This is a genomic window from Sporosarcina highlanderae (assembly GCF_030433715.1).
GTDB lineage: Bacteria > Bacillota > Bacilli > Bacillales_A > Planococcaceae > Sporosarcina > Sporosarcina highlanderae.
Window position 1 is genome coordinate 1 of record NZ_JAROCC010000003.1, and the last position, 115,343, is coordinate 115,343.

General features: G+C 43.1%; 109 protein-coding genes and 1 CRISPR repeat array (1 of these 110 running past the window's edge). Of the genes, 86 read left to right on the plus strand and 23 right to left on the minus strand.

Annotated features, from left to right (window positions below; genetic code table 11):
* Positions 1-578 (plus strand): transposase (locus P5G49_RS04560; protein WP_301242292.1); only part of this gene is annotated, 578 nt, incomplete at its 5' end.
* 136 nt (positions 579-714) lie between these two features.
* Here P5G49_RS04560 and P5G49_RS04565 read toward each other — a convergent pair.
* The 3 genes from P5G49_RS04565 to P5G49_RS04575 are packed head-to-tail and all read right to left on the minus strand — an operon-like array spanning position 715 to position 3,041.
* On the minus strand, positions 715-2,370 hold the full coding sequence (locus tag P5G49_RS04565) for a b(o/a)3-type cytochrome-c oxidase subunit 1 (protein ID WP_301242293.1): 1,656 nt from the start codon (positions 2,368-2,370) through the stop codon (positions 715-717).
* Positions 2,367-2,870: a cupredoxin domain-containing protein gene (locus P5G49_RS04570; protein WP_301242294.1), complete on the minus strand. Its 504-nt coding sequence runs from the start codon at positions 2,868-2,870 to the stop codon at positions 2,367-2,369. The genes P5G49_RS04565 and P5G49_RS04570 overlap by 4 nt, the downstream gene beginning before the upstream one ends.
* A 24-nt stretch (positions 2,871-2,894) precedes the next feature.
* Positions 2,895-3,041 (minus strand): cytochrome c oxidase subunit 2A, encoded by a 147-nt coding sequence (locus P5G49_RS04575; protein WP_301242295.1) that lies wholly within the window; start codon positions 3,039-3,041, stop codon positions 2,895-2,897.
* Between the two features lie 300 nt (positions 3,042-3,341).
* Here P5G49_RS04575 and P5G49_RS04580 point away from each other — a divergent pair, with 300 nt between their 5' ends.
* The gene (locus P5G49_RS04580; protein ID WP_301242296.1) at positions 3,342-4,043 is read left to right on the plus strand and encodes a glucosamine-6-phosphate deaminase; all 702 of its coding nucleotides are present in this window, start codon (positions 3,342-3,344) and stop codon (positions 4,041-4,043) included.
* A 206-nt stretch (positions 4,044-4,249) separates the two neighbouring features.
* Positions 4,250-4,741 carry a C40 family peptidase gene (locus tag P5G49_RS04585; RefSeq protein ID WP_301242297.1) on the plus strand — a complete coding sequence of 164 codons (492 nt, stop codon included), beginning with the start codon at positions 4,250-4,252 and terminating at the stop codon, positions 4,739-4,741.
* 112 nt (positions 4,742-4,853) lie between these two features.
* On the opposite strand, the gene P5G49_RS04590 is transcribed toward P5G49_RS04585, so the two are convergent.
* Complete coding sequence (locus P5G49_RS04590) at positions 4,854-5,747, minus strand: accessory Sec system S-layer assembly protein (protein WP_301242298.1); 894 nt, start codon at positions 5,745-5,747, stop codon at positions 4,854-4,856.
* Positions 5,744-8,110, minus strand: a complete 2,367-nt coding sequence (gene secA2, locus P5G49_RS04595; RefSeq protein WP_301242300.1) for an accessory Sec system translocase SecA2 — start codon at positions 8,108-8,110, stop codon at positions 5,744-5,746. Before secA2 ends, P5G49_RS04590 begins: the two co-directional genes overlap by 4 nt.
* A 257-nt stretch (positions 8,111-8,367) precedes the next feature.
* On the opposite strand from secA2, the gene P5G49_RS04600 reads away from it, so the two are divergent.
* The gene (locus tag P5G49_RS04600; RefSeq protein ID WP_301242301.1) at positions 8,368-9,411 is read left to right on the plus strand and encodes a glycosyltransferase family 4 protein; all 1,044 of its coding nucleotides are present in this window, start codon (positions 8,368-8,370) and stop codon (positions 9,409-9,411) included.
* A gap of 106 nt (positions 9,412-9,517) precedes the next feature.
* On the opposite strand, the gene P5G49_RS04605 is transcribed toward P5G49_RS04600, so the two are convergent.
* Both P5G49_RS04605 and P5G49_RS04610 read right to left on the minus strand, forming a co-directional pair.
* A complete protein-coding gene (locus tag P5G49_RS04605) occupies positions 9,518-10,576 on the minus strand; it encodes an LCP family protein (RefSeq protein WP_301242302.1) in 1,059 nt (352 codons plus the stop codon).
* A 165-nt stretch (positions 10,577-10,741) separates the two neighbouring features.
* Positions 10,742-11,374 (minus strand): YigZ family protein, encoded by a 633-nt coding sequence (locus P5G49_RS04610; RefSeq protein WP_301242303.1) that lies wholly within the window; start codon positions 11,372-11,374, stop codon positions 10,742-10,744.
* 140 nt (positions 11,375-11,514) lie between these two features.
* On the opposite strand from P5G49_RS04610, the gene P5G49_RS04615 reads away from it, so the two are divergent.
* From P5G49_RS04615 to P5G49_RS04630, 4 genes are all read left to right on the plus strand, one after another.
* Positions 11,515-12,657, plus strand: coding sequence for a sensor histidine kinase (locus P5G49_RS04615; protein ID WP_301242573.1), 1,143 nt, complete (start codon positions 11,515-11,517; stop codon positions 12,655-12,657).
* A 20-nt stretch (positions 12,658-12,677) separates the two neighbouring features.
* The gene (locus tag P5G49_RS04620) at positions 12,678-13,352 is read left to right on the plus strand and encodes a response regulator (protein ID WP_301242304.1); all 675 of its coding nucleotides are present in this window, start codon (positions 12,678-12,680) and stop codon (positions 13,350-13,352) included.
* A gap of 56 nt (positions 13,353-13,408) precedes the next feature.
* Positions 13,409-13,984 carry a nuclear transport factor 2 family protein gene (locus P5G49_RS04625; protein WP_301242306.1) on the plus strand — a complete coding sequence of 192 codons (576 nt, stop codon included), beginning with the start codon at positions 13,409-13,411 and terminating at the stop codon, positions 13,982-13,984.
* A 480-nt stretch (positions 13,985-14,464) separates the two neighbouring features.
* Positions 14,465-14,839 (plus strand): YhjD family protein, encoded by a 375-nt coding sequence (locus tag P5G49_RS04630; protein WP_301242307.1) that lies wholly within the window; start codon positions 14,465-14,467, stop codon positions 14,837-14,839.
* Here the strand turns inward: P5G49_RS04630 and P5G49_RS04635 are convergent.
* From P5G49_RS04635 to P5G49_RS04645, 3 genes are all read right to left on the minus strand, one after another.
* On the minus strand, positions 14,805-15,371 hold the full coding sequence (locus tag P5G49_RS04635) for a competence protein ComK (protein WP_301242308.1): 567 nt from the start codon (positions 15,369-15,371) through the stop codon (positions 14,805-14,807). The two genes, P5G49_RS04630 and P5G49_RS04635, sit on opposite strands and share 35 nt — an antisense overlap.
* 165 nt (positions 15,372-15,536) lie before the next feature.
* Complete coding sequence (locus P5G49_RS04640; protein WP_301242309.1) at positions 15,537-16,703, minus strand: M20 metallopeptidase family protein; 1,167 nt, start codon at positions 16,701-16,703, stop codon at positions 15,537-15,539.
* An 83-nt stretch (positions 16,704-16,786) separates the two neighbouring features.
* The gene (locus P5G49_RS04645) at positions 16,787-17,305 is read right to left on the minus strand and encodes an antibiotic biosynthesis monooxygenase family protein (RefSeq protein WP_301242310.1); all 519 of its coding nucleotides are present in this window, start codon (positions 17,303-17,305) and stop codon (positions 16,787-16,789) included.
* A gap of 217 nt (positions 17,306-17,522) precedes the next feature.
* Between P5G49_RS04645 and hemE the strand changes: the two genes are divergently transcribed.
* Genes hemE through P5G49_RS04665 form a run of 4 tightly spaced genes read left to right on the plus strand, consistent with a single transcriptional unit; the run spans position 17,523 to position 21,870 of the window.
* Positions 17,523-18,560: a uroporphyrinogen decarboxylase gene (gene hemE, locus P5G49_RS04650; protein ID WP_301242311.1), complete on the plus strand. Its 1,038-nt coding sequence runs from the start codon at positions 17,523-17,525 to the stop codon at positions 18,558-18,560.
* Between the two features lie 35 nt (positions 18,561-18,595).
* Positions 18,596-19,525, plus strand: a complete 930-nt coding sequence (gene hemH / locus P5G49_RS04655; RefSeq protein WP_301242312.1) for a ferrochelatase — start codon at positions 18,596-18,598, stop codon at positions 19,523-19,525.
* 20 nt (positions 19,526-19,545) lie between these two features.
* The gene (hemY, locus tag P5G49_RS04660) at positions 19,546-20,967 is read left to right on the plus strand and encodes a protoporphyrinogen oxidase (RefSeq protein ID WP_301242313.1); all 1,422 of its coding nucleotides are present in this window, start codon (positions 19,546-19,548) and stop codon (positions 20,965-20,967) included.
* A gap of 48 nt (positions 20,968-21,015) precedes the next feature.
* A complete protein-coding gene (locus tag P5G49_RS04665; protein ID WP_301242314.1) occupies positions 21,016-21,870 on the plus strand; it encodes a glycerophosphodiester phosphodiesterase in 855 nt (284 codons plus the stop codon).
* 41 nt (positions 21,871-21,911) lie between these two features.
* On the opposite strand, the gene yhfH is transcribed toward P5G49_RS04665, so the two are convergent.
* On the minus strand, positions 21,912-22,037 hold the full coding sequence (yhfH, locus tag P5G49_RS04670; protein WP_301242315.1) for a protein YhfH: 126 nt from the start codon (positions 22,035-22,037) through the stop codon (positions 21,912-21,914).
* 233 nt (positions 22,038-22,270) lie between these two features.
* Between yhfH and lplA the strand changes: the two genes are divergently transcribed.
* The 6 genes from lplA to P5G49_RS04700 all read left to right on the plus strand — a co-directional run bounded on the left by lplA (position 22,271) and on the right by P5G49_RS04700 (position 29,839).
* Entirely contained in the window at positions 22,271-23,263 is a 993-nt protein-coding gene (lplA, locus tag P5G49_RS04675) for a lipoate--protein ligase (protein WP_301242316.1), read from the plus strand.
* Positions 23,264-23,653: 390 nt separating this feature from the next.
* Positions 23,654-24,358: a response regulator transcription factor gene (locus P5G49_RS04680; RefSeq protein WP_301242317.1), complete on the plus strand. Its 705-nt coding sequence runs from the start codon at positions 23,654-23,656 to the stop codon at positions 24,356-24,358.
* Entirely contained in the window at positions 24,355-25,419 is a 1,065-nt protein-coding gene (locus P5G49_RS04685) for a sensor histidine kinase (RefSeq protein WP_301242318.1), read from the plus strand. Before P5G49_RS04680 ends, P5G49_RS04685 begins: the two co-directional genes overlap by 4 nt.
* Entirely contained in the window at positions 25,358-26,143 is a 786-nt protein-coding gene (locus P5G49_RS04690; protein ID WP_301242319.1) for an ABC transporter ATP-binding protein, read from the plus strand. Before P5G49_RS04685 ends, P5G49_RS04690 begins: the two co-directional genes overlap by 62 nt.
* 30 nt (positions 26,144-26,173) lie before the next feature.
* Positions 26,174-28,099 (plus strand): FtsX-like permease family protein, encoded by a 1,926-nt coding sequence (locus tag P5G49_RS04695; RefSeq protein WP_301242320.1) that lies wholly within the window; start codon positions 26,174-26,176, stop codon positions 28,097-28,099.
* A gap of 186 nt (positions 28,100-28,285) precedes the next feature.
* Positions 28,286-29,839: a fatty acid--CoA ligase family protein gene (locus P5G49_RS04700; RefSeq protein ID WP_301242321.1), complete on the plus strand. Its 1,554-nt coding sequence runs from the start codon at positions 28,286-28,288 to the stop codon at positions 29,837-29,839.
* Positions 29,840-30,013: 174 nt separating this feature from the next.
* Here the strand turns inward: P5G49_RS04700 and P5G49_RS04705 are convergent, their stop codons facing one another.
* The gene (locus P5G49_RS04705; RefSeq protein WP_301242322.1) at positions 30,014-30,895 is read right to left on the minus strand and encodes a LysR family transcriptional regulator; all 882 of its coding nucleotides are present in this window, start codon (positions 30,893-30,895) and stop codon (positions 30,014-30,016) included.
* A gap of 104 nt (positions 30,896-30,999) precedes the next feature.
* Here P5G49_RS04705 and P5G49_RS04710 point away from each other — a divergent pair, with 104 nt between their 5' ends.
* The 3 genes from P5G49_RS04710 to P5G49_RS04720 all read left to right on the plus strand — a co-directional run bounded on the left by P5G49_RS04710 (position 31,000) and on the right by P5G49_RS04720 (position 34,709).
* A complete protein-coding gene (locus P5G49_RS04710; RefSeq protein ID WP_301242323.1) occupies positions 31,000-32,085 on the plus strand; it encodes a citrate synthase/methylcitrate synthase in 1,086 nt (361 codons plus the stop codon).
* A 79-nt stretch (positions 32,086-32,164) separates the two neighbouring features.
* Positions 32,165-34,135: a S9 family peptidase gene (locus P5G49_RS04715; RefSeq protein WP_301242324.1), complete on the plus strand. Its 1,971-nt coding sequence runs from the start codon at positions 32,165-32,167 to the stop codon at positions 34,133-34,135.
* A 76-nt stretch (positions 34,136-34,211) separates the two neighbouring features.
* Positions 34,212-34,709 (plus strand): GNAT family N-acetyltransferase, encoded by a 498-nt coding sequence (locus P5G49_RS04720; RefSeq protein ID WP_435877188.1) that lies wholly within the window; start codon positions 34,212-34,214, stop codon positions 34,707-34,709.
* Positions 34,710-34,759: 50 nt separating this feature from the next.
* Here P5G49_RS04720 and P5G49_RS04725 read toward each other — a convergent pair whose 3' ends face one another.
* Positions 34,760-35,884 (minus strand): phosphotransferase, encoded by a 1,125-nt coding sequence (locus P5G49_RS04725; RefSeq protein WP_301242327.1) that lies wholly within the window; start codon positions 35,882-35,884, stop codon positions 34,760-34,762.
* 184 nt (positions 35,885-36,068) lie between these two features.
* Between P5G49_RS04725 and P5G49_RS04730 the strand changes: the two genes are divergently transcribed.
* Genes P5G49_RS04730 through P5G49_RS04740 form a run of 3 tightly spaced genes read left to right on the plus strand, consistent with a single transcriptional unit; the run spans position 36,069 to position 38,477 of the window.
* Positions 36,069-36,800, plus strand: coding sequence for an ABC transporter ATP-binding protein (locus P5G49_RS04730; RefSeq protein ID WP_301242329.1), 732 nt, complete (start codon positions 36,069-36,071; stop codon positions 36,798-36,800).
* A complete protein-coding gene (locus P5G49_RS04735) occupies positions 36,797-37,822 on the plus strand; it encodes an ABC transporter permease (RefSeq protein ID WP_301242330.1) in 1,026 nt (341 codons plus the stop codon). Before P5G49_RS04730 ends, P5G49_RS04735 begins: the two co-directional genes overlap by 4 nt.
* A 10-nt stretch (positions 37,823-37,832) precedes the next feature.
* Complete coding sequence (locus tag P5G49_RS04740; RefSeq protein WP_301242331.1) at positions 37,833-38,477, plus strand: TetR/AcrR family transcriptional regulator; 645 nt, start codon at positions 37,833-37,835, stop codon at positions 38,475-38,477.
* A 200-nt stretch (positions 38,478-38,677) separates the two neighbouring features.
* Here P5G49_RS04740 and P5G49_RS04745 read toward each other — a convergent pair whose 3' ends face one another.
* Positions 38,678-39,454: an enoyl-CoA hydratase-related protein gene (locus P5G49_RS04745; RefSeq protein WP_301242332.1), complete on the minus strand. Its 777-nt coding sequence runs from the start codon at positions 39,452-39,454 to the stop codon at positions 38,678-38,680.
* Positions 39,455-39,660: 206 nt separating this feature from the next.
* Between P5G49_RS04745 and P5G49_RS04750 the strand changes: the two genes are divergently transcribed.
* From P5G49_RS04750 to P5G49_RS04830, 17 genes are all read left to right on the plus strand, one after another.
* Positions 39,661-40,512, plus strand: a complete 852-nt coding sequence (locus tag P5G49_RS04750) for a DegV family protein (RefSeq protein ID WP_301242334.1) — start codon at positions 39,661-39,663, stop codon at positions 40,510-40,512.
* A gap of 19 nt (positions 40,513-40,531) precedes the next feature.
* Positions 40,532-41,911 (plus strand): ATP-dependent helicase ComFA, encoded by a 1,380-nt coding sequence (locus P5G49_RS04755; RefSeq protein WP_301242335.1) that lies wholly within the window; start codon positions 40,532-40,534, stop codon positions 41,909-41,911.
* Positions 41,908-42,528 carry a ComF family protein gene (locus P5G49_RS04760; protein WP_301242336.1) on the plus strand — a complete coding sequence of 207 codons (621 nt, stop codon included), beginning with the start codon at positions 41,908-41,910 and terminating at the stop codon, positions 42,526-42,528. The genes P5G49_RS04755 and P5G49_RS04760 overlap by 4 nt, the downstream gene beginning before the upstream one ends.
* Before the next feature lie 13 nt (positions 42,529-42,541).
* A complete protein-coding gene (locus P5G49_RS04765) occupies positions 42,542-42,964 on the plus strand; it encodes a TIGR03826 family flagellar region protein (protein WP_301242338.1) in 423 nt (140 codons plus the stop codon).
* A gap of 155 nt (positions 42,965-43,119) precedes the next feature.
* Complete coding sequence (flgM, locus tag P5G49_RS04770; RefSeq protein WP_301242339.1) at positions 43,120-43,383, plus strand: flagellar biosynthesis anti-sigma factor FlgM; 264 nt, start codon at positions 43,120-43,122, stop codon at positions 43,381-43,383.
* 38 nt (positions 43,384-43,421) lie between these two features.
* Complete coding sequence (locus P5G49_RS04775; RefSeq protein WP_301242340.1) at positions 43,422-43,925, plus strand: flagellar protein FlgN; 504 nt, start codon at positions 43,422-43,424, stop codon at positions 43,923-43,925.
* Between the two features lie 10 nt (positions 43,926-43,935).
* The gene (gene flgK / locus P5G49_RS04780; RefSeq protein ID WP_301242341.1) at positions 43,936-45,420 is read left to right on the plus strand and encodes a flagellar hook-associated protein FlgK; all 1,485 of its coding nucleotides are present in this window, start codon (positions 43,936-43,938) and stop codon (positions 45,418-45,420) included.
* A 17-nt stretch (positions 45,421-45,437) separates the two neighbouring features.
* Entirely contained in the window at positions 45,438-46,313 is an 876-nt protein-coding gene (flgL, locus tag P5G49_RS04785; protein WP_301242342.1) for a flagellar hook-associated protein FlgL, read from the plus strand.
* Positions 46,314-46,376: 63 nt separating this feature from the next.
* Complete coding sequence (gene fliW / locus P5G49_RS04790) at positions 46,377-46,814, plus strand: flagellar assembly protein FliW (RefSeq protein WP_301242343.1); 438 nt, start codon at positions 46,377-46,379, stop codon at positions 46,812-46,814.
* Complete coding sequence (gene csrA / locus P5G49_RS04795; protein ID WP_301242344.1) at positions 46,814-47,035, plus strand: carbon storage regulator CsrA; 222 nt, start codon at positions 46,814-46,816, stop codon at positions 47,033-47,035. Before fliW ends, csrA begins: the two co-directional genes overlap by 1 nt.
* 253 nt (positions 47,036-47,288) lie before the next feature.
* Complete coding sequence (locus tag P5G49_RS04800) at positions 47,289-48,101, plus strand: flagellin N-terminal helical domain-containing protein (protein ID WP_301242345.1); 813 nt, start codon at positions 47,289-47,291, stop codon at positions 48,099-48,101.
* Positions 48,102-48,196: 95 nt separating this feature from the next.
* Complete coding sequence (locus P5G49_RS04805; protein ID WP_301242347.1) at positions 48,197-49,888, plus strand: motility associated factor glycosyltransferase family protein; 1,692 nt, start codon at positions 48,197-48,199, stop codon at positions 49,886-49,888.
* Positions 49,889-49,900: 12 nt separating this feature from the next.
* On the plus strand, positions 49,901-50,242 hold the full coding sequence (locus tag P5G49_RS04810; protein ID WP_301242349.1) for a DUF8042 domain-containing protein: 342 nt from the start codon (positions 49,901-49,903) through the stop codon (positions 50,240-50,242).
* Between the two features lie 294 nt (positions 50,243-50,536).
* The gene (locus P5G49_RS04815; protein WP_301242350.1) at positions 50,537-51,403 is read left to right on the plus strand and encodes an N-acetylneuraminate synthase family protein; all 867 of its coding nucleotides are present in this window, start codon (positions 50,537-50,539) and stop codon (positions 51,401-51,403) included.
* Positions 51,400-52,620, plus strand: coding sequence for an acylneuraminate cytidylyltransferase (locus P5G49_RS04820; protein ID WP_301242352.1), 1,221 nt, complete (start codon positions 51,400-51,402; stop codon positions 52,618-52,620). The genes P5G49_RS04815 and P5G49_RS04820 overlap by 4 nt, the downstream gene beginning before the upstream one ends.
* On the plus strand, positions 52,607-53,365 hold the full coding sequence (locus P5G49_RS04825) for a cupin domain-containing protein (protein WP_301242353.1): 759 nt from the start codon (positions 52,607-52,609) through the stop codon (positions 53,363-53,365). Before P5G49_RS04820 ends, P5G49_RS04825 begins: the two co-directional genes overlap by 14 nt.
* 111 nt (positions 53,366-53,476) lie before the next feature.
* On the plus strand, positions 53,477-54,220 hold the full coding sequence (locus P5G49_RS04830; RefSeq protein WP_301242354.1) for a class I SAM-dependent methyltransferase: 744 nt from the start codon (positions 53,477-53,479) through the stop codon (positions 54,218-54,220).
* A 468-nt stretch (positions 54,221-54,688) separates the two neighbouring features.
* On the opposite strand, the gene cas7c is transcribed toward P5G49_RS04830, so the two are convergent.
* The 4 genes from cas7c to cas3 are packed head-to-tail and all read right to left on the minus strand — an operon-like array spanning position 54,689 to position 59,989.
* Positions 54,689-55,612 carry a type I-C CRISPR-associated protein Cas7/Csd2 gene (gene cas7c, locus P5G49_RS04835; RefSeq protein ID WP_301242355.1) on the minus strand — a complete coding sequence of 308 codons (924 nt, stop codon included), beginning with the start codon at positions 55,610-55,612 and terminating at the stop codon, positions 54,689-54,691.
* The gene (gene cas8c, locus P5G49_RS04840; RefSeq protein WP_301242356.1) at positions 55,597-57,228 is read right to left on the minus strand and encodes a type I-C CRISPR-associated protein Cas8c/Csd1; all 1,632 of its coding nucleotides are present in this window, start codon (positions 57,226-57,228) and stop codon (positions 55,597-55,599) included. The genes cas7c and cas8c overlap by 16 nt, the downstream gene beginning before the upstream one ends.
* Complete coding sequence (cas5c, locus tag P5G49_RS04845) at positions 57,218-57,874, minus strand: type I-C CRISPR-associated protein Cas5c (protein WP_301242357.1); 657 nt, start codon at positions 57,872-57,874, stop codon at positions 57,218-57,220. The genes cas8c and cas5c overlap by 11 nt, the downstream gene beginning before the upstream one ends.
* Positions 57,875-57,886: 12 nt before the next feature.
* Positions 57,887-59,989 (minus strand): CRISPR-associated helicase Cas3', encoded by a 2,103-nt coding sequence (cas3, locus tag P5G49_RS04850; protein ID WP_301242358.1) that lies wholly within the window; start codon positions 59,987-59,989, stop codon positions 57,887-57,889.
* 544 nt (positions 59,990-60,533) lie between these two features.
* Positions 60,534-61,441: direct repeats of the CRISPR family, unit length 33 nt; unit sequence GTCACTCCCTGTATAGGGAGTGTGGATTGAAAT.
* Between the two features lie 167 nt (positions 61,442-61,608).
* On the opposite strand from cas3, the gene P5G49_RS04855 reads away from it, so the two are divergent.
* The 16 genes from P5G49_RS04855 to P5G49_RS04930 all read left to right on the plus strand — a co-directional run bounded on the left by P5G49_RS04855 (position 61,609) and on the right by P5G49_RS04930 (position 78,083).
* Complete coding sequence (locus P5G49_RS04855) at positions 61,609-61,947, plus strand: hypothetical protein (protein ID WP_301242359.1); 339 nt, start codon at positions 61,609-61,611, stop codon at positions 61,945-61,947.
* Between the two features lie 126 nt (positions 61,948-62,073).
* The gene (locus tag P5G49_RS04860; RefSeq protein ID WP_301242360.1) at positions 62,074-62,676 is read left to right on the plus strand and encodes a DUF8042 domain-containing protein; all 603 of its coding nucleotides are present in this window, start codon (positions 62,074-62,076) and stop codon (positions 62,674-62,676) included.
* 2 nt (positions 62,677-62,678) lie between these two features.
* Complete coding sequence (locus tag P5G49_RS04865; RefSeq protein ID WP_435877189.1) at positions 62,679-63,197, plus strand: cupin domain-containing protein; 519 nt, start codon at positions 62,679-62,681, stop codon at positions 63,195-63,197.
* Positions 63,198-63,452: 255 nt separating this feature from the next.
* The gene (locus P5G49_RS04870; RefSeq protein ID WP_301242362.1) at positions 63,453-64,202 is read left to right on the plus strand and encodes a DUF5694 domain-containing protein; all 750 of its coding nucleotides are present in this window, start codon (positions 63,453-63,455) and stop codon (positions 64,200-64,202) included.
* A 185-nt stretch (positions 64,203-64,387) separates the two neighbouring features.
* Positions 64,388-65,308 (plus strand): catalase, encoded by a 921-nt coding sequence (locus tag P5G49_RS04875; protein WP_301242363.1) that lies wholly within the window; start codon positions 64,388-64,390, stop codon positions 65,306-65,308.
* Positions 65,309-65,462: 154 nt separating this feature from the next.
* The gene (locus P5G49_RS04880; RefSeq protein WP_301242364.1) at positions 65,463-68,663 is read left to right on the plus strand and encodes an AfsR/SARP family transcriptional regulator; all 3,201 of its coding nucleotides are present in this window, start codon (positions 65,463-65,465) and stop codon (positions 68,661-68,663) included.
* Between the two features lie 54 nt (positions 68,664-68,717).
* The gene (locus P5G49_RS04885) at positions 68,718-68,987 is read left to right on the plus strand and encodes a hypothetical protein (protein WP_301242365.1); all 270 of its coding nucleotides are present in this window, start codon (positions 68,718-68,720) and stop codon (positions 68,985-68,987) included.
* Positions 68,988-69,217: 230 nt separating this feature from the next.
* Positions 69,218-70,483 carry a substrate-binding domain-containing protein gene (locus P5G49_RS04890; protein ID WP_301242366.1) on the plus strand — a complete coding sequence of 422 codons (1,266 nt, stop codon included), beginning with the start codon at positions 69,218-69,220 and terminating at the stop codon, positions 70,481-70,483.
* Positions 70,484-70,589: 106 nt separating this feature from the next.
* The gene (locus P5G49_RS04895; protein WP_301242367.1) at positions 70,590-71,363 is read left to right on the plus strand and encodes an ABC transporter ATP-binding protein; all 774 of its coding nucleotides are present in this window, start codon (positions 70,590-70,592) and stop codon (positions 71,361-71,363) included.
* The gene (locus P5G49_RS04900) at positions 71,341-72,048 is read left to right on the plus strand and encodes an ABC transporter ATP-binding protein (protein WP_301242574.1); all 708 of its coding nucleotides are present in this window, start codon (positions 71,341-71,343) and stop codon (positions 72,046-72,048) included. The genes P5G49_RS04895 and P5G49_RS04900 overlap by 23 nt, the downstream gene beginning before the upstream one ends.
* Before the next feature lie 13 nt (positions 72,049-72,061).
* Positions 72,062-72,922, plus strand: coding sequence for a branched-chain amino acid ABC transporter permease (locus P5G49_RS04905; RefSeq protein ID WP_301242368.1), 861 nt, complete (start codon positions 72,062-72,064; stop codon positions 72,920-72,922).
* A gap of 4 nt (positions 72,923-72,926) precedes the next feature.
* Complete coding sequence (locus P5G49_RS04910) at positions 72,927-73,928, plus strand: branched-chain amino acid ABC transporter permease (protein ID WP_301242369.1); 1,002 nt, start codon at positions 72,927-72,929, stop codon at positions 73,926-73,928.
* Positions 73,928-74,947 (plus strand): 3-oxoacyl-ACP synthase, encoded by a 1,020-nt coding sequence (locus tag P5G49_RS04915; RefSeq protein WP_301242370.1) that lies wholly within the window; start codon positions 73,928-73,930, stop codon positions 74,945-74,947. The genes P5G49_RS04910 and P5G49_RS04915 overlap by 1 nt, the downstream gene beginning before the upstream one ends.
* 3 nt (positions 74,948-74,950) lie before the next feature.
* A complete protein-coding gene (phaZ, locus tag P5G49_RS04920; RefSeq protein ID WP_301242371.1) occupies positions 74,951-75,835 on the plus strand; it encodes an intracellular short-chain-length polyhydroxyalkanoate depolymerase in 885 nt (294 codons plus the stop codon).
* Positions 75,836-75,847: 12 nt separating this feature from the next.
* The gene (gene fabG, locus P5G49_RS04925) at positions 75,848-76,588 is read left to right on the plus strand and encodes a 3-oxoacyl-ACP reductase FabG (RefSeq protein ID WP_301242372.1); all 741 of its coding nucleotides are present in this window, start codon (positions 75,848-75,850) and stop codon (positions 76,586-76,588) included.
* A gap of 19 nt (positions 76,589-76,607) precedes the next feature.
* Positions 76,608-78,083, plus strand: a complete 1,476-nt coding sequence (locus tag P5G49_RS04930) for an acyl-CoA synthetase (protein WP_301242373.1) — start codon at positions 76,608-76,610, stop codon at positions 78,081-78,083.
* A gap of 121 nt (positions 78,084-78,204) precedes the next feature.
* Here the strand turns inward: P5G49_RS04930 and P5G49_RS04935 are convergent, their stop codons facing one another.
* Positions 78,205-78,390 (minus strand): hypothetical protein, encoded by a 186-nt coding sequence (locus P5G49_RS04935; RefSeq protein ID WP_301242374.1) that lies wholly within the window; start codon positions 78,388-78,390, stop codon positions 78,205-78,207.
* A 217-nt stretch (positions 78,391-78,607) separates the two neighbouring features.
* On the opposite strand from P5G49_RS04935, the gene P5G49_RS04940 reads away from it, so the two are divergent.
* From P5G49_RS04940 to P5G49_RS05030, 19 genes are all read left to right on the plus strand, one after another.
* Positions 78,608-80,209 (plus strand): gamma-glutamyltransferase family protein, encoded by a 1,602-nt coding sequence (locus P5G49_RS04940; RefSeq protein WP_301242375.1) that lies wholly within the window; start codon positions 78,608-78,610, stop codon positions 80,207-80,209.
* Between the two features lie 139 nt (positions 80,210-80,348).
* Positions 80,349-80,717, plus strand: coding sequence for a flagellar protein FlaG (flaG, locus tag P5G49_RS04945; protein WP_301242376.1), 369 nt, complete (start codon positions 80,349-80,351; stop codon positions 80,715-80,717).
* Positions 80,718-80,734: 17 nt separating this feature from the next.
* Positions 80,735-82,204 carry a flagellar hook-associated protein 2 gene (locus P5G49_RS04950; RefSeq protein WP_301242377.1) on the plus strand — a complete coding sequence of 490 codons (1,470 nt, stop codon included), beginning with the start codon at positions 80,735-80,737 and terminating at the stop codon, positions 82,202-82,204.
* A gap of 56 nt (positions 82,205-82,260) precedes the next feature.
* Positions 82,261-82,662 carry a flagellar export chaperone FliS gene (fliS, locus tag P5G49_RS04955; RefSeq protein WP_301242378.1) on the plus strand — a complete coding sequence of 134 codons (402 nt, stop codon included), beginning with the start codon at positions 82,261-82,263 and terminating at the stop codon, positions 82,660-82,662.
* Positions 82,602-83,012, plus strand: a complete 411-nt coding sequence (gene fliT / locus P5G49_RS04960) for a flagellar protein FliT (RefSeq protein ID WP_301242379.1) — start codon at positions 82,602-82,604, stop codon at positions 83,010-83,012. The genes fliS and fliT overlap by 61 nt, the downstream gene beginning before the upstream one ends.
* A 217-nt stretch (positions 83,013-83,229) precedes the next feature.
* Positions 83,230-84,711 (plus strand): methyl-accepting chemotaxis protein, encoded by a 1,482-nt coding sequence (locus tag P5G49_RS04965; protein ID WP_301242380.1) that lies wholly within the window; start codon positions 83,230-83,232, stop codon positions 84,709-84,711.
* A gap of 58 nt (positions 84,712-84,769) precedes the next feature.
* Positions 84,770-85,153, plus strand: coding sequence for a PilZ domain-containing protein (locus P5G49_RS04970; RefSeq protein ID WP_301242381.1), 384 nt, complete (start codon positions 84,770-84,772; stop codon positions 85,151-85,153).
* 125 nt (positions 85,154-85,278) lie between these two features.
* On the plus strand, positions 85,279-85,842 hold the full coding sequence (hpf, locus tag P5G49_RS04975; protein ID WP_301242382.1) for a ribosome hibernation-promoting factor, HPF/YfiA family: 564 nt from the start codon (positions 85,279-85,281) through the stop codon (positions 85,840-85,842).
* A gap of 387 nt (positions 85,843-86,229) precedes the next feature.
* Positions 86,230-88,737, plus strand: a complete 2,508-nt coding sequence (gene secA, locus P5G49_RS04980; protein WP_301242383.1) for a preprotein translocase subunit SecA — start codon at positions 86,230-86,232, stop codon at positions 88,735-88,737.
* A gap of 283 nt (positions 88,738-89,020) precedes the next feature.
* Positions 89,021-90,122 (plus strand): peptide chain release factor 2 gene (gene prfB, locus P5G49_RS04985; RefSeq protein WP_301242575.1). Its coding sequence is split into 2 segments (ribosomal slippage): positions 89,021-89,092 and positions 89,094-90,122, totalling 1,101 coding nucleotides; the frame shifts between segments, so codons are not numbered across the junction.
* A 219-nt stretch (positions 90,123-90,341) separates the two neighbouring features.
* Positions 90,342-90,665, plus strand: a complete 324-nt coding sequence (gene cccB, locus P5G49_RS04990; RefSeq protein ID WP_301242384.1) for a cytochrome c551 — start codon at positions 90,342-90,344, stop codon at positions 90,663-90,665.
* A 221-nt stretch (positions 90,666-90,886) separates the two neighbouring features.
* Complete coding sequence (gene ftsE, locus P5G49_RS04995) at positions 90,887-91,573, plus strand: cell division ATP-binding protein FtsE (RefSeq protein ID WP_301242385.1); 687 nt, start codon at positions 90,887-90,889, stop codon at positions 91,571-91,573.
* On the plus strand, positions 91,563-92,447 hold the full coding sequence (ftsX, locus tag P5G49_RS05000; protein WP_301242386.1) for a permease-like cell division protein FtsX: 885 nt from the start codon (positions 91,563-91,565) through the stop codon (positions 92,445-92,447). The genes ftsE and ftsX overlap by 11 nt, the downstream gene beginning before the upstream one ends.
* A 57-nt stretch (positions 92,448-92,504) precedes the next feature.
* Entirely contained in the window at positions 92,505-93,791 is a 1,287-nt protein-coding gene (locus P5G49_RS05005; protein ID WP_301242576.1) for a murein hydrolase activator EnvC family protein, read from the plus strand.
* Positions 93,792-93,949: 158 nt separating this feature from the next.
* A complete protein-coding gene (locus tag P5G49_RS05010) occupies positions 93,950-94,606 on the plus strand; it encodes a hypothetical protein (RefSeq protein ID WP_301242387.1) in 657 nt (218 codons plus the stop codon).
* Positions 94,599-95,192: a redoxin domain-containing protein gene (locus tag P5G49_RS05015; RefSeq protein WP_301242388.1), complete on the plus strand. Its 594-nt coding sequence runs from the start codon at positions 94,599-94,601 to the stop codon at positions 95,190-95,192. Before P5G49_RS05010 ends, P5G49_RS05015 begins: the two co-directional genes overlap by 8 nt.
* Positions 95,193-95,263: 71 nt before the next feature.
* Positions 95,264-96,703: a S41 family peptidase gene (locus P5G49_RS05020; RefSeq protein WP_301242389.1), complete on the plus strand. Its 1,440-nt coding sequence runs from the start codon at positions 95,264-95,266 to the stop codon at positions 96,701-96,703.
* A 150-nt stretch (positions 96,704-96,853) separates the two neighbouring features.
* On the plus strand, positions 96,854-98,023 hold the full coding sequence (locus P5G49_RS05025; RefSeq protein ID WP_301242390.1) for a PDZ domain-containing protein: 1,170 nt from the start codon (positions 96,854-96,856) through the stop codon (positions 98,021-98,023).
* 25 nt (positions 98,024-98,048) lie between these two features.
* Positions 98,049-98,312 carry a CsbA family protein gene (locus tag P5G49_RS05030; RefSeq protein WP_435877182.1) on the plus strand — a complete coding sequence of 88 codons (264 nt, stop codon included), beginning with the start codon at positions 98,049-98,051 and terminating at the stop codon, positions 98,310-98,312.
* Positions 98,313-98,369: 57 nt separating this feature from the next.
* Here P5G49_RS05030 and P5G49_RS05035 read toward each other — a convergent pair whose 3' ends face one another.
* Together P5G49_RS05035 and P5G49_RS05040 are read right to left on the minus strand one after the other, a co-directional pair.
* Entirely contained in the window at positions 98,370-98,678 is a 309-nt protein-coding gene (locus tag P5G49_RS05035) for an AzlD domain-containing protein (RefSeq protein ID WP_301242391.1), read from the minus strand.
* Complete coding sequence (locus tag P5G49_RS05040; protein ID WP_301242392.1) at positions 98,678-99,400, minus strand: AzlC family ABC transporter permease; 723 nt, start codon at positions 99,398-99,400, stop codon at positions 98,678-98,680. The genes P5G49_RS05035 and P5G49_RS05040 overlap by 1 nt, the downstream gene beginning before the upstream one ends.
* 140 nt (positions 99,401-99,540) lie before the next feature.
* Here P5G49_RS05040 and P5G49_RS05045 point away from each other — a divergent pair, with 140 nt between their 5' ends.
* From P5G49_RS05045 to P5G49_RS05075, 7 genes are all read left to right on the plus strand, one after another.
* On the plus strand, positions 99,541-100,161 hold the full coding sequence (locus P5G49_RS05045; protein ID WP_301242393.1) for a TVP38/TMEM64 family protein: 621 nt from the start codon (positions 99,541-99,543) through the stop codon (positions 100,159-100,161).
* Between the two features lie 235 nt (positions 100,162-100,396).
* Complete coding sequence (gene addB, locus P5G49_RS05050) at positions 100,397-103,888, plus strand: helicase-exonuclease AddAB subunit AddB (RefSeq protein WP_301242394.1); 3,492 nt, start codon at positions 100,397-100,399, stop codon at positions 103,886-103,888.
* A complete protein-coding gene (gene addA, locus P5G49_RS05055; protein ID WP_301242395.1) occupies positions 103,872-107,585 on the plus strand; it encodes a helicase-exonuclease AddAB subunit AddA in 3,714 nt (1,237 codons plus the stop codon). The genes addB and addA overlap by 17 nt, the downstream gene beginning before the upstream one ends.
* A complete protein-coding gene (locus P5G49_RS05060; protein WP_301242396.1) occupies positions 107,582-108,775 on the plus strand; it encodes a DUF418 domain-containing protein in 1,194 nt (397 codons plus the stop codon). Before addA ends, P5G49_RS05060 begins: the two co-directional genes overlap by 4 nt.
* 85 nt (positions 108,776-108,860) lie before the next feature.
* The gene (locus tag P5G49_RS05065) at positions 108,861-109,760 is read left to right on the plus strand and encodes a fumarylacetoacetate hydrolase family protein (protein ID WP_301242397.1); all 900 of its coding nucleotides are present in this window, start codon (positions 108,861-108,863) and stop codon (positions 109,758-109,760) included.
* A 73-nt stretch (positions 109,761-109,833) separates the two neighbouring features.
* On the plus strand, positions 109,834-110,208 hold the full coding sequence (locus tag P5G49_RS05070; protein ID WP_301242398.1) for a YisL family protein: 375 nt from the start codon (positions 109,834-109,836) through the stop codon (positions 110,206-110,208).
* Positions 110,209-110,397: 189 nt separating this feature from the next.
* Positions 110,398-111,849 (plus strand): alpha-amylase family glycosyl hydrolase, encoded by a 1,452-nt coding sequence (locus tag P5G49_RS05075; RefSeq protein ID WP_301242399.1) that lies wholly within the window; start codon positions 110,398-110,400, stop codon positions 111,847-111,849.
* Positions 111,850-111,917: 68 nt separating this feature from the next.
* Here the strand turns inward: P5G49_RS05075 and P5G49_RS05080 are convergent, their stop codons facing one another.
* Together P5G49_RS05080 and P5G49_RS05085 are read right to left on the minus strand one after the other, a co-directional pair.
* Entirely contained in the window at positions 111,918-112,769 is an 852-nt protein-coding gene (locus P5G49_RS05080) for a DegV family protein (RefSeq protein WP_301242400.1), read from the minus strand.
* Between the two features lie 21 nt (positions 112,770-112,790).
* Positions 112,791-113,609 (minus strand): Cof-type HAD-IIB family hydrolase, encoded by an 819-nt coding sequence (locus P5G49_RS05085; protein WP_301242401.1) that lies wholly within the window; start codon positions 113,607-113,609, stop codon positions 112,791-112,793.
* Positions 113,610-113,781: 172 nt separating this feature from the next.
* Between P5G49_RS05085 and P5G49_RS05090 the strand changes: the two genes are divergently transcribed.
* The 3 genes from P5G49_RS05090 to P5G49_RS05100 all read left to right on the plus strand — a co-directional run.
* Positions 113,782-114,543 (plus strand): prolyl oligopeptidase family serine peptidase, encoded by a 762-nt coding sequence (locus P5G49_RS05090; RefSeq protein WP_301242402.1) that lies wholly within the window; start codon positions 113,782-113,784, stop codon positions 114,541-114,543.
* Between the two features lie 51 nt (positions 114,544-114,594).
* Positions 114,595-114,903, plus strand: coding sequence for a metal-sulfur cluster assembly factor (locus P5G49_RS05095; RefSeq protein WP_301242403.1), 309 nt, complete (start codon positions 114,595-114,597; stop codon positions 114,901-114,903).
* 192 nt (positions 114,904-115,095) lie between these two features.
* Positions 115,096-115,343, plus strand: the 5' end (the start) of a protein-coding gene (locus tag P5G49_RS05100) for an ATP-dependent Clp protease ATP-binding subunit (protein ID WP_435877183.1). The gene runs 1,894 nt beyond the window's last position; 248 of the gene's 2,142 nt are visible here — the first part of the coding sequence; it begins with the start codon at positions 115,096-115,098; its stop codon lies off the right edge, out of view.

A 115,343-nucleotide genomic window follows, 5' to 3' on the forward strand; every position in this document is an offset into this window, starting at 1 on the left:
AAGAAACGGGTATGGAGATTGACACGGTAATCGGAGATACAGCTTATTCGGAAAAAGATAATATCCTCTACGCAAAAAAAAATAAGCTTCAATTGATATCGAAATTACATCCCCTAATTACACATGGTGGCCGAACGAAAGAAGATGAATTTGAATTCAATAAAGATGCCGGATTGTATGTGTGTAAAGCTGGTCATTTAGCCATTCGAAAAGCTCGTCAAGGTAGAAAGAATGCCGGGAAGAATCAGGCGGATACCTATTTTTTTGATGTTGAAAAATGTAAGGTTTGCCCACTCCGCAAGGGCTGTTACAAGGAAGGGGCCAAGAGTAAAACATATTCCGTCACCATTAAATCGACAGAACACAAGGAACAGGAAGCATTTCAAAATAGCGATGATTTTAAGCTGAAAGCCAAATCCCGCTATAAAATTGAAGCGAAGAATAGTGAATTAAAACAAAGACACGGGTATGATGTCGCCACATCCACGGGTCTATTTGGCATGCAGATGCAAGGAGCTATGACAATATTTGCAGTCAATCTAAAGCGAATAATAACCTTACTAAGAGAAGCAGAGTAAGAAATACCAAAGAAATAAGGCACCATTTCGTTCAAAGAAAGAACGAAATGGTGCCTTTTTAGATTTTAGAGTGCCTTGTACATTTAAAAACGTAAGTTTTTCAGTGGCCTCGCGTCTTTACCCAGGGGCTTGAGAATTACCTACCGATCGGCCAATCGAATGGTATCGATCCGGGAGGGGAGTGTTTAATAATATCGATTACTGGAATCGTATACGCGAATAGAATTAGAGCAATCGTGATTCCAATCCATAGATACCAGTTTTCAAGGATCAGAGGCGTTGGTTCTGCATCGACTTCTTCTTCGGCAATCGGGAATTCCTGAACTCCTTTTGGTGCAAAGAATGCAAGTTGGATGAAGATGTAGATCATCAGGATGATGCCGATGAAAAGAATCGTGCCACCAACCGCCTGTGCAATTTGGTAGCTGATCCATGTTTCAACTTGCTCGCCTCCCATATAATTCGAGAAGGCGGAGCGACGTGGTCCGCCAAGTAGACCTTGAATATGCATGGCAGTTGACATGATAGCCATACCGACAGTCCAAATGATCGTTTGGATGATCCCTAATTTATTCAACTTAGGAGTCAATCTCCGGCCAGTCAAATGTGGAACAAGCCAATAGGCCATACCGAAATACGTAAGGATAACTGTAGTTGCAACAGTTAAATGGAAATGTCCCGTAACCCAGATCGTATTATGGATCAGCGCGTTCATTTGATGGGATGCGTTAACGATACCGCCCGCACCACCCGGGATGAAAGCGACCATTCCGATGAAAGGAGCAAGGAAACGTACGTCATTCCATGGTAAATTTCTTAACCATCCGAAAAGCCCTTTATATCCTAATTTTCGTCCTCTCACTTCAAACGTTCCGAAGATCGAGAAAGCTGTCATCAATGAAGGAATTATAACCATGAATGTCAGGACAACTTGGATGAATTTCCATGTTGGATCGATACCTGGTTCCGTCAATTGGTGATGGAAGCCGACCGGAATCGAGAACAATAGTAATAGAATGAATGCCAATCTTGCAAGAGAATCACTGAATAATTTTCCACCAATAATTTTCGGGATGATTGCATACCATGCCATGTAGGCAGGAAGCAACCAAAAATAGACGAGTGGGTGACCGAAATACCAGAATAATGTACGGCTAAGTAAAACATTGATCGTTGCTGCGTAACCGAGTGACCAAGGGATGAATTGAACCAATACGGAAGTCGCCACACCAAGTGATGCGATGAACCACATTGCCATATTAATAGTGACCATGAATGCAAGCAACGGAGATTTCTGCCCCGGATTCGCTTTTTTCCAGACATACAACTGGCGGAAATTAGTGAATACGGCAATCCAGCTACCAACAATTACTAAAGCGAGACCAAAATAGAACGCCGGATGCGCCCGAAGTGGAGCATAAAATGTATATAAAACATTCGCTTGACCGACTAAGATTGTAACTGCAGCCATAATTGTACCAACGAGCATTGTCCAGAAAGCAATCCATGCCCATTTCAGCTGCTTATCAGAGATGCCGACTGTTTTGCCCATCAGCGCAAATTGGAAGCCGACGATGAAAAACGTTGTAAGTACGAGTCCTAAAATGACGCCATGCACTGTTAAAATCGTGTAGTAATTAATGCCGAATGGCAATTGAAATTCTCCCGATCTTGCAAGTGTCTGCAACAGTCCCATGAGACCGCCAATAAGTAGTGATGCAAATGTCACATACATGAATGACATATATAGTCGGGATTCCTTCTTTGTGAAATTATAGTTTTTCAGCATCATTCATACACCTCCACGACCGCGAACATCTGATGATGCCCGACTCCGCAATATTCATTACAAACAACTGTGAACTCACCGGTATTTTTCATGACAGTTTCGAGCCTACTCACATGTCCCGGCTCTACCATCATGTTGACGTTCGTTCCTGCAACTTGGAATCCATGTACGACGTCTTTAGTAGTGATCTGGAAAAGTACAGTGGATCCTTTTGGCACACGGATTCTTTTAACTGCCTTTCCATCCGCATCCGTACCGAAATCATAGTTGAAAGCAGAAGCGACGATGTTAACAGTATATTTTCCATCCGCCACCTCTTGAAGGCCAAGGTTCTCAGGCTTAAATGCTTCATGTGCCTCGACATTTTGTGGATCGATTGTTTCAATATGGCTCTGTGGGTGTGTCCCTTTCCAGAATGCTGCAAATCCGGTAATAAGTAAGAAAAGTGCGAGTGAAGCCATTCCGAATACGAGCCAAATCTTTTCAAATTTATGCAAATGCATACATTTTCCTCCTAATTGAGTTCATTATCTTGATAAAAACAAGGCGTAAGAGCCAAACCATAAAGCAAGGATAAAGACGCCAAGAAGCATGACGGAAATGAACGTGCCTTTTAAACTGATTTCGGATTCCTTTGGCGTTGTCTGATTCTGCTTCTTATTTTTGTTAGCCATAGATCTACACCTCCTTGGCAGAATTTCTTATTGCTTGCTGATACTTTTATCATAGTCTTACGCTTGAAATAGAGAATTAGGGAATTCCCTATGAATCTGAAATAGTGAAAAAGGTTCACATTTTGTACAAATGGAATTCAAATTATCGCCATAGTTATGATATAGTGGTTTCATTCCGATTTTAACGGGTAGGGAAAGGAAGATAATTCAGTTCCAAAGGTCGATAGTTGACCATACTGTTTCTGGAAATTACAATAAATAGGTAGTACTAAATTTAAAATGAAAGTCGGTTGAGAACTAATGGTAAATTACAAACTTATTCAAGTTGAAAATCCTGAAAAAGGTGCAGATCAATTTTATCAACTGATAAAAGAAGAACTTGAAAACGATCGACTTCATGTCCTTGGTTTAGCGACAGGAAGCACGATGATCCCTGTATATAGAAAATTGACTGAATCCGAATTGGATTTTTCAACTGTTACAACGTTTAATTTGGATGAATATGTTGGCCTGTCAGCATCAAGTCCGAATAGCTATGCATATTTCATGAACGATCATTTATTCAGCAAAAAAGACTTCAAAGAAACGAATATTCCTAATGGGATGGCAGAAGATTTGGAGGAAGAGTGCAAACGTTATGAAGCGGCATTGCAACAGGCAGGACTTGACATTCAGTTATTGGGTGTAGGGGAAAACGGTCATATTGCATTCAATGAACCCGGAACTCCTGCTGATTCTGTCACTCATGTTGCGGAATTGACTGATTCGACATTAGGCGTTAACAGCCAATACTTCGAAAACGATGAAAAAATCCCGAACACTGCTTTGACAATGGGAATCGCTTCGATTCTTAGTGCAAAGAAGTTAGTACTTCTTGCATTCGGAGAGAAGAAACGCCCGGCAATTACAAAGTTCCTTGAAGGAAAAGTGGATCCAAACTGGACAATAACTTATTTACATGACCATCAAGATGTTACAATTATTACAGATTTGGACATCTGAACCTATCCGTAAAGCCGCATCTCCCCATGGAGAATGCGGCTTTTTAGGCTTTTATAATTAAAAATGACAAGTATATTTCAATTGTAAGTTTACGTTATTTTTTGTAATGATACTGTTACGAAATTGTAATATGGGACGAGCATAGTTCATGGTAAAGTTATCTTAGATGATTTTTCAGATAAATATAAAAAAACCTGGGGGAACATATGAGAATCTTAACACGCATGCAAAAGCCGTGTGCTATTTTTGCATTGTCTTTACTATTACTCGTCTCACCTTTCACTGGTCAAGCTGAAGCATCATCAATTGATTCAGCTGCTATCTCGTCAACGGCTACAAATCTTAAAGGAATCAGATATGTATACGGCGGTACTTCAAAGGCCGGCTTTGATTGCTCAGGCTTTGTGCAATTTGTATTCAAGCAGCACGGGATCAATTTATCCCGTTCATCATCAGGACAGTATGCAACTGGAACTAAAGTTGCTAAAAGCGATCTTGTTGTAGGGGATCTGGTTTTCTTTAATACAACCGGCAAAGGCGTTTCACATGTCGGTATCTATATTGGCGATGGAAAATTCGCGCATGCATCGACTTCGAAAGGCGTTCGTGTCGATAAGTTAAATGACCCTGCTTATTGGGGCAAGCGATATGTAGGCGCTAAACGTATTACAGGCGTTACGGATGTCGCATCTAAATAAAAACTAATTAAACTTACCTATACGGCAGATTCCTACACGGAATCTGCTTTTTGTTTTGAATATAATAGTCAATAAAAAAAGAAGCCGCAAATGCGGCTCCTTAAAAAATTCCTTATTGAGGCACCCGAATGACCCATTTCGTGAAATCGGGATTCTCTTTTTGTACCATTTCCTTCGGATAGATGAACGTCCATGGCTTGGATGTGTTAGCTTTCACTTCAAGCGGTGCCAAGTTGAATGAACCGCGTGCAACAAGGTCCCCTGTAGCATCCAATAGTTCAAGCGGCAGCTTTTCAATGCTGATCTGCTTGGAATGGCCGTTTCGGATGAAGAGGGAGACTGCAATGCTGCCGTCATCCTGTTTCTTCACTTGGAAGCCTGCAAAGTTCACTTCGCGTGGCTTTAATTTCGGCATCCGTTCAACGACTTTTTCAAGTGCGTCTTTCTGTTCGGCCGAAAGTCCATCTTCCCATGCTTGTTCAAGTTCAAGCTTATGGGGCACCATGGATTGGACGTTGAAAGCAAGTTTCCAATTTTCCTTAGGTGGTTCTTCCAAAAATGTGTTTTGCTTCGTGAAAACGAATACCCAAGGTCTTGCACTTCGAGCTGGGATTTCTCCTAATTCACTAAGATTGAATTCCTGTGAAGCGATCACTTCGCCTTTATCATCCAATAAAAGCAATTCAACAGGTCCCATTGAAATCGCCTGATCCAATGAAGATCTGAAGAACGCCTTAACTAACCAGCTGTCATCCGCTTTTTCGACATCGATATCGACGCCGGCAAGGGAAATTTGGTTTGGCTTTAATGGTTCAAGTTCATTTGAAAGGAAACGGAATACGTACTCCTGCTCTTGTGACAGAACCCATTCTGGATGAAATGATAATTGTGTTTCGACATCATCCGTTTCATCCGAATGTACAGCGTTCTCTAAAATTTCTCCTGAATCGACAGTGCTGTCAGATCCCGTTTTTTCGGTTTTCTTGAACATAGAAAAAAGTTTCATGACTCATCGGCCTCCTGTTGTTGTGAAATGAGCTTCATAAATCCGATTACCTCGGATGCGATATTACGACGCAGCTGTTGGTAATGTTTGGCGAATAGTTGCAGGCCTTCACGCTGATAGATTCGCATCGGGTCTTCTTGCCCGTAAGATCGTAAACCGATCCCTTCCTTCAGGCGGGTCATCACTTCAAGATGTTTTACCCACATGCTATCGATATGGCTCAACATCACCTGAGGGATAAGGTTGACGACTTCCTCATTATCAGCGAAAGTATCGACATAGGCAAATAATTCGTCAATCGGCTCTTTGTATAATTTCAGGATATCAGCAGGCTTTTCTATAGTACGCGGCAACGTAAGCGGCTCCAGTAAAAGGCCATTCATCGTCCGCTCGATTCTATCGAAATCATAGTTGTCGACCGTTTCATTTTCAGGGCAACTGTCGTAAACGACAAACTCCACCGCTTCCGACACCATCGTTTTTAATTGGCCAAAAAGGTCTTCTTGTTCAAGAACCTTATCCCGTAATGAATAAAGGACACCTCGTTGGTCATTGATGACATCATCTAACTTTAGATTGTATTCGCGCATGGAGAAGTGGGCTCCCTCGACAATTCGCTGCGTCCTCTCGGTCAATTCATTCACTTCCGCGTTTTGAACGAGACCCTCTTCATCGGTTTTGACTTTTTTATTGAACTTTTCCAAGTCATCTTTTGCGAAGCGAGTAAACATTTCATCTTCAAGTGAGAGGAAGAACTGGCTTTCACCATGGTCGCCTTGACGTCCTGACCGACCGCGCAATTGGTTGTCGATTCGACGGCTTTCGTGCTTTTCCGTACCTAAGACGAAAAGTCCGCCGATTTCCTCAACACCTTCACCAAGCATAATATCAGTTCCGCGACCAGCCATGTTTGTAGCAACCGTAATATGACCAAATTGCCCCGCTTGGGAAATGAGATCCACTTCCTGTTCAACACTCTTCGCATTCAATAGATTGTATTCAAGCTTATAGCGATCCAAATAATTGGCCACTTTTTCAGACTGCAGGATAGAGGTCGTTCCAACAAGTACAGGTTGTCCTTTTTCATGTCGCTTGGCGACTTCTTTCGCAACCGCGTCGTACTTTTGTTCGATTGTTTGATAGACCTTATCCGGCGAATCAATACGGGCACGTGGACGGTTCGTCGGAATTTGGATTACTTCCATATTATAGACTTCACGGAATTCCTTTTCCTGCGTTTTCGCAGTTCCTGTCATTCCGCTAAGCGTCGGATACATACGGAAATAGTTTTGAATTGTAATTTGCGCTTGCGCTTTATTTTCATCGGTGATTGGCAGACCTTCTTTTGCCTCAATCGCCTGATGAAGTCCGTCCGAAAGCGTTCTTCCTTCCATGATTCGACCCGTGAACATATCGACAAGCTCTACTTTTTCATCTTTCACGATATAATCGACGTCGCGTTTGAATATGACATGCGCGCGAACAGCTTGGATCATGTAATGATAGAGTGTCTGGTGTTCCAAATCATATAGATTATCGATGCCAAAGGCCTTTTCGACTTTCTCAATGCCTTCTTCTGTCAATGAAGTAGCTTTTGTTTCATCGTCAAAATCAAAATCCACGCCTTTTTTGAATCGTTTAGCAAGTCTTGCAGCGATAAAATGAAGATCCGCATCTGCCTGCATTTTACCAGCGACAATCAATGGCGTTTTCGCTTCGTCGATTAGAACGCTGTCAACCTCGTCGATAATCGCAAAATGGTAAGGACGTTGAACTTTATCCGCCGTATGCCGCACCATATTATCGCGAAGATAGTCGAACCCAAATTCAGTACCGACTCCGTATGTGATATCGGCCATATATGCATCTTGTTTTTCAGGACCTTGCATCATCGGTACATTTAAACCGACAGTCAGTCCAAGGAATCGATGGATTTGACCGATTTGATCATAATCTCGTTTTGCAAGATAATCGTTGACGGTGATAACGTGGACACCTTTACCTTCGAGCGCTCTTAAATAGGAAGGAAGGGAAGCGACTAACGTCTTTCCTTCACCGGTCGGCATCTCTGCAATATTACCTTCTGCCAATACCATACCGCCGATCAATTGCACATCGAAATGCCGCATATCCAAAACCCGCTTCGAAGCTTCGCGCACAACGGCAAAAGATTCTGGAAGGATTCCTTGCACTGTTTCACCGTTTTGAAGTTGCTCTTTAAATACTGTAGTCATATTTGCAAGTTCTTCGTCAGTGAATGCTTCATATTTTGATTCCAAATTATTTATGTGTTGAACAACTTTGCGATATTTGCGAAGCTGTCTTTCACTTGTTTGATTTGAACGTTTGAAAAATGATAACATAATAATGGATGCTCCTTTGTCTAATCCTTCTTTAAGGATACGTCTATTTTATCAAAGTATATATGAAATGACTACCACAAGGGAGAAATGCAAACAATATGCACGATGCGAAATCATTTAAATGAGCATTTCAGGTTTGAAATAATAAAAAACGGGGTATAGTAGTCTATGTTTTTGCAAACTTGGATGCTTTCCCTATTCAAACGTGCTATAATACGTTTGGCTATCTAAATTTGTTATATACGGGGAGGAAGGACATGTTATTCCTTGCAATGGCTGCTGCGTTCGTAGCTTCCATCATACTAACTCCACTTGTCATAAAGTTCGCATTCCGAATTGGAGCAATCGATCATCCTAATTATAGGAAAGTGCATGCATCCGTCATGCCACGTATCGGTGGAGTGGCGATTTTCGGTGCGTTCGTCATCGGATATTTATTGTTGCGTCCATCAGATGAGCATGCAATTGGAATTCTCGTTGGAGCTGTAATCATCATAGTTACAGGCTTCCTTGACGATATGCTTGAAATCACTGCTAAAGCGAAAGCGTTCGGCCAACTTATTGCGGCTGTCGTAGTCGTAACATGGGGCGGCTTACAAATCGAATTCATTAATTTACCGTTTTTCGGTCCTTTTGATTTTGGATACTTAAGTATTCCAATCACAATTCTTTGGATCGTCGGCATTACAAATGCTATTAATCTCATTGACGGATTGGATGGGTTAGCCGCGGGTGTTTCCACGATTGCCCTAATTTCCATCGCTGTCATGGCGCTGATCATGGGGGAAATGTTCGTTGTAGCGACCGCTGCCATTTTGGCTGCGAGCTCACTTGGCTTCCTGTTCTATAATTTTCACCCAGCGAAGATATTCATGGGGGATACGGGAGCTTTATTCCTTGGTTATATGATTTCAGTATTGGCATTGTTAGGGTATAAAAACGTTACGATGATTTCACTTATCATTCCTATTATTATTCTTGGCGTTCCGATTTCGGATACGTTCTTTGCAATCATCCGGCGTGTGCGGATGAAGCAGCCGATTTCTGCGCCGGATAAATCGCATTTGCATCATTGTCTATTGAGAGCAGGTTTCTCTCACAGACAAACTGTTCTGATTATATACGGATTGGCTATTCTTTTCGGCGTAGCGGCTGTACTTTTCTCCCAGGCAACTGTTTGGGGCGCAATCGTACTGATCTTGGTCATGCTTCTTGCAATTGAATTATTCGTCGAAATCATTGGTTTAGCTGGAACGAATTATCGACCTTTATTGAACTTAGTGCGTATGATTGGAAAATAAACGAGTACTCTATAAACGGTGGTATGCAAACGATGCATATCATCGTTTTTATTTTGCCCAATAAAAAAACATCCCACTGACAAAAGTCAGATGAGATGTTAAGTAGTTATTTTAAATCATCACTGCCGTCAGCAGATTCATCTGCTGCACCATAAATATCGGAACTGCCATCTGTTAAATTCGAAGAATCGGGGATGAGCCCAAGATGTGCTTTCAATAATTGTTTTACATTCTCCAAATCGGTTTTATCCAACTGGTAATAATAAGGACCCCTTGACAGATCATCATAGCCTTTCAAGTTGATCGTATCAATTTGGGGCATACCACCTTTTGCGTATTCCCAGAAGGATGTCATTTCACCGAACGTCATATCGGTTTTCATATTATCACCGACAGCCTCGATTACGTCTCCGTATTTCCCAATCGATTTCACTGATGCCATTTCTTTGATAATTGCCTGCAAGATCATTTGCTGTCGCTTTCCACGTTCGAGATCGCTATCAAGTTTACGTGTGCGGGCTAATGCAAGGGCATGTCGGCCGTCAAGTGTATGAAAACCTTTTACCAATTGAATGGTGTTTTTATCATTTTCGTCTTTTTCCAGTCTGTTATATGGTACTTCGACTTTAATGCCGCCTAATGCATCGACAACTTCGATAAACGCATTGAAATTCATCTTTACATAGTAGTCTATCGGGATGTCTAACAGTTCCTCAACTGTTTCGATTGCTGCGTGAGTTCCTCCGAAAGCATGTGCATGATTGATCCGATCTTTATACCCGACCTTAGGGATGTAAACATAAGAGTCACGAGGGATGCTTAATAATTTCACGGATTTTTCTTTCACGTTGAAGGTTGCAACAAGAAGGGCGTCGGATCGGCCGCGTGCTTCTTCCCGAGTATCATTTTCATCTACGCCGATTAATAACATGGATACGTTATCCCTCGCCGGCTCGACCTTGGTATTGCCCCTTAAATCCGATTTTGACGTGGCAGGAACCGGTTCATATGCATTCTCAACTGCCTGTTCGGCCTTTTGACGCAATGAAAGCGCGTAGGAAGCCACTATAAGCAATGTGGACAGTGAGACTAACAGGCCTATCTTTACGGCTAAGCGAGTCTTTGATGTCGCCTTCTTCATTTTTTTATAGTCTTTTCTCTTCATATCATTTTTAAGCCTCCGATAGGCTAAGGAGTTTTCCCAAGCGATTTTATATTCCAATTAGTATGTGCAAAAGTTGGCGTGTAATGGAATTGCAATAAATGTAATCATTCGTCAACTTTCACCATTATACTATTAAATTCGCTTGTCGTATACTATTATCAGATTTCAAAGATCAAATTCAAGAAACGTGTTAGATTCGGTGGATATTTCCGCCTGTCCGTTTGTCAATTCTGTTATCCATTCGATAAATTCATTGGACTTTTCTATAGGAACATATAGGAGCAAGCTAACACCTTCTTCATAGAGAATCTCTTTCAACGGGTATGGAGATTGCCTAACTTCATTCTCAACCTTCCCGAGCCATGTGTAATCGATGGATACCTTCATTAAGTTGTGTAGCTTTCTTTCAACTACACCGGTTGCGGTTATTCCTTCAGTAGTAGCACGGCCGTACGCCCGTATCAGTCCGCCGCCACCTAATTTGATACCACCAAAATAGCGGGTTACTACTACTGCAGTATCTTTCAACCCTTGTTTTTTTAGCACTTCAAGCATTGGAAAACCTGCTGTTCCGGAAGGTTCTCCGTCGTCATTTGCTTTTTGGATTTGGTCATGTTCTCCGATGATATAGGCTGAACAGTTATGTGTCGCTGTATGATGCATCTTTTTGATCTCTTGAATGAAGTCGATTGCTTCCTCTTCCGTTTCTACTCTTCTGACATATGTGAGAAATCTGGATTTTTGTATGACGAGTTCACTTTCGCCGGACAATTTGACTGTTTTGTAATCCGCTCTCATTTGCAGCACCCCTATCACTTGTAATACAATCTTAATATGTATTCAGTTTTATGATGATATAATAATAAAGTGTATTCGTTATTAAAGAATACTGCAACATTGCAACTTGGACGGGAGTGTTGTCATTGGCAGGAAATACCATGGATGTCCAACGACTGGAAAGTATTTTTGATAATATGGTTAATGTGATGGATAAATCCAAAAATGATATTTTCTCTATTAGTGAGCAAAGCCGTCAATCCTTCCAGGAGATGCAGACCGAAATTGCAGTTATAAAAGAAGAGATTTCCCGGGTAATCGATGAAGGAGATAACTTAGAGGATTTGACACGCCATTCTCGGAGAAGACTTGCGGATGTCTCGAAAAACTTTATGAATTACTCCGAAGAAGAAGTGCGAAAGGCATATGAAACTGCGAATGATCTGCTTGTCAGGTTATCTGTCAATCGGATGGAGGAAAAGCAATTACGTTATCGTCGGGACGAGCTGGATCGGCGGATAGCAGCTTTATTAGAGACTATTGATAAGGCGGATCACCTTGCAAATCAGGTATCGACTGTCATTTCGTATTTGACTTCCGATTTGAAAAAGGTTGGTGAAGCATTAGAAACAGCAAGACAGAAACAGGAGTTCGCCATCCAAATCATCCAAGCACAAGAGGAAGAGCGAAAGCGTCTATCCCGGGATATACACGACGGTCCAGCCCAGATGATGGCAAATGTCCTGCTTCGTTCGGGTCTTATTGAAAAGACTTATAATGAAAGAGGATCCCAAGAAGCGTTATCGGAGCTTAACTCTCTAAAGGAAATGGTTAGAAATGCCCTACTTGAGGTGCGGCGTATTATTTATGACCTACGTCCAATGGCGCTTGATGATTTAGGGTTAATTCCAACATTACGTAAGTATTCCCAGACAACTATGGAATATGAAAAAGGAACTACAATTCACTTCGTTAATAATGGTAGCGAGAGGCGATTGGAGCCTAATTTTGAAGTGTCTACTTTTCGGCTAGTCCAGGAATGTATTACCAATGCCCTTAAACATGGTAAATCAAGGGATGTATGGGTGAAAGTTGAATGGCTTCGTGATACAATGAACATTGTGGTGAAAGATAATGGCAAAGGCTTTGAAGTGAATCAAACTAAAGAGAAATCATTCGGTATTATTGGGATGCGGGAGCGCATTGAATTGCTGAAAGGCGAAATGAAAATTATTTCAAGTGTCGGCAATGGCACTACAGTGCTTTTCCGTATTCCGTTACAGGAAAATATAATTGTTGAATAGGGTATTGGGAGGGAATGAAAATGACCAAAATTTTAATTGTGGATGACCATCAGCTTTTCCGAGAAGGTGTTAAACGTATTCTCGATTTCGAAGACTCATTCGAAGTAGTGGGAGAAGGGGACGATGGTTCTGAAGTGACTGAACTTTACAGACGCTTTGAACCAGACGTCGTTTTAATGGATATCAACATGCCGGGAATGAATGGCGTAGAGGCAACAGAAAAGGTTAAAAACGAATTCCCGGACGCGAAAATAATCATTCTCTCCATCCATGATGATGAATCATATGTATCACATGCATTGAAATCAGGCGCACTTGGTTATATGCTGAAGGAAATGGACGCAGACGCCATTGTACAAGCGATCAAAGTCGTAGCTGCTGGCGGTTCTTACCTACATCCGAAAGTGACTCGCAACCTTGTTGCAGAGTACCGTCGTCTAAGCGAACGTGAACATAAAGGCTACTTCCATCAAAATGATATTCGCCGCCCGCTTCATTTATTGACGAGACGCGAATGTGAAGTATTGCAATTGTTGACGGATGGGCAGAGCAACCGTACAATTGGGGAAACGCTGTTCATTTCTGAAAAGACGGTTAAAAACCATGTATCCAGCATTTTGCAAAAGATGAGTGTCAACGACCGTACTCAGGCAGTTGTCACAGCTATCAAAAACGGCTGGGTTGAAGTAAAGTAATGATTGTATGATAAGGGGCCTTTTAAAGGTCCCTTTTTTAATGGAGGAGGAGAAGTATGAAGAAAAATGTATTGATTTACTCGATTTTAGCTCTTGTTCTTATATTAGGTGCGTGTTCTAACAAGGCCGATTCCACAGGCGGTTCTGTGAGTGATGGTGAAGCGGTTGGTGGATATGGTTCGATTGATCATGGGGTAGAAAATGGCGGCAAAGTTGGTTTTAATATGTTGGGCGGTTCGATTGAAGAGGCGACGAATGTTCCTGCGGCTGAGAAGGAGCTTATTATGAAGTCGTTTGATACGTATATGCATGCTTTTAATAATCAGGATATTGATGAGTATATGAGTGTGCTTTCCAAGAATCCGAAGAGTTTTACGATTGAGGAAGAGCGGGATTATATTGAGGGTGTTTTTAAGGAGTATGAATTAGGCCGTGAAGCGTCGGATGTGACGGTTGTGAAGTTTGATGAGGATGCAAATGAGGCGCAGGTTTTTGCGAATTTGTATACTACGATGAAGCAGAAGTCGACGGGTCTGGAGACGAAGCGTGATGGTCGTCAGGTGACGGTGTTTAGTAAAGAGGATGGGGAATGGAAGGTTACTTCGGTTTATTATATGGAGGATCAGAAGTAAGAGAGCAATGAGTTGATTTGCGCTTCGGGCGGACGCTTTCCGTGGGGCGCGGGTGAGCCTCCTCGTCGCTTCGCTCCTGCGGGGTCTCACCATTCGCGCTTAATCCCACAGGAGTCGCCGCCCTGCGCTTCAATCAACGGTGCGTACCTCTAATCAATAAGGTTTTTGAATAATTAAAGAAAAGTGAGTCCATCATCATTATAGATGATTGGACTCGTTTTTTATTTAACGCATAAATCATTTAAAAACTCATAAATCTTCTGAAACACGCATAATGCCTTCGAAAAGCTCATAAATCGCTAAAAATACGCATAAAGCCATCTACACACTCATAAATCGCCCGATTCACGCATAAGTCCTTCAAAAAGCTCATAAATGACCCGCGGTACGGATAAAATTACCTTCCCTAACCGTGTTGCATTTCGGAAGTATTAATCATATAATAGGAACAAATGTTCCCTTTGAGAGGAGGAGACCGTGATGCCTTTAATTCCTGCGAAGGCATTGCCTCATTTTGAAAATATGATTTATTTGCCGATGCTTCTGATTGTGTTGCAACGGGATCGGGAGCTGCTTGAAAAGGGCCCGTTCAAGTTGAAGGGCCCTTACTTGAAAATTATTGATGCTACGATGACACAAGTTCAAAGCGAGTTGCAAGAAACGAAATTTTATCTGAGACGCCATGATATGAAAGTGATCCGTAAGGACAGGGATAGTATGTTTACGGAATACATTTTCATTAATGGCGGCTATGAAGATCATCGCCGGTATTTGAATGTCCGCCTGAGAAATCGGACGGAAGAATTATTGGACTCTTACTTTACCAGGTTGGGAAATTATTCGGCCTCTCATTAGCCGGGAAAAAGAAAAATGAACGGTTTGCCATTTCCCGCTTCTTCAGGAAATCTTTTTCGATCATTCTTGCCAATGCGTATTGTCGATACAGGGTGGGGGCCGAGATTTCCGTTTTGAAACGTTGCCCATTATCAAAGTAAACGGAAGTGCCTAAGCCGTCAGTGTTGAAAAGATCGATTGCATGATACGCAATCCATACATTCTGGTCTGACTGAGGTGATAGGGTTGGAATGAAGATGTATGGTGTGCCATATGAGTTTGCCAGTAAAATTGGCGATTTTTGTCTATTGTTCCCGAATAATACTTTGGATGCCTTCAGGGCGGTTGTATAATCAGAACCATATTCGGCGCAAGAACGGGTCACAATATGTATTGGTTTCTTTGAAACGATCAACGTTTTTTCCCGCTCCATGACTCTTGTGAACACTTTGTTGTCAACAGTTTTTTCGGGTGCCAATACGAAAGTCTTTTCTGTAATGATGTATCTTGTGTTTAAATCTTTACTAAGAATCGTTAATTCCTCCTTTTTCATCGAAGTCTATGTTCTATCCCGTCCCATTCATAGTATAGGATAAAAAGAATTAAATCAATTAATTGGTTAGATTATTAGAACTATTTATTCAAAATGAATAATTCTGTTCAAAAAAGGACGCCCTTGGAAAGTTATGGGCGTCCTTGATGAGGTTTGTACATTATCTTAAATAGATTGATAGTCTAATGCAGCTGCGCCGAGTGTCTTGGCTGCAAGTAGCATTGCTTGTTCATCGAAATCGAATTTCGGATGATGGTGTGGATAAGGTTCAGCCGGTCTTGCTCCTGTGAAGAAGAATGTGCCTGGGACTTTTTGTAGGTAGTAGGCGAAGTCCTCTCCTCCCATATGGGGCTTGCTCTCAATGACTGTGTCAACCCCAGGGATTTGCTCAGCAACTTCTTTTAGGAATTCAGTTTCCGCTTGATGATTTACAACGGCCGGGTAGCCGCGGAAATAGTCGAATTTGATTTCACAGTCATGGGCGAGGGCAGTTCCATCGACGACACGCTTCATTTCCCGTTCCATCAAATCACGAATGTCAGGGTTGAAGGAGCGTACAGTGCCGCCAAGTTTCGCGGAATCCGCAATTACATTGAAAGCATTGTCGGCGATGAAAGAGCCTACGGAAAGCACAGCGGATTCTATCGGATCGACACGTCTCGACACAAGTTGCTGCAGGTTTAGGACAAGTTGTGCTCCAATTACGACAGCGTCTTTCGTCTGATGTGGTGATGCACCGTGGCCACCTGCGCCTTGGATTGTTATTTCAAACCGGTCCGCAGCCGCCATGACTGGTCCCGTTAAGTATTCGATCGTTTTCAATGGAGTACCTGACCAAAGATGAGTGCCGAAGATTGCTTCGACACCGTCAAGACAACCGTCCTCTATCATCGAAACGGCGCCGCCGGGAGCATATTCCTCCGCATGTTGGTGGATAAATACATATTCCCCTGCAAGGTCCTCCCGCATTTCAAAGATGGCTTTCGCCAGTTGTAGTAAGGCAGCAGTATGTCCATCGTGACCGCAAGCATGCATGACGCCGGGTACCGTGGATTTATACGGGACATCCTTTTCATCCTGGATCGGCAATGCATCAAAATCAGCACGCAGTGCAACAGTCTTACCTTGGCGAGCCCCTTTGACACGAGCTACAACGCCGTTACCACCAACGCCTGTTTGAACCTCAATCCCAAGATCCGCATAGAAATCATGGATATATTGTGCTGTTTTCACTTCTTGAAAAGATAATTCCGGGTGCATATGCAGATGTCTGCGGATGATCACCATATCTTCATAAGCAAGGTCTAACTTTTCGAACAGTCGCCCATTCATTTGATAACCCCTCTCAAAAACACGTATTGTCTATACATTCTTAATTATAACAATACGTTTCGGGACCCGCAATAAGAGGAAGTTTATATTTCGTTTTCCTTCTTCCTAGCGGTATATGTCGTAATATAGGGGGCGCTTGAAAAAATATGCGTCGTATTAGTTGCGAACTCCTTATTATCGATCGATTGATGGGAATTCTTAAATGAAGGGGAGTTTTTCCAAAGGTCGAAGTCCGCGGCCTTTTCCCATTGAGTTAGGACTACATATGTGTCAGAATCGAGTGGGCGAAGCAAACGAAAAGCGATGAAACCTTGTTGGGAGTCGATTTCGCCGTTTAAAGATGAAAAACGATGTTCGAAAACAGGGCGTCCCTCATCGGTGACTGCCACATTATTGCAGACGAAAAAGCCCTCGTCCTTCAAAACTCCGGCCGAACTGATGACTTCATAGCGTCTTGGTGCTTGGAAAACAGATTTCGCTTCCGTTTCATATAAAAGAAGTGACTGGCCGCCACCATGCATAAGAATCATACCTTTATCCTTGTAACGTTGTTGCAGTTTCTCCATAAAATCTTGCGTTCCGGATGTCATATACAAATACATTCACAAAACCTCCTCTGTTTATAGATACTACTCATATTTTCCCTTATGAGATCAAATAAAACAAACAATGGCAATCTGGTGGCGAAAGTGACGGAGAAAGCAGCACAAATTAATGACAAAACAGTGTAAATACTATACTTTACGCAAGGAAACGTCTATATTTGAAAGCGAATAGAGAATAGCGATTGCTAAAACTTTTGAAAGTGGGGATCGATTTATGACGACATTTAACGATACACTGCTTCGTGCTGCGAGAGGCGAAAAAATTGACCATACACCGGTTTGGTTCATGAGGCAAGCGGGCCGTTCACAACCGGAATACCGCAAAATAAAAGAAAAATACTCCCTTGAGGAAATTACGCATCAGCCGGAGCTTTGCGCATATGTAACAAAGCTGCCTGTTGATAACTATAATGTGGATGCAGCAATTTTGTATAAAGATATTGTGACGCCTTTGCCGGGAATTGGAGTCGATGTGAAGATCAAGTCGGGTGTTGGCCCGGTTATTTCCAATCCAATCCGTTCCGTGCAAGATGTTCATAATCTTGGAGAATTATCACCAGAGGATCATATTCCATTCGTTATTGACACGATTAAAATATTGAAAGAACAATTGACTGTGCCATTGATCGGTTTCGCGGGAGCGCCTTTCACTTTGGCGAGTTATATGATTGAAGGCGGTCCATCCAAAAGCTATAATCTGACGAAATCCTTCATGGTGTCGGAGCCGGAAGCGTGGTTTGCCCTTATGAACAAATTAGGAGATACAATTATTACATCCATTAAAGCGCAAGTTGAAGCGGGCGCTGCGGCAATCCAAGTATTTGATTCGTGGGTAGGGGCTTTGAATGTTTCGGATTACAGAACGTTCATCAAACCTGTCATGAACCGTATTTTCACTGAGCTTCGCGAATTGAATGTACCGTTGATCACATTCGGAGTCGGCGCAAGCCATTTGGCAAACGAATGGCATGACCTTCCAGTCGACGTCGTTGGTCTTGATTGGCGTCTAAGCATTAAAGAAGCTGGGGAGAGAGGTTTGACGAAGACGTTACAAGGGAACTTAGATCCTTCATTGCTTCTTGCTGATTGGAATATTATCGAAGAGCGTGCGAAAGTGATCGTTGAACAAGGCGTCGAACACGGCAGCCACATCTTCAACTTAGGCCACGGCGTATTCCCTGAAGTCCAGCCAGCTACTTTAAAGAGATTAACTGAATTTGTGCATGAGTATAGTGCGCAACTACGTAAATAACTATCTGGATAATTTATTAAATCGAGGTGCAACTGATGACAAGGAAGAAAATGGGGCTTTTAGTCATGGCGTACGGCACACCGTACAAAGACGAGGACATTGAACCGTATTACACGCATATCCGGCGCGGTCGTCCACCAGCACCGGAACAGCTGCAAAACCTTCGTGACCGCTACCAAGCAATCGGAGGAATTTCTCCGCTTGCGAAAATCACGGAAAACCAGGCGAACGCTCTTTGCGATCATTTAAATAAAACGCAAGATGAAATCGAATTCAGCGTATATGTGGGATTAAAGCATATTACGCCATTCGTTGAAGAAGCGGTAGAAAAAATGGAAGCGGATGGAATTAAAGAAGCGGTTTCCATCGTATTAGCGCCGCATTACTCAACATTCTCCGTGAAATCCTACAATGAACGTGCGAAAGAAGAAGCTGAGAAACATGGCATTTCGATTACATCAGTTGAAAGCTGGTACAAGCAACCGAAATTCATCCAATATTGGTCCGAGAAAATCCGAGGTTCATTTGAAAGCATGACTGAAGAGGAACGTAATAACGCATGCCTTATCGTTTCGGCACACTCATTGCCTGAAAAAATCAAGCAGTTCGGAGATCCATATCCTGCCCAATTGGAAGAGACAGCGAAAATGATCGCTGAAGCTGCTGAAGTGAAAAACTATGAAGTCGGTTGGCAAAGTGAAGGCCAAACGGGAGAGCCTTGGTTAGGGCCGGATGTACAGGACTTGACGCGTGAGTTGCACGAAAAAGATGGCTATAAAACATTCGTATATACTCCTGTCGGCTTCGTTTCAGACCATCTTGAAGTCCTTTACGATAATGACTACGAATGTAAGGTCGTTTGTGATGAAATTGGCGCTTCTTATTACCGCCCGGCAATGCCGAATACGGATCCACTTTTCATCAGTGCTATGTCTGACGCGGTCCTTGAACAATTAAAAGCGTGAAACAGCAAGGAAGTGATGACATGATTGAACAGAAGAAAAAAGTCGTCGTTGTCGGTGGTGGAATTACCGGACTTGCCGCTGCGTTCTATATGCAAAAGGCGGCACGGGAACGGAATTTGCCAATCGAAGTGGTGCTCATCGAAGCGAATAACCGCTTGGGTGGCAAAATTCAAACGGTTCGCCGTGACGGGTTTGTGGTTGAACGAGGCCCGGACAGCTTCCTGATACGGAAGAAAAGCATGGAGATATTCGCCGAAGACCTTGGAATTGAAGGGGAACTGGTGCGAAATGCTACCGGTCAAGCGCATATATTGGTGAATGGCCAGCTTCAGCCGATTCCCCCTGGCTCCGTCATGGGAATTCCAACGAAGATGGGTCCATTCTTAGGATCTGGACTATTTTCATTGAGTGGAAAACTGAGGGCAGCGGGAGATTTATTCTTACCGCGCTCCGGAATTGAAGGGGATCAGTCACTCGGGCATTTCTTCCGCCGTCGTTTCGGTCGGGAGATGGTTGAAAACCTGATTGAACCGCTTCTTTCTGGCGTATATGCAGGGGATATCGATCAAATGAGCCTGCAATCGACATACCCTCAGTTTTACCAAGTGGAAAAAAAGCATCGCAGCCTGATTCTTGGTATGAAAAAGACGACACCGAAGCAAGTGCCGCAGAAGGACGGGCATGGTGCTTCGAAACAAGGTGCATTCCATTCATTCCGTAACGGTCTTGAAACAATCGTTGAAGCTGCGGAACAGCAGCTTGAACCGGGGACTGTAAAGAAGGGAATCCGCATCGAAAGCATTTCAAAGCAGGGGGATCAAACTCTTCTTGAGTTGAATAATGGGGAAACCGTTTTGGCCGATGCAGTCATCGTAACGACAGGCCATATGGCGGCGAGCCAATTATTCGCTTCTCACGGACTGCTTGAAGGCTTGAAGGAAATCCAGACGACATCTGTTGCAACTGTCGCTCTTGCATTTCCGGCCGATGCGGTCGTTCAAGACAAGGAAGGTACAGGTTTCCTCGTATCAAGAAACGGGAATTACTCAATAACGGCATGTACATGGGTCCATCGAAAATGGCCGACAACAACGCCTGAGGGTAAGATCTTGCTGCGCGCCTTTGTCGGGCGAATCGGGGAAGAAGCGATCGTCGACTTGCCTGATGATGAAATTGAAAGGATCGTGCTTGAAGACCTTGGCAAGATCCTTACGATTAAAGGCAAACCTGATTTCTCGGTCATCACGCGTTTCAAAGAGGACCGCCCTCAATATAGGGTAGGGCATCGCGAACGGGTCGATGCAGCTCGCGCTGAATTGCAAAAAGAGTTTCCGAACGTCAAATTGGCGGGTGCTTCTTACAACGGTGTCGGCTTGCCGGACTGTATCGATCAAGGAAAAGCGGCCGTGGAAGAAGTTCTTGGAGAGTTATTTACAAATTAAATTAAAGTCCGCCCCGTGCGGACTTTTTGTATTAGAATGGGGGATTTGATGAAAAAACTAGTAGGCATATGCATTACGCTTATCGTATTATCGGCTTGCTCATTTGGGCCAAAATGGGATAATCCATTGCCCGAAGATGGATTCTTTATAATCGCTCACCGCGGCGCTTCAGCTTATGAGCCGGAAAACACGCTGCCATCTTTTGAGCTTGCGGAGAAACTCGATGCCGATTTTATTGAACTTGATGTTCATTTGACGAAAGACGGGGAACTTATTGTTATGCATGACGATGAAGTCGACCGGACAACTGAATCGATCGGCAAAATAAAGGACTATACATTAGCTGAACTGAAAGAGTTGACCGCGAATAAGGACAAAGGCAAAATAGTCGCTGTCAGCGGCGGAGACGAGGAAGCGTACGAAATTCCGACATTGAGCGAAGTGTTCGATGAGATGGAGGATGACATCCATTATGTCATCGAATTGAAGGATACGAAGCAATATTCCGGGATTGAAAAGAAGTTGGTCGAGCTGATGAAGGACTATGAACTGATCAAGAAGGACAGCAAGGGGATCCCGAAAGCGGTTATCCATTCATTTGATAAAAAAGCGCTGAAGGAAGTACATAAGTTGGAGCCCGATATTCCGCTGTTGCAATTGATTTCCTTCGATGAAGATGAAGAGGCGGAAATTTCGAAGAAGGAAATGAAGGATATTTTAACTTATGCCTCCGGAGTGGGTGTGAGCTATGAAGCGATAACCCCTTCATTCGTTAATGAAATGCATGGGAAAGGTCTTGTCGTACATGCATATACGGTGGATGATGCAGAGGCGGCATTGCGTTTGATGGCGATGGGGGTCAATGGAATTCATACGAATGAACCGGATTTATTGGATGAATGAAAACAGCTGAGAGGAAAATTTCTCAGCTGTTTTTATTATCATTATAGTACGTTGCATTCATCGCATTTATTGCTGTAGCATTCGTGCTGTTCCTCAATCTCTTTTCCACAAGTAACACAGGTCTTGCGAGGCAAGTTCTTGAAAAACTCAATGACATTCTCCAACATAATAATCCCTCCAATCTTCTCTGTATTAATACTAAGTGGACTATGGGTGTTTGTAATATAACAGAGTGGATAAAAAAAATAGACTATACTCACGATCAACTATTCAACATCTATTGTTCTATAACTAATATTAATAATTGTTAGTGTATTACAACAGATGAACAAATGTCAAGACTTATTTTGGTTTTTCAGATAAAATAGAGATGAATTCAATCACATAGGGGGCAATTAGTGTGTTCTTCGTTGATAATAAAGGCATAACAGACCCGCATATCAACCTCGCGATCGAGGAGTATGTACTGAAAAACATGGACGTCGACAAAGATTCGTTTTTGCTGTTCTATATTAACGAACCTTCGATCATCATTGGGAAGAACCAGAACACCATCGAGGAGATCAATACAGAGTATGTCGATGCTAACGGCATTCATGTCGTCCGTCGGCTTTCCGGTGGTGGCGCTGTGTACCACGATTTAGGAAATCTCAATTACAGTTTCATTACGAAGGATGACGGCGATTCTTTCCGCAACTTCAAAAAGTTCACGGAGCCGGTCATCAAGGCTTTGGCGGATATGGGAGTAACGGCAGAATTGCTAGGACGCAATGACATACTTGTCGAAGGGCGAAAAGTTTCTGGCAATGCGCAATTTGCAACACATGGACGTATGTTCACTCATGGAACGCTAATGTTCGACACTGAAATTGAGCGTGTCGTATCTGCGTTGAAAGTGAGGAAGGACAAGATTGAATCAAAAGGGATTAAATCAATCCGCAGCCGTGTAGCAAATATTTCAGAGTTCATCGAAGAACCGATGACAATCGAAGAATTCCGTCTGAGCATCTTGAACTCGATTTTCGAAGGTGAGGAAAATATTCAATACATGGAGTTGACTGAGCAAGATTGGGAAAATATCCATGCATTGTCGGCTGAGCGTTACGGCAACTGGAACTGGAATTATGGAAAATCTCCTAAGTTCAACGTGCATTTTACACGCCGTTTCCCTGTTGGAGGTATCGATGTACGCCTTCAAGTCGAAAACGGAAATATCCAAGACGTGAACATTTATGGGGATTTCTTCGGCGTAGGTGAAGTTCAGGTTGTGGAAGATAGTTTGAGAAATGTCCAATACGATCGTGAATCGATCAGCAAGGCGCTTGATGGCGTAGACATTCCAACAGTTCTTGGTGGAATTACGAAAGAAGAGTTCGTTAATTTAATTTATTGATGTAGATGAAAACCGGTGCATGCCGGTTTTTTTCTTTTGATTTAGTATATGTGTGGGGTGAGGAATGGGTGTTGGCGGGCTGCGGACTATGTTGGGATGCCTTGAAAAAGGGACGGTTTTCGGCTGAGTGGTGATAAACCCTTGGCGAGTGGTGATAACCTCGTTCTAAGTGGTGATAAACTGCTTTTAAATGGTGATAACTACACTCTGAGTGGTGATAAACCCACGAGTCGGTGATAAACCCTCGAGAATCGGTGATAACTCGCCAAGAGTCGGTGATAAACTGGACAAAGTCGGTGATAACCCATTCCACTGCCTTCCCTCCCCGCTCCCGAGTAAAATTCCCAGTAATAAGATATAATAAGTAAACAAGTCAGGGGGGAGTTTGAGATGGCGAATCATCGTATTTTTATTGTGGAAGATGATAAGAAGATTTCGCATTTATTGGCGGAGACGCTTCGGAAGTATCAGTATGATGTGGCGATTGTGGAGGATTTTGATAATGTGGACAGGGAGTGCTTGGCATTTGATCCGCATTTGATTTTACTTGATATAAATTTACCTTCTTATGATGGGTATTATTGGTGCCGTCAGCTACGGCAGCATACGAGATGCCCGATTATTTATATTTCCGCTCGTTCCGGCGATATGGATCAAGTTTTTGCGCTTGAGAATGGCGGGGATGATTTCATTACGAAACCTTTCCATTACGAGATCGTCCTTGCGAAGATCAGGAGTCATTTGAGAAGAGCGTTCGGGGAGTATGCTCCGAGTCAAGGGGAGCGGACTGTGAAACAAGGTGCGCTTGAGCTGTTCATCGAACGGATGGAGCTTCATTTACGGGACGAGGCGATTCCGCTTCAGAAAAAAGAATGTGTGATTCTTGAATTACTGATGGAGGCGTCGCCGAAAGTGGTGTCGCGGGAGACGCTGCTTGAGGAGTTATGGGATGATCAGTCATTTGTCGATGAGAATACGTTGAATGTGAACATGACACGTGTGCGGAAGAAGCTCTCCGATTACGGAGTGAAGTCGTCCATCGAGACGGTCCGAGGTTCAGGGTACCGGCTTCTGCTTGCCCCGGAGGAATCATGAGACAGATCAGTTTATTCTTAAGGGAACATTTTTCGTGGATCATCTTTGAACTGTTCCTTGTCCTATTCATAATCGTTTTATATTGGTTGGATGGATTCAGCGGCATCAACACGATGATCTACTCGGTCATCATCAGCATGCTGCTGCTTTGTGCTTTCCTTGGTGCGAAGTTCATCACAAGGAGATCGTATTACAATGCAATTTTACGGAAGCCGACAAGGATGGAGGATGCGCTGATCCGGAATGTACGGACGGCTGAAGAGAAAAGGTCTTCGGAGTTCATGCGTGATTTGTATAGTCTGCATCAAAACGAAGTGCAGACCCTTTATGCATCCCAGCACCGGCAGCTCAACTTCATAAATCAATGGGTCCACCAGATGAAAACGCCGATTTCAGTCATTAATCTGCTCCTTCAGGAAGAAGGGGAGCTTGATAAACGGAGTGTTCGGGAGGAAGTGGATAAAATCCAGCGAGGACTGGATGCTGTATTGGTGAACGCGCGACTTGGGACATTTGAGGAAGATATGCATATCGAACGAGTCGGTTTGAAAACTCTGATCCAGCAAATTGTGACGGATCATAAGAGGTTGTTCATCACAAACGGCGTGTTTCCGGTTATTTCGATTAATGAAAGTCTAATTGTAGCAACCGATCCGAAATGGATGAAGATTGTCATTGGGCAGTTCATCACGAATGCTGTGAAATATACATTTGGCGAAGGAAAACGGGTTTATTTATCCGCAACGCGGACGAAAAAGGGATTCGAATTGACAATACGCGATGAAGGGGTTGGCATTCCGAAATCCGATTTGAAGCGCGTGACGAGGGCGTTTTTTACTGGAGAGAACGGGCGGCTTACCGGTGAATCTACAGGGATGGGCCTTTATATTGCCGATGAAGTATGCGGGAAGTTAGGGCACCCATTGGCGATTGAGTCGGAAGTTGGGAAGGGTACGGAAGTGAAGATTTTGTTTACAAATGGAGAGTTGGGTGAGGCGGATGCCGAAGAATACAATAAAGAACACAATCTTGGAACTGAAGCAGGTAACGAAGATCTATGAAGGCAAAGTGATCCACCGTGCACTGAACCGGCTCGATTTCGAGGCGGAAGAAGGGGAATTCATCGCTATTATGGGTCCGTCGGGAAGTGGCAAGACAACATTTTTGAATATCATTTCAACGATTGACATGCCTACTTACGGACAAGTTGTGATTGACGGAATTGAGCCTGAATCGTTGAATGGGAATGAATTGGCGCTGTTCCGACGGCGTAATTTTGGATTCGTCTTCCAGGACATCAATCTGCTCCATATGCTGACTGTTGAAGAGAATATCGTACTGCCACTGACATTGGATGGACTGCCTGTTTCTGAAATGAAAAGACGGGTCGCACGTCTATCGGATCAACTCACTTTAAATGAAATCCTGAATCGTCGACCGGATGAGTTATCGGGTGGGCAAGCGCAACGGACAGCTGTCGGCAGGGCATTGATCCATAAACCGAAGCTAATACTTGCGGATGAACCGACCGGTAACCTCGATTCGAAATCTGCAAAGGAAGTTTTGGAACTATTAGGCCATATCAATCAAACCGAGAGGGCCACAATCATTATGGTGACGCATGATCCGATTGCAGCAAGCTATTGTGACCGCGTGTTGTTCATAAAGGATGGCGAGTTCTTCAATGAAATTTATAAAGATGAAAGACGGCAGACGTTTTTCCAACGGATTTTGAATGTACTTAGTTTGCTTGGAGGAAATGTTAATGATTTGCGGACAATGTGATCCGTTCATCCAACGAAGGAGGTCAGCCGAATGACGTTTCGCCAGTTCGCCTACCGGAATGTCGTACGGAATCGCAGAATTTACGCCGCTTTTTTCATGGCGAGCGTTTTTTCGGTCATGGTATTTTTCCTTTATTCCATGCTGCTTTTCCACCCGTCCATTGAGGGGGGCGCCTTGCGGGATATCGCATTGTTAGGAATGGGTGTAGCTGAACTCATCCTTTACATATTTACAACGTTTTTCCTGTTCTATTCGATGCGGGCATTTTTGCAGGCGCGGACGAAGGAGTTCGGAATCCTCCTTCATCTTGGAATGGAAAAGCGGCAATTGCACCGGCTCATTTTCATCGAGACAATATTGATTGGTGCGGGCTCAATCGGGGTCGGGACATTCTTAGGGTATATGTTCTCGAAGTTCTTCTTCATGGTTGTCAAACGGATTGTCCTATTGCCCGCATTGCCTTTATATTTTTCATGGGAACCATTTGCTTTGACGGTCGGTGCATTTCTAAGCCTATTCATCATCATTTCGTTAGTCGCCCCAGTATTCATCCGGACCGACGGGTTGGATGAACTCATACGTGGGGAGGGCAGTGGGCAGAAAACGGAAGGATTTTCAAAAATCCGCGGAATCCTTGGGTTAATCCTGTTAGGGCTTTCCTATACATTAGCTTCTCTTACATCGAATAATATCGTCATTGGACTCATTTTTCTTCTGCCGCCGCTTGCAACACTTGGAACATATTTCTTTTTCACGGACTCCTTGCCGTTCCTCCTTGACCTGTTCAAAGGTAGAAAGGAATTGTATTGGCGACATTTCAGGCTGTTAGCTATTTCCGAGGGAGTCATCCGCCTGAAAGAAAATGCAAGGATGTTTTTCATCGTCACGATCGTATCGACGATTGCATTCATGTCGGTAGGAATCCTTGCATCGCTAACTTCATTCGCCTCGCAATATCGGGAAGTGAACCCGTTAGGACTTGTCTACGTCAGCTATCCAGGCGATATAATGGAGGAAAGGAATATCAACCGGCTTCGCGATGAATTAAGGAGAAATGGGCTTGAGTACACATATGTCGAATTTCCGGTTCTGAAGCAACTTTCTTCATTTACGGAGTTTACGGTGTCCATCGTCAAACTTTCTACTATTAACCAATTGTCCGTGGCATTCGGCAATGAGGCGCTCCAGTTAAAAGAAGGGGAGGCGTTATTCCTGCCACCTACCAGTTCAACATTTGAACAGTTGAACAGTCAAAATGTTGAAACGGTGTTAGAGGAAAGTGGAGTTTCTGTACGGGTTAACGGTGCTTTTCCTTACCAATTGTTCCCTGCGCATGCAATCGGCACGAATGCAATCATTTTGAACGATGCAGATTTTGAACAGATTGCTTCTTTCGTTAAAAGCCCTTCGTTCGTCTATCATGCTTTCGATATACCGGATTGGCAGAAAACGAAGAATATCGGCTTAACAATCGAGAATTCAATGGCGAAATCGATTTTGGAGGGAACGACACACGAACTTAATTACTCATTTGATAATCCAGGGCGGAACTATTCCATCATCCGCACGACATTTACTTTATTGCTGTTCATCGGTTTACTATTAGCGGGAGTTTTCCTACTTGCGGCGGGAAGTTTCATTTACTTCCGTCTATATACATCTTTAGACAGTGACCGGAAGCAATTCGATGTATTGAGACGGATGGGAATCACCGATCGGGAATTTAAGAAAATCGTCAATCGGCAGCTGATCCCCCAGTTTTTTGTCCCATGGGGCGTGGCGCTTTTGCATAGTTCCTTTGCATTCTTAACACTGCAAGTCATCTGGGACGCACTCGCTGAAATTTCGATTGTTCGTGAACTCGTCTTCGTACTCTCAGGATTCACCATCTTACAGGTTATCTATTTCTATCTGATTCGCTGGCGTTATTTGGCGCATATTCGAACATCGGGCTGATGCTGAAAAGGCATTCGCCGGATGTTTTTAGTTGATACTTTTTTGAAATAAAAAATGTGCTTCCACCATTCAAACTATTAGTACTTATAGAGATTTTCAAAAATGATTGTTAACTGTTAACTTTTCTTATATAATAATAAAGAGAATTATGAATGGTTGTTCATTTTTGGAAAGGGGATGTTATGTATGAATTTGGTAACACAGGTTTATGAAACATCAAAGTTGAAGCCAGAAAAGACTGCGTATCATTTCATGGGAAAGGATACGACATACGCTGAGTTCGACAAGCATGTGTCTACTTTTGCCCAAGGACTTGAGGATTTAGGGGTTAAAAAGGGTGACCATGTTGCATTTTTATTAGGGAATACGCCACATTTCATCGTTTCGCTTTACGCGACGATGCGGATTGGGGCTACTGCAATTCCTATTAATCCAATTTATTCGCCAAGTGAAATCTCGTACATCTTACATAATAGCGATGCGAAGGTGGTAGTTGCACTGGATCAGCTGTTACCGCTTGTTGAGAAGGCCGCTGTTTCATTCCCGGCAATCGAACACTATATCATCTGTGAGACCAGTCCATTTACAGGAAATACGATTTTGGAATTACCGGAAGAAGTAAAAAGGAAAGTGACCCAGTTCACGCATTTCTTTACGAAGGACAGGCCGAACCGGGCACCGATTGAAGTTGATGAAAATGAAACCGCTGTCATCCTTTATACATCCGGTACAACTGGCCATCCGAAAGGTGCGATGTTGACACATAAGAATTTGTATTCGAATGCAAGGGATGTGGCGGATTATCTGAATTTCTCAGAAGATGACCGGGTCGTCGCGACATTGCCGGTCTTCCATGTATTCGCATTGACAGTAGTTGTAAATGCACCTTTATTGAAAGGCGCAACGATTCTTTTAGTACCGAAGTTCAGCCCTGCAGAAGTGTTTGAAACAATTAAAGCACAAAGCGCCACCGTGTTTGCAGGGGTGCCGACGATGTACAATTTCCTTTATCAGTTCCCTCAAAGTGAAGAAAAGGACTTCGAAACGATCAGACTATCAATTTCAGGCGGGGCCTCATTACCGGTTGCACTATTAGAGAACTTTGAAAATAAATTCAACGTGAAGATCTCTGAAGGATACGGCCTTTCCGAGGCGTCCCCTGTCACATGCTTCAATCCGCATGACAGAGAGCGCATACCTGGTTCGATCGGCAGAAACATTGTCAATGTGGAGAATAAAGTCGTGGATGAATTCGGGGATGAAGTGCCTGTTGGGGAAGTGGGGGAACTCGTCGTCCGGGGACCGAATGTAATGAAGGGCTATTACAAAATGCCGGAGGAGACGGCTGCTGCAATCCGCGATGGCTGGCTATACACTGGGGACATGGCGCGCCAAGATGAGGACGGCTATTTCTATATTGTCGATCGCAAGAAGGATATGATTATTGTCGGCGGCTATAATGTGTATCCGAGGGAAGTCGAAGAGGTGTTGTTCGAGCATCGCGATATCATTGAAGCGGCGGTTATCGGTGTTCCGGATTCCGATTTAGGCGAGGAGGTCCAAGCTTTTGTTGTGCTGAAGGAAGGCGCTGAACGAAATGTCGAGAAGCTGAAAGCCTATTGTGCGAAACGCTTGGCGAAATATAAAGTTCCGAAGACGATTGAGTTCTTGAGTGAGCTACCGAAGAATACAACAGGGAAGATTCTTAGACGTTCGTTGAAGGATATAGTTAAACAATAACATTAAGACGCCTTGCGATTGAGCAAGGCGTTTTATGCGTGAATTAGTGGTGTTTATGAGCTTTTGGAGGGATTTATGCTTGATTAGCGGGATTTATGGACTTTTAGAAGCGGTTATGCGTGTTTCGGGAAATTTATGCGTATTTTGAAGCGGAAATCATCATTATCATCATTCTCATCCAAAATAGAATTCGCTAATTTCCTGGATGAACTCTTCCTCTAAATCCCCTTTCTTTTTCACAAGGATATGTGTGGCGACGGAGGGGAGGGGGAATAGGTCGAAATGTGGCCTCATCAGCCTTCCCTCCAATAATTCACGGCGTACGATTGAGTGGGGAAGGAAGGAGACGCCTATTCCTTCTTGGATGAATCGTTTGGCGATATGGGCCTGTGTTACTTTCATCGTCCGAACGCCCGGGATATGTTTATTTAACGTAAGCAGCAACTCGTCCCAGTAGACAGGATGGTGGTGGGTGAGCAAATAATTATTCATCAATGCCTCTTTCACATCGATTTGTGGCCCGCTTTCCTCATCATAGGTGTCGGTTGGCATGACGAATACAATTGGATCCTCGTAAATACGATGGGACTCGATGTTTTTTAAGGTGGCATCGAGTGCTGAAATGCCTAAATTCACTTCGCCTGTGTCGACAAGCCGTTCAATCATTTCCGAGTCTTCAACTCGGATCGTCAATTCGACCTCTCCATGACGTTCCATAAATGTCCGCAAAAAATACGGTAAAATCGTCTCGGCCATTAAAGGCGATATGGCGATTGTCCAGTTCCGCCGATACCCTTGCGCAAATGCATGCATACGATCAACGCTTTCATCAAGATTCCGTATCACTTCCAAAGCCTCTTCGTAAAAAAGCCGTCCAGCCTCGGTCAACGTGACACGTCGATTGATTCGATCGAAAAGTTTTACTGTGAGATGCTCTTCCAACAGCCTAATTTGCACAGTCACACTTGGTTGGGACAGCATCAGTTTCTCGGAAGCTTTACGGAAATTGAGTTCCTCCGCCGCTATGATGAAGGTTCGTAGCCATTGAGTGTCCATTCAAGCCCTCCATGTTGATTAACTATTTTAATTAACTCGATAGTAAATATTCAATTTAATTAATTATATATCTATTTTATACTAAAAGAAAAGGAGGAATGAACATGTATAAAAAAGGGTTGAAGGATGTTGTGGCGGTCCATACGAAAATTGCATCGGTTGATGGGGAACAAGGGGAGCTCCGGTACAGGGGAATTCAAGTCGACAAGCTGGTTCCGGGTCATTCATTCGAAGAAGTGGCTTACTTTCTATGGCATGGTAAATTCCCGAACGAGGAAGAATTGAATTCATTGAAATCGAAGATGCAGGAAGGTAGAAGACTACCGCCTCATATTGCATCACTTATCGACATCCTACCGAAGGATATCTCGCTTATGGATGCGATGCGGACGGCCATCTCGGCATATGGGCAGAGCAGTTTTAGACAACTACCGATGGACAAACAGGCAATCATTTTCACAGCTGCACTACCCGTAATCATTGCAAGACATTACCGGAATGTGAATCAATTGCCGGTCGTTGAACCGGACGATAATCTATCGCATACCGCCAACTTCCTATGGATGCTGAACGGTGAAAAACCAACTGAAGTCCATATCGAAGCGCTTGAAACCTACTTGAAACTGACAATGGAGCATGGTATGAATGCTTCCACTTTCGCAGGAAGGGTCACCATTTCTACTGAATCCGATTTGACAGCGGCAGTGACGTCGGCTCTTGGTACGATGAAAGGGCCATTGCACGGAGGGGCACCCTCAGGCGTCATCGACCTACTTGAGGAAATCGGCAATCAAAATAATATCAGACCAGTAATTGAGCAGAAACTTAAACAAGGTGAACGAATCATGGGGTTCGGACATCGTGTCTATAAAACCGAGGATCCTCGCTCAATCCTTCTTCAGAAGAAATGTGAAAGCATGGCTGGAAAAGATGAATGGTTGGACCTCGCGACAGCAGCGGAAAGAGAAATCATCGACTTGCTTGAAATATATAAACCGGGAAGAAAACTATACACGAACGTCGAGTATTATGCCGCTGCAATCATGCGGGCTATCAATATGCCAGCTGAACTATTCACACCGGCATTCAGTGCGGCCAGAATAGTAGGATGGACGGCGCACGCGATCGAACAACTTAACGACAACACCATCTTCCGACCGCAATCTTTATATGTTGGAAATAATATTTGAAACAATTTTAAAAACAAAGAAGGAATAACTGTTACGGGTGTCGAAATATGTAGAATAGAAAAAGAAGGGGGAATTCCATATGAGAAACCTACAAGTAGACGACCTATTTAAACTGCAATCGGTCACGAGTCCAATTCTATCACCGGACGGAAAAGAAGCATTGTTCATCAAAACGCATATCGACGAGGAAGACAACAAATACATTTCAAACCTGTACCATATCGACCTTTCCACAAACGAAGTGACGCAATGGACACACGGTAAACACCGTGTCAGCTCACCGAAATGGTCGGCGGACGGAAAGCAGATCGCTTTTTTGTCGAATCGCGACGAGAAAAACCAATTGTACGTCCAACCTGCACGCGGAGGGGAAGCAAAGAAAGTAACATCGCTTGATAAAGGCGTTTCCAGTTTCCACTGGTCCCCTTGTGGCAAGAAAATCTGGTTTGACGCTTCATTAAAAGAGGGCAGGGACTTTAGTTTCAAGGAAGAGAAGAACGACAAGAAGAAACCTGAACCAGTTCGCGTTACAAAAATGAAATACAAAATGGATGGCATCGGTTTATTGCCGCAGGATTCATACAAACAAATCGGTTTTATCAATCTTGAAACTGAGGAAATCACGCAATTTACGGAAGGAAATTACCAGCATTCTTTACAGGCGGTTTCGAATGATGGAACACAGCTTGTCATCGGTGTGAACCGGAAAGAAAACTTGGACCATGAATTCCGCCAACCACTCTATTTGGTGAACGCAGAAACGAAAGAAGAAACAGTCATCATCGACGAAGAAGGCTATTATGGAGGCGCGAAATTTTCATTGGACGACAATTATGTCGCATTCGTCGGTTCGGATCGTGCTTTCCAAAACGCTACACATGGCAATTTATATGTGTATGACACAAAACGTGGCAATACAATCAATGTTACAGAAAGCATGGATGCACCTGTCGGAGACTATACAGTTGCGGATCACCAACAATCAGCGAGCGCACCAAGTGTCGTATGGACGAAAGACAATGACCTTTACTTCCAGCTTTCAACAATGGGAGATGTCCGTCTCTATTTCGCGACGCTTGAAGGGGAACTTTACCCTGCAACACCGGAAAACGAGCATGTCTATGGCTATGATGTGAACACAGCAGGCGATTTTGCATTGGTCGCTATCAGTGATCCGGTACATCCGGGTGAAATCTATGAAATGGAAATTGCAACCGGAGAGAGAAAAGCCCTTACTTCATTCAACGATGAGTATTTAAAGGAAGTTGAGCTTGTCAAACCGGAAGCAATCACATTCAAAGGTGCGAAAGATTGGGATGTACATGGCTGGCTTATGAAACCGGCCGGATTCAAAGAAGGAGAGAAATATCCGCTAATCGTCAATATCCATGGTGGTCCGCATGCAATGTATGGAAATACGTTTTTCCATGAAATGCAGTTATTTGCGGCAAGCGGATATGGTGTGCTGTACGTCAACCCACGCGGAAGCCATGGGTACAGCCAGGAGTTCGTTGATGCCGTGCGTGGTGATTACGGTGGCGGCGACTATGAGGATATCATGGCGGCAGTTGACTCAACGTTAGCTGATAATGAATGGATTGACGCAGATCGCCTTGGCGTGACAGGCGGTAGCTACGGTGGCTTCATGACGAACTGGATCGTCGGCCATACGAACCGTTTCAAAGCGGCGGTAACACAACGTTCGATCTGTAACTGGATCAGCTTCTTCGGTGTATCCGATATCGGCTATTACTTCAGCGAATGGCAAATCGCAGCAGATATGAAGGATGTAGAGACATTGTGGAAGCATTCTCCGTTGAAATACGCGGAAAATGTGGCGACTCCATTACTGATCCTACACTCTGAAAGAGATTTCCGTTGCCCTATCGAACAGGCTGAACAGCTTTATATTACACTTAAGAGCTTTGGGAAAGAGACGGAATTCGTCAGATTCCCGGATGCTGACCATAATCTATCGCGGACCGGTGCACCGAATCTGCGAATCGAAAGACTAAACGAGATGACGGGCTGGTTCGCGAAATACCTATAATTTCGGAGGACACAGTTTGACTTATACACTTGAAGGCGTAACGATTCGCCCGATTAAAGAAGATGATTTAAAGCGCATGTGGGAACTCACTTTCAAAGAGGAAAATCCTGAATGGAAGAAATGGGACGCCCCCTATTACCCGCATTACAAGATGTCATATGAAGACTATTTGGAACGGAAAGATAAAATCGTTGCGCAGGACGATTATTGGGCTATCGAAGTGGACGGCGAACTTATCGGCATGCTCAGCTATTATTGGGAGCATCAGCCGTCCCTTTGGCTCGAAATGGGTATCCTCATTTACGAGCCGAAATATTGGAGTGGCGGCTATGGAACGAAGGCGCTCACCATGTGGATTAACCATTTATTCAATGAAATGCCGCTCGTCCGCGTCGGTCTCACGACATGGTCCGGTAACATGCGGATGATCCGCGTAGCAGAAAAGTTAGGCATGACAATGGAAGCGCGTATCCGCAAAGTCCGTTACTGGAATGGCGTCTACTACGACTCCATACGGATGGGTATGTTACGAGAAGAATGGGAAGCGCATAAAGCGAAACTGCGCAACGCCTAAAAAAAAGGATAGTGTAACGGGGGACTCTTCCCGTTTACTATCCTTTTTTGTTATCCTCTATTCTTTACAATTTCATTCAATCTATTGGCAACCCATTCAATGTCATAGCCTACTTCGTTGAGAATCACTGTGTTATAGATTTCTTCCAGTCCAATCCGAAGCATATAGCAATAAATTACTTCTTTTGTTTCATTAGAACTAATGTATTTATTTTTTACTTCCTTAATGAGTGGTTGCAACTTTTCTTCATTCCAAAACAGTAAATTTGCTTTATCATACAGATGGTCCCCATACAATGCCAAGCTCCAATCGATGATGCCTGTTATTTGATCATTCTTGGCCAATAAGTTATATGAGCCTACATCTCCGTGAACTATATTCTTTTTGTTAGTCTTGATGCAACTTATATGGGTCTTCAACTCTTGAATTGCATTTTTCACAACGTCTGAATCCAATCCCTTTTCTTCTAATGAAGACCAATCATAAATATCATTGTTGTAAACCGCCTTGATAAAATCGATCCAAGTAGGATAGGAAGCGTTTCCTGTACCATCAAAATAACCATAGCCTTCCTTATCGTTAAATACTTCTATTGATTCCAACGTCTCCAATGTGTGTAAGACAGCAGGAACGATGTCAAGTAATTGTTGACTATTGAGGTCAAACAATTTATCACCTTCGATAAATTCATATATAGAATAGGCTAACTTATCATCTGTCTCGTGAATCTCAACTACATGACGGACAGGCAAAGTTTTAGCAAGTTCATGATCAATGAACTTTTCTTTTTCAAAACCTTTAAGGTTTCCAACTTGAAAAATAAAATGTTGTTTACCTTGTTCAAATAGATACGTTTGTGAGGCTAGACCACCAGTAAGTTCTTTAACATTGATAGCTTCTGGATAATGTGTTGTTATCCATGTCTTGATTTCCTCTACAGATAGTTTCTTACTCATTACAGATTCTCCTTTAAAATGTATTTTTCCCAACAACAACTCATCTAACGAGAGATTATAAATTTGGCTAAGCGAAATTATGGAGTCAATATCGGGATAATTTTTACCGACTTCCCAATGAGATAATGTTTGTCTGGTGATGTTCATTTCCTGTGCAACTTGCTCCTGAGTAAAACCTGATTTTTTTCTCCTGAGTTTTAACTTTTCCCCAAGATTCATTATCACCACCTCCTTAATTGAATCTTCTCAGAATTCAAAAGGGAAATCCAGCAAGCATTCATTGCATTCAGTTGTTTATTCAACAAAAATAAAAATAATGAGTGATTACTCACTTTGCAACCCTATTTTCATAGAGTACAATGAAAGTGAGTAATCACTCACTATTAAAAAGAGGTGACCACCCATGAAGGAAAGCGAAGTATGCGTCTCCATCAAAAACGTCTCGAAAAGCTTTGGGAAGCATCAAGTTTTGAAAGATATTAACCTCGACATCAACGAAGGAGAGATTTTCGGATTGCTTGGACCGTCCGGAGCTGGAAAGACGACGTTGGTAAAAGAATTAGCGGGTCTTGACGAGCCTTCGAAAGGGGAGAATTATTTATTCCACGAAAAAATGCCTTCCCTGAATCTCATCAAACGAATCGGGTATATGGCGCAATCGGATGCCTTATATGAGGAATTGTCGGCGAAGGAAAATCTCCAATTCTTCTCTGAACTGTACGGGTTAAAAGGACAGAAACAAGCGCAGCGTATCGAAGAAGTGATGGAGCTCGTCAAGCTCTCGGGCGACATCACAAAACTCGTGTCGAATTACTCGGGTGGAATGAAAAGAAGATTATCGCTCGCAATCGCACTGCTTCATGAACCGGAACTGCTCATCCTCGACGAGCCTACCGTCGGAATCGACCCGGTCCTACGAAAAAGCATTTGGAAAGCATTCTCGGACTTGAAAGCGCAAGGGAAGACGCTCATCGTCACGACCCACGTCATGGATGAAGCCGATAAATGCGATCGGCTCGGGCTGATCCGTGATGGTAAATTAATCGCAGTCGGCACACCCGAAGAGCTTAAAAAACAGACAAACTCGGTAACGATCGAAGAGGCATTTTTAGTTTTCGGGGGTGTTGAACGATGAGAGTAATGGCATTGGTAAAAAGGATTCTTCGTCAACTTGTCAGAGATAAACGGACAATCGGACTGCTTATTTTTGCACCGATATTGGTTTTGACAATGCTTTATTTCGTTTTCAATGGCAACGATTATATCCCGAAAATTGGATTGGTCGATGTGCCCGAACTTTTAGTCAATCAAATCGATACAGAAGGGGCGCAAGTGACTACCTTCGCAACTGAGACTGAGGCAAAAAATAAACTTGCTATTCAAGAACTCGATGGCTATTTGAAAATCGAAGGCAACACCCCGACCATCGTCCTTGAAGGAAGTGACCCGAGCGTCACAGGCGCTACGATGAAATGGCTTCAAAATGCTTTGCCGAACCCGTCACAAATGGAAGAAAGCAATTTGAACATCGGCTATTTGCACGGCTCAAGCGATATGGGGCAGTTCGATTATTTCGGACCAGTTCTCCTTGGATTTTTCGTATTCTTTTTCGTTTTTCTAATCGCAGGTGTTTCATTCCTACGTGAACGAACGACTGGCACACTTGAAAGGTTGCTCGCAAGCCCGTTACGAAAATGGGAAATCGTCGCAGGATACGTCATCGGCTTTGGACTTTTCACGATGATCCAGTCTACAATCATAACAGCATACGCGATTTACGTATTGGACATGGTGATGGAGGGGGCATTCTTTTATGTGCTTCTGATCATCCTGATGCTTGCATTGACAGCGCTCACGCTTGGCATCCTACTCTCTTCATTCGCACATAATGAACTTCAAATGATGCAATTCATTCCAATTGTAGTAGTGCCACAAGTATTCTTCTCGGGCCTTTTCAACTTAGAGACGGTTGCCGAATGGCTAAGCTGGATCGGTGTTCTGACCCCACTTTATTACGCCGCTGAAGCACTCCGCGACGTCATGGTAAGGGGATATGGGTGGAACGACATCTATCCGAATTTGCTTGTGTTAGCAGGATTCTGCCTGCTTTTCATCTCCATTAATATCATGGTCCTACGAAAATACCGCAAAATATAAGGAGTCCATCATGACTGAACAAAATCATCTTTTGGAAGAAGTGTTGCAGGAAGACAAAAGCCTGACAGACAAACAAAGGCAAATCCTCATCGCCGCAACTGAAATGTTCGCTGAAAAAGGCTTTGCCGCCACATCGACAAATGAAATCGCCAAAAAGGCAGGTGTGGCGGAAGGTACCATTTTCCGACACTACAAGACGAAAAAGGAACTTCTCCTATCAATCGTTACACCGATGATGGTCAAAATGCTTGGACCTATTATCATTAAGGACATGAATAAAGTGTTAGATAAAGAATATGAGCACTTCGAAGATTTCCTGCGTGCGATGATCAAAAATCGTAAGGAATTCCTTGAGAAAAACCTGAAAGTCGTTCAAATCTTTCTCCAGGAAATCCCGTTCCACCAGGAACTGCGGGAACAATTCATCGAGCATGTCGGGAAGAAGGTACTCAACCGATTCGTTCAAATCATTGAACATTACCAGCAGAAGGGGCAAATCGTAAACATACCCGCTACAACCATCATTCGCCTGACAGCTTCGACCATTATGGGGCATTTCGCCACAAAATACGTCATCGGCGCGAAATGGAACGATGACGAAGAAATCAATCAAATGATCACTTTTCTTATGAAAGGCCTTGCGCCAGAGGAGTAAACAAAAAAAGAAGGGGCAACTTCATCCAAAAAACGCATAAGTCACCACAATCACGCATAAACACGATGAAAAGCTTATAAAGCCCCTTATACACGCATAAACCACCACAGAAGCTCATAAATCCCGATAATTACGCATAAAACGGGTAGGCATTGAAAACCCACAATGCCTACCCGCTTCTATGACGGCTAATTCCAATCTTATTTCCCCTTAAACTCTGGCTTCCTCTTCTCAGCAAAAGCAGCCAACGCCTCCAAACGGTCCTCCGTCGGAATCGTAATCTCATATGCTTTCCGCTCAATCGCAAGCCCCGTCTGCAAATCAGCGTTCATCCCATGTTTAATCGCAAACTTCGCCTGTTGCACAGCAATCGGCCCATTCGCAAGCAGTGCATCCGTGAATTTATCGACCATTTCCTTCAACTCTTCATTAGCCGCCACATTCGTCAAAATCCCATATTGCAAGGCGGACTTAGCATCCAATCGTTTAGCTGTCAATATCAGTTCAAGCGCCTTCGCTTCGCCAACCAATCTTGGCAAACGCTGCGTACCGCCAGCTCCAGGGATGATCGCAAGTCCCGTCTCCGTCAACCCCATAACCGCCGTATCCACGGCAAACCTGAAGTCACATGCAAGGGCAAGCTCCATGCCCCCTCCGAACGCATACCCGTTCAACACTGCAATTGTCGGTTGCGGCAAGTTTTCTATCAATGTAAAGACTTCACCTATTTTATAAACATTGCGTTTCACCTGCTCATTAGTCAACAGTTTCCGTTCCTTCAAATCAGCCCCCACACTAAACGCACGACCTTCTGACCCGGTAAAAATGACGACACGGATATCCGGGTTGATTCGAATGGATTCAACCACCATTCCAAGCTCCGTCAGCATATCGTAATTGAATGCATTCATCGCATCCGGTCTGTGAAGTGTAACGCGCGCAATATGCCCCTCTTGTTCAAATAAAAGCGTTTCCATAATAAAACCCCCAATTGTAAAAACTTATTATAAACATATCACTTTTCAGAGGTTGTCGCTATAATAGTTATTAGAAAATTAGTATAGTTGGAGTATTTGAGACTTCACCTACAAACCTTTTTTGGGCAATTAGAACCTCTTTCGACTTTTTTGACTTTGTCCTTTTACCTAATTTCGAGTAGAATGTTATCAGGAGTGATTCAACAATGAAAACAGCATTAGTAACTGCAATCGTAACGGACAGTACGGCATATTTGCCTTCTGATATAGTGAAAGAATTGGACATCCACGTCATCCCCTTAACAGTGACGATTGATGGACAAGTGTATGAAGAGGAAGTTGACCTGACGTCAACAGAATTCTACGATAAAGTACGCGGCGATGGGCCATTGCCAAAAACGTCCCAGCCACCGGTCGGAAAATTCGTCGAGCTCTTTGAATCATTGAAAAAGGACTACGACGCAATCATTTCAATCCATCTTTCAAGCGGAATCAGTGGAACTTTCGCGGGTGCCGTGCAAGCTGGGGAAATGACGGAAGGCGTCGATGTTCGTGCATTCGACTCTGAACTTTCCTGTTATATCCAAGGATTCTACGTCATTCGAGCCGCTAAAATGGCTAAGGATGGTGCCACACCGGAAGAAATCATGGCAGAGCTCGATGAAATGAAAAAGACGATGCGCGCCTATTTCATGGTGGACGACCTCGCATATTTACAGCGTGGCGGCAGATTATCCAGTGCGCAGGCATTGATTGGGGGACTGCTTCAAGTCAAACCGATCCTTCATTTCCACGAAAAAATCATCGTGCCATTCGAAAAGATACGCACACGTAAAAAAGCGATGAAACGTATAGCCGATATGCTTGCAGAGGACGCTGAAAAAATGCCTCTTGAAGCAGCAATCATCCACGCAAACCGTCCCGAAGAAGCAGAAGCATGGAAAGCGGAACTTGAAGAACTCCTACCAGACGTAGAATTTACAATCAGCCACTTCGGTCCAGTAATCGGCACGCATTTAGGCGAAGGCTCAATGGGCCTCGGTTGGGTCAAAAAATAATAAAATCGGGGGTGTGAACATGAAAAAACCATTCAATCTGGCAATCAGGGACTTCCTGCACGGCCGTCTTTGGTTGCGCATGCACACTCCTTTTCCAACTGAAGAAATAACGGATCAAATTGAAAATGGCCATATTGAGCTCATTCGTGGCATCAACACGAAACCTTCATTCATGAATCAAAAACAGCATTTCTGCAACCGCTGCGAAAATGAAAATCAGTCCCTTTTCACGACATTTGACTGTGCCAAATGCGAGGGCCCTTGTACATATTGCAGAAAATGCCTCAAAATGGGACGCGTTTCATCATGCACTGAACTGATCATCTGGAGTGGCGAGAAACCCGTATACCCAACAAATCATATATTGGCCTGGCAAGGCACTCTCACGCCTCACCAGCAACAAGCATCCGAAGAGCTTACAAACAGCCAGGAAAAGCAGACTTCCCATCTGATTTATGCTGTTTGCGGATCCGGGAAAACCGAAATCCTTTTTCCGCCAATACATAAGCTCTTAACCGAAGGAAAACGTATATGCATCGCTGCTCCACGGGTCGATGTCATACTTGAACTTGAGCCGCGGTTACGAACAGCGTTCCCGGACACGAAAATCGAAGCCTTATACGGCGGCGCAAAACCGACAATGGAAGCATCCCAGCTTGTCTTAGCAACAACCCATCAGCTATACAGATTCCGTCACGCATTTGACGCTGTTTTCGTCGACGAGGCGGACGCCTTTCCATATAAGGCGGATGAAACACTGCAAAAAGCAGTCCGAAAAGCACTCAAACCCGATGCGCCTGCCCATTACGTTACCGCAACCCCAACAGACAAGCTCCTTTCCACCATGAAACGTTCGGGGTCCGTCTCCACCATCAATCGTCGATACCACGGCCATCCATTACCTGTTCCAACATATGAATCCCTGTGGAACTATGAAAAGCAGATCCGGAAGGGAAGACTTCCAGAAAAACTGCGGAGATGGACGGAGCAACGACTGTCTAAAAAAGAACCGTTCCTGATTTTTTTCCATCATATCGGCTTAATGGAGGAATCAAGGCCTTTATTCCAACTTCTCCACCCGCATATCCAATCCGTCCATGCATCACATCCGGATCGGAAAGAATATGTACAAGCACTAAGGAATAGAGAACTACCTGGACTGCTCACGACAACAATCCTTGAACGTGGAATAACGATTCCGAACATCCAAGTAGCGGTTGTCGGCGCGGAACAGCAAATTTTCGACAAAGGCGCGCTCATCCAGATTGGCGGCCGCGTCGGGCGTTCCGTGGAATTCCCGACCGGCGACTTCACAATGTTCCATGACGGAATCACCTACGCGATGGACGACGCGAAGAATGAAATCATGAGGTTGAATAAAGGGGGCATCTTAAAATGAACTGCCTTCTTTGTGAACAAAGACTTGCAAGCACACCAAGCTGGCAATCACTCTTTGCCATCGAAAAGACATTATTAATCTGCGAAGACTGTTCAAAAAGCTTCGAACGTGTCGACATAGAAGAAAGAGGGGATATTCTCCATCACGTCAAATCCCTCTATACATACAATGAAGCAATGCGCGAATTCCTTCATCAATACAAATTCCTGCAGGATGTTGCGCTCTCCGAGGTCTTTGCAGATGAATTAAAGAATGTATTATTGAACAAATTGAAGTGGAAAAATGCAGTCATTGTACCGATTCCGATGCATATAGATAAAAAAATAGAGCGCACCTTTTCACAAATCGATGAGCTGCTGAATGCTGCAAATGTCCCTTACGAAGACCTACTCATCAAGACAAACACCGAAGTAATGGGAGAGAAAACGAGGGAAGAACGCCTATCCATGCGCCCTTTATTTTCAATTAAACAAGGAACTGTCATCAACAAAACGACCTACATACTAGTCGACGATATATACACAACCGGCACGACACTCCGTCATGCAGCCACCGTTTTACTTGAGGCGGGCGCTGAGAGAGTGGAAGCGGTCACGCTCATTCGTGCAGAAAGATAGGAGGAACTAAACATTGGCAGAAGTAAGAAATTGTCCGTCCTGTGATGGAATCTTTAACTACACGGGAATCCGCGATATTTGTCCACTTTGTGCGCGGGAAGAGGAAGAAATGTACGATAAAGTGTATAAGTTTTTAAGAAGGCGGGAAAATCGGTCCGCAACAGTTGAAAGGATTGTCCAAGAAACAGGAGTATCTACAAGGCTGCTCTATAGATGGGTCCGCAAAGGCCACCTGCACCCCGCAAAATTCCCGAACCTTGGCTACCCATGCGACAGTTGTGGAAAATTAATCACATCAGGGAAAATATGCGACAAATGCACAAACTCCCTTAAAAAGGATTTAGACATCGTAGAAGCAGCTGAAGATACGATTGTTATGAATGAAACCTATCTCGCACATGGAAAGATGAGGCACGAAATCAAATTCGACTCATAAACGATAAACCGACACCTGAAAATGTCGGTTTTTTCTATGCCAATAAAGGAAACATTAGATAGACAGCAAATATAAATTAAAAAACCCTAAACCTCAGCTTGGAAATGCCGAAATAAAGAATAACGACATAAATACGTCAAGAAAGGAGCCGAACGATGAAAATTAATAAAGTCAACATCACGCCCGTCAACCCATACCGCACCAACCAAATGAAAGTTGAAAAGGCAAAAGAGAATCTTCAAATCAAAACTGACAAAATTGAAATCTCGGCTGAAGCAAAACAACTTTCCGAGACATCTCCTGTCACAATCGAACGAAACGAACGTGTTCAATCACTGAAGGCGCAAATCGAATCGGGAAATTACAAAGTCGATCCAGAAAAACTTGCGAAAAACTTACTCAACTACTATCAGAAATGAACAATAAGAAATGAACAAGATGAAAGCAGGGGACTAAAATGACAACAGAAACGATACTTTCCATCCTTGGTAATTTGGAAAAACTTCATAAAAGCCTGCTTCGCATCTCAAAAGAAAAATCGGAACTCATTAAAAATGGCGATATCAATGGCATTGACGAGCTTCTGAAGGATGAGCAAGCACATCTTGCAGCAATCGTCCAAATGGACCAAAGCAGGCAAAATGCGGTCAGCGCCTATTTAAAAGGAAATAGTATCTCCGTACCAATGAATCCGACAATCACCAACTTGATTGAAGTAACTCCTGTTCCGGAGAAAGAACAACTTACGGAGGCGAGAGACCGTCTCCTGCATGCGATTCATGAATTGAAATGGCAAAATGACCTGAACCAAAAACTGACCTACCAATCCCTTCAATTTGTGAATCTGTCGCTGGACATGGTTCGACCACGTACGGAATCGGTCACTTACTCAAAATCAGGAATTAACGGCAAAAAAGCAACGGGGACGGGGACTATACCAAACTTCGACTCGCAAGCATAGGAGGAACATCATGCGCTCCACATTCATGGGACTCGAAACAAATAAACGCGGACTCTACGCCCAACAATCCGGCCTCTATACAACCGGCCAAAACATAAGCAACGCAAACACACTTGGCTACACACGCCAACGCGTCAACATGCAGGCTACACAAGGCCTCACATCTTCGCCTGGATTATTAGGGACCGGTGTCGAAGCAAGCTCCATCCAACGAATCCGAGATTCCTTCGTCGATAACCAATTCAGACAGGAATCCAACAAGTTAGGTTATTGGGAATCAAGATCCAACGCAATTGCACAAATGGAAGACATTATTGGGGAACCTTCAGAATACGGTTTGCAAAAATCATTAAGCGAATTCTGGTCTTCCTTGCAAACGCTCGCGACAAGCCCATCAAGTAGCGGTGCAAGAGCTATCGTCATTCAACGAGGGCAGGATGTAGCCGAGTCATTCAACCATCTACACAGTTCATTAACTGAAGCCCAAACAAACATTGGGAAAGAAATCAGTTTTTCAACAGATCGCATCAACTCCCTTTTGGAGGATGTTGCTCGATTGAATGGCCAGATCTCTGGAATGGAGTCAGCCGGTTATCTACCGAATGAATTATATGATCAAAGAGATATCTTGTTGGACGAGTTGTCGACCTATTTACCGATCGAAACGAAGTATGAAAAAACAAGTGGAGGTACATCGGCGATTGCTGAAGGGACAGTAACTGTGTCTCTCAAAATGAACGACGGTGTAAGAGTCGAACTTGTGAAAGGTAAGGAATATGGGGAGTTAGCAATAAATCCTACCGAACTCCAAGCTTCAGATGGAAATCAATTAATTCAGGGCATCATTATAAAGGCAGTGGATAAAACTGACCCGGTTAATTATGATCATTCTGCATTCGCAGATTCAGGAAAATTAAAGTCACTTATAAATTCTTATGGCACGAGTGACGGAAATGGCCTTTATCCAAAAATGATTGATGATTTGAATAAAATGGCTGAGGCTTTAGCGAATGAATTTAACAGAATTCATGGAGAAGGAATAGATCTTGATGGTAATGAAGGAGATATATTTTTTGTATGGACTTCAGAAGGTACACTCTTAGTGAATCAGGATTTGATTGACGATCCAAGAAAACTTGCAGCTTCAAGTTCAGCTGATGAGATAGCAAACGCAGATAATGCAAAAGCTCTTTTAGCTATTCAAACAAGTCCATTGGACGATTTGAATAAATCCACAATCCAGAATTTCTTTTCAGGCATCATTGGAAAGTTAGGTGTGAATGGCCAACAAGCGGAACGTAATGCATTCAACACAGCTTCACTACAAGGGGCCGCTGCCAATCGCCGCGACTCGATCAGCGCCGTTTCGTTAGACGAGGAAATGACAGACATGATCAGATTCCAACAAGCGTACAATGCCTCCGCCCGTATGATTACGGTCATCGATGAAACACTCGACAAAATCATTAACGGAATGGGCTTATCTGGCAGATAATAAGGGGGAACCAATCAATGCGCGTAACACAATCCATGCTTTCGAACAATACAGTTCGGAACTTGATGACAAGCTATAATAAAATGGGCAAGCTGCAAGAACAGGCAGCGTCCGGAAAAAGAATTAACCGTCCATCTGACGATCCTGAAGCCGCTATGAAAAGCATAGGCTTCCGCAATCAAGTCGACAAAATCGAGCAATACAAGAAAAATCTTATCGAAGTGAATAACTATCTCGACAGTTCCGACGATGCACTTGACAGTGTTGGCCAAGCGTTACACCGTGCCAAGGAGCTTGTAACGAACGCCGCGAATACAGGAGCAATGAATCCGGAAGAACGTGAGTTTATTAAAATCGAACTGAGGCAACTTCAGGAAACGATTCAAGACTTGGCAAACACACAAGTCATGGGCAACTATATTTTTAGTGGAACAAAAACAGACACACCTCTATTCAATAAACAAACTAAAGAATTCACGCCAGATACAGATGGATTTTCCAAAGACATTGAAATTGAAATATTCAATGGCGTGAATTTGAAAGTCAATACGAATGCAAGAGACCTTTTCGAAGGGTTAAATACTTTCTTTAAAGGAATTACAGAAGCCGGAGAAGATGTCAAATTCGATAAAGCTCTTGCGGATCTTGATAAACAAATGGATGATGTCCTTGCACTCCGAATGGACATCGGCGGCCGTTCCAACCGTGCAGAACTCATGCAAAATCGACTCGACATACAAGAAGCATCTACAAAAAAACTACAATCCGAAAACGAAGACATCGACTTCGAAAAAGTGATAACCGAAATGCTTACCCAGGAAGCCGTCTACCGCGCATCCCTTTCAGTAGGCGCAAGAGTCATCCAACCTTCATTGGTAGACTTTCTAAGATAAAAAAGGACGTTTATACGTTCTTTTTTTATGCAAATCAACAAATGGACAAGGAGGATCACCAAAATGCAAATCCAAACAAAATTTAACGGTGAAATCAGTATACAACCCGACCAAATATGGACCTTCCCAAAAGGCATTCCGGGCTTCGAAAGTGAAAAGCAATTCGCACTGCTTCCAATCGAAGGAAACTCAAATTTCCAAGTACTACAATCAGCGACAACAGCTGCAGTAGCATTTATCGTCTCAAACCCTTACACACTCATCAAAGACTATTCATTCGACATCGACGAACCAACAATTGAACTACTCAACATCGAAAAACCGGAAGACGTATTCGTGTTAGCCATCCTAACACTCAAACAACCATTCGAAACATCAACCATCAATCTACAAGCACCACTCATCTTCCAACTGAACAACAAAACAGCAAAACAAATGATCATAAACGACAACCGCTTCAAAACCCGCCACGTAATCGGCCAAGTCAAGGAGGAAGTTTAATGTTAGTCCTCTCACGAAAACCGAACGAAACAATCAAAATCGGCGACGAAATTGAGATACGCATCATTGAAGTCAAAGGCGACACCATCCGCATAGGCATCGAAGCACCGAAATCAGTAGAAATCCTTCGCGGCGAGTTAGTTCAGTCTATTACGGAAACTAACACTGAAGCACTTACATTGGATGCATCACTTTTTTCACAGCTTACAAAAAAAAATTAAAAATCTCCTGGGAAAATGGCCTGGCTCGGTTCTAAAAAAGCGCCAGGCCATCCGTTTGTGTAAAGTCCGCTATTTTTCCACTATATCAACCAAAATCTCACAAAAACTTTTAGAAAACACTAAACACCTTCTCAACCAAACCGATATAAACAATGTAAGCGGCAGTAACGAGTTCGGCCGGCTCATACTCCGTAAGCATATTTATGGTTCACAGGGACGTGAACTAAACAAACACTCAAGGAGGAACATAATCATGAGAATTAACCACAATATTGCGGCACTTAACACGTTTAACCAATTAGGTGCCAACAACACAAATGCAGCTAAAAACCTGGAAAAGCTTTCATCTGGTCAAAGAATCAACCGTGCGGGGGACGACGCAGCTGGTCTTTCAATCTCCGAAAAAATGCGTGGTCAAATCCGTGGGTTGGAGATGGCATCTAAAAATGCTCAAGACGGTATCTCTTTAATACAAACAGCAGAAGGTGCACTTAATGAAACACATGCAATTCTTCAACGTATGCGTGAACTTGCGGTACAAGCGGCAAACGATACAAACGATACTGATGAGCGTAACGCTATTACGAGTGAATTGACTGCACTTACATCGGAAATTAACCGTATTGCAGGAAATACAGAGTTTAACAATCAAAAACTTTTGGATGGGAATTTCTCAACTAAAAAGTTCCATATCGGTGCAAACTCTGGACAAACTATCGATTTAACAATTACAACTATGAATGCTACTGCCTTAAGTATAAATTCTATATCGGTTACTTCTGCTGGGGGGGCCAGTGCAGCAATCACTTCAATTAATAATGCAATTAAAGCAGTATCTGTACAGCGTTCTAATCTTGGTGCAGTGCAAAACCGCTTAGAACATACAATAAACAACTTGGGTACATCTGCTGAAAACTTAACTGCGGCTGAGTCACGTATTCGTGATGTGGACATGGCGAAAGAGATGATGGATTTCACTAAAAATAATATATTAACTCAGGCAGCACAAGCAATGTTAGCCCAAGCCAACCAACAACCACAAGGAGTACTTCAACTTCTACGTTAATTATAATCTTTACTATCAAGGGACCTATTCAGAAATAGAATAGGTCCCTTAATTTTCATGAAAAACAGCCGATAATATAATAGAGGTGAAACTAAGTGTCTTATCAAATCGAAAAAATAACTTCACGTACTGGATTACCTGTTCTTAAAGTTAATGAATTCCTTTTACATAGTAAATATAATCCTGAAAGGGAAGCAGGTCAATTTGCAGAAAAGCAGTATAAAGAAAATTCAATTCATATCTTATTCGGTTTTGGTTTTGGCTATTTTGCTGATTCATTGAAAAAATTGTTTTCAACCAATGATACACTTCTTATTGTGGATCCAATTTGTAATTGCTTTTTAGATAAAACAACCATCCAAAAGTATGAAATTATTACTGATATTAATGTGGAATTTGAAATGAACCTTGCAAAATCTTTGGAAGGGTACAAAACAAATATAAAAATGATTTGTTCGCCTAACTATGATAAGTTAATTCCAACAGAATATAAGACAGTAATTTCTATTATAGAAAAGCGTTTAAAAGAAAATATTTTAAACAACAATACAGTTCGATTCTTTGCGGAAAGTTGGCAAGAGAATTATATACAAAACCTTGCCCATGTTCTAAGTGATCGAAGTTTAGTCGAACTATACAAAATATATGATTGCCCTATTGTAATTGCATCAGGGGGTCCATCTCTTGTCAAACAACTTCCTAAGTTAAAAAGCATTAGAGAAAAAATAATTTTACTTGCAGCTGGTTCTACAATAAATACATTACTACATTATGGAATTGAACCAGATTATATTATTTCAATTGATGGAGGGGAAGGAAATTATAACCATTTCAAAGACCTTTACTTTGAAAAAACTCAATTTATTTACAGTGTAAGGAATCATTATAAAATCCGAAAGAGTTTTAAAGGTAATTCTTTTGCATTTTTACCTTCCATTAAATTTGATGAACAGTTATATATAAAAAGACTGACGGGAAAAGAACTACCGATGTTGGTTGGTGGCACTTCGGTTGCGAATTATGCGTTATCAATTGCTATATTAATGACAAATAATGATGTTGCCTTAATAGGTCAAGACTTGGCGTATACAGATAACAAGACACACGCTGAACATAATCGACGGTTTAAAATTATCGATGAAAAGTATATTGAAAATAGAGGATTGTTTTACACTAAGGGTTATCATGGTGCAGATGTTCTGACTGATATGCCACTTTTTACAATGAAGAAATCGTTCGAACAGATATCAAAAATATCAAAAGAAGAAAAAAGATTATACAATTGTACTGAAGGTGGTGTAAGAATTGAGGGATTTAACCAAATTTCTTTTGAAGAATTTTGTAGTCGAATCCCAAAACATAAAAAAATAAAGCCTCAACTCCCTAAACAACAAAGTCATGAAAAAAAAGAACAACAACTGTTCATGCGAAAATTGTCGTCCGAAATTAACTTATATAATGAATTGATAAAATTATTAAAAGAAGGTCTTAAACTACTTAAGACGCACGAAAATAAATTTGAATTCAATCAAAAGATAATAAAAAAGTTAAATAAAATTGATGCCGTATTGAAAGAAAATTTTGAATGTTTGCCGATGAATAGTATTGTTGATCCAATTACAATAGATACATTGAATAATTTTCCAACTAAAAAGAATGAAACATCTAAAGAACAATTTCTACGAGTATACTTACAAAACACACAATTATATGCAAGGCTATTAGAAGCAACAAAGATATCCAAAAAGTTCACAGAAAGTTTGATAGAAAGAATAAAAAACAATTAAAGGATGAACAAGATGGCTAAACTTAATGAATTAATTGAAGCTTATAATGAATATATAAGTAAAGTCCCTAAAGGTTGTCAGTTCATATCTGATAACTTAAGGGAGGATAATATTTTGGATGCAATGACAGAGATCTCTCATTTCGCCGAAGGAGCTAACTGGTTGAGCACGGTATGCAGATATTTTATGGAAAAGGATATTTCAGATGGAATTGATATTAACAAAGTAACAGAGTATTTAATGGAAGTAAATAGAGGCTTAGAACTGAAGGATTATATTGTAGTCGCTGATATGTTCGAATATGAAATACAACCCTTTTTTGAAAGGTTTTCTAATGGGATTAAGATGCGGTGAATTATGAATATCCACAATTGAGGGAATTAACGATATAAAATAAAACAAGAGTTTACAGACTCAAGAATTCGCTTCTTATAGGTAATGTGAGCGATAAAGATCGCCAATATCGCGCATTTGATGGAGTAGATATGAATCGGTAGTTAATGAATTGAGTGAAGGAGAAAAAAAGATACTTTTAGTATTAAAGATATGAATGGCAATGATATTGAAACGACAGATTGATATAATAGAATGCGCGAGTCAGCTTGAACTGGATATGGGAACGAATAAGTAAGTAGAGGAGAATATAAGATGAAATCAAAAGTAATAGCAGAAGTCGGTTGTAATCATAAGGGAGATCTGGAAATTGCAAAACAAATGATTATTATTGCAGCAGTTTACTGTAATGCCGATGTTGTAAAGTTTCAAAAGCGTAATAATAAAGAATTGTTATCAGAAGAACAATTTAACGCACCGCACCCAAACCCTGTAAATTCGTATGGAAATACTTACGGTGAACATAGAGAGTATCTTGAACTCTCTATTGAAGAGCATAAGGAGTTAAAAAGCTATTGTGAGGAATTCGGAATTACATACAGTACATCAGTATGGGATTTAACATCTGCAAAAGAAATAGCATCACTCAAACCGGAATTAATTAAAATACCGTCTGCAATGAATAATCATTTTGAAATGCTCGGTTGGCTCTGCGATAATTACATTGGGGAGATTCATGTTTCAACGGGAATGACAAATTATAATGAGATTGATGAGCTAATTCAGTTTTTTATAGAAAAAGGTAGAAATAAAGATGTGGTCCTTTATAACTGTACTTCTGGCTATCCAGTTCCCTATAAAGACATTCGGTTGAAAGAAATAACACGATTACTAAGTAAATATAAAAAGGTAGTCAAATCAATAGGCTTTTCGGGACATCACCTTGGAACCGCTGTTGATATCGCAGCATATACGCTTGGCGCTGAATGGATTGAGAGACACTTTACCCTTGATAGAACTTGGAAAGGGACTGATCATTCAGCATCCCTAGAGCCCGAGGAATTGAAAACACTTATTAGTAATTTAAAGCAGGTGGAAGAAGCTTTAGAATTCAAAGAGGAAGAAATCCTTGAAATTGAGAAAGTACAACGAGAAAAATTGAAATACCGTGAGCGTCGATGAAGACGAAAAAGAATAGAGTAGTTGCGTTTATACCTGTGCGTGGAGGAAGTAAGTCTATTCCATTAAAAAATATTAAGAAAATGTATGGACGTCCGTTAGTTTATTGGGCTATAGACGCAGCAGTAGAATGTGAATATATCGATGAAGTTTATGTAAGTACCGACAGTATTGAAATCGAAAAAAGCATCAATTGTTATGATAAAGAGCATCATAACAAGTTGAAATGTATTAAGCGTAGTCCTAAAAATGCAACTGACACAGCGACTACAGAATCCGTGCTAATGGAGTTTATAGATAAGGTAAAGTCAACTGAAGTAGTATTGATCCAAGCTACTAGCCCCCTAATACAGGCAAAAGATTTGGATGCAGCTTTTAGGAAATTTTACTCAAACAATTATGATAGTTTACTGTCACTTGTTAGACAAAAAAGATTTATATGGACAGAAAATGATAATGAAACAGTGCAGCCGGTCAACTATAATGTAGCATTTAGGTCAAGAAGACAGGATTTTGAAGGTTTTTTGGTGGAAAATGGTGCCTTTTATATTTCGAAATATGATGCTGTTATAAAATCTGAATTAAGAATATCAGGAAAAATTGGCCATTATGAAATGCAGGAAGAATCGTATATAGAAATCGATGAACCAGGGGATTGGATAATTGTGGAAGAAATTCTCAAGAAAAGAGAGAGGGAGAAGCAAGCTTCAAAAAAATCAATGATTACGCCGGAAAAAGTAAAATTATTTGCAACTGATTGTGATGGTGTTTTAACAGATGCAGGAATGTACTACTCCGAAAACGGTGACATGTTAAAGAAATTCAATACGAAAGATGGAATGGGTCTTTCGATGTTGAAAGAAAATAATATTATTTTGGCAATACTTACTGGAGAAAATTCAGCAATAGTTAAAAAGAGAGCAGAGAAGTTAGGAATTGAAGAAGTTATCTTAGGTTGTAAAGATAAAGTTGCTGCAATGGACAAGTTGATAAGCAAGTACAATATCAATTATGAAAATGTTGCCTTTATTGGAGATGATGTCAATGACTTAGAACTATTAAAGAAAGTGGGATATTCATTTTCTGTTGCTGATGCTATACAAATCGTAAAGGATAGTGTCGATTATGTAACTTTTCGAAAGGGAGGAGAAGGGGCAGTCAGAGAAGTTGCCGATCTAATATTATCAAAAATTGGACGTGAATATAATGAATCTAACTAAATATACTCTATTTGAAAATGCGACCATACTGGAAGCATTGCAACAAATTGAACTGAACAAAAAAGGATTTGTCATCGTTGTAGATTCTGATTTTATTGTAAAAGGAACAATGACAGATGGGGATATTAGAAGATCTTTATTAAAGGGAGAAAACTTGACCTCTATTACAACCGATATCTTATCCGGTGAATTTTCTTTTATTAATGTAGATGATTCTTTTGATAAAGTAATAAGCTTTTTCAAAGAATCAAAAATCGAATTTTTGCCTATTGTTAATAATGAAGGGATGCTAGTTAATGTGTTGACTAAGGTCCAGTTACATACGGCTTTACTTGAAGGTATAGAGTGGGATTTAAGAAATGATTTTTCATTATTAGATGGACATACGATTGATCACGAAATTTACAATCGACCATGGGGATATTATAAAACCGTCTTCCTAAGCGATTATTCGAGAGCAAAAATTATCCATGTAAATCCAGGTGAGGAATTGAGTCTCCAAAAACATAAAAAGCGAGAAGAACACTGGGTGATAGTAAAAGGCGAAGGTGAATTGACAATTGGAGAAAGTATTCGGTACGTTAGTGAGGGATCTTATATTTATATACCTAAAGGTTGTAAACATAGAATTTCGAATAAATCCCAATCTATCCCCTTAATGATTTCAGAGGTACAGTTAGGGAGTTATTTTGGCGAGGATGATATTATTCGTTATGAAGATAAATATGGAAGGTTAGATTTGTAAATGGATACTCAAATAAAGTGCTATCTTTGTGGGTCAATTAATTATAGTGTAAGACATGATAAAGTGAGGGATTCAAATCAAATAAGGGTTTTAGAATGTAATAGGTGCCAATTGGTTTATCTATCATCAATCGATCACATTACAGATAAATTCTATGAAGAATCAGGAATGCTGTCCGGTAGATTTAACATTAAAGAATATCGAGCAAACTCGCTACGGGATGATAAGAGGAGGGCAAGATATATTGATGATAATATCATAAATAAAGCAATGTTAGATTTTGGATGCGGCGGCGGTGGTTTACTTCATCTATTAAAAGAGAGAACAAGTCGAATAGCTGGCCTTGAACTTGATAAAACGTTACATAAAATGATTAATGATGAAGGGATTACGTGTTATCAAGAGTTGGGTGATATTAAAGAGAAATTTGATTATATTACAATGTTCCACGTAATAGAACATCTGCCAAATCCTATTCAAGTATTGGTTGAACTAAGAAAGTATTTAGTGCCGAATGGAAAAATAATAATAGAAGTACCAAATTCTGAAGATGCATTATTAACACTCTATAAAAATGAGGCATTTGCAAACTTTACATATTGGAGTTGTCATTTGTTTTTATTCAATGCTTCTACTCTACAGGAGTTATTTAAACAAGCAGGATATAGGGTCAATTACATAAAACAAGTGCAGAGGTACCCATTAAGTAATCATTTGTATTGGCAATCCAATCAATTGCCTGGCGGACATAAAGAATGGAATTTTTTAAATAACTCAGTACTTGATAAGGAATATGAAAGTCAATTAGCAGCTATAGGTAAATGTGATACTTTACTTGCTGAAATATCATTATAATTGGAATCTTATTCAAAGAGAGTAGCCTTAACAATGAATATTATATGTGTAATTGAAAATCAGCATTATCAGAAATCCAGTAATGATTGAATATCGAAGTTAATTAATTGCATAATATGTTTAAATAAAATGTTCGAAGAGGTAGCCGGGAACATTGTTGAGTAGGAGTTTTTAAGGGGAGACTGTGGAAGAAGTGTTCTTGGAGTATCAGGTTCTCATTAGCGGTAACTCCCTATACTGGGAATGTGAGTTGAAATCGATTACGATTCGAAGACGAAAAATTTTTATTTTAGTCACTCCCTATATAGGGAGTGTGAATTGAAATTGCCATAGGGGAACTGGAAACGGTAAACGTGAGGGGCCACCCCCTGTATCAGCATGACTAGAATAAAAATTCATTAGTAGCTACAAATCAAAGAAGATTGCCCATTATTAATAGCTCCCGGGCAATCTTTTCCAATTATATGCTTAATAGATGAGTTGCCTTTCCTTCATCGCCACAACCTCATGCAAGGTAACCCCTTCCATTTCCGCTTCCTCGATATACAGTTTATAGTCTGTTACAGCACGTGCGGTTTCCACTTCATCTTTTTTATTGATCTGAATTTTGTCAAACAGCATATGGGACGGCGCGTTTCCAAATTTACTCTCATGTTTAAAAACATACAATCCACGGGTTGCCATAATTCCTCTAGCAGCGGAGTGGTCAAGATCCCACATATTGACGAGTGATTCCCAGAATACTTCAAGGTCCTCTTTTTGGACACCAGTTTGTGCAGCTAATGCAGGTGTATAATAGCCATAGGCGACGTAGAGTCCATATGGTACGTAAGCTTTCCGTCCCATCTGGCCGTGGCGGGCTTCTGCTTCATCATCACTTGCATCCTTTTGGGCATCGTTGGCATTTGTCAGAGCTACCCTTGTGATTGTCATGTCAAAAGGGGTAATGGGGTCGATGGACCTGGCGAAAGTTAATTGCAGGGGACCGCGGACTTGTCCGGCATTATATTGTTTTCCAGACATTACTGCTCCAAACATACGTACATCATAGTAATTTGAGCACATCCAGTTCCGTGCATCTTTCACGGTATTGGCAGAAGGTTTTTCTTCATTTTCATATCCTAATGCCTCGTATGATTTCTGCTGTTCACGTGAAAGGATTCCTCGATGTTTCACATAGATATCAAAACCTTTCTGATCGCCGCGCGTTATTTGTACGTAATTGCGGATTTTCCTTTTTAGTGCGACGTCCGTGACAAGTCCTTGCATCGTTTCGACATCGACACGCGGAAGATTGCCGGCATCTGGATCTCCGTTCGGATTGCCGTCCCGCACGTCAAAAACCAACATGAAATCATACCGTTTTTCTGGATCATTTAATTGGCTGTACATTCGATGTCCTCCCTTTTTGTCCATAAATCTTCTTTTTCGTGATAGTATCCGAGTGCGAACTCTGCCTGCTCCGTTAACTTCATAGTTGCAGGCAATTTGTCAATTGTAATTAACAGTTTGCTTAGCCTTTTGTCTAAGTTGATTGCACGTCCTTTATTTTTGCCGCTGATTTTCACTAAATGGTATTGTGCGTTTTTAATCAGCATGCCTGTAATTGCTCTTGGGGCAGTTGAAGCCGAGCCGAAATACCGGCTGCTTAGCGTATCTTTTGATCCTGTTGCTTCTCCGTGTATTTTCTCCATTACTGCAAAGACCCTTCCTAACATGTAGGCAGGTGCGGTATTCGTTACGTCCGTTTTCACGGTCCACTCTCTCCCCTCATTTTGACTGATTAACCAACTTTTTAAGACAGCAGCATGTGTAGGAAACATCGCACCCTCTGCTTGGATTCGCTTCAGCAGGGCAATTAGGATGCGGCCAGGTAAAGGAGTACTTCGGAATGTCCAGTTGAACCATTCCTGCACATCTACCCGTTTTAGCTGGGTGCTCGGTTTTTGATAGATGGTTCCAGCTAACGTATATATGCTATACAGTCGGCCACGACCGATTTCCTGAGCTTCCAAAAACCGAATGATTCGTTCTTGGATGACTCCCATCGACTCTTCCAAGTAGCCCCTTACGACAAGACGTCCTTTATTTGCGGATAAGATCAGAAGACAGAAATCGTTGAAATTTGCTTTTTCCTGACGTCCTTTGAATACCTGTTGATACTGATCTTTCATTTCGTTTAGATTAGCTTCATGCAAGAAAGGCATCGCGGTAACAACATTGGCATTGGTTGATTTGCCTCGCAACCAATAGACATACGTAACATCACCTACTGAAAACATATGTTCACCGTGATTTACATTCGGATCTCGTTGTAAGAGATACTCCAATGCCTGTCCGTATTTTAGCTCGCATTCGTAGCAGGTGGGAGAAATTAAAGAGTTCTTTAAGTTATGAGATTCATAGGCATTTTTATTGGCAGAAATCATTTTAGTTCGTTCTCTGTTTACGACAAAATTGATTGAATGACGCTCCATTGCAGGAGCCTCTTCTCCACAAAAGTAACATTGTGTTACAAAAGAATTGCTATCTGGCTTCGGTTGGACGCGTCTTGACCAAAATTTCTGTACTGTTTTTGATTCATGCAAGTATCGTTCATCTTCAATACGAAATACGAGAAAATCGCCAATTTTCATCTTATCTGGTACGAGGATGGGTTGATTAAGCGCTTTAAGCAAGGCTTTCGCATCTCTGTCGTTTGTTTCAGCAACATATTCTTCTAACATTTGCATGTAAGCTTTATGGCGCACTGCACTTCTGTCCTTGTCTTGTCCTCCAGCAGACCATCCAAATGTATAGTCAGGTTTATCAACGAGTAGGATAGGAGTTGCCCCGCTGCCTGAACGAGCTATCGATGGGACGGTCATCTCTATCCGTTCCGCTTCGTTGAATGTAAGCCGGTCACCGTCAATATCTACAATCCAATCGATTCTTTTCTTTTGAAATCCAATGGGTGGAAATAGATCTGGATGCTCTTCAGCGAACTCAATCAGGCGCTTAACGAACAAAGCTTTTCACCTCCTCGAATAGATGCTCGGGAATATGCATAACACCATCTTGGACAGAAGCATTGAAAAAGAATGGAATTACTGTTGTCCCGTTTTGCGGATACCGATAATCGAAAAACATCGGCCCGATTTCCTCTGTCCACTTAATCGGCGTATCTGTTGCAGACACAGGACCGAAATTAGCTGAAAACTCTCGGGTGCCAAGATACGGTCTTGAAAAACATTGTCCTTTTTGAATTCGCCGGGTAAACATAGCCTCATATTTTTCAATCGGCTGCTGTGTGTCAGGTTGTAGAACGATTTCCGCGCGGATGATATATGCTGCATCCTTGAGATACAGGCTGTGCCGTAGTTGCCGCATATCATCTGCGTACCTATCTTCCGGTTGCTCGATAAATTTCTTGGTGATCGTAGCCTTATTTTCCACTTCATTTCTAACTATGGAGTGAAAGATGGGAGGCTTTAAGACAGAAATAGAACAGATACGATACCGAAACTCTGGTTTCCAAAGGATTGCTTCCAAAATACCCCGAGCAGCCGAGGCGGTCATGAGTGGATAAGATACCCGTTCCACTTTTCCTTCCGGACGTGTGAATAGTGCACCATCTCCCCAAACTTTCACCTGTACTTTTGTAGTTTTTCTCAACCGATTCCCCCCTTAAATTAGTAAAATACCAAGCTCATCGTCGTAAGGACCTGTCCAGACAGGAATTCCTTTAATATATTCAATATGGTGGTGCATAGAAAAAGGAGCTTGGGCAGTATATGGCTGTACCTTTCTCCACCAAAGTCGTGTTTTATTTTCATCAAGCCATCCTTGCTGAAATCCACTTGACTGCGGGCAAAGAACAGTGATACCATGCGAGTCAATCATTTTAAACTTTTCCGCCATTGTTTCAAACTGAAGAGTATCCTTCTCGGTAATAGGCGATTTTTTAAAATCCAAGTCAAGGACTCTTCTATAATAAGAAGCCATCGTAGAAGAAGAATAAAATACTGATGTCCCATTCTCTTTTAAAAGCCGTTCTAATTGCCGAACTCCTGACTCATAAGAAGGGGACGGATAATTCGGTTTAGGCCAAGTAAATAAATATACTTGTCCAAGTACTTGCTCACTATAACGATTGCATCGGCCGGCAGCTTGTATAATAGCAGGCAAAGGAGCCATTTCACGGAATAAACACTGAAAGGATAAGTCTATCCCCGATTCCAATAACGATGTTGAGATGACGAGTGGACGATTTTTTATCTTCCCTCTGATTTTCTTAACCTTTTCTTCCCGTGCGTTTGCGGTGAGGGATGTGGATAAATGGTATACTGGCCGATCAGGAAATTGTTTGACCGCAAGTTTATAAAGCTGCTGTGCGCGTTTGCGCGTATTAACGATAATAAGAGTGGAATCGTTAGTTACCTTTTCTAACAGGCTTTGTTCAGTCAATTGACCCAATAAGGAATAGTTAACCCTTCGAGGTGTTTCGACAGGAGGAGCGATAACTTTGGGTAGATGATGCAACTTCAGTTCTTGTATTGCTTTACTAGTGGTGAGGGGCAGGGGTGTTGCGCTAACAAGCAAGACGGTCATGTCAAAATGCTCTTGTAATACATCTAACATCTTTAATATTGATGGAAGTAGCTGTGAAGGAAGTAAGTGAAATTCATCTAAAATCAAAACGCTTCCAACCAGACGATGCACTTTGCGCAGCTTCCAAGGCTTGTTGGAAAATATACTGTCGAACAGTTGGACAGTCGTCGTTACAATGAAATTTCGATCCCAATTTTCTATCGCCAGGCGTGCACCGCTCGTTGTCTCTTCTTCGTTTGAAATAGTTTTCGGGTGAAAGGCGCTATGATCTTCAATTACATGCTCTTTGCCGAACAAATCCCTGTAAAGGGCACTAATTTCCGAAGTTAGTGTAATGAGCGGGAGTGCCGTGATAATACGAGACTTGTTGAATCTCTTGGCATGCTCCAAGGCGAATGCTAAGCTGGCAAGGGTTTTTCCGTAGCCTGTGGGTAATGTAAGTTCGAAATATGAACCAACTTCAGTGCCTTTTAGCTCCGCTGCTTCTCTAAATGCAGTTAGTTTGTTTTCAGGAAACTTCCTGACGAATGCATGAAATTTTCCTTGGAATGTATGAAAGGGAAAAGCATCATAAACTCTTTTAGATGAACGTTCTTTGTTGAAATAAGCTTCCGTATCCAACCAATCCGCATCTATAACTGCACTAAATACAAATCTTGTTAAAGCTGCACAATAGATCGGGTCATGCCATTGTGGCAGGGCAGGAAGATTACGGAATACTTCTGCTTGTTCTAAAACGAATTGCTTTACTTCTGCCGAAAAACCTTCATCTGAAAACTCATCATATAGTTTTAAGAATGAATGATTCATGTCATATAATCCGCGATGGTGACCGGCAATCATGTTTTCTATTAAATAGGAAATCGTCAGGTGTGAGTGTGTGAGGGAAGACCTATGTAAAGAAAATAAATAGGCGCCTGGTAACGCATGTTTGACGGAACCCCTGTGTGCAATTTGTGTTTTAACATAGGATTGGAAATCAGGATGAGCTTTACCGATATCATGACATAGCGCAACGATCGATGAGAGTCTGCCTTTATCAAAAGGATTGGTAAATTCTGCGGCACGCCGTCCGACCGCATGTAAGTGGTCAGATAACTGATGAGGATCATTAGGAGAAGATGGGTTGAAATGCGCTATTAAAGCGTTTGATAGTCTAAGAGTCATGTCACTTTTCACACATCCTTCTTAAAAAGAAATTAGGATAGAGAAATTTGGCGGAAAAAAGATAATCTTTAATTGACGGAACTCTTAGATGAATTAGATTAACGATAACATATAACAAGATTGAATTAATGTCAATGGAAATGAAAATAACCCTCCAACAAGTTAGGAGGGCGGCTAAACATCAAAACAAGATTGTTTCAATCCACTGTCCGCGAATCAAATGGAACTTATCTATTCGATGACAGGCAAATGCAGCTTATTTTTTATGCAAGTTTAACAGCAATTTAGTTTATTAGCTAATATAAAATTTATTTAGCCACTCAAAAAGTCTGAGTTTTAATTTACCAAGCAATAAAGGATTTCCTACATAAATTCGATTTTTCAAGTCAAAATGAAAAATGCGAACCCTAAGTGAACATGAAAAACTTGGGAGGTTCGCGCATGAAAGAAGCAAGGATATCTCATATACAGGTGATTTGTAATGATGAAATTGTATATAGGGAACAGGCAGACACAATATATTGAAGATGGTATAATGCAGATACAATATTTTGCAGTCACTCCCTGTATAGGGAGTGTGGATTGAAATCATTTTTTTGAGTTCCAACATTAGGTGTTTCAAATGTCACTCCCTGTATAGGGAGTGTGGATTGAAATAATAGAGGAAAGCATACTGACAAGCGAAGATTTTAGTCACTCCCTGTATAGGGAGTGTGGATTGAAATACCCTCTTCATCTGCACCACCCTCCCTTTCTTCGTCACTCCCTGTATAGGGAGTGTGGATTGAAATAGAACACCGGCAGCAGCGAAAACTACGAACATACGGTCACTCCCTGTATAGGGAGTGTGGATTGAAATTTTCATTATCTGAAACTATGCTGACTGAAGAAGGTCACTCCCTGTATAGGGAGTGTGGATTGAAATGAACAATATCAACCATCTTGGAGCAAAGGGTTGCAGTCACTCCCTGTATAGGGAGTGTGGATTGAAATGGCTCCCCCATTTTTCCCTTGCAATGTGGGCAAATCGTCACTCCCTGTATAGGGAGTGTGGATTGAAATATTCCATAGGCCTGTTGAAATGAACTGAATATGTACGTCACTCCCGGTATAGGGAGTGTGGATTGAAATGACAAAGCTGTTATATCAATGCCAAACCGGCTAAGTCACTCCCTGTATAGGGAGTGTGGATTGAAATACAGAAAATGTTGACCAACATCTATATATAGGTAGTCACTCCTTGTATAGGTAGTGTGGATTGAAATAAGACTGCATGAAAGCTTGTCCACTTCTCCTTAAGTCACTCCTTGTATAGGGAGTGTGGATTGAAATCAATAACTCCGCAACAACAACCGCACTTACAAAGTCACTCCTTGTAAAGGGAGTGTGGATTGAAATATCCCCAAAAGAAATTGACAGTTGAGGAAATTGGTCACTCCTTGTATAGGGAGTGTGGATTGAAATCGAAAAATTTCGGATACCAGGTTCTCATTGAATTCAGAATTGTTCCAGAACCTGGTACCGAACATTATTTAATATTTAGTGTCCGGAGGTCAGAGAATTCTTTTCTAGACAAGGTATACTATAATGCTTTTAATATTGAAATATAGAAGATAGAGCAAGGTGATGCTATGGCGGGATTCTTCAGGCCTGTGCCACTAATTATTAATACTCCGGAGTATATTGAAAAAGTTGCCGGTCGTATCTTCAATGAAGAGTATATTGGGCATAATATTAGCATATCAACCATAAAGGAAGACAATGCTCCCTTTATAATTGTTGGTGGAAAGGAGCCTAATATATTAATAGACGATATCGTTTTGTTTCAAGCATATGGTCTTTTCGCTAACCATCAATATAATGAGGAATATGGCATAAAATATTTACAAAGCATGCCTGTACAAACTATCACGTTAAATAGAAAAGATCTTCGCGAATATTACATATTTCTGATACCAGGTTCTCATTGAATTCGGAATTGTTGAAAAACCTGCTACCGAAAACTGATTAAACATTATTGTAAAACTGGAATAATGCCTATACTAACCGATATAAACAACGGCACAGCAAATTTGAATTACTTGGAGGCAGCAATTTTGAAATTAATTATCGGTGAACAACATATTGAGTATAAAGAGATACCATCAGCGGATGAAGTGATTGAGCTGATTAACGAAAGCGTGACGCAAGGCCATTATTTCAGCCATTTCATTGCCGACGGCGAAGAAGTTTACGACGAGCATGAGGAGTATTTGGAAAGCAATTTAGACGAAATCAAGGATCTAAAGGTTGTCATTAAAACAGAAAAGGAATTTGTGAATGATGTCCTTCTATCGGCTGAGGAATATTTGCAGCGTGCAATTCCTGATATGAGCTTACTTGTCGAGGGCTTTAATCGTGTTCCGACAAGTGATATTTGGGACAGGTTTGAATTGCTATTGGGCGGGATGGAGTGGCTAAATGATATGCTTAAAGTAGTGACAAATAGTAAAGAACGTCCTACAAATTGGGAACTATTCCAACAGTTGAAGTCCAACATGCAAGCGGAGTTGTTAAAGATTCGAAAAGCGATGGAAAAGAAAAACACCAATCAAATTTCAACAATTATCAAGAATGGTCTCTTGCCGTTTTTTGTTCAACTTGAAGAGGAATTTGGGAAGACGATCGATTCGGAGTTTGTTCGGAAGGATCTGAATTAATGATGAAACAAGATGCAATGTATTACATTTCGAAACTTGGATTAGAACCGCATCCGGAAGGCGGGTATTATAAGCAGACGTTTGTTTCGAATGAACAGGTAACCGATAAGGAATTATCCGTCACGTATGATGGGAAGAGAAAGCTTTATACGAGCATTTATTTTCTTTTAACGTCCACTGATGTGTCACATTTTCATCGGTTGAAGTCGGATGAGTTGTGGTATTACCACGCGGGTAGCTCATTAACCGTACATATACTCCATGAAAATGGGACGTATGAAGAGATTAAGCTTGGGCTGAACCTTGAGCAAGGGGAAGTCCCGCAAGCACTCGTTCCTAAGAACTCTATCTTCGGATCATCTGTTATGGAAGAGGATGCTTTTTCCTTAGTCGGGTGCATGGTGTCTCCCGGCTTTGAATTCGAGGATTTTGAGATGTTTACACAGGAAGAGCTGCTGTCAAAGTATCCTGAGCAAGAGGAAATCATTATGAAATTAGCTTATGAAGTGCTTCCGGAATAAAGGGGGTACTTTGAGATATGCCTACCTGTTTTCGAACAAATGGAGAAGGAATTTGGAGAGACGATTGATTCGGAATTTATTCGTAGGGATTTGAATTAATTATAGTTCTTAATTTAAACACCTACCTGTTAGTAGCCAACACACCTAACAGGTAGGCATTTTTATTTTATCTATTTATGTCGTTTAATTCAGAACTTTCCTATGTTAAACTAACTATTTAGAGACAAAAAATAGTTAACTGGGGGATTATTTAAAATGACCGAAATGCATAAAAAACCAACTATACTAATCTTAGGTACGTTCCATATGGGCGAGACTGCGGACGCCTATGTTACAGAGACGGATGACTTATTTTCAGAGACGAGACAAAAGGAAATCAAGGAGGTAGTGGAACGGTTATCTGCATTCAAACCGACAAAGGTGGCTGTCGAGGTGGAGAAGAAGTGGGATGCAGCTCTAAATGAAAAGTATGATGCGTACATAAATGGCGACTATGATTTAGAGATGAATGAAGTGTTTCAGCTTGGATTTAGGATTGCAAAAAAAGCAGGTCTTCCGAAAGTGGATGCGATTGACTGGATGGAAAAAGGCTCTAGGCGAAAGACTTCCGGAGAGGTCTACCAATGGGCGAAGGAGAATCAGCCGGAGTTATTCCAGGAAATTTTCGGTTGGTTGGAAGACGGGCATGATTTACTTGCAATCGGAAATCGAACAGTAAAAGAGTGGTTTTCCTATGCGAACCAACCGGAAGTGATTAAGCAACATCATCGTATGAACCTGAACATCGCCCGATTAAAAGAAGCGGAAGCATATGTCGGCATCGACTGGTTGGTCTGGTGGTATGAGCGTAATTTAATCATGTTCTCTAATTTAATGGACTTAGCGACTTCAGGTGATGAGCGGATTTTGTTCATTGTCGGATCGGGCCATGTTGAGATTGTTGGGAATTTCCTACGTGAAAGCGGAGCGGTCGTGATTGAGCCAGTGCTGCCGTATTTAACTTGATGGGTACTGTAATGGTATAGGATAATTTTAATTCATAAGATGCCTTTCTACCTCTGCAATTTTAGGTAATGAAGGTGTCTTTTTGATTTGTAGCTTGAGCATTTTTGCTTTGTTTCTTCGATTGCGTATGAACCTTGCTGTTTAAGGGTAAAGAAGAGGTAAACAGCGAAAAGAGTGGTGCGGTTATGTTTGGGATTGAAGACGATTACATAGCGCCGGATAAAGCGGTAGATGCGATTGAAGAATTTGCGGGTAGGTATCCAGGTTATCGGCGGGCGCATCCGAAAGGAATTGCTTTTGACGCAAAATTTGAGCCGAACGGGAATGTGGCATCCTTGACTAAAGCGCAACATTTGCAAGATGGAAAAGTTCAAGCTGTTGTCCGGTTTTCCCATAGCACCGTGACGCCTGATCCGCCTGAATGGCTTGTGCCGATCAAGGGGATGGCGGTCCAGTTTTCATTGCCGGATGGCGGAGTTACGAACTTGACGATGGCGAATGTACCAGTGTTCGTAACAAAAACGCCTGAAGCGTTTGTCAGGTTGCTAAAGATGATGACGAATGGTGAGCTGTCATGGCGTGAAAAGTGGCGTGTCCTCCGGAAAGATCCTGAATATCGGACGGTGTTAGTCCTCTTGAAGCAATTGAAACCGACTACAAGCTTTGCGGAGGAGACGTACCATGCACTCCATTCGTATTACTTGGTGAACGAGCAAGACAAGCGGCAGGCTGTACGGTTCAGGTGGGTGCCTGTCCTTGAAGAGAATAAGGGTCTGTTAACCGGGCATATGGATGATTTGGAGACTGAGCTGATAGAGCGTATGAAAAGCGAAGATGTGCAATTTCGCCTAATGGTCCTGATAGCAGGAGAGGGTGACCTCGTGGATGATCCAAGTGTCAGGTGGCCGGAGGAACGGCCGATGATTGAAGCAGGAATTCTGACACTGAAATCAGTGAGGGAAGACGCAGCAGAGTCCCTCGTTTTTGATCCGACAATGGAAGTGGAAGGGCTTGAATGCTCGGATGATCCGATTCTCCGATATCGGTCTCCAGTTTATGCGGAATCGTCGGGAAGGCGATTACGGGAGGAACGGTTGCCTAAATAATAGTGATTTAGTAAGACAGCCTAAAAAATCTGCATTTTGCGGATTTATTAGGCTGTTGGTGTTTTTTTATTACCTTCCAAACATGTCATTCAATTCAGAACCTTCCTGTGATAAACTTACTATAAAGAGATATTAATAGGGTAGGTGAGAATCGATGCAGACAAAACCGGTATTACTTTCGAAGCTGATGCCGCCGATGCCGTCCGTTACATATATGCGAAGGGCGACATTCATTAAAAAGATGAAAATGGCGAAGCGGGTGAAGCTTACGCTGTTGCATAGTGGTGCGGGTTACGGGAAGAGTTCCGGACTGGCAGCTTATTTTCATGACACGCGAGCGTTATATAGCTGGTATTCCGTCACGCAGGAAGATGATGATATCCTTCCGTTCATCACGTATTTGACCGAAAGTATCCGACGGGTTTGTCCGCATTTTGGAGACTCGCTATCCGAGTGGGATACGCCCGAGATGTTTCCGAGGGAAATGGATCTTGAGCGTTGGCTTGCTTTGTTTATGAATGAGCTTGTTGAAATAGAGCGACCATTTTTCATCGTTATTGATGATTTCCATTACGTTGACCACGTTTTTCAAATCACTTATTTAATCGAAAAGATGATTGGGTTGTTGCCACCACAAGTTCATCTCGTCGTTGCTACGCGGAATCGTCCGCGTTGGTCGGGTTTGGTTAAGTTGAAATTGACGGGACAATTGAACGAATTGGTAGAAGAGGATCTTTTATTCTTAGAGGATGAAGTCTCGGTTTTCTTTGAGGATTATTTTGACCAGATCTTGACTTCTGATGAGGCGGCTTCGATTATCAGGTTGACTGAAGGATGGGCAATTGCTGTGAATCTGTTGGCTATTCATCTTGCAGGAGCAGAAGGTGATTTGGCGGTTGAAATGAAACCCGCGTTGCATGATTTATTTGCCTATCTTTCAGAAGAAGTTTTCAATCGGATGACTGGGGAGGAACAGGAGTGGGCACTATCTTTTTCCATTTTTCCTATGTTTTCCGAGGAACTTATTGAATCTTTTTACGGAGATAAAGCTGTTTCAATTCTTCAAGAGCTTGCGGGCCGACATGTGTTCATTCAGGCAATCGGTGAAGGGTCCTACCGCTATCATGCCCTTTTCCAACAATTTTTGGAGAGGAAGTGGCAGACGGTCAACATGCAGCAATATGAGGAAATTCAAAAGAAAGCGGCTGAATTTTATCTCCATCGGAAGGAGCCGATTCAAGCCATTTCTCACTCAATCAAGTGCGGGGATGGACAGTTCATAGGAAAAATAATAACAGAAAATGGGTCTTCATTAATAAAATCAGGACAGTTCGAATGGCTACTTGAAATACTAAAGGGACTTAGTTTTGAAATGCGGGAGACTTATTATCCCCTTTATTACTATGAAGGGGAGGCCCATCGGTATCGCGCATTTTACGAGAAAGCAAGGGAAGCTTATTCAAAATGCATTCAGATTGCCGAAAAGGTAGGCGATGATTATTATGCGGGCAGAGCAAATGCAGGGATCGCTCATATTTACTTGGATACAATCCAACCCGGATTGGCGGATTCTTATTTAATGAACGCGATTCTATTAGCTGAAAAAAGTGAGAATACCACACCTCTTGAAATGGAGTTATTAAAACGGCAATTTGCGGAGAATCTTGTCAATTTGGGAAGAGCGTCAGCAGCGGCAGAATGGGTGGAACGGGAAATTCACGATAAAAGCATTTTGCGAGAAGGAAACTTGGATGCACGGATTGCGTTGAGAAGGGGCAATTTAATTGAAACTCAAGCTATTTTGTCTTCAAGAGTAGACGATTCCACACTGCCCGATGCCCATCGCGAAACAGACGTCTTGCTTTCTTTGGTTTATGCGATGACAGGCCAAACCGAGCAGGCAATGGAAAGTGCAGCAAAGGGAATCAAGTTAGGCGTCGCCGAAAAATCAGGTTTCATCGAAGCAGTTGGCCGCATTCGAATGGGACATTCGCAAATACTTGCCGACCCTACCGATTTAATTACACCTAAGGAATTTTACATACAGGCGATTCAACGAATGGACGAGTTGAATGTTTCACGCGGCAACGCGGAGGCCTACATGGGGTTATCCATATTGGCTACAAAGGAAGGGAATTATTCCGAAGCAATCCAATACGGAAAAGCGGGTTTGCATGAAACGGAACGTGTGAATGATGGTTGGTTGTCGGGATTAATACATGTCGGCTTGTCGATTGTCTACTTTTACGCGCGCAATGAAAAGGAAAGTGAAAGGCATCTCCAAGAAGCGGAGCGGATATTTAAGGAATGCGGAGATCATTATGGAGAGATGGTCACTGCATTTTGGCTCATGGCAATCTATGACCGAATGGCTGATGATGATTTATTCCGGACTTATTCAAAACAATGCTTCTCCCTTATGATGACGCATCATTACTCATTCTTTTTATCATCCGATACTCTATTCGGCCCGTTCGACCGCCAATCCATCCATCCGTTAGTGCTGAAGGCGGCGCGCTTGCTTCCTTGCGATGAAGGCATCCAACAAGCGGTCCACTTCCTTCAACTTGATGATGCTGTATCCCATCCCGGTTACAAATTGGACGTTCGCGTCTTAGGACCATTCACAATGTATCTTGGATTCGACGAGGTCGATGAGCGGAAATGGCAGCGGGATAAAGCGAAAGAACTTTTCCTTTATTTACTACTGAATAAAAATCGATACGTTCCGAAAGAAGAAATCATGCAGGCATTATGGATGGATGCCGATGAGAAAAGCGCTGACCGGGATTTCAAGGTAGCACTGAATGCTTTATTAAAAGTAATTGAACCAAAACGTAGCGCAAGGGAACCATCCTTTTTCATCCTTCGCAAACAAACGATGTACCGGCTGAATCCAAAAGCCGAAATTCGAAGCGACTTGGATCAATTCAATCAACATATGGAAAAAGGACTTTCGGAAAAAGACGCAAAACAAACCGTCGAATCCTTACTGAAAGCAGCTTCACTATACAAAGGAAAACTATTCGAGGAAAAATTATCGGTTGAGTGGATAGCCCATCAACGCGACCAAACCGAACAGCATTTCATCCAAGTAATCGAAAGGCTCGCCCAATCCTTCACCCGACTGCGTGATTACGGCAAAACAATCGAATGGGCAGAACGGCTATTGCATATTGAACCGACATGGGAAGAAGCCTACCGCCTACTCATGTACGCACACTACCAACTCCAAAACCGCCCGCAATCAATCAAGTGGTACATGAAATGCAAAGCAGTTCTACAAGAAGAATACTCAATCGAACCAATGGAAACAACAGAGCAGATGTATAGAATGATCATGAACGAATTGTAAGGAAGCAGAGTGGGGGCTTCCTTTTTTTGTTAGATTCTATTAATGGGAGAGTCGATGGAGTATTTTGTTGTTCAATGGGAAGTCAGTGGCAGTCTACGGAAAGTTCCTGGCGTTAAATGGGAAGTCAAAGGGGATCTATGGGAAGTCTCCGACGTTCTACGGGAAGTCGACAGGATTCTATGGGAAGTCACCGCCATTCTACGGGAAGTCCCAAGCAATTTCATTCCCGCAGGAGTCTATATGCACTTAGAACCCCCTGATGAGCCAAATGCACTTAACCAACAATGCCCTTTTAAAAAGAAATTACTAATTGATTTGCAGTAGTTGATTGTAGTGGAGGGCGGCGACTCCTTGGGGATTAGCGGGACAGGTGAGACCCTGGACGGAGCGCAGCGAAGGAAGCGGCTCACCGCCCGCCCCCAGGAAAGCGTCCGCCAGGAACGGAAAGCAACGGCCATCTTTAGTCCATGTAACTGAAATGCAACTCCCATCCCATAGAGTAATAGACAGAAAGAAAGCGGTTACAAAAAACAGTAGGAGAGAGGAGTTGCAGTATGAAGAATAAATCGTGGTTGTTTTTATTACTTGCATTGATGCTTGTCATCAGTGCCGCTTGTAGCAAATCAGACGGTGGCAAAGCGTCCACAAAAACGGACGATGACGAAAAAGCAACAACACAGTCAAATGAGAATGAACAAGAAGAGGAAGTATTAGGCACAATTAAAATCGGTGTCCTTGCCTCCCTGACCGGCGCCCTTGAATCATACGGAAAGCAAACTAAGCAAGGCTTCGAACTTGGTCTTGAGTATGCAACAGGCGGAACAATGGTCGTCGCAGGAAAGAAAATTGAAGTCGTCTATGAAGATACAGAAACAAAGCCAGAAGTCGCCGTAAAGAAGGCAACAAAATTGCTTGAAGAGGATGAAGTCGACTTCCTTGTCGGATCATCAAGCTCCGGTGACACACTCGCTGTTCTTCCCCTTGCAGAGGAATACGAGAAGATCATGATTGTCGAGCCGGCAGTTGCGGACAGCATCACAGGCTCAGAGTTCAACCCGTTCATCTTCCGGACAGCGCGTAACTCTTCACAAGATGCTGTAGCGGGTGCGGCGGCGATTGCGGGACCTGGTGTGAAAATTGCAACATTCGCACCGGACTATTCATTCGGATGGGACGGCGTTGCGGCATTTAAAAAGGCGGCTGAAAAACTTGGGGCTGAAGTTATCCTTGAAGAATTCGCTGACCCAGCTGCAACTGACTTCACTTCCAATTTGCAGAAGATCATTGAAGCAAAACCGGATTATATGTTTGTCGTTTGGGCTGGCGCTAACTCGCCATGGAACCAAATTGCAGACTTGAAGATGCAGGAAAAAGGCATCAAGATTTCAACGGGTGCACCGGATATCCCTGCACTATCCATCATGGAGCCACTTGTAGGCATGGAAGGGTTCTCCGTTTACTACCACACGCTTCCTAACAACCCAATCAATGATTGGCTCGTCAAGGAACATAAAGCGAGATACAACGGCGATGTTCCGGATCTATTCACACCGGGAGGTATGTCGGCGGCAATCGCAATCATTGAAGCTTTGAAGAAAACAGACGGTGATGCTGACGGCAAGAAGTTGATCAAAGTAATGGAAGGCATGTCTTTCGAAACTCCGAAAGGGAAGATGACATTCCGGGCGGAAGACCACCAAGCGCTTCAGACGCTTTACTCCATAAAGCTTGAGAAGCAAGATGGCATTCCATATCCGGTGCCTGTACTTCTAAGGGAATTGTCGCCTGAAGAGACTGAGCCACCAATCCAGAATAAGTAAAAGAAAGAAGGACAGTTTGACAGTTTGTACTGTCCTTCTCAATTGGATGAAATCCCCCTGTTTCATCCAATCGAGAAGGGCTGAACAGGTGGAAGGAGGAAACAATGTGGAACCGATCATTAAAACAGAGAATTTGACGATCCGCTTCGGTGGACATACGGCAGTTTCCAAAGTGGATTTTGAAATGCCTGCAAAACAGTTGAAGTCGATCATCGGTCCGAACGGTGCGGGGAAAACGACGTTTTTTAATTTGCTGAGCGGTGAATTGAAAGCGACGGAAGGCGAGGTCTATTTCAAAGGAATCCCGATCACTTCGATGTCAGCGGTAGCACGGGCAAGAATGGGGCTTGGCCGTTCATTTCAAATTACGAACGTTTTTCCGAATTTGACGGTACTTGAAAATGTGCGTCTCGCGGTCCAGTCGAAAGAAAAAATCAGGTATAAGATGTACCGCCATTCCATGCATTATACAAAGCTTTTGGAGGAAGCGCACAGGCTAATTGAAGTCGTCTTGCTGCAAGGAAAGGAATACGCCATTGCGAGCCAACTTTCCCATGGCGAAAAGCGCAAGTTGGAGATTGCGATGCTATTGGCGCTTGATACGGAAGTGCTTTTATTGGATGAACCGACTGCGGGGATGTCGCTTGAGGAAGTGCCGGCAATCCTTGACGTCATCAGGGCGATCAAACAGACAGGAGAAAAGACGATTCTCCTGATTGAACACAAGATGGATATGATACTTGACCTATCGGATTCGATCATGGTGCTTTTCAACGGCAAACTCCTTGCAGACGGGAGTCCTGAGGAAATCATGAACAATGAGACCGTTCAAAAAGCGTACCTGGGAGGCTTATATGATGAAAACCTTGCTGAAAGTTGAGGAACTCCACACGCATATCGGACAATATCATATCCTTCAAGGCGTTTCATTCGAGGCACGCGAAGGGGAAGTGAGTGTGCTATTAGGGCGTAACGGGGCTGGAAAAACAACGACCTTGAAAACGATCATGGGGCTGACGCCGGCTTCGAAAGGGACAATTCTTTTTGAAGACGAGGACATCAAAAAACGCCCTACATATGTAATTGCCAATTCGGGAATCGGTTATGTCCCGGAAGACCAGGGAATATTCGCTGATCTCACTGTCGAGGAAAATATGAAAGTGGCAATGCGCAAAGAGGATGATGCGACGCTTGCTCGTCAGGAATATGTGTTGGATCTTTTTCCTGATTTGAAGACGTTTTGGAAAAAGGACGGCGGTCATCTGTCGGGTGGGCAAAAACAGATGTTGGCGATGGCAAGGGCATTCGTCCATGAAAGCAAGCTGTTGCTGATCGATGAACCATCGAAAGGGCTTGCTCCGATTGTCATTGAGAAAGTGATGGAAGCAATTACCGAAATGAAAAAAAGTACGACGATCGTACTTGTTGAACAGAATTTCTTCATGGCAAGCAGGATCGGGGACCGGTACACGCTCATCGATGACGGTGCGACGGTACATGCGGGCGCGATGAAAGATTTGATACAGAATGAAGAATTGAAACGAAAATACTTGGGGATCGGGTGAAGGGGGCTGCACGATGGAATTACTTATCAATTTGACGATCAACGGCTTAGCGACAGGCATGCTCATCTTTCTTCTTGCTTCCGGATTGACCCTTATTTTCGGTTTGATGAGCGTGTTGAACTTTGCGCATGGTGGTTTGTTCGCATGGGGTGCCTATTCCGGGGTGTGGTTTTATTCGCTCACGGGTAGTTTTTTCCTTGGTATTTTAGGTGCGATTCTGACGGGGGCTATCCTTGGATTCATTACAGAAAAGCTGATCATCACGCCGGTTTACGGGAATCACGTTCAGCAGATCCTCATTACACTTGGTTTCATGCTTGTGTTGACGGAAATGTTGAAAGTCGTCTGGGGACCAAATCAGATTGCGGCGAAAGTGCCGCCGTACTTGGCGGGTAGCTATGAGTTTGGGGATGTCCTTATCATTAAGTACCGATTATTCATCATTTTCGTCGGGTTTCTTATCTTTGGCATCTTCCAATATATGCTGCAGAAAACAAAAATCGGTCTTGTTGTCCGCGCTGGTGTTATGAATAAGGAAATGGTGCAGGCACTTGGCATTAATATTAAACGAGTCTTTCTATACGTTTTCATGACGGGTGCGGCGCTTGCAGCATTGGGTGGTGTGTTGTTTGCCCCGTATTCCGGTGTGATTTATGCGGAAATGGGATTCGAATTTGCGATTTTGGCGTTTATCGTTGTTGTCATTGGGGGAATGGGCAGTTTTTCTGGATCGTTATCAGCGGCTATTCTTGTAGGATTAGCGGGAAGTTATATGGCCTATTACGTTCCGGCACTTTCACTTGCGGTCAATATGATGCTTATGGCAATCGTATTAATCTTCCGTCCGCAAGGGCTTTTCACGGCAAAGGGGTGACGGCATGAAACGGAAATTTCAATTGAATCATTACTTACTCGTTGTGATCGTTCTTGCGCTTGTCATCTTCCCGTTCGTTTCGGATTCAAGGACATGGACCATTTTATTGACCCAAATATTCATCTTCTCAATCCTTGCGATGAGTTATGATATTTTGCTTGGCTATACGGGAATCGTTTCGTTCGGGCATGCGATGTTTTTCGGGATGGGGGCGTATACGACTGCTGTCATGTTGAAAAGGATCGAACCGACGATGGGCATGTTCATCCTTTCAATCGGAGTCGGGATGCTTCTTGCGGGACTGATCAGCTTCTTTATCGGCTTGCTTACGTTACGATTGAAAAGCCACTTCTTTGCGATGCTGACGCTTGCCGTATCCGGATTGTTTTTAGTACTTGCCGAGAAATGGCGGACATTGACCCAAGGGAATGACGGATTTACGTTCAAGGCGCCGGAATTTTTCAAGGATCGCGTCATGTTTTATCTCGTCGCTCTTGCATGTCTCGTTCTTGTGTATTTATTCCTGCGAAGATTTGTGAATTCACCTTTCGGGAGAGTGCTTGTTGCCGTCCGGGAGAATGAACAGCGGACACGATCCCTTGGCTTCAATCCATTGCATTATAAGGTAATCGCTTCGGTCGTTGCGGGAGTCATTGCGAGCCTCGCCGGTTCGTTGTATGCCGTATCGCTCCGGTTCGTCAATACGAGTGTGTTGACGATGGATATCACGTTGGATGCGTTGCTGATGACGATCATTGGTGGAGTGGGGACGTTGATCGGGCCGATCGTCGGTGCTGGGGTGATCGAATTGGCGCAGCATTATTTATCTGGCTTGGCAAAGGAGTATCCGATTTTTGAACGATGGATCATCTTCTTCGGCATCGTTTATATCCTTGCTGTCGTCTTCTTCCCAAGAGGTATAGTCGGGACAGTGCGGGAACAGATCTGGAAGCGGAAGACGAAAAAGGATGGATCGAAACCTGTGCCCAAGAAGGAGGTTTTATAATGGTCGTCGGGATTGTCAGTACTGGCGTTTATATTCCTGAATCAAAAACGACAGCAGCAGAAATCGCGGAACGTGCTAATTTACCCATCGATGTAGTGAGAGAGAAGATGGGCATCACTGCAAAGCCGATACCAGGTGAGCATGACCATACTGTAGCGATGGGGATTTGGGCGGCCCAAGAGGCAATGAGGAAGGGGCAAATCGAGCCGAAGGAAATCGATGTCATCATCTATATCGGGGAGGAACATAAGGAATATCCACTCTGGACGGCCGCCATAAAGATGCAAGAGGAAATCGGGGCTTATCATGCATGGGCGTTCGATGTAGCGCTTCGTTGCGGCACGACAATCATGGCCATGAAAGTGGCGAAAAGTCTTATGGTGGCTGATCCTACTATCCGGACGGTTCTTTTGGCGGGCGGTTATCGCAACGGCGATTTCATCGATTATGAAAATGAACGGACACGCTTCATGTTTAACTTGGGCGCAGGCGGAGCGGCGATGATTTTACGGCGAGATCATATGGAGAATATCATTCTTGAAACGGAAATCGTCACGGATGGTTCATTTTCGGAAGATGTAGTTGTGCCAGTTGGCGGAACTAAGAAGCCATTGACAGCGGAGGATTTGGAGAACGGATTATACCGTCTTGACGTGCTTGATCCGGTTGGAATGAAAACAAGGCTTGAACAGAAATCAATGCAAAACTTCCTGCAAGTTATCCGGGGTTCATTGCAAAAAAGCGGATTTACCGAAAAAGAGATCGACTATCTTGCCATTTTGCATATGAAAAGATCCGCGCATGATTTCGTATTGCGTGAACTTGGATTGACGGATGACCAATCAATCTATTTGCATGAATTCGGCCATATCGGCCAGATGGATCAGATTCTTTCAGTGGAGTTGGCCCAAGATGCCGGGAATTTGAAAGACGGCGACCTCGCAGTCCTTGTCAGTGCGGGAATCGGCTATGCATGGGGTGCGGTGACGGTGAAATGGGGAAAAAGTGAGGAGGAATAACGGGTGGCACTAAAAAATATAGCTTTGTCGAACAACGAACGGATTGCGTATCGGGAACGGGAAGGCGGCGATCAGGTCGTTGTTCTCGTCCATGGGAATATGACGTCGTCGAAGCATTGGGATGTCCTGATCGACAGGATGGACCCGGAGTATAAAATCTATGCCCTTGATATGCGGGGGTTCGGGGAGTCTACTTACTTTGAAAGGGTTTCAGGCATACGGGATTTCTCCGATGATTTGCATGGATTCATTGAAGCGCTTGGATTGAAGGGTTTCGCCTTGGTCGGCTGGTCGACGGGCGGGGCGGTTTGCATGCAATATGTTGCGGATCATCCGGGAAAATGTGAAAAACTTGTCCTCCTTGCTTCGGCATCGACAAGAGGTTACCCGTTTTTCGGCACGAAGCCGGACGGTACCCCGGACTTGGAGCGTCGTTTGCAGACGTTTGAAGATATTGAGCAGGACCCCGGAAAGACTTTGGCGATTCAAGGAATGTATGATACGGAAAATCGGGATGGACTTAAAGCGGTTTGGAATGCGTTGATCTACACCCACCAACAACCGCTTGCTGATAAATACGAAGAATATGTAGATGATATGCTCACCCAACGGAATCTTGCGGATGTGTACCATTCGTTGAACACATTCAATATAAGTCCGTTTCATAACGGTGTCACGGAAGGCAGCAACCAGGCGAAGGATATCACGATTCCGGTACTTGTCCTACGTGGCGATCGGGACAATGTTGTGACGGAGAAAATGACCAATGAAATCATGGAAGATCTTGGGGACAATGCGACGTTCATTTCCCTCAAGGATATGGGGCATTCCCCGCTTGTCGATAACTTGGAAAAGCTGACTGCAACGTTCGAAGCGTTTTTGGCGTAAGGAGCTGACGGAATGAGACTAAAAGGGAAAGTCGCAATCATCACTGGAGGAGCGAACGGCATCGGTCTTGCGGCATGCGAGCGTTTCGCGGAAGAAGGGGCTGCTGTCGTCATGGCCGATTTCGATGAAGCCGCGGGCAAGGAACAAGAGGTTTTATTCAGGGAAAAGGGTTATGAAATCACTTTTTGCCAAGTAGATGTCGTCGACCGCGAAAGTGTTGCTCAGTTAGTTGAAAAGACAATTGAGCTATATGGAAAGATTGATATTTTAATAAACAATGCGGGGATTACGAGGGATGCCACATTGCTGAAAATGGAGCAGGAAGATTTCCAACGTGTGTTGGATGTGAACCTTACTGGCGTCTTCAATTGCACGCAAGCAGTCGTTCCGCATATGGTCGCCGCTGGAGCTGGAAAGATCATCAATACATCTTCAGTGAGTGGCGTTTACGGGAACTTTGGGCAGACGAATTATGCTGCAACTAAAGCGGCTGTGGTTGGCATGACGAAGACGTGGGCAAAAGAGTTCGGCCGTAAAGGAATCAATGTAAATGCAGTGGCACCAGGATTTACAGCGACCGCGATGGTTCAGAAAATGCCTGAGAAGGTCATTAAACAGATGGAATCTGCGGTTTCCTTGCAAAGGCTTGGAAAACCGGAAGACATCGCCAATGCCTATTTGTTTTTGGCAAGCGGCGAATCCGACTATGTGCACGGACATGTTCTGCATGTCGACGGCGGCATAACAATGTGATGGAGGGAGGGGGATCACCGTGTTCCATGAGCAAGGCTGGATAATGAAAAGAGCCGCACTTTCTCCCGAACGGATTGCGTTAATCGATATCCACGCGGATGTGCGCTGGTCATACAAAGAGTTGCAAAATCGGATAATTCGGTGGGCTTCCTTTTTCCGTGGGAAAGGGTATCGAAAAGGGGATAGAATCGCTGTTTACTCCCCAAATAAACCTGAGCTATTTGCCGTTTTATTCGCATGTGAACAAATGGGGCTGATTTACGTTCCGTTGAACTGGAGAATGAGCCGCCCTGAATTGCAAGCTCTTTTAGAGGATTGCACGCCCGTGTTGGTCCTATTCGATAATAGTTTTGAAGAATCAATTCAAGGATTGAATGTCGCCGAGTCAATCTCCCTATCTATCATTCAATCTTTAATGATGCAAGATAATTGGTCTTTCGTAGTTGACGCGGTGCGTACGGACCCTTGGATGATCATTTATACAGGCGGTACGACTGGCATGCCGAAAGGTGTCATGCTGTCGTACGAAGCGGTGAATTGGAATGCTCTGAATACGATTTTGAGCTGGGGATTGTCCGAAGAAGATACGACCGTCAATTATATGCCACTCTTTCATACGGGCGGATTAAATGCCTTGAGCATCCCTTTGCTTATGGCGGGCGGCAGCGTCGCGGTCGGGCACCAATTTGACCCGGAAGAAGCATTGAAAGTGACGAATAAATACGAAGCGACAATTTCATTATTCGTTCCGACGATGTACCAGATGATGATCCAGACGGAGTGCTTCCGGCAATCATCGTTTCCTTCAATGAAAGTATTCTTATCAGGCGGCGCGCCATGCCCGGCGACGGTTTATCGTTCATTCCGAGAAAAAGGGTTGCGGTTCAAGGAAGGATACGGATTGACGGAGGCGGGGCCGAATAACTTTTTCATACGCCCGGAAGACTCGGCGCGTAAGATCGGATCGGTTGGGAAAAGTATGCTGTTCAATGAAATTCAGGTGTTGGATGAAAATGGGGACGCTTGTAGAAAAGGAGAAATCGGCGAGCTGTTGGTAAAGGGGCCGCATGTATTTTCGGGCTATTGGAATAAACCGCGTGAAACATCAGAAGCCGTGCAGGATGGGTGGCTACGTACGGGGGATTTGGCGAAAGTCGATGAGGATGGCGACACGTTCATCGTCGGAAGAAAGAAAGACATGATCATTACAGGCGGCGAAAATGTCTATCCACAAGAGGTCGAGCAATGTCTCATCAACTATTCCGGTATCCGCGAAGCTGCCGTAGTAGGCATGGCGGATGAAAAATGGGGCGAAATAGTAGTTGCTTTTGTGGTAGCGGCTGATGAGGATTTGAATAATGACGCAGTCATTGCGCATTGTCGAGCCTCTTTGGCCACCTATAAGATTCCGAAGAAAATTGTAGTTTTGGATGAACTGCCGAAAACGCATGTCGGCAAAATCGATAGCGGGTACTTGTGCAAGATGCTTATCTAATGAAAAGCGCCTCGAAAGTCAGGTTTTTGACTTGGAGACGCTTTTTTGTGTGGGGGTTATTTTAGTATATGGGAAGTTCACGGCATTCTATGGGAAGTCACCAGCATTCAATGAGAACTAATCACGGATCATACCTATTCAACAGACGGTTTCGGCGTTCACGAACATTATTCGCTTCCAAATCCCTTGCCATCTGGTCTTTCCGTAATTGGCCATTTATTCGCGGGTCCTGCAATCGTAAGTTATTCCATCTTTCATTACCGACTACCTTCCTCACTTTTTCGATTTCATCTTCAAAAAATAACATGTCCATTCCTCCTTTCTACATGCGTAGATTTGAGGGAAAGGAACATATACTTTTCCCCTCTCTCTACAATACGCAGACAAATGGAACCCACGAAGGTATATGCACAGGGCAAAATGATAATTTTGTTTAGGGAATCTAAATAATTTTGACCTATTTATAGCAATCTTCGATTATAATAGAATTTATAATAATCATAATATATGATGGGGGAATTGAAATGGACTACTTATACAACCCATATGCAACGATTCGTCATACCGCGTTCGCAAGAAAAGGGATGGTCGCTACGTCTCAACCACTTGCTGCACAAGCGGGAATTGAAGTTATGCAAAAAGGGGGCAATGCAGTGGACGCAGCCATAGCGACGGCTGCTGCGTTGACAGTTGTTGAACCGACTTCTAATGGAATCGGCGGCGATGCATTTGCACTTGTCTGGATGAAGGATACTTTATATGGGTTAAATGCATCCGGCCAAGCACCGGAAGCGATGACATTAGAGGCATTTAAAGAAGAGGGGCATGAAAAAATTCCAACTTGGGGGTTCAAGCCAATTACAATCCCGGGCGTGCCGGCGGCTTGGGCCGAACTTTCGAAACGGTTCGGCAAAATCCCTTTAATCGAATCGTTAGCACCTGCTATCCGATATGCGGAAGAAGGTTATCCGTTAACTCCGATTTTAGGGAAGTATTGGCGAATTGCATATAACCGGTTCAAATCGCTTGATTCTGCGGATTTTGATGAATGGTTCAAAACGTTCGCACCCGATGGGAAGCCACCAGCGACAGGCGAAATGTGGAAGTCTCCGGGACACGCGAAAACATTGAGGGAAATCGGAGAAACGAACGCGGAGTCCTTCTACAAAGGCGAGTTGGCGGACGCGATTCACGAACATGTAGCTGCGAACAATGGCTATTTGCGAAAATCAGATCTTGAGAATTTCAAAGTCGAATGGGTCAACCCGATCTCTACAAATTATAAAGGCTATGACGTCTGGGAAATTCCTCCGAATGGACAAGGCATGATTACGCTTATGGCTTTGAATATCTATGCTGAAATGAACCCGCCTCTGCCAAACGATGTGCGTACATTGCATGAACAGATCGAAGCGATGAAATTGGCATTTACAGATGGAAAAGCGTTTATTACCGAAGAAAAAGACATGCCGATTGACGTTGCACACTTGCTTTCAAAAGAGTATGCGAAGCAGCGTGCATCTAAAATTACGGATAAGGCAACAATTCCTGACCCATATGAATTACCGAAAAGCGGCACAATCTATTTGGCGACAGCGGACGAAGAAGGAAATATGGTGTCATTCATCCAATCGAATTATATGGGCTTCGGCTCGGGAATCGTCGTGCCGGGAACGGGAATTGCCCTTCAAAACCGCGGCGTAGACTTCTCATTGGACCCAATGCATCCGAATGCATTAAAACCAGGAAAACGAACATATAATACGATCATCCCTGGATTCCTGACGAAGGACGGGCAAGCAGTCGGACCATTCGGCATCATGGGCGGCTTCATGCAACCGCAAGGCCATTTCCAAGTTGTTGTTAATACAATCGATTATCATTTGAATCCGCAAGCCACATTGGATGCGCCGCGTTGGCAATGGATCGAAGGGAATAAAGTGCATGTCGAACCAAATTTCCCGAACCATCTTGCACAAGCACTCACAAGATTAGGGCATCAGATTGTACCAACACTTGATAACGGCTCGTTCGGAAGAGGGCAAATCATTTGGCGGAATCCGGAAACAGGCGTCCTTGCGGGCGGTACTGAATCACGAACGGATGGAACGATTGTAGCTTGGTAATTAAATAGTTGGAATAAAGCAACACCTTCTCATTCGAATTTCCGAATCAGAAGGTGTTTTTTCAGTTTGGCACTCAACTTCCTTCTTGATTAGCCGATACAAAGGATAATGAATTTCTCATTCCAAGGAGGTTGGGAATATGGTTGGTCGCATCGGGGAGTCAAGTGGCGCACAACAGGTTGAAACGATTGTGGAAGATAGGGCACTAAAAGTGAATTCGAAAGTAGCCGAAGTTCAAGCGATAAATGCCCAAGAGCATGCAGCAGACAAAGAACAGCAGTTGCCAATCGAAAAAGCGCGACAAGTGACGGATAGCATAAATAAATTCCTTGAAAGTGCAAATACACAGCTACGCTTTAAGCTACATGACAAATTAAACGAATACTACGTCGTAATTATTGATCAGAAAACAGACGAAGTCGTCCGAGAAATTCCATCAAAAAAACTAATGGATACATACGCATCAATGAAGGAATTTGTCGGAGTACTCATCGACCGAAAAATCTGAGGAGGTTGTAAAAAACTATGCGAATTAGCGGATTGGCAACAGGCATGGATACGGAACAAATCATTAAAGACATGATGAAAGCCCACCGCCTTCCACTCGAGAAAATCACCCAGAAGAAGCAGTACTTGGAATGGCAGATGGATGATTATCGAAGTGTGAACAGGAATATAACGGACCTTAAATATAAAGTAACCGATACAATGGGCCGCCAGCAGACTTTTATGCAGAAGACGGTTAATATATCGAATCCCGGTGCGGTTGGGATTAAAGCAACTAATGCTACTGGTGAATTTTCAGGTTCTATTAAAGTAGACAAATTGGCAACTCAGGCCAGTTTACAAAGTGGAGCTCTGGAGGAGAATATGTCACCAGCACAGGTTGATTCCAAAAAACTTTCTGAATTAGGGGTTTCACTTACAGCAGATGAAAAAGTTACGATAACAGCACCAAATGGAAAAGTAACAGAGATTACTGTCACGGCGGAAGACACTTTAGGTTCTTTTTTACAAAAAATCAATAAGGCACCAAACTCAAGTATTACAGCTTTTTATGATGCACATACAGGTAAAATTGCTATGACAGCAAAAGATAGCGGTGAAGGGAATATTACTATCAGTTCCGGCAACGTTGCTAATAGTCTTAAATTAAGTGGTACGGAAGCTAAGTCTACCGCGGGTAATAACGCAGAATTCGTATTTAATGGACTTACGACACAACGGTCATCCAACACCTTTACAATCAACGGCTTTGAAGTGAATCTAAAACAAGTTACTAATGAACCGGTTACATTCAGCTCCGCCCCGGACACAGACAAGATCGTAGAGTCCGTCGTGAAATTCGTCGATGACTATAATAAAATGATCGAAGAATTAAATGAGAAAATTCGCGAGCCAAGATATCGGAACTTCCAACCTCTTTCGGATGAACAGAAGAAGGATATGAAGGAAAAAGAAATTGAGCTTTGGGAAGAGAAAGCGAAGAGCGGTACGCTTCGGAATGATCCTACGATTGCAAGTCTGTTGACTAATTTAAGACAACTCATGAATGAACCGATTCAAACGTCTTCAGGAAAAGTAAGTTTAAAAGACCTGGGCATTGAGCCGATCAAGGACTTTAAAGAAAACGGTAAACTGTCAATCAATGAAGATGATTTAAGAAAAGCAATCACTGAAAATCCGAACCAAGTTTATGAACTGTTTGCAAAATCTGCTACCGATACAGACAAGGGTGGAATTGCTATTCAGTTCCGTAAAACTATGGATAATGTCAATGCAGTTATTTCGGAAAAGGCGGGCACATCCGGTTCGGTTAGCGATAATTTTGCCATGGGGCGTAGCATGAAATCTATGAACCAGCAAATCGATAGATTCGAAAACCGCCTAAAGATGTTAGAAGATCGTTATTGGAGGCAGTTTACCGCAATGGAACAAGCCATTCAACGTGCCAATGCCCAATCCGCAAACATGATGAATATGTTTGGTCAGTAATAAAATGGTAGGATAATGCACGCGACAGTGGGAAACCGTAAAAGGAGATAAAACCTATGGCAATTAATAATCCATATACAATGTATCAGAACAATTCAGTGAATACGTCGACGCCTGGTGAGTTAACGCTAATGTTATACAATGGATGCTTGAAATTCATTCATCAGGCAAAAAAAGCTTTAGAACAGGGGAATATTGAGGAAAAGAATACAGCGACGCAGAAGGCGCAAGCAATTGTGAACGAGTTAATGGTGACGCTGGATCGGTCTGTACCGATTTCGGAGAATATGATGACACTTTATGAATTTGTAAATCACCGTTTGCTTGAAGGAAATATTAAAAACGACGGTGCGATGTATAATGAGGCGGCTGAAATCATAACGGAGTTTCGCGATACGTGGAAGCAGGTCATTCAAATCAATCGTTCGAAGCAGTACGCGAATATGGACGGAATATGATCCGGCCTGCAATGATTCGATGGCAGGAAACTGCGCAGCAACTCCTGTCGTTGACTGGTCAAACTGATGAAGAAAATCGGGATGCGGTAATTGAGGAAATCAATCGGCTTTTGGATGAAAGAGATTTGTTACAGCAGGAAATTGCCGCTCCATTTACTTTTGATGAAGAGGAATTGGGAAAGCAACTTGTTGTTTTGGAGCAGCAAGTCGTGAAGGGACTTTCCTCATTTACAAAACAAATCCGTTCAGATATAACGGCAGCACAATCAAAGAAGGATCATATGAAAAGTTACGTCAACCCTTATGCAAATGTCGCAAGGGACGGAACATTTTACGATACGAAGCGATGAAGAGCTGATCAGTACATACTGATTGGCTTTTTTTTGATAGCAGCGACTTGCGGGTAGACTATCCAGATTTGCGGGGACACCAACGACTTGCGGACACTCCCTAAAAACACCAATACACTCCAAAACTCCTGTTTTCCATCTGTAACTATTTCACTATTCATGGTACATTGAAAATAAGAGAATGAGGTTAACGGTAACTTAAAGGGGGAATGGAGAAATGGGGGCAGGAAATGTGAAGATGCTGATGCGTGAGCAATTTTCGAAGAAAAATTTCATTTTATTCGTCACGCTTGGTGGTTCAAGTTTAATAGGTGCACTTTATTATTATTTTACCGGGCAGGATGCACTGAAAACGTTCAGCATGACAATCCCGCTAATGACGTCAATTATCGTCTTTCTTTTATCGAAAAAAGTCTTGTTTTTTGAGAAGGTCTTTCCGTGGATTATCATTGGAATCACGGCATTTGCAACGATTTTCAATGGTGTGGTCGGTGATCCGTCCATCGTAACTGCCGGGATTGCATTTTTCATTGCAGGAATTGCCAGTGTACATGTATCCATCCGAATCATGACGTATGGTTTTGCTCTATCGATCGCTGTAATGATTGTGTTTTTAACGAACTATCCGTATCAGGAAACAATCGCGTCAAGCAAAGGCAGTTTGATGTTGCCACTTATTTTGTTAGCGGTTGGACTTTTGATTCAAATTATGCAAACTCAAAAGCTTGAGGAGCAAGTGAATTTATTTACAGTTGAGCAGGAAAAACGTGCAAAAGAGGAAGAACAGAAGCATCAAACTCTTAATGAAAACGTCGAGAAAGTGGCGGATGATTTAGTGTCGATTGCACATACTGCAAAACGGCATTGGAGCTCCCAAAAGGAATTATTGGAAATTATGGATGACATCGCGGCTAGTGTTGAACGGGAAGCTGAACAGATCAGCAGGATTGCGCAAAATACAGAGCGCGTGCAAAATGATGTGGCGAATATGCAGGTTGAAACGCAGTCGATGTTTAAAGATGCTGCAGATTTACGCTCCGAGTCGGATGAAGTTGTCAGCAGGATGCGTAGCGTACGTAAAGGTATGGAAGAAGTGGAACAGCTGTTGAATGAATTGAATGGGTCATTCGGTTTACTTTCACAAAATATCGAAAAAACGAATGCGTTGGCTAAATCGATTGCGTCCATTACCGAACAGACGAATTTATTGGCATTGAACGCATCTATTGAAGCGGCTCGTGCCGGGGAACACGGTCGAGGGTTCGCTGTCGTAGCCGAAGAAATAAGGAAACTCGCACAAACAACAGCCGAAACGCTCAATCAAATCAATAGCAACCTGAACGATGTTAATAAGATGAATAGCCAATCCCGAAAAAATTTAACAGCAAGCACCGATAAATTAAAGACCCAAGGCCTGATAACGATCGAAGCGGAAACGAAAATCGAGGACATGCATCAAACATTAGGTCTTTTGCATGAGAATCTTTTGGCGTTTGATACGAAAACTAAGATGATTTCCATTGATACTTCAGAAATCGGAAGCACGACTGGAACATTTGCCGATTTACTTGCACAATCAAGTGCTTCGCTTGAAGAAGTCAATGCCACAGTGCATACGACAGTTGCCGATAATGAACAAATCGTTCTCACGCTTGAAGGAACGATGAAGAGGACAAAGGAGTTGGCTGAAAGTCGATAAAAATCAGTACATTTGGTATAATGGATTTTAAGGAAAGGAAATGGGACGAGGTGGGGAAATGCAATACAAACGGCATGAATATTTTAGGCATTCATTCGACCAACCCCTATCAGCAACATTTCGAATCTTAGTCGAGGGATCATCGAATGAATCCAATCCAGGCAATTGCATGCTTTTGGATATCAGTGCGAATGGCACCAAACTTGCATCAAATTTCGATATACCGATTGAAATCGGCCCCGTACATCTACGACTTAACTTTCAGCTTTACGAAGCGAATATTAACGTTGTCGGTGAAATAGTATGGAAAAAGAATACAGTGGATGGATTCCATTATGGCATCCACTTTAATGGGGATGCTTCCACTGAAAAGCTAATTATTGAAGAGCTGAAGCTTCGCAGGTGGTCGGAAATTAATTCAACGGGTGATAGTGAAGGCTGAAAACCTGAAAAGTGAAGTTTTTCGACACATTTCGACAAGATTTTAATTTTCCTTCAAATAAAAGAAGGATATTAAAATATAGATGTAGAAGTATATAGTATCGGTTAATCAAAGGAGGAGTTCATATGTTAGACTTTAACATCCGAGGGGAAAACCTAGAGGTAACTCCAGCAATTCGTGAGTACGTCGAGAAAAAGGTACTAAAACTCGAAAGATATTTCACAGAAGGCGCAAACGCAACCGCTAATGTCAACTTGAAGGTGTACAATGACAGACAGACAAAAGTGGAAATTACAATTCCTATGAAAAACTTGACACTACGTGCTGAAGAACGGCACGAAGACATGTACGCTGCAATCGACTTGATCGTTGACAAATTAGAACGTCAAATTCGAAAATACAAAACAAAAGTAAACCGTAAATTCCGTGAAAAAGAAGGTGTGGCAGCTTTCTTGCAATCCGTCGGAAAAGAGAAAAGCAACAATGAAGAGCCGATAAACGAAGACGCCGAGTTCCAAGTCGTCCGTACAAAACAATTCGACTTGAAACCGATGGACCAAGAGGAAGCCATTCTTCAGATGAACATGCTTGGTCATAACTTCTTCATCTTCACTGATTCTGAATCAGAGGACACTCATATCGTTTACAAACGAAAAGACGGGAAATACGGCTTGATCGAAACAAACTAAATTAACCAATCTCGACCCCCGGAGAAATCCGGGGGTCTTTTGATTATTTCACAGGAAACTTGATTACTTTGTGAAACGTCCTGGTGTATATAATGATGACTTGAACATGTTTTTTTAAATATAATTTACTATTAAATATGATTTAGTTGCTTGAAGTGGAAGGCGGCGACTCCTGCGGGAATAGCATGAGCTGAAGACCCCGCAACGGAGCGAAGCGCAGTGAGGAGACTGAAGCCATGCCCGCGGAAAGCGTCCGCCTGAAACGGAAAGCAACGGTCTGTAGATATAACTAATTAAAATAATCCCTTTACAAATCGTTCCGACTATTTGCACGGTGCTTTTTACAATGTTAAAATGAAGGGTGAACTTAATGAGGATGTGACCTAAATGCTTAGCGTATTGAATAAAATGTTTGATCCGAATAAAAGAGATTTAAAACGTCTAGAGAAGATCGCGGACAGCGTTGAATCGCATGCTACGGAAATGGAACAGCTTTCTGACGAACAATTAACAGCAAAAACGGCAGAATTCCAAGAGCGAGTTGCAAATGGCGAAACGCTTGAAGAAATCCAGCCCGAAGCATTTGCTGTCGTCCGTGAAGCGGCAAGACGTGTCCTTGGCTTGTATCCGTTCCGTGTGCAAATCATGGGTGCAGCAGCGTTGAATGAAGGAAATATCGCGGAGATGAAAACCGGGGAAGGTAAAACGTTGACTGCAACGCTCTCGGTTTACCTGAATGCACTTGAAGGAAAAGGCGTCCACGTCGTAACGGTGAACGAATACCTCGCAAGCCGTGACGCGACAGAAATGGGCGAGCTATTTGAATTCCTTGGTTTGACAGTAGGCTTGAACTTGAACAGCCTCTCGAAAGAGGAAAAGCGCGAAGCATATGCTGCAGACATTACGTATACGACGAATAATGAATTAGGATTCGACTATTTACGTGACAATATGGTTTTATATGATGAACATAAAGTTCAACGACCGCTACATTATGCGGTCATTGACGAGGTTGACTCGATTTTGGTCGATGAAGCGCGTACGCCTTTGATCATTTCGGGACAAGCGGCGAAATCGGCTGAGCTTTACCGATTGGCGAATCGTTTTGTTATGACGTTGAAAAAAGAAGAAGATTATTCCTATGATGAATCAACGAAGGGCGTTGTATTGACGGAATCCGGAGTTGACAAAGCAGAAAAATCTTTCGGCATTGATAACTTGTTCGACTTGAAACATGTTACATTGAACCATGCGATAAACCAATCATTGAAAGCCCATGCAAGCATGCACATCGACGTTGATTATGTCGTACAAGAGGGCGAAGTGGTTATCGTCGATTCGTTCACAGGTCGTTTGATGAAAGGCCGTCGTTACAGCGATGGGTTGCATCAGGCAATCGAAGCGAAGGAAGGCTTGGAAGTCCAGAATGAAACGATGACGCTTGCGACAATCACATTCCAGAACTTCTTCAGAATGTACGACAAACTTTCCGGGATGACGGGTACTGCAAAAACGGAAGAGGAAGAGTTCCGTAACATTTACAATATGAATGTCATCGCTATTCCAACTAACCGACCAATTTTGCGTGACGACCGTCCGGACTTGATTTACGCATCGATGGATGGGAAATATAAGGCGGTTGCTGAGGATATTCGGGAGCGCCATAAAAAAGGGCAACCTGTTCTTGTCGGTACAGTTGCTATCGAAACGTCCGAGATCATCTCGAATTTCTTGAAAAAGTATGGCATTCCACATAATGTATTGAATGCGAAAAACCATGGTCGTGAAGCGGAAATTATATTGGAAGCGGGCCAAAAAGGCGCCGTTACAATTGCAACGAACATGGCGGGCCGTGGTACGGACATCAAGTTAGGCGAAGGCGTTCAAGACGTTGGCGGATTAGCTGTCATCGGTACAGAGCGACATGAATCCCGCCGTATTGACAACCAGCTTCGTGGACGTTCAGGTCGTCAAGGTGATCCTGGTGTGACTCAATTCTATCTTTCACTTGAGGATGAATTGATGCGCCGTTTCGGATCCGAGCAAATGAAGGGCATGATGACGAAGCTTGGTATGGACGATAAAACGCCTATCCAATCAAAAATGGTATCACGTTCTGTTGAATCTGCCCAAAAACGTGTTGAAGGGAATAACTTCGACTCTCGTAAACGTTTGCTTCAATATGACGATGTATTGCGTCAGCAACGTGAAATCATCTATAAAGAACGTAATGAAGTCCTTGCATCCGAAAATATTCGGGAAATACTTGAAGGCATGTTGGAGAATGTCATCGATCGAGCTGTTGCGATGCATGCTCCGGATGAAAAAGATGCAGAATGGAATTTGAAAGGCCTTGAAGATTTCCTTGGAGCAAACCTTTTACCGGAAGGTCGCTTAACCGCGGCTGAAATGGAAGGGAAATCCGCAGAGGAATTGAAAACTTTGATTCACGATGCGGTCATAGAACGATATAATGAGAAGGAAGCCGAAATGTCGGATGATCGCATGCGTGAGTTCGAGAAGGTCGTTCTTCTACGTGCAATCGACTCGAAGTGGACTGATCATATTGATGCAATGGACCAATTGCGTCACGGAATCCACTTACGCGCATACGGGCAAACGGATCCACTCCGCGAGTACCAGGCTGAAGGCTTCTCCATGTTTGAGGACATGGTAACAGCTATTGAAAATGACGCTTCAAAATATGTCATGAAAGCCGAAATCCGCAACAACTTAGAGCGTGAGGAAGTTGCAAAGGGTCAGGCTGTCAATCCGAAAGAGGATGGCGAAAAAGTGACGAAGAAGCCCGTCCGCCGTTCAGTCAACATCGGTCGTAACGACCCATGCCCTTGCGGCAGCGGTAAAAAGTACAAAAACTGCCATGGCAAAGGCTGACAACTTGGCATATAACATGTAGAATTAACTCCCATCAGTAGACGCGATAATGCGTTTGCTGATGGAAGTTTCATTTTTGGTTCCTTTCTAATTATTACATTGTTAATAAGGATTGAAGCGAAAGGCGGCGACTCCTGCGGGAAAAGCGTCAGCAGAAGACCCCGCAACGAAGCGAAGCGTAGTGAGGAGGCTGAAGCGACGCCCGCGGAAAGCGTCCGCCTGCAGCGGAAATCCGGTACCAAGATGAACCCATTTTATTTACTTTCAGGAGGAAACAACTATGATGGAATTATCCGATGTTCGTAATGAACTCGACAAAACAGCTAAGAAATTAGCGGACTTCAGGGGGTCTCTTTGACTTAGAAAACAAAGAGGCACGTATACAAGAACTTGACGAAATCATGCTTGAGCCAGGCTTCTGGGATAACCAGGACAACGCGCAAAAAGTCATTTCAGAATCCAATGCTTTGAAAGATACAGTCGGTGAATTCAACGAACTCAACGACTCACAGGAAAACCTCGAAATGACATTGGAATTGCTTCGTGAAGAAGCCGATGAAGAGTTACAGGAAGAGCTCTTTGCCGAACTGAAAGAATTCAAGAAAAAAATGGAAGACTTCGATCTACAAATGCTTTTGAGTGATGAATACGATAAAAGTAATGCTGTCCTCGAAATCCACTCAGGCGCAGGCGGAACGGAATCCCAGGACTGGGCATCCATGCTGCTGCGTATGTACACACGCTGGGCTGATGACCAAGGTTTCAAAGTCGAGACGCTTGATTATCAGGCAGGTGATGAAGCTGGTGTCAAATCGGTCACACTTTCGATTAAAGGACATAATGCATACGGCTATTTGAAAGCCGAAAAAGGCGTTCACCGCCTCGTTCGAATTTCTCCTTTTGATTCGTCAGGCAGACGTCATACGTCATTTTCATCTATAGAAGTCATGCCGGAATTTGACGGTGATGTTGATATTGACTTAAAAATGGAAGACGTCAAAGTCGACACATACCGTTCAAGCGGAGCGGGCGGGCAGCACGTCAACACGACTGATTCAGCAGTCCGTATGACGCATATCCCGACAGGTGCAATCGTTACCTGCCAAACGGAACGGTCGCAAATCAAAAACCGTGAACGCGCAATCAACTTGTTGAAAGCGAAAATTTATCAAATCAAACGCGAGGAAGAAGAAGCAAGACTTCTTGAAATCCGTGGAGAGCAAAAAGAAATCGGGTGGGGAAGCCAAATCCGTTCTTACGTTTTCCATCCATATTCCATGGTTAAAGATCACCGGACGAATGAAGAAACAGGAAACGTAGGAGCTGTTATGGACGGGGAAATTGATCTGTTCATCAATGCTTATTTACGTTCAAAAATTTCATAAATACAAAAAGCTGCACCAGCAATGGTGCGCTTTTTTTATGAGTTTAAAATTTTCGTTTATGTGTATAGTAATAGGTAAAGGCAAAAATTGAGCTGAAGAAAAACTTTCCAATTTGTCATTAATTTGATAAAAATGGACAGCTCACACGGGAGTTTACGATCCTGGTCCTTTGGTATACTAAGGAGTGTAGCACAGCAATTAATGACAGGAGGAAAAAAGATGAAGAACAAGCTTCTAACAGTTATATTTGGTGCAGTGCTTGTACTTGGCGCCTGTGGTGGAGGGAACAAAACAACCGACAAAGGCACGGGAACTACTGCCGGTGTAGACGCGGATAAAGTTTTCCAAGCCAGCTGCGCAAGCTGTCATGGTGGAAATCTTGAGGGGCGTGGAACAGCTCCATCGCTCGCGAATATCGGGTCCGAGCTTTCAGAAGCTGAAATCCACGATATTATCGAACACGGCCAAAATGGTATGCCTGGCGGTCTAATTAAAGGCGAAGAATTAGATGCTGTTGCAAAGTGGCTATCTGAAAAGAAATAATATGTAAAGTAACAAACGCAATGGGCGAACAATTGCCTGTTGCGTTTTTTTTATCTGTTTAAAACCTTCCAAAAAAAGAAAAATATTAACAATATGCATAATATGTGTTATTATGTCGAACCAAATGAAATAAATCTGTAATAATTGCAGTGCTTATGCATGTTATAATGTGGTTGTCAGGAAAAAAATAAGGAATACAATAATATTCAGGTGGTTTTTGCATGATTGTGATGAAAGATGTTTATAAAAAATACCCGAATGGCGTTGTTGCTGCAAATGGCATCAATGTCGAAATCGGTCGTGGCGAGTTTGTTTATGTAGTTGGGCCTAGCGGTGCGGGGAAATCGACGTTCATCAAAATGATGTACAGAGAGGAACGCCCGACAAAAGGTGACATAATCGTCAATGGCATTAATCTGGCGACACTAAGGAATAAACGGGTTCCTTATTTAAGACGGCAGATTGGTGTAGTTTTCCAAGACTTTAAACTACTTCCCAAATTGAATGTTTACGAGAATGTAGCATTTGCATTGGAAGTTATAGAGGAATCTCCTAAACAAATCCGTAAAAAAGTGAATGATGTATTAGCGCTTGTCGGATTGACGCAAAAGGCAAGAATGTTTCCGAATGAATTATCAGGTGGAGAGCAGCAACGGGTATCCATTGCACGTTCAATCGTCAATGTCCCGAAGGTCGTCATAGCGGATGAGCCTACTGGAAACCTCGATCCGGAAACTTCTTGGGAAATCATGAAGATCTTTGAACAAATTAATGCGCGGGGCACGACAATTGTCATGGCAACGCATAATAGGGAAATTGTAAATACGATTCGACACCGGGTCATCGTCGTCGATGGCGGGATGATCACGAGAGATGAATATGAAGGGGTTTACGGTTATGAAAGCTAGGACAATGGGGCGACATTTCAGGGAAAGCCTTAAAAGCCTCGGACGTAACAGCTGGATGACCTTCGCCTCTGTCAGCGCAGTAACGGTCACGCTTCTGTTAGTCGGGGTGTTCATCGTCATTATGATGAACTTGAACCAATTAGCGGATAATCTTGAGAATGACGTGGAAATAAAAGTAATTGCAGAACCTGCAGCAGACGCGGAAACGGTTAAACAGTTGGAAAAGGAAATCAAAGCGACCCCCGGAGTGGCAAGTGTTCTCTATGCTTCGCGGGATGAAGAGTTAGATAAGATGATCAAGTCCTTCGGGGATGAACTTAACTTATATAAGCAAAGCAACCCTTTAGGGGATGCATTTTACGTTAAAGCCGCAGACCCGCACAAAACTGCCGAGATTGCCATAAAAATTGATAAATATGCCAACACATATAAGGTCGTTTATGGGGAAGGAAAAGTCGAGAAGCTTTTCAATGTGCTCAATATGAGTAGGAACATCGGTATGGTGCTCATTCTTGCGTTATTGTTCACGGCAATGTTTTTAATTTCAAACACAATCCGTCTAACTATTGTAGCAAGAGGTCGGGAAATTGAGATTATGAAATTAGTAGGTGCAACAAATAGTTTTGTAAGAATTCCGTTCGTTTTGGAAGGAATTTGGCTTGGCGTTCTTGGGTCGATTATTCCGATGGCCGTCATTTCAATTTCGTATTACGAGCTGTATGAACAATGGGAACCAAGATTGCAAAACGAGCTATTCCAATTAATGAATGCTACACCGTTCATCTTCCAAGTAAATGGACTTCTTCTGTTTATGGGGATTTTTATCGGTATGTGGGGTAGTTTTATGTCTGTTCGTAAATTTCTCAGAGCCTAATAGATTGGGAATGTTGTTGTCTGGCAACAAAGCCATAAGGGGGAAAATGAAAATTTGATGAAGCGCAGATGGTTTTTGATTAGTATAATTGCGGTTTTCATGCTTACATCATTTGTAGGTGAAAACGGTGTTTTAGCAAGTAAACTAAATGAATTAAAGAAAGAACAAAAACAGAATGAAATCAAAAAGAATGACCTTAAATCCGATATCCAAAAGAAAGAAAGTGCTATTAAGGCGCTTGAAACTAAAATTGATGACTTTTTGAAACAAATTCTTTCATTGAATAAAGAAATTGAACAAACAAATGCCAATATGAACCGTGTCATCGACAGTATCAATAAAACGAACGATGAGATCGACGCATTAAAAGAATCAATCGCCGATCTGGAAAAGAAAATTGAAGAGCGTGATGTTGTTCTGCGTGAACGCGTTCGTGCGATGCAAATAAAGGGCAGTCATGTGAGTTATATCGATGTCCTACTTGGTGCAAATAGCTTCGCGGACTTCATAGACCGTTTTTCTGCGGTCACAACATTAATGGATGCCGATAGGGATATTATGCGGAAGCAGCAACAAGACATTGACCAACTTGAAACAGAAAAAGCGCTTGTTGAAAAGAAACTAGCAGAGTTGGAAGAAAGCAAAGCGAAGTTGGAAAAACTGAAAGCTTCTCTTGAAGCGCAGAAAAAAGAGAAAAGTAGATTGATAGATCAGTTAGAAGCGGAACAGGAAAAGCTTTCTCAAGAAAAGAAAGACCTCGAAGAAGAGTACCATGATACGATTGAAGTTGAGGCAGAACTTGAAAAAGCAGTTATCGCAGAACAGAAGCGCATCGCGGAATTAGCCCGTAAAGAGGAAGAGCGTCGACGTAAAGCAGCCGCGGCGGCTGCAGCTGCGAAGAAGCCGGGTACATTGCCAAACGTGTCCAGCGGTTTTTGGACAAGACCGGCAAACGGCAGAGTCTCCTCACACTTCGGATGGCGAGTGCATCCGATCTTCAAAACAAAACGTCAACATCGTGGGACCGACATCGCCAATTCAATTGGGACACCTGTCGTATCAGCAGCGGACGGAGTGGTCTCGTATGCAGGGCAGATGGGTGGTTATGGGAATGTCATCATGGTGACTCACTCATCGAATGGTAGCATTTTCACAACTGTCTACGGGCATTTATCGAAAATCAATGTTAGCGTTGGACAAGTTGTCGATAAAGGTACCCATATAGGTGCAATCGGGAACTCTGGGAATTCAACGGGCCCACATCTACATTTTGAAGTGCATGTAGGCAACTGGACAGCATCCGGTCCAAGTGCAGTGAATCCATTACGATATGTATCGTTTTGATTGAAATATAAACAGAAATCCGCCCTTTTCCGGGCGGATTTTTTTGTCTTAACTTCACAAATAGTTCCCTTTACTCCTTTAAAATAGAGGCAAGTTAGTCGCAATTCAATGAGATATCATATACCATAGGCGGTATATAACGTAAAGGAGCTTGCGGTATGCCTGTTACGAAACTTTTTTTGATAGGTAATTTGACGGTGCCATCCAACTGGATTGCGATCATTATTGCCTTTATAATTGCATATAGTGTTATTCGCCTGAGGCTTGGGAAAAAGCAAGCAACACTATTTAGTGATGCCATTTTTTATGTGATCATCATTTGGAAGCTATCGGTTATTTTAACCGACTTCAGCATCGTAATCAGGGCGCCTATTTCCATTGTTTATTTTAACGGGGGAATTTTTGGGTTCTGTCTTGGATTGGTTTTTGTTGCGGGTCGTATATGGTTTGAATGGATCAAGGGAAGAGTGGATGTGAAGTCCCTTGTTGCTTTATTCACAGGGGCCGTGACGATGCAGGCTGTATTTCAGGTGATGATGGTGTTGTTGAATAGAGGGAGTTTGGTTGCTGGAATTGGAACAGCGGTCATATTCATTGTAGTTGCAATTTTTGTGTGGATGAGCTTTGATGAAACCGGAAATCATATGATGATGACTGCTTTACTATTCATGGCGGCACATGTTTTTGTCGCTACGATTCAGCCGAAAGGGTTACTGAATCCACCACTATTAATTACGACAAGTATAGGACTATTTTTCATAGCAATTTTTAAATTGACAAGTGGTCAAACAGAACGGGGGAGCGAAATTGAATAAGAAAGTGATTGGGTATATCATCGCTGCGCTACTCATCGGATCGATGATCGTCATCATGGTTAATCAAAATATGAATAAGATTGAACCGATTGATACTTCCGGTGTTTTAGTTGAGACGGGAGCGGGGTCTGAAGTCGCAATGGAAGATGTCGGATTAAGGCAGGGGGACTTGCCTCCCGATTTCGAGTTGGTGACATTGAGCGGAGAAACAGTTAAGTTGTCTGATTTGAAGGGGAAGAAGGTCATCCTAAACTTTTGGGCTACTTGGTGTCCGCCGTGTAAAGCGGAAATGCCACATATGCAAAACTATTACCGTAATTCTGCGGAGGATGACAATGTGGAAATCCTTGCGGTCAATTTAACGACTGGTGAGCATCGTGGAGTGAAGGCTGTCCAGGAATTTGCGGATTCTTACGGATTGACATTTCCGATTCCATTGGACGAAACAGGAGTGGTCGGGGAATCCTATCAGGCATTCAGAATCCCGACAACCTATTTATTGAATACAGACGGTACAATTGCACAAGTTATTATCGGACCAATGGACGAGTCGATGATGGCAGGACTTGTCCGGGACCTTGATTGACAAAATACGGTTTTCTGTTGTCGTAATAGACCTTCACTGTTCATATAGTGGACTGAGGAGGGAAGTTATCGATGCGCAGAAGCCGTTTTTTTATGTTCGCAATACTGGCCGTGATAGCGACAGGTGTATTCTTGGTGTTGGACGGTTGTTCAGCGGATAAAAAAAGTGCGGACGTAGTAATGAAGGAAATGTTCCCGGTCATCAATGAGGCGTACAACATCATTCAAGAGAATGCGGTGTACCAGGTAGAAGGGGACAGGCTAATCGAAGGTGCTTTGCGAGGGATGGCAGATACAATCGGAGATCCGTATTCGACGTATCTGTCGGAAGAGGAAGCCGCCTCACATCGGGAGTCGTTGGCTGGTGAAAAGGTAGGAATCGGAGCTGAAATTACACGGTCAGGCGGAAAGTATATCATCGTTGCGCCAGTTAAGGGGTCGCCTGCAGAAAAAGCAGGTCTGCAGCCTTATGACGAAATTGTGCGTATTAACGGCGAAGCTTTAGGTGGAATGACGCTTCAGGATGTCGTCAGGAAAATCAAGGGCAAGGAAGGGACGACGGTGGGATTGACGATCTATCGGCCGGACTTGGGTAAGCATCTTGAATTGAAAGTATTGCGGGATGTAATTCCGGTAAAGACCGTTTCAGCAGAGTTAATGGAAGAAAGGGGCAAGAAATTCGGTTACATAGCATTGACAATGTTTGGTGATGAGACGGCTGATGAATGGAAAAAAGCGACGGATGAAATGATCACTAACGGTGCAGAGGCTTTGATCATTGATGTTAGAGGCAATCCTGGTGGCTATTTACGTACAGTTGCCAAAGTAGCGGGAAGTTTACTGCCGGAGGATTCAATCTTTGCTTATATGCAGAACGCCCAAGGACAGCTGACGCCACTTGTTGTCGAACCGTCTGAAAAGTTCTCCTTTGACAAAAAACTGAAAAAAATACCGGTTGTTCTGCTGCAAGACAAAGGCAGTGCATCGGCCAGTGAAGTTTTGAGTGGGGCCTTGAAGGATTTACGCCGTGGCTTCATTATCGGTCAGGTGAGTTTTGGAAAAGGAACCGTACAGGACACGATGGAACTGTCAAATGGCGGTGAGATGAAACTGACTACCCATAAATGGTTGACACCGAAAGAAACATGGATACATGGTAAAGGTGTCAAAGTCGACCTTGAATCTGAACAAGATAAATTATTCACAGAACATATCCGGTTCTCTACGGATGTATATGCGGAAGGCGATTACCATGAGGACATTTCATATGCTCAAAAAATTTTAGGAGGACTTGGTTATTCGGTTGGCAGGGAAGATGGCTTCTATGATGAATCCACAGCCCTCGCAGTGCACGCATTTCGTGTGGATTCCAAAATTCCGACAGAAAATACAATGGATCGAAAATTCTTTGCCTCTCTGAGGGAAAGGGTGGAAAAACATCGTAAAGATAAAGCGAATGATATCCAACTGCAGGTTGCTATTGGGTATGTCCATCATATATTAAGTAATTAATTAACAGAAGGGCCTATTGTTTTTAACAAGGGCCTTTTTGTTGTTAGGCTCGTAGATTCAGAGAAAATTTTTGACCTTCCTACACGCATGACGTTTCTTTTGATACAATAAAGAATAATCATGTTTTCGTGGATGGGAAGGTGAAGGTAGATGAGTGAACAAGTAATAGTGGATCTGTTAAAAGCTGTTGGACTATTTTTCTTGAATCCTGTTTGGTTGATTGCCCTCGGAGTGGCGGTCGGGTTAGGGTATTTTCGGGTGAAAAAGGAAAGACGAAGCTTCCTTGTTCGTCTACATCCCGGCTTGACGGAAATGAAAAAGCTGTTGGCTGAATCATGGATGCCCGCTCTGATTCTTTCGATACTACTATCGGGGGTCGGGTTGACTGTTGAAGTCTCTTGGATAGTCCTCTTTTCATCAGTAGCTGTTTTTTCTATGATTTCGTTCTTTTATCAAATTGCATCGCCAATCTACTTTGCAGCAATCGCGTTTTTCGGTTTATATGCACTGCAGCAATTCAAGCCGGAATTTACATTTCGTGGATGGTCTCCAGGTAACGTAGATTTACAAGGTGAAATGGCGTTGACGGTAGCTGTTATTGCGGGCCTCTTTCTCATAGCAGAAGGCTTCCTCATTCGCCGACATACCGTTGACTATGCATCTCCCTTCATGACATCTACCAATCGGGGGTTACGGGCTGCCGCTTTTAAAGCTAAACGGTTATGGCTTTTACCAATTGTATTTCTTGTGCCTGGGGATTTCATGACAGCTTTCACGCCCTATTGGCCGCAGCTGACACTTGGCGCAGTGACTTTCAGTTTTTTACCGGTGCCGATTGTCATTGGCTTCTCTCAAATTGCGAGGGCAAGCTTCCCGGACGTCCTATTTCCTAAAATTGGACAAGCGGTAACCGTTCTGGGATCGATTGTCGTTGTAGTCGGTGTAACTGCTTGGTGGCTACCGGTTATGGGTTGGGCAGCTTTGCTCATCGGTGTTATCGGTAGGGCGACAATTTCCATAGTTTTCGCTATACGTGAACGAAATGGCGGATTTGCCGCTGCTCCTAAACCAACGGGAGTTATCATTGCGGGAATCTTGCCGGAGTCGCCAGGTGAAAAGCTTGGGCTTGTTCCAGGTGAATGCATCCGGAAAGTGAATGGCATCCAAGTTTCGAATGAAAAGGAATTATATGATGCCATACAGGTAAATGCTGCGCATTGCCGTTTGCAGGTGATTGGCCGCGATGGGGAAGTACGGCTCATGCAGCAAGTGCTCTATCGCCATGATCATCATCGGTTAGGACTGTTAGTCGTCCGTTAATCCATTTGGAAGGGATAGGTGGGAAATGGATATTGCCACATTGGAAACAAAATTGTTGCTTGCGCTGTTTCTTCCGGGGCTGCTCGTTGTATTTTTTACGAGGGTCACTTTCCATCATCTTGTCGGGCTTGTGTTAACGATAGCGCTAATTGCGGCATCGGTTTATGCAGGTTATACACATAACTGGATTCTTTATGCAGCGGATGCGTTTTCGCTTACGGTTGGTTTCTGGTATGCGACGCGGATGGTGAAACGGGCGAAAAAGCAAGGGCGTACTGTTGATGAATAAATAGGAAAGCCGCTCCGGTTATGGGGCGGCTTTTTGAATGATTTCGATTGAAATTAATTACATAAATAGACCATAAACCGCGAGAATGCCGATTGTTCCAAGGACTACAGACATGACGCCGCCTCCAAGGAATGCGATGAGGAATGCTGTCGCGGCTCCGATTATACCGAAAAGGATGTTGCCTTTCTGTACGAAGATGATGGCGGGAAAGATTAGTGCCCCCAACACCGCATACGGGATGTTGCTAAGTACGCCGCTAACGATCGGAGGCAATTCTTTTCCGTCAAGGAAAGTGAGCGGCACCATCCTTGGTAGGTACGTTACGATTGCCATTCCAGCTAACATCCACCAGTAAGTTGCTCCCATTAGTTCCCCTCCTTTTCATTGTAGTGGCTTTCTTTACTTTTTTCTCTTCGGGAATAAATAATTTCCACCAAAATTGCTGAGCCAAGTGTGGAGACTAATATCGCCCAGCCGGTTGAGAGCAGTTCACCGAAATAGATGATACAGTGAATAGCTGCTGCAAGTGCTGCGAGCATGACGACTTTACGATTGCCTTTCATTGCAGGTACAAGGAGACCGATGAACATTGCGTACAAGGCGATGGACATAGCAATTTGTAGGAAATCTGGTAAGTTAGCGCCGATAACATAGCCGACTGCAGTGAAGATCACCCAGCTTCCATAGGCGATTAATGTAACTCCAAAGGCGAATGATGTAGTGATTTTTTCTTCTTTCCTTGTTGCAAGGACTGAAAAAGATTCGTCTGTAATGCCGAATGCGTAGATCGATTTTATCCATTTCGGTGCGCGATGCATCTTTTCATTCAGGGAAGCCGTCATTAGGAAGTGTCGGATGTTGACGATAAAGGTGTTAATGACAATAGTGATTGGATCGACTCCAAAATTAATTAGGCTGAGCGCTATGTACTGTGAAGCACCTGCGTAAACGAATATGCTCATGGCGGTTGCTTCGATGAGTGAGAGCCCGGTTGTTTTGGCAAGCAATCCGAACGTTAAAGCAATCGGGAAGTAACCAATCGCGATGCTGAGTCCGGATTTCAGCCCGGAGTTGAACTGATTATTCATTAAATAGTCACATCTTTCTTATATGTATAATTGAAATTATACTATAAATTTCATGTTTTGGTGGTATTCTATAAGGGAAATGGGAATAGTCGAAGTAGTAATCTATTAATGTGAATCTGTTTACGATGAGGGTGTTGAGAATGGGTGAATGGTTAGATATTGATAAAATAAGTGAAATGGTTGCACAATATAAGGCGCTTGGACCGTTAATCGGTATTTTACTACCGTTCATAGAATCATTTTTGCCGTTCTTGCCACTTTTCGTATTTGTAATAGCGAATACGGTGGCCTATGGAATTTGGTATGGATTTATTTTGTCATGGGCAGGAACGGTGGTCGGGTCATATGCTGTATTTTTGATCATCCGAAAATATGGTAGAAATCGATTGTTACGCTTTTTGACAAAGCATGCTCGTGTTCAGCGGTTGATTGGCTGGGTGGAGCGGAATGGATTCGGGCCGCTGTTCATATTGCTTTGCTTTCCATTTACGCCTTCAGCGCTTGTGAATCTTGTTGCGGGCTTGTCGAATATGAAGAAGAAGAGTTATTTGGCGGTTCTTCTTGCGGGGAAGTTCGTAATGATTTTCACGATAGGTTTTATCGGATATGATTTGAAGGCGTTGCTGACGCAGCCAATCCGTACTGCGATTGTTGTTGTGATTATCGTGTTGTTATGGGCGGTTGGAAAATACTTTGAGAAGCGTCTTGATAAGAGAGTGGATGAGGAATCAAGCACGATTTTTCATGAGGAAGACGAGTGAGTTTTGGGGTTTATGCGTGTTTGGCGTGGAATATGCGTGAGTTTCGGAGTTTATGCGTGTTTGGCGTGGAATATGCGTGAGTTTTGGAGTTTATGCGTGTTTGGCGTGATTTATGCGTTTTTGGTCTTGAGTATCCTTAAAAAGGTATGATGCAAATAGTTCCTGTCCTCCTTATCTTTCGGTACAATGAAAGGAAGGAAGATAGGGATTTTTATTTTGATTGGAGGGGTGGACGATGACGTTGCGTTTTGTAACCGGTAGAGCCGGGACTGGGAAGACGACGTTGATAGAACGGGAGATTGCGGCTGAGCTTGAACGGGATCCGCTTGGAGCTGCAATCATTTTGATTGTTCCGGATCAGATGTCGTATTCGATGGAACATAGTTTGTCGGTAAACTTCGGTTTGAACGGGATTATCCGGGCGCAAGTGTCGACATTCAAGCGGCTTGCGTGGCGGGTTCTGCAGGAAACGGGTGGCATTACGCGCAAGGAGGTCGATGGCTTCGGGTATCGGATGCTTGTGCGGAGTGTGCTTGAAGAGAATCGTGACGAGTTGAAATTATTCCGGCAGGCGGCCAATAAAAGAGGATTCACTGAAAAAATCGGTGATCTAATGAAAGAATTCAGCAGGTACTGTTTGGATCATGAAGCGTTAAATGGATTGCAACAGGAATTGTCCACTAAAAATGCACCGCGAACGTTGCAGGACAAGGTCAGTGATCTAACGCTGCTTCTTACGAAAATAGAGGAGCGACTTGGCACCTCGTATGTGGATAGTGAAGGGCATCTTGCTTTATTGACTTCGCAAATTAAGCATTCGGACCTGGTGAATGGCGCGGACATTTATATAGATGGTTTTGAGAGTTTCACTGCACGGGAGTATGAAATACTAACGGAATTACTGAAGTACGGAAATCGTGTGACTGTCGTGCTTCCGATGGAATCGGATCTATCCGGGCATGCGGATCATGAACTGTTCTTCAATCCTGTACGGACATCGTTGAGACTAAGGGAAATTGCGCGCAATGAATCGGTGGATATCGAAGAGGGAATCCACCTTGGACAGGCCCTACGATTTAAGAATGAGGAACTTCGTCATTTCGAAAGGGAATTTGATCTTTATCCACCGAAGGAAAGACCGTCCGAGGGTGCAGTAACATTAATTGAGGCGATGGATCGCCGGGCGGAAATCCATGCTGTGGCAAGGAAAATCCGTGAGCAAGTGATGAGAGGCGGACGTTATAAAGGAATTTCGATTTTGTACAGACAACCGGAAAAGTATGATGAATTAATCGAAACGATTTTTTCGCAATACGATATTCCTGTGTTCATTAGTAGGAAAAAGCCGATGCTTCACCATCCTCTGATCGAATTTTCTCGTTCCGTTTTGGAGGCTGTGACATCAGGCTGGTCATATGAATCCATTTTCCGGGCTGTGAAGACAGATTTGTTCTTTCCGCATAAGGAAGATAAGCTGATTTGGCGTGAACGTGCGGATCGTCTTGAAAACTATGTGATTGCGAACGGAATCTACGGGAAGCGGTGGATGGATGAAATCCGCTGGAAGGTGAAACGGTACCGTGGACTGGAATTGCATACGACTGTGCAGACCGATGAGGAATTGCAGCAAGAACGAGAGTTGCATACGATCAGGGATTTGATCCGTGATCCGTTGAATACCTTTGAAGCTGCTTTAAAGCGGGCTAAGAATGGACGTGATTTTGCAAGTGCAATGTTTTCATTCATGGAATCCTTGCATGTATTCGATAAAATCATCGATTTAAGGGCGGATGAGGAGCGTGCCGGCAGGTTGTTGAATGCGACAGAGCATGAGCAGGCATGGAATTCATGGATCAATGTCCTTGATCAGTTCGTTCTCATGTTTGGAGATAAGGACATGGACTTGAAAGAGGTAGCGCGGATTTTGGATGAAGGGTTTGATACGCTCGAATTCACTCGGATTCCACCATCTCTCGATCAAGTGACTGTGACGACCATTGAGCTTGCGAGTTTGATGGATATCGAAGTGGGGTTCATCATCGGCGTAAATGATGGCGTCCTTCCACAGCGAGTTGACGCGGAAGGGATTCTTTCAGATTCGGACCGGGAATGGTTTTCGAAGAGTGGCCTTGAGCTTGCGCCATCCTCCAAAATGAAGCTAATGGATGAATCGTATATGGCGTACAGGGCATTTACGTCTGCGAGGGAGAAGCTTTTCGTCTCTTATCCGATTGCAGACGAGGAAGGGAAGTCGCTCTTGCCGTCCCTTTACATTCAGCGGATTGGGCAGTTGCTGCCTAACATCGGTTTACAGTTAGCCGTGTCGGATCCATCTGAGCTGATAAATAAGGACGAGCAGATCGACTACATCATTCATCCAAGAACAGCATTGCCGTACGTTTCGATGAAAGTGAAGGAAGCCAAGCAAACGGGACAGCTTGAGGCTGAATGGCAGGCTGTCCTTACCTATTACGAGGATGATCCGTTATGGTCATCCGTGCTTGAACATATAACGAAACCAACGATTAGCCGCAACGAGACAGAACGGCTTGCACCAGAAATCACGGAAGGTCTGTATGGAAAATCATTCGTTTCAAGCGTTTCCAGGGTGGAATCATATTACAGCTGCCCGTTCCAGCATTTCGCCTCATACGGCTTAGGATTGCAGGAACGGATGGAATATACATTGGAAGCTCCGTCAATCGGGGATCTGTTCCACGCTGCGTTAAAATGGATTTCGGATGAAATGAACCGGACAGGGAAGTCATGGACAGAATTATCCAAGGAACAATGCTGGCAACTGTCGAGGGATGCGATGGAATTCATCACACCGATGTTTTTCAATCGTATTCTGCTGTCAACGAGCCGCTATCACTATATCCGCCGGAAATTGACGCATATCCTTACGCGGACAATTTACGCACTTGGCAAGCAGGCGACGAAAAGCGTTTTCCGACCGGTCGCTATAGAGGCTGCGTTCGGACCAGGTGAACAGTTGCCGCCGCTTGAAATCCCGCTTCGTCGTGGCAATAAAATGAATCTCCGCGGAAGGATAGACCGTGTGGATGCAACAGAAATTGATGGAAAGAATTACTTAAGGATTGTCGACTATAAATCTTCTGCAAAGCAATTGGATTTAACGGATGTCTATTATGGTGTTTCCTTGCAGATGTTGACGTATTTGGATGTCGCGGTTGAACATGCGGAGGAATGGATTGGCTTCAAGGCGGATCCGGCAGGCGTATTATACGTACATGTTCATAATCCGATGATCAGGACAGAGTTAGAGTTGACCGAGGATTTGGTTGAGCAGGAAATAATAAAGTCTTATAAAATGCGAGGCTATCTGTTGGATGACACGGAAGTTGTCATGGGAATGGATGCGCAGTTAGGTAAAACGTCGTCCGTCATCCCGGCCGCTTTGAAAACGGATGGGACATTTTCAAAGACTTCAAGGGTGCTGACTTCGGATGACCTGCAAGTCGTAAGGAAGTTTGTCAGATACCGCCATCAGCAGGCTGGGGACGGGATGCTTGCGGGAGATACACGAGTTTATCCGTATAAACTGAAGGACAAGATGCCTTGCCAATATTGTTCGTATCGATCGGTTTGTCAGTTCGACCCGACTAATCCGGAGCAACTGTATCGCCAGTATGAAGATATGAAACCTGAGGAATCTCTTGAGAAAATGAGGAAGGATGTGATGGATAATGGACATTCCAGTTAAACCGGCAGATGTGACGTTTACAGATGCCCAGTGGAAGGCGATATGGGCGACAGGCAAAGACATCCTTGTATCGGCGGCAGCCGGTTCAGGAAAGACGAAAGTGTTGATTACACGGATGATTGAAAAGGTGTTGAGCACGAGCAATCCGATCGATGTCGATGAATTGCTTGTCGTCACGTTCACGAATGCTGCTGCGGCTGAGATGCGCCACCGGATGGCTGAGGCACTTGAAGAAGCGATTACCGTTAACCCGGATTCAATCCATCTGCGCAGGCAATTGAACCTTTTGAATAAAGCCCAAATTTCCACATTGCACTCCTTCTGTCTAAATGTCGTAAAACAGTATGCCTATCTTCTTGACATCGACCCAGGATTTCGTATTGCGGATAGCACGGAAGCAGCGTTGCTACGCGATGATACGATCGGGGATGTGCTTGAAGATGCCTATAATGCGGAAAATCCCGAAGCGATGTACCGTCTTGCAGATAGCTTCACTTCAGACCGTAACGACCAGTCAATTGAGAAGCTAATCGACAAGCTCTACGATTATTCAAGGGTTCATCCATCGCCTGAAAGATGGCTCCGGATGATTCCGATGCAATATGAGATCGGGGAAGACATCACGATTGATGAATTGGATTTTGTCGGCCCGTTGAAAACCGCAATCCGTCATACGCTTGAAGAAGCGATTGCGCTGACTGAGGACATGAAGCGAATTGCATTGATGCCTGAAGGTCCCGAGCCGCTTGCCGCGACTGCGGAAGCTGATTTGCAATGGATCAGGGAGGCGAAGCGGCGTATCGAAGAAGGGACTTGGGAGGAAACGTATTCCTTCTTCGGAACATTGACTTGGGTCAAAGCGGGAACAATTAGGAAAAACACATGTGATGAAGAGTTGGCGAAACGAGCAAAAGTAATTAGGGATTCTGTGAAGAAAATCATAAATTCATTGAAAGAATCCTATTTTGCGCGTACTCCCGCACGTCTGTTGGATGAAATTCGTCTAATGGCCCCTGCAATGCATACACTTGTCGGGTTGGTCATAGATTTCGGGGAACGTTATAGTCGCGTCAAAATGGATAGGGGACTTGTTGACTTCTCGGATTTGGAGCATTTTGCCTTGCAAATTCTTGCGAGAGAAGTAGACGGTGAACTGGTACCTTCGGATATTGCAGCTGATTATTTGGATCGATTTGCAGAAGTTCTTGTTGATGAATATCAGGACGTCAATTTGTTGCAGGAAGCGATTATCCAATTGGTGAAACGTGGTAGCGAAGAAGATGGGAATTTATTCATGGTTGGAGATGTGAAGCAGTCGATTTACCGTTTCCGGTTGGCGGAGCCAGGGTTATTTCTTGGGAAATATAGTCGATTTACGTCGAATGATGGAGAAAAAGGGCTTAAAATCGATTTGAACGCGAACTTCAGAAGTCGGAAAGAAGTATTGGATGCAACGAATTTCATCTTCTCACAAGTGATGGGCAAACGTGTCGGTGAAGTAGATTATGATGATGCGGCTGCACTGAAATATGGTGCGCGTTATCCGGAAAAAGAGTCCGCTGCGGCATTGACCTTGCTTTATGAGGATGAAGAGGATGATGTCGACATGGAAGCAACCGAACTGACTGGACAAAGCCTGAAAAGTTCGCAGGTGGAAGCAAGGTATATGATCAAAAGAATCAAAGAGCTTATGGCTTCGGGTGCTGAAGTTACGGATGCATTCACGGATAAGCGGCGCCCTCTTGAATATAGGGATATCGTTATCTTGATGCGATCGATGAGTTGGTCGGGGGAGATTGCTGAGGAATTTAAGCTTGCGGGCATTCCGATTTACGCTGAATTGTCACATGGATATTTCGACGCGATCGAAGTGATGATCATGCTTAATACATTGCGTGTCATCGATAATCCTTATCAGGATATTCCGCTTGCTTCCGTGCTTCGGGCTCCATTTATAGGCATGACGGAAAATGAACTATCCCAAGTCCGTCTTGTCGCAAAAAACAAGCCGTTCTATGAAGCATTGAAACTGTTTATGGCAATCGGTGGGACAGGTATAGCTCCTGAAACACAAATGAAGCTGCAACGCTTTTTCCTGATGTTCGAAGACTGGCGCAATCAGGCTCGTCGGGGTTCATTGGCAGAGCTAATATGGCAAGTGTTTTCGGATACCCACTATTATGAAATTGTCGGTGCAATGCCAAATGGAAAACAACGTCAAGCAAACTTACGGGCATTGCATGACCGTGCAATCGATTATGAAAAGACGTCATTCCGTGGTCTATTCCGCTTTTTACGTTTCATCGACAGGATGCAGAAGCGTGGGGATGATCTTGGCGCGGCTCGTTATGTCAGCGATACGGAGGATGTCGTCAGAATCATGACAATCCATTCATCGAAAGGGCTGGAGTTCCCATATGTATTCATAGCGGGAGCTGGCAGGCAGTTCAATAAGATGGATTTCAATGAACCGTATTTATTCGATCAGCATTTCGGTCTTGCAGTCAAGGCAATAGATCCCGATCTTCGCATTACGTATACATCTCTGCCATTTCTTGCAATGAAAGAGAAGAAGGAACTTGAGATGCGAGCCGAGGAGATGCGCGTGCTCTATGTGGCGATGACGCGGGCGAAGGAGCATCTTGAAATCATTGCATCTGTCAAGGATATTGAAAGAAGAATCGGCAAATGGCAGGATGCTCAGTTATTGGAGTCCGGTACAATGTTGCCGGAATATACAAGATCCCGGGCAAACGGGTATTTGGACTGGATCGGACCTGCAATTGCGAGACATTCGGATTTCGAGAAGTTCGGTGTTATGTATGGTGGAAGTTTAATGTCTGACTCTTCCAAGTGGGAGATTTCCGCATATCCGGCTTCTTCATATATTGATTCTCAGGTGGAATCGGATGAAACTGAAGACAGACAGGAACCGGTTCCTGTCGATGCGGCAGATGAAGCGGACTGGTCCTCCGAAGTGAACCGGAGATTCGATTTTGTCTATCCGTACATGTCATCCGTTTCGAAGCGATCTAAACAGACGGTTAGTGAGCTGAAAAGGGTGTCGCTGCTTGAGAGAGAAGACGAATTCAATGATTTCTTTGCAACGAAGGACGATGAAGCAAGCACACCATATTTGCATGCCCGACCTTCGTTCATGCAAACAAGGGCATTGTCGGGAGCAGAAATCGGAACTGCCATGCATACGGTCATGCAGCATATCGATTTGACGAAGTCCCATACAACACAGGAAATTGAAGGATTTATCGAAGAGTTGACGACTCGTCAACTGCTCACTCATGACGAGGCAAATGCTGTTAACGTGAAGAGTATTGTCCGGTTTTTTGAAACTCAACTATTCAAGCGATTATCAGAGTCAAAGCGAATTCTTCGGGAAGTCCCATTTACGTATGCCTTTGACGGAAAAGACGGGGATTATCAGATTTTACAAGGGATTGCTGATTGTTTATTCGAAGAAGAAGATGGTTGGGTTCTTTTAGACTATAAGACGGATCGAATCCGTGGGATCTTCCAGACGGGTGACGAAATCAGTGATGAAATGCAGAAGCGCTACGGCATTCAGTTAAATCTATATAAGAAGGCTGTCGAGTCAATTGTTAAAATAAAAATAAAAGAAATGGTCCTTTATTTGTTTGACGGGGAGAGGATTGTACAAGTTCAGGAGGAATCGGTTTGAAAGTCTCACCAACGATTGGCAACAGAATTGATTCTTTAGATATGCTAAGGGGCTTTGCGCTTCTTGGGATTCTCATCGCGAATATGCTAAGTTTCCATTCGCCATATTTCTACATTGACGCATTGACCTATTTTGGGACGCCAGGCGATGAAGAGTCATACAAGCTTATTAATATTTTCATTGAAACAAGTTTTTATCCTATATTCGCGATGATGTTCGGTTATGGCTTGAATATGCAATATGAAAAGGCAAACGCGAACGGCGTGAATTTTGCCCCTATTATGGCGAGACGTCTTGCCATTCTTATGGGTTTCGGCCTGATTCATGCGTTATTCATCTGGTCGGGAGATGTTCTATTCACGTACGCAATAATGGGCTTCATCATGATTGCAGCCGTTCGAATTCCTAAGAAGTGGCTTCTTTGGATTGCGTCATTGGTTTATTTGATTCCTTCTTTATTATTTATAGGGCTAATCTATGTAATAACAATGTTTGACCCGAACCAACTGATGGAAGGTTTTTCTGATATCCAGCAGATTGAAAGGGCCATCACTGCCTATGGACATGGGACATACGGTGAAGCATTCGTGTTCAGGATTTCTGAATGGATATTATTCGGTCTGACAGGCTCATTCATGGGTGTATTCATGATTCTGCCGTTAATCATGATAGGCTCTGCTTTCTCTAAAATGAAGTTATTTGAACGAGCCTCTGAATGGAAAGGGCGAATAGCCATCGTTGCTATTTTAAGTCTTGCGCTCGGGATTTTCATTAAAGCATGGCCGTATATTGACAACACGCATACGTACTACAATACATTGATACAGCAACTTATTGGTGGTCCGATATTGGCTATTGGATACGCATGTGTCATCATCCTCTTATGTCAATTGCCTATTTTCATAACCATTTTCCGGCCGGTTTCAAAAGCGGGCAGAATGTCGTTGACAACGTACCTGATGCAATCTGTTATTGCGACACTTATCTTTTACAGTTACGGATTTGGACTATACGGGAAAGTGGATTTGGCAACCGGGACATTGATAGCTGTAGGTATTTTTGCGATTCAAGTGATTTTTGCCGAACTATGGCTTATGAAGTTCAGAATGGGGCCATTTGAATGGATTTGGCGCAAAGGGATATATGGAAGAAATATGCCGAAAAAAGAGGAGAACGGGAAAGTTTTGTAGAATTAGTGGATGTATGGGCGAAGAGCGCTTATATAATTGATTAAATTAAGTTTTATCCAAATTATGAGGAAGGATGGGCTTGTACATGAAACTTTTATCGTTCCGGTTTGAAGGAAGAACATTATTCGGTCCGAAAGTGAAAAAAGAGGAAGCGGTCTGGGATGTGAAATCAATTGCCGAGGCATTCGGTGAAAAGGATTTCCCTTCAACAATCATCGAAGGAATTGCAGGAGGTTTGGAGTTTGTTGAAAAGGTGAGGAAACTCGCCGAACAGGCTCGGAATAGTGAGAATCCGGAACAATTCAAATATGCTTTTACGGAGATTGAATGGCTTGCCCCGGTACCACGAACGCCTAAAAATATACTTTGTGTTGGACGCAACTATGCCGAACATGCGGCGGAGATGGGTGCTGAAACACCACCTGAAAAACTGATGATTTTCACAAAATCGCCGACTTCGATTGCTGCAGATGAACAAAACCTTTTAGCTCATGCGGATCTCACGGATAGCTTGGATTATGAAGGTGAATTGGCTGTTGTAATCGGTAAAAAAGGGAGCAAAATCCCGAAGCAACTTGCTTATGACCATGTTTTCGGCTATACGATTGCAAACGATGTGACGGCACGCGATGTACAATATGGCCATAAACAGTTCTTCCTTGGGAAAAGCTTGAACGGCACTTGTCCAATGGGTCCATATATTGTGACGAAGGACGAAATTCCGAATCCTCATCAGCTTTCAATAGCGACTAAGGTGAATGATGAAGTGCGCCAAAATGGGAATACTGCAGATATGATTTTCAAAATAGATGAATTGATTGCCGAAATCTCAAAATATGTAATGCTTGAGCCGGGAGATGTCATTTTGACCGGTACACCTGCAGGAGTCGGAAAAGGACTGAATCCACCGAAGTTCTTGAAGGCTGGGGATACAGTGAAGATTTCCATAGAAGGTATTGGAACGCTCGTTAACCGTTTCGTGTGAGACCATTTTTCTACTATTGGTAGGCCATTCTATGATAGGATAAATAGGAATTATACAAGATGAGGTGAACAGTTTGGGCTTTTTGTCAGATACAACCCATTTTCATATTTTTACATGGGTCGTTGGGATAATCGTTTTTCTCGTTGCAGCTGTAATGGCTAACGGGACGAAAGGCAAGAAAATTACGCATATGATTGCACGCCTATTTTATGTGCTGATCATAATTTCGGGCGTAGCGCTTTTCATCAAAGGAATGGATTACGGCAGAGGTGCCGAATACGGTATCAAATTCCTTCTTGGTTTAGTGACAATCGGGATGATGGAAATGGTATTGGTCCGTTCCGCAAAAGGGAAATCTGTAACAATGTTTTGGGTATTGTTCTTCGTTTTTCTACTCGCAACAATGTTCCTTGGCTTCAAATTGCCGATGGGCTTTGAATTCTTTTAATAGTGAAATGAAAGTAGGGCCCGCTGGCGAATGATGCCAGCGGGTTTTTTAATTGGTAGACTGTCACTTCGCCCATTCACAAATTAGACTCATTTTCCCGGCAGTAAGTCATTTTTCTATTCATTACATGGCGGGGAGCGTGCTGTTTTGATAAAATGGCAAGAGATAGCTCGGTAGGGAGGCTTTTTTGTGAAAAGAAAACGTATTATGGGCTTTATTGCCATTTTCCTTTTGTTCATATCAACGGTTATGCCGGTGGGTGTTTCTGCAAAGGCAGAACGAAACATCAATGATGAAAGCATATATGATCTATTGGTAGATCGTTATAATAACGGTGATCGCAAGAATGATTTGGATGTTGATATTCATGATGATTATGCGTTCCATGGTGGGGACTTTGTCGGAATAGAGGGCCGCTTGCAACATATCATCGAGATGGGCTTTACAATGATTTCTATTGGACCAGTATTTAAAAGCGAGTCATATGATGGGAACAAAGCACTTTCATACTCCGAGTTGGATCCGCATTTCGGGACGGATGACGAACTTACGGATTTGGTAAAGGAAATTCATAAACAGAAAATGAAAGTGATTGCGGATTTTCCGCTTAGCAAGGTAAGTGCAGATCATGAGTGGACCAAAAATCGTACGCATAAATTTACGCATTCAGCGGATGGTACAGTCAATTGGGATCCCGCAGATTCAAAGGTTCGGGAGGACTTGATCGCTGCTGTAGTCGGTTTTATTACTACATATGATTTGGATGGAATTCGACTTACACAATTGGATGGATTCGATGACGCTTATTTGAATGAAATGATAGCGGCTATCCACGATGCTCGTGAAGGTTCGTATGTACTGACAAATGAAGATAGTGGTGCGAATTTTGACTCCACTCCAAGTGAACATAAGATGGAGGCGCTACGTCAGACATTTATGAAGGTGGATCCGGATTCAGCTCCGATAGATGTTTTTAAGGACAATGATGAGGGTAGATTGATTCAATTTGATGATTTAACGGGACCCCGTCTAACGTATGATATGGTGGAGGCAAGGATGTTCCCGCCTACCCGATGGAAAGTGGCAGCAACTGCGTTATTTACGCTGCCGGGAGTTCCACTTATGACGTATGGTACGGAAATCGCGGTAAACGGAAAAGAAGCGCCTGAAAGCCATCCGTTATTCAATTTTAAAACCGATATGGAATTTAAGGAATTAATCGGTAACCTTAATATATTGCGCAATAAATCAGAAACGCTCCGAAATGGTGAATTTGAAATGCTTCACAATGAAGATGGATTCATCGTATACAAAAGATCTTCGAAAGACGAAACGTGGATAATTGCTGTAAACAACACGTCTAAAACGGCTAACTTCGAAATTCCGTCAAACATGATTGGCGAAAAGAAGAAGCTCCGCGGAGTATTGGACGGCGATCTTATCCGCGAATCTGACGACGGCGTATTCCGTGTCGTTCTGGATAGGGAACTTGCGGAAGTATATATCGCTGATGATGATAAAGGGTTCAACACCCCTTACCTAATTGCGTCGATTCTTGTCTACGTAATTTTCCTTGGATTCCTGTTCCTTGTCATTAAAAAGGGACGAGCAAGAAGAAAATCGGAAAGTAAAAAAGCTTGATACTGCCATTTAAAATGCCTTTTCATAACTCGGTTCAGCCCGAGTTTGAAAAGGCATTTTTAAAAGCGTTAATTTAGTTTGCTCAAAAAGAAAACTGCGATTGTCCCTGGTCCGGCATGTGACCCAATAACGGAACCAATCATTTGGACTTCTATGTTTTTCGGTTTAAACTTCTCTTCGATCATCGCCTTCACTTCAAGTGCAGTAGCCTCATCATCGCCGTGGCTGATTGCAATTGTTTGTTCGGACAATTCGTTTCCGCGCTCTTCCATTAACTCTAAAATACGACGGAACACTTTTTTACGACCACGGTGCTTCTCGATAGGTACAAGCTTGCCACTTTCCACATGCAGTAAAGGTTTGATGTTCAATAACCCACCGATGAATGCGCTTGTCCTGGAAACGCGACCGCCCTTCGCCAAATAATCAAGATCCTCAACCGTGAAAAGATGCTCCATACGGGCAGCCATACTACGGATTTTTCGCTCGATTGTCCGGATATCATCACCTGCATCACGAAGTCTGACGGCTTCTTTCACTAATAAACCGTGTCCAAGCGACGCACAACGGGAATCAATAATGATTAAATTGAAATTCGGATTCCATTCTTTCACTTGATCTTTCATCATAACGGCAGTGTTGTACGTACCTGACAGTTCAGAGGAAAAAGCAATATATAAGCCTTCTTCATCAGATTTTGAAAGGTCCTTCCAGAAGGATAGAAGCGCTTCTGGTGATGCTTGCGATGTTTTTGGATGTTTTCCATTGCGGATTGCATCGAAAACCTCTTTTGAATCGATTTCAATGACATCGTCATACTCTTTGTCATCGATCAAAACACTTAATGGAATCAAGGTTACATCATTTTCATCAAAAAAAGATTTTGGTAAATCTGAACCACTATCAGCAAAAATTCTCATTTGGGACCCCCTGTGTTCTTTTTATATTTTATTTTTTAATAATAACCGTTCTTTCAAAACTTCCGCGATACCGTCTTCGTTATTTGTAAGTGTCACTTCATCCGCGATGGATTTTAAGCGGTCGATCCCATTGCCCATTGCAACGCCGACACCGGCGTAATCGATCATTTCCAAATCATTGTCTTCGTCTCCGAAAGCGATGATCCGCTCACGTGGAATTCCGAGCCAATTGGAAACATGTGAGATGCCGACGGCTTTATTCAACCCATGGCGCACGATTTCAATCACATCCCACGGTGCTCCCCAGTTCCTATGGTCAATTACTTCGGCATGTACTTCAGCTAAGTGTCTTCGTATCGGGTCGACCGAATCAGGTTCCGCTTGGATGAGTAGACTTGTTGGATCGACTTCCAAAATAGTCCTTATATCACCCTCCTTGATGACTGGATCGCCAAAACTGAATATGTCCAAAAGTTTTGTGTCGTGATATTGCAAGTACACATCATCCATAACTTCAGCAACGATATTTTGAAGACGGAAATCCTGCATTGCATCAACAACATCTTTGACGACAGGAAGTGAAATCGTTTCATGGATTGTTTTCCATGAGCGGTCGGTCGGATTATGGACGAATGCACCGTTAAAGTTGACGATTGGTGTTTTTAGACCTAATTCGCGGTAGTACATTGCACTTGCGCGATATGGACGCCCCGTCGCAATCATTATTTGGTGCCCTTGTTCTTCAGCTTGTTTTAATGTATTTGCCGTTTTTTCCGATATGATTTTTTCGTCAGTCAGCAATGTCCCGTCCAGGTCAAGGACGATTAAATGTGGTTTCAATTGCTTCGCCCCCTTTTTGAAAAGAATACGCTATCTATCTTGTCTTATACCCTTTTTTTCAGTTTATCGTTAGTAGCAGTGGTGAGTCAAAAGATTCCGTTGCATGACCGTAGTTTTTGTTTTTCTACAAAAACTTTGGTACGATTTAGGAAAAGATACAGAAGGTGTTTGAATGATTGTAAGAGAAGAGAAATGGAGCAATATACCATTACTGCATATTGTGGACGAAACAGTGGAAGATAGCAACATTCCCGCAGTAATTTTCTTGCACGGATTCACCAGTGCCAAAGAGCATAATCTGCATTATGCATATAATATCGCGAAGAAGGGGTTTCGTGTTTTATTGCCGGAGGCACATCTTCATGGCGTTCGCGATGAAGGTCTGGATGAAGTCCAGTTAAGCTTGCGATTTTGGGAAATCGTCCTAACATCAATTGAAGAAATGGGTATCCTTCACAAAGAATTGGTTGAAAGAGGTGTCCCTAAAATTGGGATGGGCGGGACATCGATGGGCGGTATTACGACCCTTGGATGCATGACGGCGTATCCATGGATTGACACGGCTGTGGTCATGATGGGCGCGCCAGGCTATGTAGAACTTGCGAAAGCTCAAATTGCCCAGTTTGAAAATAGAGGTTTTAAATTGCCGATCTCCGATGAAGAAAGAAAGTCTTTGATTGACACACTTTCTCTATTCGATATGACCAAGCAAAGGCAAAAACTTAATCGGCGACCTGTTTTCTTTTGGCATGGGCAACAGGATACAACAGTTCCATTTGAACCAACATATAACTTCTTCAAAGCAGCAAAAAAGGATTATCAGGATTTGCCTGAACGGTTCGAATTCATGGCTGACCCCACTGCAGGACATGCCGTTTCCAGATCTGGCATGTTGCGAGCGGCGGATTGGTTCGCAAGTTATTTGAATGAGTAGGTCAATCTTTGATATGATGAAGGTATCCTAGTAAGGAAAGGGGAATTTACAATGAATGATGATATGAAGGGCAGTTTGATGGGTGCTCTTGAAAATGTGATCGATCCCGAGCTTGGCATTGATATTGTCAATTTAGGACTCGTCTATGATGTGGAGTTGGACGACGAAGGTACTGCTAAAGTGACAATGACATTGACATCAATGGGTTGTCCGATGGGACCGCAGATCGTCGCGAATATTAAACAGGAACTCATGGAACTACCGGAAGTGAAGGACGTTGACGTCAACATCATCTGGAATCCACCCTGGTCTCGTGATAAAATGTCCCGTTACGCCAAAATGGCGTTGGGCGTACGATAATAGAACGGAAAGGAAGGCTGTCTGACTTTTGTCGGCAGTCTTTTTTTATTGAAACTATCGCTTTGTTTCATGTGTTATCAGTAGGGTACGAATATAAAAAAGGAAGTGCACCACACTTTACTTGGGTGTGAAAACAGTTTATAATTTAATTAATCAAAGATAGTCAAAGTCAAATGAATGAGGTGAATTTATATGAGAATGGACGGCGTACAAGAAGATCAGCGTACACCGCTTGAACAATTTGGACGGAATCTTGTTGAAGATGTAAAAAACGGAAAGATGGATCCGGTTATTGGACGAGATGAAGAAATCCGGAATGTCATCCGTATTTTATCAAGGAAAACAAAAAACAATCCTGTTCTAATAGGGGAGCCCGGTGTCGGCAAGACAGCTATTGTCGAAGGTCTTGCACAGCGAATTGTCAAAGGTGACGTTCCCGA

Coding starts and splice junctions, on each gene's coding strand:
- P5G49_RS04720 (WP_435877188.1), top strand. CDS start 34,212: ATGTGGGAACTCACTTTCAAAGAGGAAAATCCTGAATGGAAGAAATGG.
- hemY (WP_301242313.1), top strand. CDS start 19,546: ATGATTGAACAGAAGAAAAAAGTCGTCGTTGTCGGTGGTGGAATTACC.
- P5G49_RS04810 (WP_301242349.1), top strand. CDS start 49,901: ATGGCTAAACTTAATGAATTAATTGAAGCTTATAATGAATATATAAGT.
- P5G49_RS04710 (WP_301242323.1), top strand. CDS start 31,000: ATGTATAAAAAAGGGTTGAAGGATGTTGTGGCGGTCCATACGAAAATT.
- P5G49_RS04615 (WP_301242573.1), top strand. CDS start 11,515: ATGGATGTCCAACGACTGGAAAGTATTTTTGATAATATGGTTAATGTG.
- P5G49_RS05035 (WP_301242391.1), bottom strand. CDS start 98,678: ATGGGAGCAACTTACTGGTGGATGTTAGCTGGAATGGCAATCGTAACG.
- P5G49_RS04865 (WP_435877189.1), top strand. CDS start 62,679: ATGAAACAAGATGCAATGTATTACATTTCGAAACTTGGATTAGAACCG.
- P5G49_RS04695 (WP_301242320.1), top strand. CDS start 26,174: ATGACGTTTCGCCAGTTCGCCTACCGGAATGTCGTACGGAATCGCAGA.
- P5G49_RS04915 (WP_301242370.1), top strand. CDS start 73,928: ATGGTCGTCGGGATTGTCAGTACTGGCGTTTATATTCCTGAATCAAAA.
- hemE (WP_301242311.1), top strand. CDS start 17,523: ATGACGACATTTAACGATACACTGCTTCGTGCTGCGAGAGGCGAAAAA.
- P5G49_RS04760 (WP_301242336.1), top strand. CDS start 41,908: ATGAACTGCCTTCTTTGTGAACAAAGACTTGCAAGCACACCAAGCTGG.
- P5G49_RS04690 (WP_301242319.1), top strand. CDS start 25,358: ATGCCGAAGAATACAATAAAGAACACAATCTTGGAACTGAAGCAGGTA.
- P5G49_RS04730 (WP_301242329.1), top strand. CDS start 36,069: ATGAAGGAAAGCGAAGTATGCGTCTCCATCAAAAACGTCTCGAAAAGC.
- P5G49_RS04715 (WP_301242324.1), top strand. CDS start 32,165: ATGAGAAACCTACAAGTAGACGACCTATTTAAACTGCAATCGGTCACG.
- P5G49_RS04700 (WP_301242321.1), top strand. CDS start 28,286: ATGAATTTGGTAACACAGGTTTATGAAACATCAAAGTTGAAGCCAGAA.
- P5G49_RS05040 (WP_301242392.1), bottom strand. CDS start 99,400: ATGAATAATCAGTTCAACTCCGGGCTGAAATCCGGACTCAGCATCGCG.
- ftsX (WP_301242386.1), top strand. CDS start 91,563: ATGAAAGCTAGGACAATGGGGCGACATTTCAGGGAAAGCCTTAAAAGC.
- P5G49_RS04685 (WP_301242318.1), top strand. CDS start 24,355: ATGAGACAGATCAGTTTATTCTTAAGGGAACATTTTTCGTGGATCATC.
- P5G49_RS04725 (WP_301242327.1), bottom strand. CDS start 35,884: ATGAATCTTGGGGAAAAGTTAAAACTCAGGAGAAAAAAATCAGGTTTT.
- P5G49_RS04910 (WP_301242369.1), top strand. CDS start 72,927: ATGAAACGGAAATTTCAATTGAATCATTACTTACTCGTTGTGATCGTT.
- P5G49_RS04905 (WP_301242368.1), top strand. CDS start 72,062: ATGGAATTACTTATCAATTTGACGATCAACGGCTTAGCGACAGGCATG.
- P5G49_RS04630 (WP_301242307.1), top strand. CDS start 14,465: ATGCCTTTAATTCCTGCGAAGGCATTGCCTCATTTTGAAAATATGATT.
- P5G49_RS05025 (WP_301242390.1), top strand. CDS start 96,854: ATGAGTGAACAAGTAATAGTGGATCTGTTAAAAGCTGTTGGACTATTT.
- P5G49_RS04940 (WP_301242375.1), top strand. CDS start 78,608: ATGGACTACTTATACAACCCATATGCAACGATTCGTCATACCGCGTTC.
- P5G49_RS04575 (WP_301242295.1), bottom strand. CDS start 3,041: ATGGCTAACAAAAATAAGAAGCAGAATCAGACAACGCCAAAGGAATCC.
- P5G49_RS04775 (WP_301242340.1), top strand. CDS start 43,422: ATGACAACAGAAACGATACTTTCCATCCTTGGTAATTTGGAAAAACTT.
- P5G49_RS04600 (WP_301242301.1), top strand. CDS start 8,368: ATGTTATTCCTTGCAATGGCTGCTGCGTTCGTAGCTTCCATCATACTA.
- P5G49_RS05030 (WP_435877182.1), top strand. CDS start 98,049: ATGGATATTGCCACATTGGAAACAAAATTGTTGCTTGCGCTGTTTCTT.
- P5G49_RS05010 (WP_301242387.1), top strand. CDS start 93,950: ATGCCTGTTACGAAACTTTTTTTGATAGGTAATTTGACGGTGCCATCC.
- P5G49_RS05045 (WP_301242393.1), top strand. CDS start 99,541: ATGGGTGAATGGTTAGATATTGATAAAATAAGTGAAATGGTTGCACAA.
- P5G49_RS04680 (WP_301242317.1), top strand. CDS start 23,654: ATGGCGAATCATCGTATTTTTATTGTGGAAGATGATAAGAAGATTTCG.
- hpf (WP_301242382.1), top strand. CDS start 85,279: ATGTTAGACTTTAACATCCGAGGGGAAAACCTAGAGGTAACTCCAGCA.
- flgK (WP_301242341.1), top strand. CDS start 43,936: ATGCGCTCCACATTCATGGGACTCGAAACAAATAAACGCGGACTCTAC.
- P5G49_RS04735 (WP_301242330.1), top strand. CDS start 36,797: ATGAGAGTAATGGCATTGGTAAAAAGGATTCTTCGTCAACTTGTCAGA.
- P5G49_RS04870 (WP_301242362.1), top strand. CDS start 63,453: ATGACCGAAATGCATAAAAAACCAACTATACTAATCTTAGGTACGTTC.
- P5G49_RS04565 (WP_301242293.1), bottom strand. CDS start 2,370: ATGATGCTGAAAAACTATAATTTCACAAAGAAGGAATCCCGACTATAT.
- P5G49_RS04950 (WP_301242377.1), top strand. CDS start 80,735: ATGCGAATTAGCGGATTGGCAACAGGCATGGATACGGAACAAATCATT.
- P5G49_RS04800 (WP_301242345.1), top strand. CDS start 47,289: ATGAGAATTAACCACAATATTGCGGCACTTAACACGTTTAACCAATTA.
- P5G49_RS04825 (WP_301242353.1), top strand. CDS start 52,607: ATGAATCTAACTAAATATACTCTATTTGAAAATGCGACCATACTGGAA.
- P5G49_RS04580 (WP_301242296.1), top strand. CDS start 3,342: ATGGTAAATTACAAACTTATTCAAGTTGAAAATCCTGAAAAAGGTGCA.
- P5G49_RS04855 (WP_301242359.1), top strand. CDS start 61,609: ATGGCGGGATTCTTCAGGCCTGTGCCACTAATTATTAATACTCCGGAG.
- yhfH (WP_301242315.1), bottom strand. CDS start 22,037: ATGTTGGAGAATGTCATTGAGTTTTTCAAGAACTTGCCTCGCAAGACC.
- hemH (WP_301242312.1), top strand. CDS start 18,596: ATGACAAGGAAGAAAATGGGGCTTTTAGTCATGGCGTACGGCACACCG.
- P5G49_RS05020 (WP_301242389.1), top strand. CDS start 95,264: ATGCGCAGAAGCCGTTTTTTTATGTTCGCAATACTGGCCGTGATAGCG.
- P5G49_RS04900 (WP_301242574.1), top strand. CDS start 71,341: ATGAAAACCTTGCTGAAAGTTGAGGAACTCCACACGCATATCGGACAA.
- P5G49_RS04750 (WP_301242334.1), top strand. CDS start 39,661: ATGAAAACAGCATTAGTAACTGCAATCGTAACGGACAGTACGGCATAT.
- P5G49_RS04820 (WP_301242352.1), top strand. CDS start 51,400: ATGAAGACGAAAAAGAATAGAGTAGTTGCGTTTATACCTGTGCGTGGA.
- P5G49_RS04645 (WP_301242310.1), bottom strand. CDS start 17,305: ATGTATTTGTATATGACATCCGGAACGCAAGATTTTATGGAGAAACTG.
- secA2 (WP_301242300.1), bottom strand. CDS start 8,110: ATGTTATCATTTTTCAAACGTTCAAATCAAACAAGTGAAAGACAGCTT.
- P5G49_RS04620 (WP_301242304.1), top strand. CDS start 12,678: ATGACCAAAATTTTAATTGTGGATGACCATCAGCTTTTCCGAGAAGGT.
- P5G49_RS05090 (WP_301242402.1), top strand. CDS start 113,782: ATGATTGTAAGAGAAGAGAAATGGAGCAATATACCATTACTGCATATT.
- P5G49_RS04640 (WP_301242309.1), bottom strand. CDS start 16,703: ATGAATGGGCGACTGTTCGAAAAGTTAGACCTTGCTTATGAAGATATG.
- P5G49_RS04885 (WP_301242365.1), top strand. CDS start 68,718: ATGGAGTATTTTGTTGTTCAATGGGAAGTCAGTGGCAGTCTACGGAAA.
- addA (WP_301242395.1), top strand. CDS start 103,872: ATGGACATTCCAGTTAAACCGGCAGATGTGACGTTTACAGATGCCCAG.
- P5G49_RS05095 (WP_301242403.1), top strand. CDS start 114,595: ATGAATGATGATATGAAGGGCAGTTTGATGGGTGCTCTTGAAAATGTG.
- P5G49_RS04605 (WP_301242302.1), bottom strand. CDS start 10,576: ATGAAGAGAAAAGACTATAAAAAAATGAAGAAGGCGACATCAAAGACT.
- P5G49_RS04585 (WP_301242297.1), top strand. CDS start 4,250: ATGAGAATCTTAACACGCATGCAAAAGCCGTGTGCTATTTTTGCATTG.
- ftsE (WP_301242385.1), top strand. CDS start 90,887: ATGATTGTGATGAAAGATGTTTATAAAAAATACCCGAATGGCGTTGTT.
- P5G49_RS04705 (WP_301242322.1), bottom strand. CDS start 30,895: ATGGACACTCAATGGCTACGAACCTTCATCATAGCGGCGGAGGAACTC.
- P5G49_RS04965 (WP_301242380.1), top strand. CDS start 83,230: ATGGGGGCAGGAAATGTGAAGATGCTGATGCGTGAGCAATTTTCGAAG.
- addB (WP_301242394.1), top strand. CDS start 100,397: ATGACGTTGCGTTTTGTAACCGGTAGAGCCGGGACTGGGAAGACGACG.
- P5G49_RS04880 (WP_301242364.1), top strand. CDS start 65,463: ATGCAGACAAAACCGGTATTACTTTCGAAGCTGATGCCGCCGATGCCG.
- P5G49_RS05065 (WP_301242397.1), top strand. CDS start 108,861: ATGAAACTTTTATCGTTCCGGTTTGAAGGAAGAACATTATTCGGTCCG.
- P5G49_RS05080 (WP_301242400.1), bottom strand. CDS start 112,769: ATGAGAATTTTTGCTGATAGTGGTTCAGATTTACCAAAATCTTTTTTT.
- P5G49_RS04875 (WP_301242363.1), top strand. CDS start 64,388: ATGTTTGGGATTGAAGACGATTACATAGCGCCGGATAAAGCGGTAGAT.
- P5G49_RS04815 (WP_301242350.1), top strand. CDS start 50,537: ATGAAATCAAAAGTAATAGCAGAAGTCGGTTGTAATCATAAGGGAGAT.
- cas7c (WP_301242355.1), bottom strand. CDS start 55,612: ATGTACAGCCAATTAAATGATCCAGAAAAACGGTATGATTTCATGTTG.
- P5G49_RS04890 (WP_301242366.1), top strand. CDS start 69,218: ATGAAGAATAAATCGTGGTTGTTTTTATTACTTGCATTGATGCTTGTC.
- flgM (WP_301242339.1), top strand. CDS start 43,120: ATGAAAATTAATAAAGTCAACATCACGCCCGTCAACCCATACCGCACC.
- P5G49_RS04590 (WP_301242298.1), bottom strand. CDS start 5,747: ATGAAACTTTTTTCTATGTTCAAGAAAACCGAAAAAACGGGATCTGAC.
- P5G49_RS04740 (WP_301242331.1), top strand. CDS start 37,833: ATGACTGAACAAAATCATCTTTTGGAAGAAGTGTTGCAGGAAGACAAA.
- fliS (WP_301242378.1), top strand. CDS start 82,261: ATGGCAATTAATAATCCATATACAATGTATCAGAACAATTCAGTGAAT.
- P5G49_RS04970 (WP_301242381.1), top strand. CDS start 84,770: ATGCAATACAAACGGCATGAATATTTTAGGCATTCATTCGACCAACCC.
- P5G49_RS04665 (WP_301242314.1), top strand. CDS start 21,016: ATGAAAAAACTAGTAGGCATATGCATTACGCTTATCGTATTATCGGCT.
- fliW (WP_301242343.1), top strand. CDS start 46,377: ATGCAAATCCAAACAAAATTTAACGGTGAAATCAGTATACAACCCGAC.
- P5G49_RS04755 (WP_301242335.1), top strand. CDS start 40,532: ATGAAAAAACCATTCAATCTGGCAATCAGGGACTTCCTGCACGGCCGT.
- P5G49_RS05005 (WP_301242576.1), top strand. CDS start 92,505: ATGAAGCGCAGATGGTTTTTGATTAGTATAATTGCGGTTTTCATGCTT.
- P5G49_RS04935 (WP_301242374.1), bottom strand. CDS start 78,390: ATGTTATTTTTTGAAGATGAAATCGAAAAAGTGAGGAAGGTAGTCGGT.
- flaG (WP_301242376.1), top strand. CDS start 80,349: ATGGTTGGTCGCATCGGGGAGTCAAGTGGCGCACAACAGGTTGAAACG.
- P5G49_RS04625 (WP_301242306.1), top strand. CDS start 13,409: ATGAAGAAAAATGTATTGATTTACTCGATTTTAGCTCTTGTTCTTATA.
- csrA (WP_301242344.1), top strand. CDS start 46,814: ATGTTAGTCCTCTCACGAAAACCGAACGAAACAATCAAAATCGGCGAC.
- P5G49_RS04635 (WP_301242308.1), bottom strand. CDS start 15,371: ATGAAAAAGGAGGAATTAACGATTCTTAGTAAAGATTTAAACACAAGA.
- flgL (WP_301242342.1), top strand. CDS start 45,438: ATGCGCGTAACACAATCCATGCTTTCGAACAATACAGTTCGGAACTTG.
- cccB (WP_301242384.1), top strand. CDS start 90,342: ATGAAGAACAAGCTTCTAACAGTTATATTTGGTGCAGTGCTTGTACTT.
- fabG (WP_301242372.1), top strand. CDS start 75,848: ATGAGACTAAAAGGGAAAGTCGCAATCATCACTGGAGGAGCGAACGGC.
- P5G49_RS04610 (WP_301242303.1), bottom strand. CDS start 11,374: ATGAGAGCGGATTACAAAACAGTCAAATTGTCCGGCGAAAGTGAACTC.
- secA (WP_301242383.1), top strand. CDS start 86,230: ATGCTTAGCGTATTGAATAAAATGTTTGATCCGAATAAAAGAGATTTA.
- P5G49_RS04570 (WP_301242294.1), bottom strand. CDS start 2,870: ATGCATTTGCATAAATTTGAAAAGATTTGGCTCGTATTCGGAATGGCT.
- P5G49_RS04745 (WP_301242332.1), bottom strand. CDS start 39,454: ATGGAAACGCTTTTATTTGAACAAGAGGGGCATATTGCGCGCGTTACA.